General features: G+C 59.8%; 106 protein-coding genes (2 of these 106 running past the window's edge). 46 read left to right on the top strand and 60 right to left on the bottom strand.

What is annotated here, in order from left to right; translation table 11 throughout:
- Positions 1–181 carry the 3' portion of a type 3 dihydrofolate reductase gene (folA, locus tag I6L46_RS12055; RefSeq protein ID WP_216975660.1) on the top strand. The gene continues 311 nt to the left of window position 1, outside the view, so 181 of the gene's 492 nt are visible here — the last part of the coding sequence; the start codon falls outside the window, past its left edge; its stop codon occupies positions 179–181.
- A gap of 79 nt (positions 182–260) precedes the next feature.
- On the opposite strand, the gene I6L46_RS12050 is transcribed toward folA, so the two are convergent.
- The 5 genes from I6L46_RS12050 to prfB all read right to left on the bottom strand — a co-directional run bounded on the left by I6L46_RS12050 (position 261) and on the right by prfB (position 7,436).
- Positions 261–1,055 carry a phosphoadenylyl-sulfate reductase gene (locus tag I6L46_RS12050; protein WP_216975658.1) on the bottom strand — a complete coding sequence of 265 codons (795 nt, stop codon included), beginning with the start codon at positions 1,053–1,055 and terminating at the stop codon, positions 261–263.
- Positions 1,045–2,769: an assimilatory sulfite reductase (NADPH) hemoprotein subunit gene (cysI, locus tag I6L46_RS12045; RefSeq protein WP_216975656.1), complete on the bottom strand. Its 1,725-nt coding sequence runs from the start codon at positions 2,767–2,769 to the stop codon at positions 1,045–1,047. Before cysI ends, I6L46_RS12050 begins: the two co-directional genes overlap by 11 nt.
- Positions 2,769–4,559: an assimilatory sulfite reductase (NADPH) flavoprotein subunit gene (locus I6L46_RS12040; protein ID WP_216978046.1), complete on the bottom strand. Its 1,791-nt coding sequence runs from the start codon at positions 4,557–4,559 to the stop codon at positions 2,769–2,771. Before I6L46_RS12040 ends, cysI begins: the two co-directional genes overlap by 1 nt.
- Positions 4,560–4,785: 226 nt before the next feature.
- Positions 4,786–6,321, bottom strand: a complete 1,536-nt coding sequence (lysS, locus tag I6L46_RS12035; RefSeq protein WP_216975654.1) for a lysine--tRNA ligase — start codon at positions 6,319–6,321, stop codon at positions 4,786–4,788.
- Positions 6,322–6,337: 16 nt separating this feature from the next.
- A protein-coding gene (prfB, locus tag I6L46_RS12030) for a peptide chain release factor 2 (RefSeq protein ID WP_100645262.1) occupies positions 6,338–7,436 on the bottom strand; the annotation gives its coding sequence in 2 pieces (ribosomal slippage) (positions 6,338–7,360 and positions 7,362–7,436; 1,098 coding nt in all).
- A 255-nt stretch (positions 7,437–7,691) separates the two neighbouring features.
- Here prfB and I6L46_RS12025 point away from each other — a divergent pair.
- Complete coding sequence (locus I6L46_RS12025; protein WP_139460595.1) at positions 7,692–9,563, top strand: methyl-accepting chemotaxis protein; 1,872 nt, start codon at positions 7,692–7,694, stop codon at positions 9,561–9,563.
- Between the two features lie 240 nt (positions 9,564–9,803).
- Here the strand turns inward: I6L46_RS12025 and gltS are convergent, their stop codons facing one another.
- Positions 9,804–11,003, bottom strand: a complete 1,200-nt coding sequence (gene gltS, locus I6L46_RS12020; RefSeq protein WP_005348115.1) for a sodium/glutamate symporter — start codon at positions 11,001–11,003, stop codon at positions 9,804–9,806.
- 446 nt (positions 11,004–11,449) lie between these two features.
- On the opposite strand from gltS, the gene ansA reads away from it, so the two are divergent.
- Positions 11,450–12,457: an asparaginase gene (ansA, locus tag I6L46_RS12015; protein WP_216975651.1), complete on the top strand. Its 1,008-nt coding sequence runs from the start codon at positions 11,450–11,452 to the stop codon at positions 12,455–12,457.
- 135 nt (positions 12,458–12,592) lie between these two features.
- Here ansA and I6L46_RS12010 read toward each other — a convergent pair whose 3' ends face one another.
- Together I6L46_RS12010 and I6L46_RS12005 are read right to left on the bottom strand one after the other, a co-directional pair.
- Positions 12,593–12,886, bottom strand: a complete 294-nt coding sequence (locus tag I6L46_RS12010; protein ID WP_216975649.1) for a YeaC family protein — start codon at positions 12,884–12,886, stop codon at positions 12,593–12,595.
- A 63-nt stretch (positions 12,887–12,949) separates the two neighbouring features.
- On the bottom strand, positions 12,950–14,383 hold the full coding sequence (locus I6L46_RS12005; protein ID WP_216975648.1) for a glyceraldehyde-3-phosphate dehydrogenase: 1,434 nt from the start codon (positions 14,381–14,383) through the stop codon (positions 12,950–12,952).
- A gap of 211 nt (positions 14,384–14,594) precedes the next feature.
- Between I6L46_RS12005 and I6L46_RS12000 the strand changes: the two genes are divergently transcribed.
- Together I6L46_RS12000 and I6L46_RS11995 are read left to right on the top strand one after the other, a co-directional pair.
- Positions 14,595–15,395 (top strand): DUF2989 domain-containing protein, encoded by an 801-nt coding sequence (locus I6L46_RS12000; protein WP_005335192.1) that lies wholly within the window; start codon positions 14,595–14,597, stop codon positions 15,393–15,395.
- Between the two features lie 7 nt (positions 15,396–15,402).
- Positions 15,403–15,963 (top strand): NUDIX domain-containing protein, encoded by a 561-nt coding sequence (locus I6L46_RS11995; protein ID WP_043822183.1) that lies wholly within the window; start codon positions 15,403–15,405, stop codon positions 15,961–15,963.
- Between the two features lie 107 nt (positions 15,964–16,070).
- Here the strand turns inward: I6L46_RS11995 and lipA are convergent, their stop codons facing one another.
- The 14 genes from lipA to leuS all read right to left on the bottom strand — a co-directional run bounded on the left by lipA (position 16,071) and on the right by leuS (position 30,534).
- On the bottom strand, positions 16,071–17,036 hold the full coding sequence (gene lipA, locus I6L46_RS11990) for a lipoyl synthase (protein WP_005335190.1): 966 nt from the start codon (positions 17,034–17,036) through the stop codon (positions 16,071–16,073).
- Positions 17,033–17,710 (bottom strand): lipoyl(octanoyl) transferase LipB, encoded by a 678-nt coding sequence (gene lipB / locus I6L46_RS11985; protein WP_216975646.1) that lies wholly within the window; start codon positions 17,708–17,710, stop codon positions 17,033–17,035. The genes lipA and lipB overlap by 4 nt, the downstream gene beginning before the upstream one ends.
- Positions 17,711–17,773: 63 nt before the next feature.
- Positions 17,774–18,037, bottom strand: coding sequence for a DUF493 family protein YbeD (gene ybeD, locus I6L46_RS11980; RefSeq protein ID WP_216975644.1), 264 nt, complete (start codon positions 18,035–18,037; stop codon positions 17,774–17,776).
- Positions 18,038–18,329: 292 nt separating this feature from the next.
- Entirely contained in the window at positions 18,330–19,526 is a 1,197-nt protein-coding gene (locus I6L46_RS11975) for a D-alanyl-D-alanine carboxypeptidase family protein (RefSeq protein WP_005335176.1), read from the bottom strand.
- A 186-nt stretch (positions 19,527–19,712) separates the two neighbouring features.
- Positions 19,713–20,693, bottom strand: a complete 981-nt coding sequence (locus tag I6L46_RS11970; protein ID WP_216975642.1) for a septal ring lytic transglycosylase RlpA family protein — start codon at positions 20,691–20,693, stop codon at positions 19,713–19,715.
- Positions 20,635–21,633 carry a lytic murein transglycosylase B gene (gene mltB, locus I6L46_RS11965; RefSeq protein WP_216975640.1) on the bottom strand — a complete coding sequence of 333 codons (999 nt, stop codon included), beginning with the start codon at positions 21,631–21,633 and terminating at the stop codon, positions 20,635–20,637. The genes I6L46_RS11970 and mltB overlap by 59 nt, the downstream gene beginning before the upstream one ends.
- Positions 21,633–22,736 carry a rod shape-determining protein RodA gene (gene rodA / locus I6L46_RS11960; RefSeq protein ID WP_005335170.1) on the bottom strand — a complete coding sequence of 368 codons (1,104 nt, stop codon included), beginning with the start codon at positions 22,734–22,736 and terminating at the stop codon, positions 21,633–21,635. The genes mltB and rodA overlap by 1 nt, the downstream gene beginning before the upstream one ends.
- Entirely contained in the window at positions 22,729–24,645 is a 1,917-nt protein-coding gene (gene mrdA / locus I6L46_RS11955) for a penicillin-binding protein 2 (RefSeq protein WP_040066816.1), read from the bottom strand. The genes rodA and mrdA overlap by 8 nt, the downstream gene beginning before the upstream one ends.
- 103 nt (positions 24,646–24,748) lie before the next feature.
- Complete coding sequence (gene rlmH / locus I6L46_RS11950; protein WP_005335166.1) at positions 24,749–25,216, bottom strand: 23S rRNA (pseudouridine(1915)-N(3))-methyltransferase RlmH; 468 nt, start codon at positions 25,214–25,216, stop codon at positions 24,749–24,751.
- Positions 25,217–25,235: 19 nt separating this feature from the next.
- Positions 25,236–25,577: a ribosome silencing factor gene (gene rsfS, locus I6L46_RS11945; RefSeq protein WP_005335165.1), complete on the bottom strand. Its 342-nt coding sequence runs from the start codon at positions 25,575–25,577 to the stop codon at positions 25,236–25,238.
- Positions 25,578–25,680: 103 nt separating this feature from the next.
- Positions 25,681–26,331 (bottom strand): nicotinate-nucleotide adenylyltransferase, encoded by a 651-nt coding sequence (gene nadD / locus I6L46_RS11940; RefSeq protein ID WP_216975638.1) that lies wholly within the window; start codon positions 26,329–26,331, stop codon positions 25,681–25,683.
- Positions 26,325–27,362 (bottom strand): DNA polymerase III subunit delta, encoded by a 1,038-nt coding sequence (gene holA / locus I6L46_RS11935; protein WP_216975635.1) that lies wholly within the window; start codon positions 27,360–27,362, stop codon positions 26,325–26,327. Before holA ends, nadD begins: the two co-directional genes overlap by 7 nt.
- A complete protein-coding gene (gene lptE, locus I6L46_RS11930; protein ID WP_005335160.1) occupies positions 27,362–27,844 on the bottom strand; it encodes an LPS assembly lipoprotein LptE in 483 nt (160 codons plus the stop codon). Before lptE ends, holA begins: the two co-directional genes overlap by 1 nt.
- 113 nt (positions 27,845–27,957) lie before the next feature.
- Complete coding sequence (leuS, locus tag I6L46_RS11925; protein ID WP_216975633.1) at positions 27,958–30,534, bottom strand: leucine--tRNA ligase; 2,577 nt, start codon at positions 30,532–30,534, stop codon at positions 27,958–27,960.
- Between the two features lie 145 nt (positions 30,535–30,679).
- Here leuS and I6L46_RS11920 point away from each other — a divergent pair, with 145 nt between their 5' ends.
- Positions 30,680–31,174 carry a zinc ribbon-containing protein gene (locus tag I6L46_RS11920; RefSeq protein WP_005335155.1) on the top strand — a complete coding sequence of 165 codons (495 nt, stop codon included), beginning with the start codon at positions 30,680–30,682 and terminating at the stop codon, positions 31,172–31,174.
- A gap of 84 nt (positions 31,175–31,258) precedes the next feature.
- Here I6L46_RS11920 and I6L46_RS11915 read toward each other — a convergent pair whose 3' ends face one another.
- The 3 genes from I6L46_RS11915 to fldB form a co-directional block, all read right to left on the bottom strand.
- On the bottom strand, positions 31,259–32,599 hold the full coding sequence (locus tag I6L46_RS11915; protein ID WP_216975631.1) for a TldD/PmbA family protein: 1,341 nt from the start codon (positions 32,597–32,599) through the stop codon (positions 31,259–31,261).
- Positions 32,599–33,999 (bottom strand): TldD/PmbA family protein, encoded by a 1,401-nt coding sequence (locus I6L46_RS11910; RefSeq protein ID WP_216975629.1) that lies wholly within the window; start codon positions 33,997–33,999, stop codon positions 32,599–32,601. Before I6L46_RS11910 ends, I6L46_RS11915 begins: the two co-directional genes overlap by 1 nt.
- A 202-nt stretch (positions 34,000–34,201) precedes the next feature.
- Positions 34,202–34,720, bottom strand: a complete 519-nt coding sequence (gene fldB / locus I6L46_RS11905) for a flavodoxin FldB (protein ID WP_005335151.1) — start codon at positions 34,718–34,720, stop codon at positions 34,202–34,204.
- 250 nt (positions 34,721–34,970) lie between these two features.
- Between fldB and xerD the strand changes: the two genes are divergently transcribed.
- Complete coding sequence (xerD, locus tag I6L46_RS11900; RefSeq protein WP_216975627.1) at positions 34,971–35,870, top strand: site-specific tyrosine recombinase XerD; 900 nt, start codon at positions 34,971–34,973, stop codon at positions 35,868–35,870.
- Between the two features lie 72 nt (positions 35,871–35,942).
- Here xerD and mscL read toward each other — a convergent pair whose 3' ends face one another.
- Entirely contained in the window at positions 35,943–36,353 is a 411-nt protein-coding gene (gene mscL, locus I6L46_RS11895) for a large-conductance mechanosensitive channel protein MscL (RefSeq protein WP_047438040.1), read from the bottom strand.
- Between the two features lie 316 nt (positions 36,354–36,669).
- Here mscL and I6L46_RS11890 point away from each other — a divergent pair, with 316 nt between their 5' ends.
- From I6L46_RS11890 to I6L46_RS11880, 3 genes are all read left to right on the top strand, one after another.
- Entirely contained in the window at positions 36,670–37,317 is a 648-nt protein-coding gene (locus tag I6L46_RS11890) for a disulfide isomerase DsbC N-terminal domain-containing protein (protein ID WP_158112969.1), read from the top strand.
- A complete protein-coding gene (gene recJ / locus I6L46_RS11885; RefSeq protein WP_216975625.1) occupies positions 37,283–39,013 on the top strand; it encodes a single-stranded-DNA-specific exonuclease RecJ in 1,731 nt (576 codons plus the stop codon). Before I6L46_RS11890 ends, recJ begins: the two co-directional genes overlap by 35 nt.
- Positions 39,014–39,190: 177 nt before the next feature.
- A complete protein-coding gene (locus tag I6L46_RS11880; protein ID WP_216975623.1) occupies positions 39,191–40,375 on the top strand; it encodes a MerR family transcriptional regulator in 1,185 nt (394 codons plus the stop codon).
- A 67-nt stretch (positions 40,376–40,442) separates the two neighbouring features.
- Here I6L46_RS11880 and lnt read toward each other — a convergent pair whose 3' ends face one another.
- From lnt to miaB, 5 genes are all read right to left on the bottom strand, one after another.
- On the bottom strand, positions 40,443–41,987 hold the full coding sequence (gene lnt / locus I6L46_RS11875) for an apolipoprotein N-acyltransferase (protein ID WP_216975621.1): 1,545 nt from the start codon (positions 41,985–41,987) through the stop codon (positions 40,443–40,445).
- A gap of 148 nt (positions 41,988–42,135) precedes the next feature.
- On the bottom strand, positions 42,136–43,020 hold the full coding sequence (corC, locus tag I6L46_RS11870) for a CNNM family magnesium/cobalt transport protein CorC (protein WP_005354092.1): 885 nt from the start codon (positions 43,018–43,020) through the stop codon (positions 42,136–42,138).
- Positions 43,021–43,115: 95 nt separating this feature from the next.
- Complete coding sequence (gene ybeY, locus I6L46_RS11865; protein ID WP_216975619.1) at positions 43,116–43,580, bottom strand: rRNA maturation RNase YbeY; 465 nt, start codon at positions 43,578–43,580, stop codon at positions 43,116–43,118.
- Positions 43,577–44,626, bottom strand: a complete 1,050-nt coding sequence (locus tag I6L46_RS11860; RefSeq protein WP_216975616.1) for a PhoH family protein — start codon at positions 44,624–44,626, stop codon at positions 43,577–43,579. The genes ybeY and I6L46_RS11860 overlap by 4 nt, the downstream gene beginning before the upstream one ends.
- A gap of 54 nt (positions 44,627–44,680) precedes the next feature.
- Complete coding sequence (gene miaB, locus I6L46_RS11855) at positions 44,681–46,114, bottom strand: tRNA (N6-isopentenyl adenosine(37)-C2)-methylthiotransferase MiaB (RefSeq protein WP_005335132.1); 1,434 nt, start codon at positions 46,112–46,114, stop codon at positions 44,681–44,683.
- A gap of 265 nt (positions 46,115–46,379) precedes the next feature.
- On the opposite strand from miaB, the gene I6L46_RS11850 reads away from it, so the two are divergent.
- The 4 genes from I6L46_RS11850 to I6L46_RS11835 all read left to right on the top strand — a co-directional run bounded on the left by I6L46_RS11850 (position 46,380) and on the right by I6L46_RS11835 (position 50,110).
- Positions 46,380–47,543: an FAD-dependent monooxygenase gene (locus tag I6L46_RS11850; protein WP_216975614.1), complete on the top strand. Its 1,164-nt coding sequence runs from the start codon at positions 46,380–46,382 to the stop codon at positions 47,541–47,543.
- A 49-nt stretch (positions 47,544–47,592) separates the two neighbouring features.
- Positions 47,593–48,159: a cysteine hydrolase family protein gene (locus tag I6L46_RS11845; RefSeq protein WP_216975612.1), complete on the top strand. Its 567-nt coding sequence runs from the start codon at positions 47,593–47,595 to the stop codon at positions 48,157–48,159.
- 132 nt (positions 48,160–48,291) lie between these two features.
- Positions 48,292–48,972: an excalibur calcium-binding domain-containing protein gene (locus tag I6L46_RS11840; RefSeq protein ID WP_216978045.1), complete on the top strand. Its 681-nt coding sequence runs from the start codon at positions 48,292–48,294 to the stop codon at positions 48,970–48,972.
- 199 nt (positions 48,973–49,171) lie between these two features.
- A complete protein-coding gene (locus I6L46_RS11835) occupies positions 49,172–50,110 on the top strand; it encodes a sensor domain-containing diguanylate cyclase (protein ID WP_216975610.1) in 939 nt (312 codons plus the stop codon).
- A 93-nt stretch (positions 50,111–50,203) separates the two neighbouring features.
- Here I6L46_RS11835 and I6L46_RS11830 read toward each other — a convergent pair whose 3' ends face one another.
- Positions 50,204–51,112 (bottom strand): LysR family transcriptional regulator, encoded by a 909-nt coding sequence (locus I6L46_RS11830; protein ID WP_216975608.1) that lies wholly within the window; start codon positions 51,110–51,112, stop codon positions 50,204–50,206.
- 116 nt (positions 51,113–51,228) lie between these two features.
- Between I6L46_RS11830 and I6L46_RS11825 the strand changes: the two genes are divergently transcribed.
- Entirely contained in the window at positions 51,229–51,474 is a 246-nt protein-coding gene (locus I6L46_RS11825; RefSeq protein WP_216975607.1) for a hypothetical protein, read from the top strand.
- A gap of 20 nt (positions 51,475–51,494) precedes the next feature.
- A complete protein-coding gene (locus tag I6L46_RS11820; RefSeq protein WP_216975605.1) occupies positions 51,495–52,142 on the top strand; it encodes an HAD-IA family hydrolase in 648 nt (215 codons plus the stop codon).
- A 114-nt stretch (positions 52,143–52,256) separates the two neighbouring features.
- Here I6L46_RS11820 and I6L46_RS11815 read toward each other — a convergent pair whose 3' ends face one another.
- A complete protein-coding gene (locus I6L46_RS11815; protein WP_216975603.1) occupies positions 52,257–52,859 on the bottom strand; it encodes a nitroreductase family protein in 603 nt (200 codons plus the stop codon).
- Between the two features lie 487 nt (positions 52,860–53,346).
- Here I6L46_RS11815 and I6L46_RS11810 point away from each other — a divergent pair, with 487 nt between their 5' ends.
- Positions 53,347–53,829, top strand: coding sequence for a YMGG-like glycine zipper-containing protein (locus I6L46_RS11810; RefSeq protein ID WP_058057159.1), 483 nt, complete (start codon positions 53,347–53,349; stop codon positions 53,827–53,829).
- A gap of 80 nt (positions 53,830–53,909) precedes the next feature.
- Here I6L46_RS11810 and I6L46_RS11805 read toward each other — a convergent pair whose 3' ends face one another.
- The 5 genes from I6L46_RS11805 to I6L46_RS11785 form a co-directional block, all read right to left on the bottom strand.
- On the bottom strand, positions 53,910–54,866 hold the full coding sequence (locus I6L46_RS11805) for a D-2-hydroxyacid dehydrogenase (protein ID WP_216975601.1): 957 nt from the start codon (positions 54,864–54,866) through the stop codon (positions 53,910–53,912).
- Between the two features lie 132 nt (positions 54,867–54,998).
- Positions 54,999–55,763: a DUF3530 family protein gene (locus tag I6L46_RS11800; RefSeq protein WP_216975598.1), complete on the bottom strand. Its 765-nt coding sequence runs from the start codon at positions 55,761–55,763 to the stop codon at positions 54,999–55,001.
- A 134-nt stretch (positions 55,764–55,897) separates the two neighbouring features.
- The gene (gene efp / locus I6L46_RS11795; RefSeq protein WP_005335100.1) at positions 55,898–56,464 is read right to left on the bottom strand and encodes an elongation factor P; all 567 of its coding nucleotides are present in this window, start codon (positions 56,462–56,464) and stop codon (positions 55,898–55,900) included.
- A gap of 45 nt (positions 56,465–56,509) precedes the next feature.
- Positions 56,510–57,718 carry an elongation factor P maturation arginine rhamnosyltransferase EarP gene (gene earP / locus I6L46_RS11790; RefSeq protein ID WP_216975596.1) on the bottom strand — a complete coding sequence of 403 codons (1,209 nt, stop codon included), beginning with the start codon at positions 57,716–57,718 and terminating at the stop codon, positions 56,510–56,512.
- 95 nt (positions 57,719–57,813) lie between these two features.
- Positions 57,814–58,857 carry a GMP reductase gene (locus I6L46_RS11785; RefSeq protein WP_071913050.1) on the bottom strand — a complete coding sequence of 348 codons (1,044 nt, stop codon included), beginning with the start codon at positions 58,855–58,857 and terminating at the stop codon, positions 57,814–57,816.
- Positions 58,858–59,238: 381 nt separating this feature from the next.
- Between I6L46_RS11785 and I6L46_RS11780 the strand changes: the two genes are divergently transcribed.
- The 3 genes from I6L46_RS11780 (at position 59,239) to I6L46_RS11770 (ending at position 61,674) form a co-directional block, all read left to right on the top strand.
- Positions 59,239–59,733 (top strand): RimK/LysX family protein, encoded by a 495-nt coding sequence (locus tag I6L46_RS11780; protein ID WP_216975594.1) that lies wholly within the window; start codon positions 59,239–59,241, stop codon positions 59,731–59,733.
- A gap of 138 nt (positions 59,734–59,871) precedes the next feature.
- Positions 59,872–60,348, top strand: a complete 477-nt coding sequence (locus I6L46_RS11775; RefSeq protein WP_254203096.1) for a CesT family type III secretion system chaperone — start codon at positions 59,872–59,874, stop codon at positions 60,346–60,348.
- Between the two features lie 33 nt (positions 60,349–60,381).
- Complete coding sequence (locus tag I6L46_RS11770; protein WP_216975590.1) at positions 60,382–61,674, top strand: phospholipase; 1,293 nt, start codon at positions 60,382–60,384, stop codon at positions 61,672–61,674.
- A 94-nt stretch (positions 61,675–61,768) separates the two neighbouring features.
- Here the strand turns inward: I6L46_RS11770 and I6L46_RS11765 are convergent, their stop codons facing one another.
- From I6L46_RS11765 to I6L46_RS11735, 7 genes are all read right to left on the bottom strand, one after another.
- A complete protein-coding gene (locus I6L46_RS11765; RefSeq protein WP_216975588.1) occupies positions 61,769–63,211 on the bottom strand; it encodes an ATP-binding protein in 1,443 nt (480 codons plus the stop codon).
- Positions 63,208–63,894 (bottom strand): response regulator, encoded by a 687-nt coding sequence (locus I6L46_RS11760; RefSeq protein ID WP_005335091.1) that lies wholly within the window; start codon positions 63,892–63,894, stop codon positions 63,208–63,210. The genes I6L46_RS11765 and I6L46_RS11760 overlap by 4 nt, the downstream gene beginning before the upstream one ends.
- Positions 63,895–64,024: 130 nt before the next feature.
- Entirely contained in the window at positions 64,025–64,591 is a 567-nt protein-coding gene (locus I6L46_RS11755) for a tetratricopeptide repeat protein (RefSeq protein WP_227016181.1), read from the bottom strand.
- Positions 64,592–64,658: 67 nt separating this feature from the next.
- Positions 64,659–65,528: an SDR family oxidoreductase gene (locus I6L46_RS11750; RefSeq protein ID WP_042082681.1), complete on the bottom strand. Its 870-nt coding sequence runs from the start codon at positions 65,526–65,528 to the stop codon at positions 64,659–64,661.
- 34 nt (positions 65,529–65,562) lie between these two features.
- Positions 65,563–66,216: a TenA family transcriptional regulator gene (locus I6L46_RS11745; protein ID WP_005362310.1), complete on the bottom strand. Its 654-nt coding sequence runs from the start codon at positions 66,214–66,216 to the stop codon at positions 65,563–65,565.
- Positions 66,213–67,709 carry an AMP-dependent synthetase/ligase gene (locus I6L46_RS11740; RefSeq protein ID WP_216975586.1) on the bottom strand — a complete coding sequence of 499 codons (1,497 nt, stop codon included), beginning with the start codon at positions 67,707–67,709 and terminating at the stop codon, positions 66,213–66,215. Before I6L46_RS11740 ends, I6L46_RS11745 begins: the two co-directional genes overlap by 4 nt.
- On the bottom strand, positions 67,706–68,380 hold the full coding sequence (locus I6L46_RS11735; protein ID WP_204482740.1) for a thermostable hemolysin: 675 nt from the start codon (positions 68,378–68,380) through the stop codon (positions 67,706–67,708). Before I6L46_RS11735 ends, I6L46_RS11740 begins: the two co-directional genes overlap by 4 nt.
- Positions 68,381–68,524: 144 nt before the next feature.
- Between I6L46_RS11735 and I6L46_RS11730 the strand changes: the two genes are divergently transcribed.
- Positions 68,525–69,172, top strand: a complete 648-nt coding sequence (locus tag I6L46_RS11730; RefSeq protein WP_216975584.1) for a class I SAM-dependent methyltransferase — start codon at positions 68,525–68,527, stop codon at positions 69,170–69,172.
- 39 nt (positions 69,173–69,211) lie between these two features.
- Here the strand turns inward: I6L46_RS11730 and I6L46_RS11725 are convergent, their stop codons facing one another.
- Together I6L46_RS11725 and I6L46_RS11720 are read right to left on the bottom strand one after the other, a co-directional pair.
- The gene (locus I6L46_RS11725) at positions 69,212–70,600 is read right to left on the bottom strand and encodes an FAD-binding oxidoreductase (RefSeq protein ID WP_216975582.1); all 1,389 of its coding nucleotides are present in this window, start codon (positions 70,598–70,600) and stop codon (positions 69,212–69,214) included.
- 28 nt (positions 70,601–70,628) lie between these two features.
- Entirely contained in the window at positions 70,629–71,552 is a 924-nt protein-coding gene (locus I6L46_RS11720) for an ABC transporter six-transmembrane domain-containing protein (RefSeq protein ID WP_216975580.1), read from the bottom strand.
- 107 nt (positions 71,553–71,659) lie between these two features.
- Here I6L46_RS11720 and I6L46_RS11715 point away from each other — a divergent pair, with 107 nt between their 5' ends.
- The 3 genes from I6L46_RS11715 (at position 71,660) to I6L46_RS11705 (ending at position 74,429) form a co-directional block, all read left to right on the top strand.
- On the top strand, positions 71,660–72,253 hold the full coding sequence (locus I6L46_RS11715) for a TetR/AcrR family transcriptional regulator (RefSeq protein ID WP_216975578.1): 594 nt from the start codon (positions 71,660–71,662) through the stop codon (positions 72,251–72,253).
- A 108-nt stretch (positions 72,254–72,361) separates the two neighbouring features.
- Positions 72,362–73,588 (top strand): winged helix-turn-helix domain-containing protein, encoded by a 1,227-nt coding sequence (locus tag I6L46_RS11710; protein WP_216975576.1) that lies wholly within the window; start codon positions 72,362–72,364, stop codon positions 73,586–73,588.
- Between the two features lie 91 nt (positions 73,589–73,679).
- Positions 73,680–74,429, top strand: coding sequence for an ABC transporter substrate-binding protein (locus I6L46_RS11705; protein WP_110302585.1), 750 nt, complete (start codon positions 73,680–73,682; stop codon positions 74,427–74,429).
- Positions 74,430–74,518: 89 nt separating this feature from the next.
- Here the strand turns inward: I6L46_RS11705 and I6L46_RS11700 are convergent, their stop codons facing one another.
- The 10 genes from I6L46_RS11700 to mscM all read right to left on the bottom strand — a co-directional run bounded on the left by I6L46_RS11700 (position 74,519) and on the right by mscM (position 86,936).
- Positions 74,519–75,643 carry a M20 family metallopeptidase gene (locus tag I6L46_RS11700; RefSeq protein WP_128835120.1) on the bottom strand — a complete coding sequence of 375 codons (1,125 nt, stop codon included), beginning with the start codon at positions 75,641–75,643 and terminating at the stop codon, positions 74,519–74,521.
- 25 nt (positions 75,644–75,668) lie between these two features.
- Positions 75,669–76,136 carry a YjiG family protein gene (locus tag I6L46_RS11695; protein ID WP_005335063.1) on the bottom strand — a complete coding sequence of 156 codons (468 nt, stop codon included), beginning with the start codon at positions 76,134–76,136 and terminating at the stop codon, positions 75,669–75,671.
- Entirely contained in the window at positions 76,133–76,861 is a 729-nt protein-coding gene (locus I6L46_RS11690; protein ID WP_005335061.1) for a nucleoside recognition domain-containing protein, read from the bottom strand. Before I6L46_RS11690 ends, I6L46_RS11695 begins: the two co-directional genes overlap by 4 nt.
- A gap of 252 nt (positions 76,862–77,113) precedes the next feature.
- Entirely contained in the window at positions 77,114–77,470 is a 357-nt protein-coding gene (gene frdD, locus I6L46_RS11685) for a fumarate reductase subunit FrdD (RefSeq protein ID WP_005335059.1), read from the bottom strand.
- A gap of 10 nt (positions 77,471–77,480) precedes the next feature.
- On the bottom strand, positions 77,481–77,879 hold the full coding sequence (locus I6L46_RS11680) for a hypothetical protein (RefSeq protein ID WP_005335058.1): 399 nt from the start codon (positions 77,877–77,879) through the stop codon (positions 77,481–77,483).
- Positions 77,880–77,895: 16 nt separating this feature from the next.
- Positions 77,896–78,630, bottom strand: coding sequence for a succinate dehydrogenase/fumarate reductase iron-sulfur subunit (locus I6L46_RS11675; RefSeq protein WP_005335057.1), 735 nt, complete (start codon positions 78,628–78,630; stop codon positions 77,896–77,898).
- The gene (gene frdA, locus I6L46_RS11670) at positions 78,623–80,407 is read right to left on the bottom strand and encodes a fumarate reductase (quinol) flavoprotein subunit (RefSeq protein ID WP_047437968.1); all 1,785 of its coding nucleotides are present in this window, start codon (positions 80,405–80,407) and stop codon (positions 78,623–78,625) included. The genes I6L46_RS11675 and frdA overlap by 8 nt, the downstream gene beginning before the upstream one ends.
- Positions 80,408–80,916: 509 nt before the next feature.
- Positions 80,917–82,794, bottom strand: a complete 1,878-nt coding sequence (locus I6L46_RS11665) for a methyl-accepting chemotaxis protein (RefSeq protein WP_216975574.1) — start codon at positions 82,792–82,794, stop codon at positions 80,917–80,919.
- Positions 82,795–82,895: 101 nt separating this feature from the next.
- Positions 82,896–83,630 carry a glycerophosphodiester phosphodiesterase gene (locus tag I6L46_RS11660; RefSeq protein ID WP_216975572.1) on the bottom strand — a complete coding sequence of 245 codons (735 nt, stop codon included), beginning with the start codon at positions 83,628–83,630 and terminating at the stop codon, positions 82,896–82,898.
- 24 nt (positions 83,631–83,654) lie between these two features.
- Entirely contained in the window at positions 83,655–86,936 is a 3,282-nt protein-coding gene (gene mscM, locus I6L46_RS11655) for a miniconductance mechanosensitive channel MscM (protein WP_216975570.1), read from the bottom strand.
- Positions 86,937–87,091: 155 nt separating this feature from the next.
- On the opposite strand from mscM, the gene I6L46_RS11650 reads away from it, so the two are divergent.
- Positions 87,092–88,429: an MATE family efflux transporter gene (locus I6L46_RS11650; protein WP_106842912.1), complete on the top strand. Its 1,338-nt coding sequence runs from the start codon at positions 87,092–87,094 to the stop codon at positions 88,427–88,429.
- Between the two features lie 88 nt (positions 88,430–88,517).
- Here I6L46_RS11650 and I6L46_RS11645 read toward each other — a convergent pair whose 3' ends face one another.
- A complete protein-coding gene (locus I6L46_RS11645) occupies positions 88,518–89,339 on the bottom strand; it encodes a peptidoglycan DD-metalloendopeptidase family protein (protein WP_058059219.1) in 822 nt (273 codons plus the stop codon).
- Between the two features lie 302 nt (positions 89,340–89,641).
- Here I6L46_RS11645 and I6L46_RS11640 point away from each other — a divergent pair, with 302 nt between their 5' ends.
- Entirely contained in the window at positions 89,642–90,421 is a 780-nt protein-coding gene (locus tag I6L46_RS11640) for a BPSS1780 family membrane protein (RefSeq protein ID WP_021229782.1), read from the top strand.
- A 66-nt stretch (positions 90,422–90,487) separates the two neighbouring features.
- Here I6L46_RS11640 and I6L46_RS11635 read toward each other — a convergent pair whose 3' ends face one another.
- A complete protein-coding gene (locus tag I6L46_RS11635) occupies positions 90,488–91,387 on the bottom strand; it encodes a LysR family transcriptional regulator (protein ID WP_005362277.1) in 900 nt (299 codons plus the stop codon).
- A gap of 126 nt (positions 91,388–91,513) precedes the next feature.
- Between I6L46_RS11635 and I6L46_RS11630 the strand changes: the two genes are divergently transcribed.
- The 4 genes from I6L46_RS11630 (at position 91,514) to oxyR (ending at position 95,964) form a co-directional block, all read left to right on the top strand.
- Complete coding sequence (locus tag I6L46_RS11630) at positions 91,514–92,374, top strand: Vmh family MBL fold metallo-hydrolase (RefSeq protein WP_216978044.1); 861 nt, start codon at positions 91,514–91,516, stop codon at positions 92,372–92,374.
- A 75-nt stretch (positions 92,375–92,449) separates the two neighbouring features.
- On the top strand, positions 92,450–93,094 hold the full coding sequence (locus tag I6L46_RS11625; RefSeq protein ID WP_216975568.1) for a DsbA family protein: 645 nt from the start codon (positions 92,450–92,452) through the stop codon (positions 93,092–93,094).
- Between the two features lie 176 nt (positions 93,095–93,270).
- Positions 93,271–94,908, top strand: a complete 1,638-nt coding sequence (locus I6L46_RS11620) for a methyl-accepting chemotaxis protein (RefSeq protein WP_216975565.1) — start codon at positions 93,271–93,273, stop codon at positions 94,906–94,908.
- Positions 94,909–95,064: 156 nt separating this feature from the next.
- Positions 95,065–95,964: a DNA-binding transcriptional regulator OxyR gene (gene oxyR, locus I6L46_RS11615; protein ID WP_005354003.1), complete on the top strand. Its 900-nt coding sequence runs from the start codon at positions 95,065–95,067 to the stop codon at positions 95,962–95,964.
- 49 nt (positions 95,965–96,013) lie between these two features.
- On the opposite strand, the gene I6L46_RS11610 is transcribed toward oxyR, so the two are convergent.
- Positions 96,014–98,485, bottom strand: coding sequence for a penicillin-binding protein 1A (locus I6L46_RS11610; RefSeq protein ID WP_216975563.1), 2,472 nt, complete (start codon positions 98,483–98,485; stop codon positions 96,014–96,016).
- 300 nt (positions 98,486–98,785) lie between these two features.
- On the opposite strand from I6L46_RS11610, the gene tapM reads away from it, so the two are divergent.
- The 16 genes from tapM to astA all read left to right on the top strand — a co-directional run.
- Positions 98,786–99,847 (top strand): PilM family type IVa pilus assembly protein TapM, encoded by a 1,062-nt coding sequence (gene tapM, locus I6L46_RS11605; protein ID WP_302054257.1) that lies wholly within the window; start codon positions 98,786–98,788, stop codon positions 99,845–99,847.
- Positions 99,835–100,413, top strand: coding sequence for a PilN family type IV pilus biogenesis protein TapN (gene tapN / locus I6L46_RS11600; RefSeq protein ID WP_005353997.1), 579 nt, complete (start codon positions 99,835–99,837; stop codon positions 100,411–100,413). The genes tapM and tapN overlap by 13 nt, the downstream gene beginning before the upstream one ends.
- The gene (gene tapO, locus I6L46_RS11595) at positions 100,410–101,009 is read left to right on the top strand and encodes a PilO family type IV pilus biogenesis protein TapO (protein ID WP_005353996.1); all 600 of its coding nucleotides are present in this window, start codon (positions 100,410–100,412) and stop codon (positions 101,007–101,009) included. Before tapN ends, tapO begins: the two co-directional genes overlap by 4 nt.
- The gene (locus tag I6L46_RS11590; protein ID WP_005353995.1) at positions 101,006–101,539 is read left to right on the top strand and encodes a pilus assembly protein PilP; all 534 of its coding nucleotides are present in this window, start codon (positions 101,006–101,008) and stop codon (positions 101,537–101,539) included. Before tapO ends, I6L46_RS11590 begins: the two co-directional genes overlap by 4 nt.
- 16 nt (positions 101,540–101,555) lie before the next feature.
- A complete protein-coding gene (locus I6L46_RS11585; RefSeq protein WP_216950309.1) occupies positions 101,556–103,781 on the top strand; it encodes a type IV pilus secretin PilQ in 2,226 nt (741 codons plus the stop codon).
- Between the two features lie 191 nt (positions 103,782–103,972).
- Entirely contained in the window at positions 103,973–104,491 is a 519-nt protein-coding gene (gene aroK / locus I6L46_RS11580) for a shikimate kinase AroK (protein WP_005335014.1), read from the top strand.
- A gap of 14 nt (positions 104,492–104,505) precedes the next feature.
- Positions 104,506–105,588 (top strand): 3-dehydroquinate synthase, encoded by a 1,083-nt coding sequence (gene aroB / locus I6L46_RS11575; RefSeq protein ID WP_021229792.1) that lies wholly within the window; start codon positions 104,506–104,508, stop codon positions 105,586–105,588.
- Positions 105,578–107,158 carry an SPOR domain-containing protein gene (locus I6L46_RS11570; RefSeq protein WP_216975559.1) on the top strand — a complete coding sequence of 527 codons (1,581 nt, stop codon included), beginning with the start codon at positions 105,578–105,580 and terminating at the stop codon, positions 107,156–107,158. Before aroB ends, I6L46_RS11570 begins: the two co-directional genes overlap by 11 nt.
- Before the next feature lie 70 nt (positions 107,159–107,228).
- On the top strand, positions 107,229–108,101 hold the full coding sequence (locus I6L46_RS11565; protein ID WP_005335008.1) for a Dam family site-specific DNA-(adenine-N6)-methyltransferase: 873 nt from the start codon (positions 107,229–107,231) through the stop codon (positions 108,099–108,101).
- Positions 108,102–108,290: 189 nt separating this feature from the next.
- Positions 108,291–108,965 (top strand): ribulose-phosphate 3-epimerase, encoded by a 675-nt coding sequence (gene rpe, locus I6L46_RS11560; RefSeq protein ID WP_005335006.1) that lies wholly within the window; start codon positions 108,291–108,293, stop codon positions 108,963–108,965.
- The gene (locus I6L46_RS11555; RefSeq protein WP_216975556.1) at positions 108,952–109,620 is read left to right on the top strand and encodes a phosphoglycolate phosphatase; all 669 of its coding nucleotides are present in this window, start codon (positions 108,952–108,954) and stop codon (positions 109,618–109,620) included. Before rpe ends, I6L46_RS11555 begins: the two co-directional genes overlap by 14 nt.
- A 42-nt stretch (positions 109,621–109,662) precedes the next feature.
- Positions 109,663–110,667, top strand: a complete 1,005-nt coding sequence (gene trpS / locus I6L46_RS11550; RefSeq protein WP_005334999.1) for a tryptophan--tRNA ligase — start codon at positions 109,663–109,665, stop codon at positions 110,665–110,667.
- A 118-nt stretch (positions 110,668–110,785) separates the two neighbouring features.
- A complete protein-coding gene (locus tag I6L46_RS11545; RefSeq protein WP_005334997.1) occupies positions 110,786–111,001 on the top strand; it encodes a hypothetical protein in 216 nt (71 codons plus the stop codon).
- 21 nt (positions 111,002–111,022) lie between these two features.
- The gene (locus I6L46_RS11540) at positions 111,023–111,604 is read left to right on the top strand and encodes an aminodeoxychorismate synthase component II (protein WP_216975554.1); all 582 of its coding nucleotides are present in this window, start codon (positions 111,023–111,025) and stop codon (positions 111,602–111,604) included.
- 276 nt (positions 111,605–111,880) lie between these two features.
- The gene (locus I6L46_RS11535) at positions 111,881–113,098 is read left to right on the top strand and encodes an aspartate aminotransferase family protein (protein ID WP_158112935.1); all 1,218 of its coding nucleotides are present in this window, start codon (positions 111,881–111,883) and stop codon (positions 113,096–113,098) included.
- 76 nt (positions 113,099–113,174) lie between these two features.
- Positions 113,175–113,408, top strand: partial view of an arginine N-succinyltransferase gene (gene astA / locus I6L46_RS11530; RefSeq protein WP_005334994.1) — the 5' portion only. It continues 786 nt past the right edge of the window; only the first 234 of its 1,020 coding nucleotides appear in the window; its start codon is at positions 113,175–113,177; its stop codon lies off the right edge, out of view.

The following is a 113,408-nucleotide window of genomic DNA, read 5'->3' as shown; positions in this document are numbered from 1 at the left end:
TGCCGAGATGTTGCCGAGTGCGGATTGCCTCTATCTGACGCAAATCGATCTGGCGGTGGAGGGAGATACCCGTTTCCCTGCTTTTGATGATGGCCAGTGGCAACGGATTGAGTGCGAGAGCCACCCTGCCGATGAGAAGAACCCGCACCCCTATAGCTTCGAGACCTGGCAGCGCCGCTGACGGACGAATGCTAATGGGCAAATAACAACAAGGGCATCTTCGGATGCCCTTGTTGTTCTGTTGGGTTTTCAAGACGGGATTAGATGCCTGAGCCGTCGTTCTCGCCATTTTCCTCGTGCAAACCGCACTCGCGTTTGAGGCCGAAGAAGCGGGTCTGCTCCTCGCTCATGCCGGGCTCCCACTTGGCGGTGGTGTGGACATCGCCCACCGAGAGATAACCCTGCTCCCACAGCGGGTGGTAGGGGAGGTCGAACTCTTTGAGGTAGTAGTGCACATCCTTGTTGCTCCAGTCGATCACCGGCAGGAACTTGAAACGGCCGCGCTGGATGCCCAGCACCGGCAGCTTGCCACGGCTGCCGGACTGCTCCCGGCGCAGGCCGGAGAACCAGGTCTGGGCCCCCAGCTCACGCAGGGCGCGGTCCATCGGCTCCACCTTGTTGAGCTGGTTGTAGCGGGTGATCCCCTCTACCCCCTTCTCCCACAGGAGGCCAAAGCGCGCCTCCTGCCAGGCCGGGCTGAGCTCGGCTCGATAGATCTTCAGGTTGAGCGCGAGACGTTCGGTCAGCTCGTCGATGAAACGGTAGGTCTCCGGGAACAGATAACCGGTATCGGTCAGCACCACGGGCACGTCGGCCCGCTCGCGGCTTACCAGATGGAGCATCAGTGCCGCCTGAATGCCGAAGCTGGATGAGAGCACATGCTCCCCCGGCAGATTGGCCAGGGCCCAGCGCACCCGTTCTGGGGCGCTCATGGTATCCAGCTCGCGGTTGAGGGGCGCGAGTGCCTCGACTTGCTCCTCACGGCCGAGGGCCAGCAGTGACTGCAGGTCAAGGCGGCCATCTTCAGTGACATTAAGCGGCAGATTAAGCGGCATAGAAGTCCCTCGCAGAATCGATAACGGGCGCAATCACCCCAACCCGGATCACGAAGTCGCCAAAGCATTCGCCCTGATTGCGCTCGGTGGCCCAGCGGCCGATCAGTGCGTCCAGTTCGGCCAAAATCTGCGGTTCGGTGATGTTCTCCTGATAGAGGCGCGGAATGCGGGTGCCTTCCAGGTTGCCCCCCAGATGCAGGTTGTAGCGGCCCGGTGCCTTGCCCACCAGACCTACTTCGGCCAGCATGGCGCGGCCGCAGCCGTTGGGGCAACCGGTGACCCGGAAGATGATGGCGTCATCCGTCAGCCCATGTTTGGTGAGCAAGCCCTCGATGTCGGTGACAAACGCCGGCAGCATGCGCTCGGCCTCGGCCATCGCTAGCGGGCAGGTAGGCAGTGCCACACAAGCCATGGACTGCTTGCGCTGCTCACTCACGCCGTCATCCAGCAGGCCGTACTGGCGTGCCAGCCCTTCGATGCGGGCTTTCTCGCTGGCAGGCACCCCTGCGATGATCAGGTTCTGGTTGGCGGTCAGGCGAAAATCCCCCTGATGCACCTTGGCGATCTCCAGCATGCCGGTTTTGAGCGGCTTGCCCGGTAAGTCCAGCAGGCGGCCATTCTCGATAAACAGGGTGAGGTGATGCTTGCCGTCGATCCCCTCGACCCAACCGAAGCGATCGCCACGGCTGGTGAACTCATAGGGGCGAACCGGCCCGAACTGGATGCCAGCGCGGCTCTCCACCTCGGCCTTGAAGGCTTCGACGCCGACACGCTCGAGGGTGTACTTGGTCTTGGCGTTCTTGCGGTTGACCCGGTTGCCCCAGTCGCGCTGGGTGCTGACTACGGCGGCCGCCACCTCCAGCACGTGGGATAGCGGAATAAAGCCAAAGTCGCTCGCCTTGCGCGGGTAGGTGCTGGTGTCGCCGTGGGTCATGGCCAGCCCGCCGCCCACCAGCACGTTGAAGCCCACCAGCTTGCCATGCTCGGCGATCGCCACGAAGTTGAGATCGTTGGCGTGGATATCCACGTCGTTGTGGGGCGGGATCACCACAGTGGTCTTGAATTTGCGCGGCAGGTAGTTGGAACCCAGGATCGGCTCCTCATCCTGCCCCAGTTTTTCACCGTCCAGCCAGATCTCCACGTAGGCGCGGGTCTTGGGCAGCAGGTGCTCGGAGATCTTCTTGGCCCACTCGTAGGCCTCCTGATGCAGTTCGGACTCCACCGGGTTGCTGGTGCAGAGCACGTTGCGGTTCACGTCGCCGGCGGTGGCGATGGAATCGATGCCGGTGCTGCTCAGGGTCTTATGCATCAGCTTGATGTCGCGCTTCAATACCCCGTGGAACTGGAAGGTCTGTCGGGTGGTCAGGCGGATGCTGCCGTAGAGGCTGTGCTCTTCGGCGAACTTGTCGATGATCTGCCACTGGGCCGGGGTGATGATCCCACCCGGCAGGCGGGCACGCAGCATGACGTTGTGCAGCGGCTCCAGCTTCTGGGCGGCGCGCTCCGGGCGGATGTCGCGGTCATCCTGCTGGTACATGCCGTGAAAGCGGATCAGCTGAAAGTTGTCGCCGTTAAAGCCGCCGGTGAGCGGGTCCTGCAGATCCTGCTCTATGGTGCCGCGCAGAAAGTTGCTTTCGCGTTTCAGACGTTCGTTGTCGGCCAGCGGCCCTTCGACCGGTCCCGCTTTTGGGTGAGAAAGAGGTTGTTTGCTCATCAATAGACATCCCTTTGATAACGTTTGGCACGACGCAATTCGCTCAAATACTCTTCTGCTTCCTCACGACTCTTGTGGCCGTGTTCGGCAATCACATCCAGCAGGGCCTCCTGCACATCCTTGGCCATCTTGTTGGCGTCACCACACACATAGAAGTGAGCGCCTGCTTCCAGCCACTGGTAGAGCTCCTGGCCCGCTTCACGCAGACGGTCCTGCACATAAATCTTGTTGGCCTGATCCCGGCTGAAGGCTAGCGAGATCTTCGACAGCAGCCCCGATTTCACATAACGCTGCCACTCCACCTGATAGAGGAAATCCTGGGTAAAGTGGGGGTTGCCGAAGAAGAGCCAGTTCTTGCCCTCGGCACCTTGGGCTTCCCGCTCCTGCATAAAGGCGCGGAACGGGGCGATGCCGGTGCCCGGGCCCACCATGATGACGGGGGTGTCGGGGTTTTGCGGCAGGCGGAAGTTGTCGTTGTGCTCGACGAATACCCGCACCTCGCCATCCTCAATCAGCCGATCCGCCAGATAGGAGGAGGCTGCGCCAGAGCGCACAGTGCCATCTTCCTGCGGGTAACGCACCACCCCGACGGTCAGGTGCACCTCCTCTTCCACCTCGCTCTGGGCGGAGGCGATGGAATATAGGCGCGGGGTGAGGGGGCGCAGCAGCCTGATCAGCTGCTCGGCCGTGAGGGCGGTCGGGAAGCGTTTGAGCACATCCACCACCTGGGCAGAGGCGACCAGTGCATTGACCTGGGCCTTGTCGCCAGCCAGATCTTTCAGCGCTGCGTTGTCCGATATATCAGCGAGCCCTGTGATAAAGCCGCCGTGCAGCCGGGTCAGTTCGAAGTGACCGGTCAGTGCGGTGTGCAAGGTGCCGTGGGCTGTGGCTTCATCACCAGAGAGGCCGGTCAGGGCCAGCACTTCGCCCACCAGTTCGGCGTCATTGTCGAACCAGACACCGAGGGCATCCCCCGGCTGATAGGTGAGGCCTGAGTCGGCCAGATTGATCTCGATATGGCGGATATCCTTGGTGGAATCTCGGCCGGTGATCTTCTGATTGACCGACAGGCGTGCAGGGAAGGGGTTCTCCTTGCTGTACTGGCTGTGGCCAACCGCCTGCTGCACCGCGCTGGCTACGCTGTTGCTGGCAGCACCGATAGAGAGCGTCGCTGCAATGGCATTGAGTGCCTGCTCGCCCCAACTCTTGGCCGCATCCTGATAATCCACATCAAGGCTCGCGAGCTCATAAATCCGCTCAGCCCCAGCGGTGGCGAGGAAGCTGTCAAAATCTTTGCCGGTCTGGCAGAAAAATTCGTAGGAGCTGTCACCCAGCCCCAGCACCGCGAACTTGAGCCCGTCCAGCTTGCCAAGTTTGCCTTTTTTAAGCTGCTCGAACAGATCGACGGCGCTCTCCGGCGGTTCACCCTCCCCGTAAGTGCTCACTACCACCAGCAGGTGGCTCTCTTTCTTGAGCTGCTTGGGTTTGTAGTCGGCCATCGACGCTAGGGTGACCGGTAGACCGCGTGCCTCGGCCTGCGCCTTGATGGCAGTGGCGACCCCTTTGGCGTTGCCGGTCTGGGAGCCGTAGAGAATGGTCAGGCTGCCGCTGGGCGCAGCCACGGCGGCGCTGGCTGCAACGCTCTGCTGACCGGTCTGGGAGAGGCCGTAGAGATATCCGCTCACCCAGGCCAGTTGCTGGGTATTGAGGGTCGAGAGTACCTGACCCAACTGACGTTGCTGCTCGTCAGAGAGAGGGGAGAGGTTGAATGGGGAATCCTTCAATTGCATCACACGCGTCTTCCATGGTCTGATTTTTGGCCAGATTAAAGGGCGTGTTGTCTAACAACAAAGAATAAAAATATCTTCTTTATTCCATTATTGAATTTATAAAGTGATTTGGTGGTAAAGGAGATAGAAAAACGCCCCGCAGTCGCGGGGCGTTTTTATTGGCTATCACGCTCGGGATTGACCCAAGGGATGTAGCTGACTTCTGTGGGCCTTACTTCTGCGGATCTTACTTTTGTGGACGTAAGGCCGGGAACAGAATGACGTCACGGATAGTGTGGCTGTTGGTGAACAGCATCACCAGACGGTCGATACCGATACCCTGACCGGCAGTCGGCGGCAGGCCGTGCTCCAGCGCGGTGACGAAGTCGGCGTCGTAGAACATGGCTTCGTCGTCGCCTGCTTCTTTCTGATCAACCTGATCCTGGAAGCGCTTGGCCTGGTCTTCTGCATCGTTCAGCTCGGAGAAGCCGTTGGCCAGCTCGCGGCCACCGATGAAGAACTCGAAGCGGTCGGTTACATCCGGGTTCACGTCGTTGCGGCGAGCCAGCGGAGAAACGGCGGCCGGGTACTCGGTGATGAAGGTCGGTTGCAGCAGCATGTGCTCCACGGTCTCTTCGAAGATCGCGGTGATCACGTGGCCCAGTTCCCAGCCCTTCATCAGCTCGATGTGCAGACGCTTGGCAACGGCCTTGGCGCTCTCCAGGGTAGCCAGATCGTCCAGAGTTACGTCCGGGTTGAACTTCAGGATGGACTCGACCATGGTGAGGCGCTGGAACGGCTGACCGAAATCGATGGTCAGGCCCTCTTCGCCCTCTTTGGCGTAACGGATCTTGGTGTCGCCCAGAATGTCCTGCGCCAGGGTGCGCAGCAGCTCTTCGGTCAGGTCCATCAGATCGATGTAGTCGGCGTAGGCCATGTAGAACTCGATCATGGTGAACTCGGGGTTGTGACGAACCGAGATACCTTCGTTACGGAAGTTGCGGTTGATCTCGTAGACACGCTCGAAACCACCGACCACCAGACGCTTCAGATAGAGCTCCGGAGCGATACGCAGGTACATGTCGATGTCCAGCGCATTGTGGTGAGTGACGAACGGACGCGCGGAGGCACCACCCGGGATGACTTGCATCATCGGGGTTTCCACTTCCATGAAGCGCTTTTCGTTGAAGAACTTGCGGATACCGGCAACCACCTGGGTGCGGATCATGAAGGTCTTGCGAGACTCTTCGTTGGCGATCAGATCCAGGTAGCGCTGGCGGCAGCGAGCTTCCTGGTCGGTCAGGCCTTTGTGCTTCTCGGGCAGCGGACGCAGCGCCTTGGTCAGCAGGCGGATATCGGAAACGTGAACGGAGAGCTCACCGGTCTGGGTCTTGAACAGGGTACCTTCGACACCCACGATGTCGCCCAGATCCCACTTCTTGAACTGCTCGTTGTAGAAACCTTCCGGCAGGTCGTCACGGGTGACGTAGACCTGGATCTTGCCGGCCATGTCCTGCAGGGTGGCGAAAGAAGCCTTGCCCATGATCCGGCGGGTCATGATGCGACCGGCAATCTTCACCCGTTTACCCAGGCTCGTCAGCTCCTCGGCGCTCTTGTCGTCGAACTCTGCGTGCAGATCGCCAGAGAGGCTGTCGCGACGGAAGTCGTTGGGGAAAGGATTACCCTGGGCGCGCAGGGCGGCCAGCTTGGAACGACGCTCGGTCATCTCGTTGTTGAGTTCGAGAGTGTGGTCGACTTCCGGAGTGATGGTTTGTTCAGACATGGTGATTCCTGCTTGTTTACAGACCTGATTTCAGGCTGGCTTCGATAAACTTGTCCAAGTCACCGTCGAGCACCGATTGGGTATTACGGGTTTCGACGCCGGTGCGCAGATCCTTGATACGGGAGTCATCCAGCACATAGGAACGGATCTGGCTGCCCCAACCGATATCAGACTTGGTCTCTTCCAGGGCTTGTTTCTCAGCGTTCTGCTTCTGAATTTCCAGCTCGTAGAGCTTGGCTTTCAGCTGCTTCATACACTGGTCTTTGTTTTTGTGCTGGGAACGGTCGTTCTGGCACTGTACCACGACACCGGTCGGAACGTGGGTAATACGCACCGCGGATTCGGTTCGGTTAACGTGCTGACCACCGGCACCGGAGGCGCGGTAGACGTCGATCCGCAGATCCGCCGGGTTGATTTCGATATCGATATCGTCGTCGATCTCGGGGTAGACGAACACAGAACAGAAGGAGGTGTGACGGCGGCCACCGGAATCGAACGGAGACTTGCGAACCAGACGGTGTACGCCGGTTTCGGTACGCAGCCAGCCGAATGCATATTCGCCGGTGAACTTGATGGTGGCGGATTTGATACCAGCCACGTCGCCTTCGGAGCATTCAATCAGCTCGGGCTTGTAGCCGTGGGCATCGCCCCAGCGCAGGTACATGCGCAGCACCATGTTGGCCCAATCCTGCGCTTCGGTACCACCGGAGCCGGACTGGATGTCGATATAGCAGTCGGAGCCGTCGTGCTGGCCGGAGAACATGCGGCGGAACTCGAGGTCCACCAGCTTGGCTTCCAGTTGCTCGGATTCGGCGATAGCTTCGTTGAAGGTCTCTTCGTCTTCCCCTTCCACGGCCAGGCTCACCAGCATCTCGACGTCATCCACGCCCTGGGTCAGGGTGTCGATGGTGCCGACCACGTTTTCCAGCGCGACGCGCTCTTTGCCCAGCGCCTGTGCGCGCTCGGGTTCATTCCATACATCCGGCTGTTCCAGCTCGGCGTTGACCTCTTCTAGACGCTCTTTCTTGGCGTCATAGTCAAAGGTACCCCCTAAGAAGCTCGGTCCGCTCAGACAGCTCCTTAAGTTTATTTAATACGGGATTAACTTCGAACATCGTGAAAACTCTCAGGGTCGATGTGATTTAAAAACGGGATATTCTAGCCAATTGTGGAAGGAATAAACAGGGTTGCCTTGGCTTGTGCGGCTCATGCCGTCAATTTCTGGTGCACTTTTCTCCACCTCGGTAGAAAATATCGCCCGCCGACCCATTTTCAGGTTCAGTTTTGGCCATTCGGGTCGCTAATGACTACGTGTAGTGTTGTGCAATTTAGGGAAAACCCGCTCCTCACCTCAATAAGAAGAACACATGATGAAAAACCTGTCACTCAAGCAGAAGATACTGTTGTCAGTGGTGATCGCCCTTTCGTTGGTGATTTTGTTGCTCTCCTGGCAGAGCTATAGCAGCCAGAAGTCCCTGTTGCTGCAAGGCAGCCAGGAGCAGTTGCAACGGCTGGGTACCCAGCAGGCCGAACGTGTCAGCGACTGGCTCGCAGCCCGTCGCGACGTGATCCAGGCGCTCGGCAACAAGGCCGGTGCCGAACCCCTCAATGCCTTGCAACAGGCACAAGTTTCCGGCCGTTTCCAGCTCACCTATTTCGGTGAGAGCAGCGGCAAGATGAATGACTCCGATCCCTCCATCAACCGCGATGGCTACGACCCGCGCTCCCGTGGCTGGTATCAGGAGGCGATGAGCAAAGGTGGCCTGATTGTCACCAAACCCTATCTCGACGTGGCTTACAACATCATGGTGGTGACCCTGGCCCAGCCGGTTTCTGGCGGGGTAGTCGGTGGTGACCTCTCCATCGCCTCGCTGGTGGAAGACGTGACCAAGATGCAGCTGCCTGCCGACGGTTTCGCCATCATGATGCACAAGGATGGCACCATCATCGCCTACAAGGATGCCGCCAAGGCGATGAAACCGGCCAGCGAGATCGACAACGATCTGACCAATGCGCTGATCGAGCAGAGCAAGTCGAGCAAGGAGCTGGTTCCGGCCTACTTCGACAACGAAGGTCGCGACAAGCTGCTGTGGGCGGCTGATATCCCTGACACGGATTGGGAGCTGGTGCTGGTGCTGGACAAGGCCGCGCTGGAAGCGCCGCTCTCCTCCCTGCTGATGACCCAGCTGGGGATGGCGCTGCTGGTGCTGGTGGGCAGCATCCTCGCTATCTCCTGGCTGGTCAGCATGCTGCTTGGCCCGCTCACCAAGGTCTCCCAGGCGCTGGCCCGCATTGCCGATGGTAACGGCGATCTGACCCAGCGCATCAAGATCGACGCCAACGACGAAGTGGGTCAACTGGCCAACAGCTTCAACCGTTTCGTCGGCAGTCAGCATCAGTTGATCGGCAATATCCGTCAGCTGGCCAACGAGTTGAACGCCGATGCCGAGCGCAGTCTGGTGACCAACCAGGCCGCGGTGGACGAGTTGCAGCGTCAGCAGCAGGAGGTGACCATGGTCGCCACGGCGGTCACCGAGATGGCGAGCGCCACCATGGAGATCGCCGGTAACGCCGAGAACACCGCCGCCGCTGCCCAGCAATCTGCCCAGAGCAGTGAGCAGGGCAAGATGCTGGTCAACAAGACCCGCCAGTCCATCAATGGTCTGGCCGAAGAGGTGGGGCAGGCGACCGAGGTGATCGGCGAGCTGAGCCGTCACGCGCAGGCCATCACCAGCATTCTCTCCACCATTCAGGGAATTGCCGAGCAGACCAACCTGCTGGCGCTGAACGCAGCCATCGAAGCGGCTCGCGCCGGTGAGCAGGGTCGTGGTTTTGCGGTGGTCGCTGACGAGGTGCGGGTGTTGTCGCGTCGTACCCAAGACTCCACCCAGCAGATCCAGTCCACCATCGAGACCCTGCAACAGACCACCGCCCGTGCGGTAAGCCTGATGCAGACCAGTCAGGGGCTGGCGGACAACAGCGTGCAGGATGCGGATCAGGCGGTGCGCGCACTGGAAGAGATCACCAGCGCCATCTCCCTCATCTCCGACATGGCGGGTCAGATCGCCACTGCCGCCGAGGAGCAGACTCAGGTGACCGGTGAGATCACCCAGAACACCACCGCCATCAAGGATGTGAGTGACGAGATCACCGCATCTGCCATGCGCGATCTGGATCAGGCCCACAGCCTCAAAGGGCGTGCTGCTGACCTTAACCAGCAGGTGTCGACCTTTATCCTGTAAGGTGCAACTCACGGCCTATTCCGGCTGAGATAAACAAGCCCCGCCCTCTGTCGAGTGCGGGGCTTTTTGTTGTTCGGGGGAGTGCGGGATGTGGGGATTCCGGGTTTTCTGAGTTGCTCGCGGGCCACCCTGGTGGCGGATGCGAGCCCCGGCTCTGCCTGCGTCACCTAGCGAGTCGATAACAAACAAAGAGCCCACCGAAAGGTGGGCTCTGCTCATATACGTCTGACTGAAAGGGAATTACAGGAACGGCATCGCCATAAACAGCTTGATCACCATGGCGTTGATGATGTCGATAAAGAAGGCGCCCACCATGGGCACCACCAGAAACGCCAGGTGGGAGGGACCGAAGCGCTGGGTAATGGCCTGCATGTTGGCAATCGCGGTCGGGGTGGCCCCCAGGCCAAAGCCGCAGTGACCTGCCGCCAGCACGGCAGCATCGTAATTTTTGCCCATCACCCGGAAGGTGACAAAGATGGCGTAGAGCGCCATGGCCACGGTCTGGGCGGCCAGCAGAATGAAGATGGGCAGCGCCAGGCTGGCCAGATCCCACAGTTTCAGGCTCATCAGCGCCATGGCGAGGAACAGCGACAGGCTGACGTTGCCCAGCAGGGAGACCTCGCGATCGCTCACTTCATGCCAGTTCAACAGGGTCAGGACGTTGCGCAGCAGCACGCCGACAAACAGCACGCAGACGAAGATCGGCAGCTCGAAGGCGCCCCCTTTGAGGGAAGCAGAGAGCAGCTCGCCGCCCTTGAGGCTGATGGCGATCAGCGCCAGCGTCTCGATGACGCTGAAAGTGGTGAGGGGGCGCTCCATGTCGGGCATTTCGAAGCCCTGGGGGGCCTCATCCTGATTGTGCTCCTCACCGGGTACCTGCACTTTCTTCACCAGATAGCGAGCCACCGGGCCGCCAATCAGGCCGCCCAGCACCAGACCGAAGGTGGCACAGGCGATGGCGAGCTCAGCGGCGGATTGCACGCCGTACTTCTCGGAGAAGGTAGCGCTCCAGGCCGCACCGGTGCCGTGGCCGCCGGAGAGAGTGATGGAGCCGGCCAGCAGCCCCATGTGGGGATCCAGACCGAGCAGGGTCGCCAGACCGACACCCAGACTGTTTTGCACCAGCAGCAAGCCGGTGACCACCATCAGGAAGGTAACCACCGCCTTGCCGCCGCGTTTCAGGCTGGCGAGATCGGCGGAAAGACCGATGGAGGCGAAGAAGGCCAGCATCAGCGGGGTTTGCAGACTGGTATCAAATTGCAGCTCCATCTGCAGGGTGGAGCGCAGCAGCAGCAGTACCAGCGCGACCACCAGGCCGCCGGCTACCGGTTTGGGGATGTTGAAGGTACGCAGCAGCCCGACTCGGGTAACCAACACCCGGCCAAGCAGCAATACCAGAGTGGCAGCGACCAGCGTTGCGTAGGAATCAAGTTGTAACATTCAGTACTCCCATGTTGATTGGCTGTGTCTTTCATAGCAAAAGACTTACAGATTCAGCCGGGATGAAAACAGTGTGGCTTATGTGCCAGCAAAGAAGGGGAAACATCTCCCCGCCCCAGGAAAGATGGGGCTTGTGCGGGCCTGAAATGCTCAGGCATCCAGATGAGATTTTAGTAAAATCCGGCGGATTGTAGCAAAAAGCATCGTTTAATTCCATCTTTGTCGTATTAATGCTCGTTTTAGTGGTTTATTGTGACATTTAACACTATGTAGGTAGAGGGCAGAAAAGCCGAAAAGGGTGCATGGAACGGCTGTCATTTGGGGCGCCAGTCTCTATAATTCGCCGGTTTCCGCTGCACGCAGAGGCGCTGGCGGGCGTTGACATTGTGGTTCACCCCGACATGGTTCATGTTTTGGCGGTGTTCACTTCATCAAGAGGAGAGGGTGTGAAGAAGTCTATCTACATTGCCTACACAGGCGGCACCATTGGGATGCAGCGTTCCGATCACGGCTACGTGCCGATGGCGGGCTTTATGGAAGACTGTCTGGCGCGGATGCCCGAGTTTCACCGCCCCGAGATGCCGGATTACCATATCCACGAATATGCGCCCCTCATCGACTCCTCCGACATGACCCCGGCGGACTGGCAGCGTATCGCCGAGGATATTCGCGACAACTACGAGAAATACGATGGCTTCGTGATCCTGCATGGCACCGACACCATGTCGTTCACCGCCTCGGCGCTCTCCTTCATGCTGGAAGAGCTGCACAAGCCGGTCATCATCACCGGCTCCCAGATCCCGTTGGCCGAGTTGCGCTCCGATGGTCAGCAGAATCTGCTCAACGCCCTCTATATCGCGGCCAACTACCCGATCCACGAGGTGACGCTGTTCTTCAACAATCAGCTCTATCGCGGCAACCGCAGCAAGAAGGTGCACGCCGACGGCTTCCACGCCTTCGACTCCCCCAACTATCCGCCGCTGCTCAATGCCGGGATCGCCATCTCGCTGGAAGCGGGTGAGCTGGGCGTGCCCTCCGCACGGCCGCTGGTGCTGCACGACATTACCCCCCAGCCCATCGGCGTGGTAACTCTCTATCCGGGCATCTCCAGCGAGGTGATCGCCAACATCCTGCAACAGCCGGTGAAGGCGCTGATCCTGCTGTCGTTCGGGGTCGGCAATGCGCCGCAGAACCCGGCCATGCTGGCGCTGCTCTCCGAGGCCTCGGCCCGCGGCGTCATCATCGTCAACCTGAGCCAGTGCCTGCACGGCAAGGTCAACATGGGCGGCTATGCCACCGGCAATGCCCTGTCGCGGGCCGGGGTTATCTCGGGCTTTGATATGACCGCCGAAGCGGCACTCACCAAGCTGCACTTCCTGCTGAGTCAGGACTTGCCATCCCACCGCATTCGCGAGCTGATGCAGCAGTCGTTGCGTGGGGAGCTGACTCCCTGATAACCCTCGCGGTAGGGTGCAATAAGCGCAGCGCATTGCACTGGTGACGAGGGGTGATAAGTTAGGAAAAAAGAGGGGAGCCATAATGGCTCCCCTCTCTGTTGTGGCCGCTGCGAGCGGTCTGCCGGGTCAGGTTCAATGGTTAAGGTCGACCCGCACTATCTCTTCCTCGTCGCGATACTGACGCTTGAGCTCGCTCTTGCTCTTCATCACGATCTCGCCGTCACGACCTATGTTCATGTGCTCGGGATTGTCGAGATGCATCGCCTGCCAAGCCATCACCGCCTGCAGCGAGGTGGCCTTCTGCTCGTCGGTGAGGGGCTTGCCATCGGGCCACTTGCCCAGCTCGACTGCGGTCTTGAGCCGCTCGTACACCTCTTCGGGCATCTGCCCGATAGCTTGTAAAAACTCACCCTGTTGAAACGACATCCGGCCTTCTCCTTGAACTATTGAGCCATAAACTTCGGGGTCAGCCCGGCAGATCCTGGCGGGCTATGCCGGTAGATCCTGGCGGACTACGCCAGCCATCTGCTCCATCACCCGCACTACCTGACAACTGTACCCGAACTCGTTGTCATACCATACGTAGAGCACGCAGTGATCCCCCTCGGCGATGGTCGCCTGGGAGTCGACGATGCCCGCATAACGGGAACCTACCATGTCGGAGGAGACCAGCTCGGTGCTGGCGCTGAAGTCGATCTGGCGATGGAGGGCCGAGCTTAGCGCCATCTGCTGCAGATAGGCGTTGAGGCTCTCCCGATCGGTGGCCTGCTCCAGCGAAAGATTGATAATCGCCAGCGAGACGTTGGGGGTCGGCACCCGGATGGCGTTGCCGGTCAGCTTGCCCTTGAGTTCGGGCAGCGCCTTGGCCACCGCCTTGGCGGCGCCGGTGCTGGTCATCACCATATTGAGGGCCGCGCTGCGACCGCGGCGCTCGCCTTTGTGGTAGTTGTCGATGAGGTTCTGATCGTTGGTGTAGGAGTGGACCGTCTCCACGTGGCCGTGGCGGATGCCGAACCGCTCCTGCATTACCTTGAGCACCGGGGTGATGGCGTTGGTGGTACAGGAGGCGGCGGAGATGATCCTGTCATCCGGGCCTATCACCTCATGGTTGACCCCGAACACCACGTTCTTCATCTCCCCCTTGCCGGGAGCGGTCAGCAGCACCTTGCCGGCACCGCGCGCTTTCAGGTGCTCGGAGAGGCCAGCCTCGTCACGCCAGACTCCGGTGTTGTCGACGATCAGCGCATCGTGAATGCCGTAGGCGGTGTAGTCGATGTCGGCCGGGCTGTTGGCGTAGATCACCTGAATGAAGGTACCGTTGGCGATGATGGCGCTGCGCTCCGCATCCACCTCGATGGAGCCGTTGAAGGGGCCGTGCACCGAGTCGCGGCGCAGCAGGCTGGCGCGTTTCTCCAGATCCCCGTCGCGACCGCCACGTACCACGATGGCGCGCAGGCGCAGCGGATTGGCGGCGCCGGTGCGCTCGATGAGCAGGCGGGCCAGCAGGCGGCCGATACGGCCAAAGCCGTAGAGCACCACATCGGTCGGCTGCGGCATCTGGCTGCGGCCAAGGGCCGGTACCAGTCGCGCTTGCAGATAGTCCTCGATCCCCGCTTCATCCTGATGATCCTGCCAGTAGCCGACTGCCAGCTTGCCAAGGTCAACCTCGGCGGCGGTGGGTTTGAGGGCAACGATGGCCTGAAGCAGGGGGAAGCTTTGCTGGATGGGGAGGGGGGCGCCCTGGTGGCGGCGGACGACCCGGTGGGCCTTGAGGATATCGATGGTGGAGGCGTTTTGCAGCGGGCGGCCGTAGAGGGTGATCTCGACCCCTTGTTGTCGGTAGAGGCGACCAATCAAGGGCTGCATGGCTTCGGCGAGCTCCTGGCTCTCCTGCCACGCTTGCAAGTAGTGCTCGTGGGTCATTGACCAGATCCTTTATTTCACGTTGTTGGTGTAAATAGAAAATTCGTCGAATGCAGATCAGTGTAGGGGTGTATATTTCGTTATATTATTCTGCAATCGCGGCCTTATATGGCGCGCGCATTGTAATGGATATGTAACCGGTTTGCTAGCCGGAGGTGGCCCGTAAAGGCGCCAGTTGTTACCAACCCGCGTTACCAACAAGATGTGAACCATGGCCAATTTCCCCCTGCGACAGACCTTCATCATGCTTTCAGTCGGCCTTGCCGTGGCTGGCTGCAATGACGATCGGATCCACAACATCTGTGGCAATCATCCCGAGCTCTGCCAAGATCTGGTGGACGATGGCTGGTGTCGCTATGAGCGTACCGATGTGATCCGCAGTCGCTTCTATCTCAAGGAAGAGGGGACGGATCGGCGCAAGTACGAGCTGATGCGTAACCTTGAGCGCTATCTCAAGTGTGCCGAGCGCTCCACCAGCATTGAATACAAGAATGCCCGCGAGCAGAAGAGTCCACGGGTCGAGGGCATGCTGGCGGCCGGGGATCAGTTGGCCCAGCTCGATGCGGCGACCCGCAATTCACAAGATCCCTACCTGCTGCTCTGGCACTGGACCAACAACACCAACGAGCTGGCTCGCCAGCAGTTTATGGCTCTGGAAGGCACCAAGGCGCTGGATGAACCCGAGCTGCAACTGGCGCTCGGCGGTATCTACGCCAAGAGCGACCCCGAAAAGGCCATTGCCACCTTGCAGCACGGGCTCTCCCTCTATCAGGAGGGGGATAAGGTCAACAGCCGCATATTCACCTCCCTCAGCACCCTCTATATGGGCCAGAAACAGTATGGGCTGGCCTATCTGTGGGGCAAGGTGAGCGAATCGTTTCAGGATAGCCCCGAGGTCTCAGCCAAGCGTTTTGGCATCTACCACACCCTGAGCAAGACAGAGCAGGATGGCTACGATGTTCGGGCTGCCGAAATTGTCGAGCAGCTCAAGCATGGCAACTACCGGCCCTGAGGCAGTGATGACGACGCTCTCCCCGGCCAGCTGCTGGCCCAATCCGTTCGATCTCTCTTTCGTTCATGGCGAGGTACGTACCGATGGCCGCACGCTTGAGCGCCTCACGGTGCGTGCCGTGGTGCCCCGTGGCGACGAGCTGCTGCTGGTGCACTCCCGGGTCAACGGCGATCTGATGTTCCCCGGGGGCGGCATTGAAGCGGGGGAGAGCCACCATGTGGCGCTCGCTCGCGAGCTGCTGGAGGAGTGCGGTGCCGAGCTGCGGGAAGTGGGGGGCCTGCTTGGCGAGACCCGTGAATATCGCGCCGCCCGCGAGCCGGGGTTTGATGCCTACTGCATCCGCTCGCTCTACTACTTGTGCCGGATTGGCGATCAGCTGGTGGCCCCGCAGCCGCAGCCCTACGAGATCCGCCTTGGCTTCGTGCCCGGCTGGTTTGCCCTCGACGAGGCGCTGCAGACCAACAAGACCCAGCTGGCGGGGCCCTGTCCCCAGTGGACGGCGCGAGAGACCCGGGTGCTGGCCCAGCTGCAACGCTGGCATCAGCAGGGGATCTTCGACCATGGCTGATGAGTACATCAAGCCGCAACGGTCAGTGATACCAACAAAAAGAGCGCCAATGGGCGCTCTTTTTAATTGAGATGGAGGCGGTTATTTGGCCACTCTGTCGTGCGAGATCATTTGACCTCTTCGCCCTTGGCTTGCAGATCAGCATGGTAGGAGGAGCGCACGAAAGGACCGCAGGCGGCGTGGGTAAAGCCCAGCTCCATGGCGACGTCTTTCAGCTCGTCAAACTCTGCTGGCGGCACGTAGCGCTTGACCGGCAGGTGGTGGCGGCTCGGCTGCAGATACTGACCCAAGGTCAGCATGTTGACGCCGTGGGCGCGCAGATCCTTGAGTACCTCGACGATCTCTTCGTTGGTCTCGCCAAGGCCCATCATCAGGCCGGATTTGGTCGGCACGTGGGGGTGCATCTCCTTGATGCGGCGCAGCAGCTCCAGCGACCACTTGTAGTCGGCACCCGGGCGGGCGACGCGATACATGCGCGGTGCGGTTTCCAGGTTGTGGTTGAAGACGTCCGGCGGGGTCTCGCGGAACACCTCAAGGGCCTGCTCCATCCGGCCACGGAAGTCCGGGGTCAGGATCTCGATGCGGGTCTGCGGGCTGTGCTCGCGGATCTCGCGGATGCAGTCGGCGAAGTGCTGGGCACCGCCGTCGCGCAGATCGTCGCGGTCCACCGAGGTGATCACCACATACTTGAGGTTCATCTCCTTGATGGTCAGCGCCAGCTTCTTCGGCTCTTCCGGATCGAGTGCCAGCGGGCGGCCGTGGGCCACGTCGCAGAAGGGGCAGCGACGAGTGCAGATGGCGCCCATGATCATGAAGGTGGCGGTGCCGTGGTTGAAGCACTCCGCCAGATTGGGGCAGGAGGCCTCTTCACACACCGAGTGCAGCTTGTTCTTGCGCAAGGTGCTCTTGATATGTTCGATCTTCTGGCTGGAGGGGGGCAGCTTGATCCGCATCCAGTCCGGCTTGCGAAGGAGTTCTTCGTTGGGATCCGGCATGAATTTCACCGGGATCAGGGCCATCTTGTCGCCATCGCGCAGCTTGACGCCCGGCTCCATACGAACGGGTTTGCTCATGATTCACTCTCGGTGTTTGTTATTGTTTGATAGCCAATCAGGCGGGCCAGTTCGGCCACCAGAATGGATTGCGCCTCGGCCACGCTTTGCGGGCCGCCCAGGGCGCTGGTCTGGGTCATGGCCATGCCCGCATAGCCGCACGGATTGATGTGCAGGAAGGGGGTCATGTCCATGTTGATGTTGAGGGCCAGCCCGTGGAACGAGCACCCCTTGCGGATGCGCAGACCCAGCGAGGCCAGTTTTGCCTCCATGCCAAGGTCATTTTTCACATAGACCCCGGGGGCATCGGCCTTGGCATAGGCCTGGATATCGCTTTTGGCGAGGGTGTTGATGATGGCTGTCTCCAGCGCGGTCACCAGCTCGCGAACCGAGAATTTGCAGCGGCGGACATCCACCAGTACGTAGAGCACCAGCTGGCCCGGGCCGTGATAGGTCACCTGACCGCCGCGATCGCTCTGCACCACCGGGATATTGCCCGGATTGAGCAGGTGTTCGGCCTTGCCGGCCTGGCCCTGGGTGTAGACGGGATCGTGCTCGACCACCCAGAACTCGTCCGGGGTGTCGCTGGTGCGGTTGTCGGTGAAGGCTTTCATGGCGTCCCATACCGGCTGGTAGGGGCGGCGACCCAGATGTCTGACGATAAGCGTGTTCTGGGCGGGGATCCCGGATGACATGGCTTCCTCACGGCGGCTCAATGGCCAAAAACAGTCGCCCCGCAGAACGGGGCGAGAGAGACATTACAGTACGTACTTCACCAGCTCGATCTTGCCAAGGGCGGTGTACATCGCTTCGATGTGCTCCTTGCTCTGGGCAGTCACGGTCACGCGAACCGAGTGGTAGTTGCCCTTGGAGCTGGGCTGGACGGTCGGGCTGTAGGTGCCGGGGGCGTGCTGCTGCAGCACTTCAACCACCATTTCCGGCAGTGCCGGGTCGGCAACGCCGAGTACCTTGAACGGGAATTTGCAGGGAAACTCCAGCAGTTCATCAAACTTGGTATTCATTTACTCACCTTTTGCGTCATCACCGGGATGACTTCATCTTGGATGGCTAGTGGCCGATGGCCCGTGGAGGCTGCCATTTCAAGTCTATATGGGCACGACTCATAACTATATGGGCGCGGCCCGGACCGGGATCAAGGCCAGGATCGGTCAGACAAGGATGGAAGTGCTGCTTTTTACCACAAATCAGGGTAAGGCGGAACCTGCAGTTTACAGGGTTATTCACTGCCTTTGTCCGTCACAGACAGCAGCGGCGCCTGTTGGCGCCGCTGTTTGGTGAGGATTGTGCGTTGGATTACTTGAACCAGCTGGTGACCAGCAGTACCAGGTAGTCCCACAGACGGCTCATCAAGCCACCTTCCTGCACCTCTTCCAGAGCAACCAGCGGCACCTGCTTGATCTCTTTGTCGCCCTGCTTCAGGAACACGGTACCGACGCGCTGACCCTTGGCCAGCGGCGCTTTCAGTTCGCTGTCGAGCTGGAAGTCAGCCTTCAGGTTGTTGCCCTGACCGCGGGTGACCAGCACGGAGACATCTTTGTCGACGCCCAGTTTCACTTCCGGTTTGTCGCCCATCCAGATCTTCTGGGTGACCAGCTCGGTGCCTGCCTTGTACGGGGTCAGGCTCTGGAAGAAGCGGAAGCCATAGGTGAGCAGTTTTTTGCTCTCGGCGGCGCGGGAGGCTTCGCTGCTGGCGCCCAGTACCACGGCGATCAGGCGCATGCCTTCGTTGTTGGTGGCAGAGGAGACTAGGTTATAGCCGACCTGGCTGACGTGGCCGGTCTTGATGCCATCCACTTGCAGGGATTGATCCCACAGCAGGCGGTTGCGGTTGTGCTGGGTGATGCCGTTGAACACGAAGGATTTCTGGGAGTAGATCTTGTACTCCTCCGGCAGGTCGCGGATCAGCGCCTGACCCAGACGGGCCATGTCGTGAGCGGTACTGTAGTGACCTTCCGCATCCAGACCGTGCGGGTTCATGAAGTGGCTGTCGTTCATACCGAGCTTGGCGGCCCAGCTGTTCATCAGGCTGGCGAAGGAGTCGGTGCTGCCCGCCAGGAATTCGGCCATGGCGACGCAGGCGTCGTTGCCGGACTGGATGATGATGCCCTTGTTGAGATCATCGACGGAGACCTGCTTGCCCACCTCGATAAACATCTTGGAGGAGTCGGAGTAGTTCTTGGACCAGGCGTTCTGGCTGATGGTCACCATGTCGGTGCGCTTGATGTTCCCCTTCAGCAGCTCCTGGCCGATGATGTAGGAGGTCATCATCTTGGTCAGACTGGCGGGCGGCAGACGCTCTTCGGCGTTCTGCTCGGCCAGCACCTGACCTGAGTAGTAATCGATCAGAATATGAGCCTTGGCGGAGATCTCCGGCGCGGCGGGAACCACCATGGGCATGGCATTCGGGGTCGGTGTCGGCACCGGCGTATTGGCCTGGGCGGTTACGCTGATCAGTGAGGCCAGAAGAACTGAACGGGCAAATTTGGACATCTTGAAATTCCTGCGAGCCAGATGGGGATAAAATGCGGGCCTAACTATACCAGATGCGCCCGCAGGTTATAGCCCGAGATGGCGATCAGAACTGGTTTTTTATCCATCACTCCCTGTGATCACGCCATAAAACGACGTGATGACAGTGAGTAAGCGGTTAGTCACATCCGCGGCAAAAGGGGGCGATCAGGGCACGATAAAGGCCTGTTCCAGCCCGCCCTGACGTACTTTTTCCAGCACACTTGCCTGCTGGTCGGTGGCGACCGGGCCAATCAGCACCCGGAAAATGGCGCCATGGGCATCGATCCGGTAGGGCACGCCGTAACGCTGGGTCATCACCTTGCCCATCGCCTCGGCCCGATCCCGGGAGCCGCTGGCCAGTACCTGGATCATCTTGCCATCCCCACTGCTGGCAGGAGCTGCAGCCTTGGCCGGAGCTGACTTGACCGGTGCCGCTTTGGCGGGCTTGGCGGCGGGTGCCTTGACAGGAGCCGGATCGGCGGCGGGAGTGGCCATCGCCAGCGCGGTTGGTTCACCCAGGAAGCCATCTTGCGACACCGTGTTGGAGGCCGCAGCCGGAGTGGTCGGAGTCATTTCGATGGGCTTCATCGGCTCCATGATCACCATCTGATCCGGGGTGTCGCTGATCAGCTCCAGCCGTACTCGGGCCTCACCGCTGTCGACCATCTCCAGCTGCTTGGCCGCGGCGTAGGATAGGTCGATCAGGCGCGGGCTGTTGAACGGGCCGCGGTCATTGACCCGCACTATGGTCTCCAGCCCGTTGTCCAGATTGGTGACCCGCACATAGCTCGGGATGGGCAGGTTGCGGTGGGCGGCACTGAACAGCTTGCTGTCCAGCACATCGCCGTTGGCGGTCTTCTGGCCGTCCAGGTCCGGCGACAGCCAGCTGGCGGTGCCCTCTTCGCTGTAGTGTTTGATGTCGCGCCACACCTCGTGCTTCTGCTTGCCGATCCAGTAGTCCCGGTTGCCGCTGGCACTCAGGGGCTCGGGGCGCGGAATGGCGCCGGTGGCTTGCGGGATCTCGATAACGGGTGGCTTGCTGACCGGTGCTTGCGGCTCGACGGGGGCGCTCTGTTCCGGCTGGCTGCTACAGGCGGCCAACAACAAGCTCAGGCTGAGCGGGAGGAGTTTGTGACGAAGATGCATACGCTTCCTGAATGGCTTGGCTAAGTTGATACACCGCCATCGCATAGAGTGGGCTGCGATTGTAACGGGTGATCACATAAAAGTTATGCCGTGCGACCCAGTATTCCGGTCCATCGGCTTGGGCAAACGCCAGCAACTTGACCGGCGTCTGTGGGGCCAGCGGCGTGGCGAGCTCAATCCCTGCCGCCGCCAGTTCTGACCACTGTTGTGTTAACTCGGGCTCAGGCCTGAGTAGAGGTTCGACTGCCATCAACCCGATCTGGGCCGGTTCCACCACGGATTCGCCCCAGCGCCACTGGTGGCTGGCAAAATAGTTGGCCACGCTGCCGATGGCATCGACCGGGTTGGCAAACAGATCCCGCTTGCCATCCCCGTCAAAATCGACGGCATAGTGGCGATAGCTGGAGGGCATGAACTGCCCCATCCCCATGGCGCCGGCATAGGAGCCCTTGAGGGCATCGAGTTGCCACCCTTCCTCTTTGGCCAGCACCACCAGCTGGGCAAACTCCTTGGCAAAGAAGTCGCTGCGCTCCGGGTAGTGGAACCCCAGGGTGTAGAGGCTATCGAGCACCGGATGACGGCCCATCTGGCGACCGTAGAAGGTCTCGACTCCGATGATGGCCACGATGAGCGAGGCGGGCACCCGATAGGTCTGCTCCGCGCGGGCCAGCGTCTCGGCATGTTGCTGCCAGAACTGCTGGCCGTCACGGATGCGATCCGGGGTAACAAACAGCGGCCGGTAGCGATGCCAGGGTTTGGCCTCCCACGGCTTGCTGATGGTGTCGAGCACCTCCTGCCGTAACTGGGCGCGGGCGACGGCGGCCTGCAACTCCGCCAGCGGCACTTGCTGCTGTTCGGCGAGCAGGGCCAACCGATCCGGCACCACGGCGGCGGTCGCCATCGTGGTGGCGAGGGAGAGCAGCAATCCAACCCGTCTCATCAGGCGAGCAGTCTTCTATGAGTCTGGATGGACATCAGGATACCGAATCCAGCCATCAGGGTCACCATGGAGGTGCCGCCATAACTCACCAGCGGCAGGGGCACCCCTACCACCGGCAAGATGCCGCTCACCATGCCCATGTTGACGAACACATAGACGAAGAAGGTGAGGGTGATGGCGCCGCCCAGCAGTCGCTCGAAGCTGTTCTGGGCCTGCATCGAGATAAACAGGCAGCGGCTGATGACGTAGAGGTAGAGCACCAGCAGCAGGGCAACCCCCACCAGACCGAACTCCTCGCTGAATACCGCGAAGATGAAGTCGGTATGGCGCTCGGGCAGGAACTCCAGCTGGGACTGGGTCCCTTGCAGCCACCCCTTGCCGAAGACGCCGCCGGAGCCGATGGCAATCTTGGACTGGATGATGTGATAGCCGCGGCCGAGCGGGTCTTTCTCCGGGTCGAGCAGCATCAGCACCCGCTGGCGCTGGTAGTCGTGCATCAGGAAGAACCAGAGTACCGGCATAAAGGCCAGCATCAGCAGGACCGCCAAGCCGATCAGCCACCAGCTGAGCCCCGCCAGGAAGATGACGAAGAAGCCGGAGGCGGCCACCAGAATGGAGGTGCCAAGGTCAGGCTGGGCGGCGATCAGCAGGGTGGGCAGCAGCACCATGATGAGGGCGATCACCACATGGCTGAACTTGGGGGGCAGCGAGTGGCGACTGAGCCAGGCGGCCACCATGATCGGCATGGAGAGCTTCATCACCTCGGAGGGCTGGAACTTCATAAAGCCCAGATCGAGCCAGCGCTGGGCCCCCTTGCCGATGTGGCCGAATACGTCCACCGCAATCAGCATCAGCACCACCACGGCGAACAGCGGCACCGACCAGCGGGCGTAGAGGGAGGGGGGCAGCTGGGCCAGGCCGATCATCAGGGCAAAGGCGAGACCACCGCGCACCAGCTGGCGCACGATGGAGTCCATATCCTGACCGGAGGCGGAGTAGAGTACCACCATGGAGAGGGTCATCACGGCCAGCAGACCGAGCAGCAGGGGCAAGTCGATATGCAGCTTGTACCAGATGCTCTGCTGGCGGGCAGAATTACTCATTGGGAGCGACCTCACTCGGTTGGGACGGCTTTTCCGGTGCCGGTGGCAGTTGCGGATCAGGGGGCAGCAGATAGGCATCCAGCATCTGGCGAGCAACGGGGGCCGCATTGGTACTGCCACCACCGGCGTTCTCCAGAACCAGTGCCACGACTGCCTTGGGGGTTTCATAGGGGGCAAAGGCGACAAACAGGGCATTGTCACGATGCTCCACTTTCATGGTTTTGGCGTTGTAGACCTGATTCTCTTTCATGTTGACCACCTGGGCGGTGCCGGACTTGCCTGCCGCCACATAGGGGGTGTTGGCAAAAGCGCGACGGCCGGTACCCTCGTGGCCGTTGATCACTCGCCACATCCCCTCACGCGCCACCTGCCAGTAGCTGTCACTCTTGGTTTTGAGCGCCATGTTCGGGTTGATCGGTGCATCGACCACCCCCGCCTGGGAGGCGGTGCTCTTGAGCAGGTGCGGGGTCACATCGTGACCGTTCTGGGTCAGGATGCTGATCGCCTTGGCCAGCTGGATTGGCGTGGCGCTCCAGTATCCCTGACCGATACCGATGGAGATGGTGTCCCCCTGATACCAGGGCTGACGCCAGCGGGCCATTTTCCAGTCACGGGACGGCATGACCCCCTTGGTCTCTTCATAGAGGTCGACGCCACTGTACTGACCGAAGCCGAACTTGGTCATGTAGCTGTGGATCTTGTCGATGCCGACCCGATAGGCGAGATCGTAGAAATAGGTATCTGCCGAGACCTCGATGGCGCGATAGACATCGAGCCAGCCATGACCCCAGCGGCGCCAGTCGCGAAACTTCTTGGTGGTACCGGGAATAGAGAAGCTCGGGCCGCCGAAATAGCGGTAGCCCGGGGTAATGGCCCCCTCGTTGAGCCCCATTACCGACATCATGGGTTTGACCGTGGAGGCGGGGGCATAAATGCCCTGAGTGGTGCGGTTCACCAGCGGCCGCGCCGGATCGTTGAGCAGCGCCGAGTAGTTGGCGCTGGAGATGCCGGTCACGAACAGGTTGGGGTCGTAGCTCGGGCTCGACTCCATGGCGATGATGGCACCGGTTCTCGGGTCCATCATCACGATGGCGCCGCGCTGGCCGGCCAGCAGTTGCTGGGCCTTGAGCTGCATCCGGACGTCGATATTGAGGTAAATATCCTTGCCGGGAATAGGCGGCTGGAACTTGAGGGTGCGGACAATCCGGCCGCGGTTGTTCACCTCGACCTCCTGATAGCCCGCCACACCGTGCAGCTCATCCTCGTAATACTTCTCCACCCCCTGCTTGCCGATATCCTTGGTGGCCGCATAGTTGGCAAGTTTTTCTTCCTTCTCGAGGCGCTCCACGTCACGGGTATTGATCTTGGCCACATAGCCCAAAGCGTGGGTGAGAGTGTCACCAAACGGGTAGTAGCGTTTGAGGTAGGCCTCGATGCTGGCGCCCGGGTAGTTATGCTGATTGACCGAGAAGAGGGCTACCTGATATTCGGTCAGTTTCTCGTAGAGGGGGACCGGCTTGAAGCGGCGCTGGCGCTTCACTTCGGCGAGGAACTTCTCCTTGGTGCCCTCTGGCAGACCCAGCAGGGTGATCAGCTGGTCGGCGGTTTTTTCGAGATCTTTGGTCTCTTCCGGCACAATTTCCAGACTGTAGACCGGGCGGTTTTCCGCCAGCAGCACGCCGTTGGCGTCATAGATGAGGCCCCGTGGTGGCGCCACCGGTACCACGCGGATACGGTTGGAGTTGGAGCGAGTCTGGTAGGTGTCGTAGGACTCGACCTGCAGATAATAGAGATTGCCCAGCAGCACCAGCATCAGCACGACGATGCCGATGTAGGCTACCAGGGTGCGCCGGAAGAACAGATTGCCCTCGGCACTGTGATCGCGCATTTCGATGCGTTGTTTCAGCATGCCTTTACCTCAAGACCCTTGGGGGCAATAAGAGCAGGAACTGCATTGTTCACTCTCTGTGACAGGGGTGAATATGAGAGGTGAGACTCCAGAGACGCATGGCTCACTCTCTATGATACGGATGATTGGTGGTGATGCTCCAGGCCCGATAGAGGCTCTCTGCCACCAGCACCCGCACCAGCGGATGGGGCAGGGTGAGCGGTGACAGTGACCAGCTCTGTTCGGCGGCAGCCTTGCACTCGGGGGACAAGCCTTCCGGCCCGCCTACCAGCAGGGCGACATCGCGGCCATCGAGTTTCCACGCCTCCAGCTGGGTCGCCAGCTGCTCCGTGGTCCAGGGCTTGCCCGGAATGTCGAGGGTGACGATGCGCGAGCGCCCCGCAGCCGCCAGCATAGCTTCCCCTTCCTTCTGCAGGATGCGCGGAATGTCGGCATTTTTGCCCCGCTTGCCTGCGCCAATCTCGACGAGTTCAAACGGCATGTCTTTGGGGAAGCGGCGACGATACTCTTCGAAGCCATGCTCTACCCAGGCGGGCATCTTGGTGCCCACCGCAATCAACTGGATCTTCATGGTCGTTACACTTGTGCTCTTATTGCGTATTCATTTGAGCGGCACCGCTCCACAGTTTTTCCAGTTGGTAGAAGTCACGATGTTCATCCTGCATCACATGCACGATCACCGAGCCCATATCTACCAGCACCCATTCACCGCTCAGTTGCCCTTCCACGCTCAGCAGATCCAGACCCGCGTGGCGGGCCTCGCTGGCCAGATGGTGGGCAATGGCGCTGACGTGACGACTGGAGTTGCCGGAACAGATGATCATGGTGTCAGTAATGCTGGATTTGCCGCGTACATCGAGGGTGATGATGTCGCGGCCTTTCATGTCATCGATCTTGTCGATGATAAAGGCATGCAATTCTTGGCCTTGCAATGAGTCTCTCCTGTATTCCGGCGCGCAGCGTTTGCGTCAGGGCGGCGGATTATATCATGGTCACTCCCGTTTCCCATCGGGTGGGGCGGGATTACGACAGGGGCTAGCGGCGGTTGGCGCGGTAGAGCCCCTGTTGATCAATATAGTGCGCAACCGACTCGGGCAAGAGGTAGCGGGTGTCTTGCCCCGCATCCAGCAAGGCCCGCAGTCGGGTGGCTGACAGTTCGATGGGCTGGTTGTCCGCCAGCCAGATATGACCGGCCAGACGCTGATGCAGCGCGTTGGCATCTGTGGTGTGATGGCGCGCAAGCAGCTGCGCCACCTCGGCCGGATAATCCGGTTGCCAGCCCGGCCGCACGCTCACCACCAGATGGGCATGGTCGAGCAGCTCCTGCCAGCGGTGCCAGCTTGGCAGGCTCAGCAGAGAATCCATCCCCATCAGAAAACAGAGCGGCGTATCGGGCAGTTCATGACGCAGCTCGATCAGGGTATCGATGGTGTAAGAGGGCTTGTCCCGTCTCAGCTCCCGCTCATCCACCACAAAGTGGTGGTTCTCTGCCGCCGCCAGTTTGACCATGGCGAGACGCTGTTCGCTGGAGCAGAACGGATTGGCACGGTGGGGCGGGATATGGTTCGGGATCAGCCGCATCTCGGCCAGCCCGAGGGCATCGCGCGCCTCGATGGCCGGGCGCAAATGGCCGATATGGATAGGATCGAACGTGCCCCCCAGCAGGCCAATGGGCGCCTTCAGCACGGGCTGCTCTCCATCACCAGCGGCAGCGGGGTGCCATCACGAAAGCCGAGGGCAATGGTCTGCAGCATCAGCCAGGCCTGCTCGCTATCGAAGCGGCGCTGGGCATCGTCCAATTGTGCCATCAGTTGCCACAGTTGCTGCAACTTGGCAAATGGCAGTCGGGTCAGCGCTTGCTGAATGAGCTGCTGGCGGCTCTGCCAGATGCGCAGGCGGCTGAAGTGCTCCCCCAGCGGCTGGCCGTTTCGCATCGCCAGCGACAGCTCGGTCAGCTGCTCCAGCTCGCGGCAAAGGGTCCAGGCCAGCATCCCCGGCTCGGTGCCTTCGGCCCGCAGGGCGGCCAGAATGCGCTGGGCCCGGTTCACCTTGCCCTCCAGCAGGGTATCGACCAGCTGGAACGGGGTGAAGTGGGCGTGGCGGATAATGGTCTCTTGCAGATAGGTGACGCTGATGGGCTGGGGCGGCGAGAGCAGGGTCAGCTTCTCGATCTCCTGGCTGGCGGCCAGCAGGTTGCCCTCGTAGGAGTGGCACATGAAGTTGATGGCATCCGGCAGCGCCTTGAGGCCGAAACGCGCAAAGCGGGCACTCATCCAGCGGGGGAAGAACTTGGGCTCCGGATGGTTGACTGGCACATAGGTGCCAATCTGGTAGAGCTTGTCGAACCAGGCCGCCTTCATCTGGGTCTGGTTGAGGCGACCGCCACTCAGCACCAGCAGCAGGTCGGGATGAAGCTGCTTGCCAATTTCGCTGATGCGGGCAGCCAGATCCTTGTCCACCTTGGCGGGCAGCTCCAGCTCGATGATCTGGCGGGCGGAGAAGAGGCTCATGGCCTGACAGGCATCGTAGACCTGATTCCAGTCCAACCCCTGTTCCACCACGAAGGTGTGGCGCTCATCGAAACCCTGCTTGCGGGCGACCTGACGGATGGCATCGATGGCCTCCAGTCGCAACAGGGGCTCGTCGCCAAAAACGAGATAGCAGGGCCGAAGCCCTGCTTTGAGGTGGTCACCAAATTGTTCCGGGTAGATCCGCATCAGAAGCTGACCTGACTCAACTGCCGGATCACCTGATTGGCCGCCTGCTCCTGCATTTCGCGGTTGAGCTGCTCCTGCTCACGGGAGGAGGCGAGTGCGGCATCCGGCTTGTTGAGGAAGCTGCGGTTGAAGTTGATGGGGAAGACCTGAGTCGGCTTGCCCGGCACCGAAATGGTGAACTGGGTACCAAAGCCCAGCACATATTCGGTGTCCGTCCCCAGCGCATTGACCGAGGCGACCTGGCTGGTGCTGCCTACGCCGCCCAGAGTGAGCACCGGAATGCCCTCCTTGTCGGCCAGGGTCACGCCAGAGGCCTTCAGGCGGGTGGTAACCATCCGGTAGAAGTCGCTCTTGTTGTCGCCCACGACCTTCATGGTCATCAGCTCGCTCGGAATGCCGTTGCCGCGCATGTGAAAGCCGCAGCCTTGCAGCAGCAGACCAGCCAGCACGATGGCCATCCAGCGGGTGAAGATGGTGCCCATAGAAAATCCTCTTTGCATTAAGGGAAAGCGGCGGGCGCAGGGCCCGCCGTTATCATCCGTTTGCTGTCACAGATTGGCAATGATCAGTTGGTAACCAATCAGTTGGCAGCCAATTAGTTAGCGACAATATTGAGCAGCTTGCCAGGTACATAGATCACCTTGCGCACGGTCAGCCCGTCGGTGAACTTCTGCACGGAGGCATCGGCCATCGCCAGCTTCTCGACGTCGGCCTGGCTGATCTCGGCCGGCACGGTCAGTTTGCCGCGCATCTTGCCGTTGATCTGTACTACTACCAGCTTCTCGGTCTCGACCATGGCCGCTTCATCGGCCACCGGCCAGGCTGCGTGATCGATGTCGTCGCCCTTGCCCAGCATCTTCCACAGCTCGAAGCCGATGTGCGGAGTGATGGGGTAGAGCATGACTACCACAGCTTCCAGCGCTTCCTGCATCAGGGCGCGGTCCTGCTCGTCGTTGCCCAGCTTGGAGAGATTGTTCATCAGCTCCATGATGGCGGCGATGGCGGTGTTGAAGGTCTGACGGCGACCCACGTCATCACTTACCTTGGCGATGGTCTTGTGCAGTTCACGGCGTACCGCTTTCTGCTCGTTGGTGAGAGCCGCCACATCCAGTGCGGCAACGGCGCCACCGGAGACGTGCTCGAAGGTGGTGCGCCACAGGCGACGCAGGAAGCGCTGGGCACCCTCTACGCCGGAGTCGGACCACTCCAGTGTCATCTCTGCCGGGGAGGCGAACATCATGAACAGACGGACGGTATCGGCGCCGTAACGCTCGACCATCAGCTGCGGGTCGATGCCGTTGTTCTTGGACTTGGACATCTTGGTCATGCCGGAGTGCATTACCTCACGGCCTTCGTTGTCGATGGCCTTGGTGATGCGACCCTTCTCGTCACGCTCTACCTTGACGTCGGTCGGGCTGACCCAGACGTTGCCGCCTTTCTCGTCTTTGTAGTAGAAGGCGTCGGCCAGCACCATGCCCTGGCAGAGCAGGCGCTTGAACGGCTCGTCGCTGTTGACCAGACCCGCGTCACGCAGCAGCTTGTGGAAGAAGCGGGCATAGAGCAGGTGCATACAGGCGTGTTCGATACCGCCGATGTACTGATCCACTGGCAGCCAGTGGTTGGCAGCCGCCGGATCCAGCATGCCCTTGTCGTAGTCCGGGGAGCAGTAGCGCGCGTAGTACCAAGAGGACTCCATGAAGGTGTCGAAGGTATCGGTTTCGCGGAATGCTTCCTGACCGTTGTAAGTGGTCTTGGCCCACTCGGCGTCGGCCTTGATCGGGCTCTGGATACCATCCATCACCACATCTTCCGGCAGCAGTACCGGCAGCTGGTCTTCCGGCGTCGGCACCACGGTACCGTCAGCCAGAGTCAGCATCGGGATGGGGGCACCCCAGTAGCGCTGACGGGAGACACCCCAGTCGCGCAGACGGAAGTTGACGGTGCGCTTGCCCTTGCCCAGTGTTTCCAGCTTGTTGGCGATGGCATCAAAGGCGCCCTGGAAGTCGAGACCGTCAAACTCGCCGGAGTTGAACAGCACGCCCTTCTCGGTGTAAGCGGCTTCGCTCACGTCGACGTCACCATCAACCGGCTTGATGACCGCCTTGATGTCGAGGCCATATTTGGTGGCGAATTCGAAGTCACGCTGATCGTGGGCCGGAACCGCCATCACGGCGCCGGTGCCATAGTTCATCAGCACGAAGTTGGCGACCCAGACCGGTACCTTGCGGCCATCCAGCGGGTGAATGGCGTAGAGGCCGGTGGCCATGCCCTTCTTCTCCATGGTGGCCAGTTCGGCTTCGGCTACCTTGGTGTTCTTGCACTCTTCGATAAAGGCGGCCAGTTCCGGATTGTTTTCGGCGGCCTGCAGGGCCAGCGGGTGGCCAGCGGCGATACCGACATAGGTGACGCCCATGAAGGTGTCCGGACGGGTGGTGTAGACCTCCAGCTGCTCAGCCTGACCCTCGATGGCGAAGCTGATGTTGACCCCTTCGGAGCGGCCAATCCAGTTGCGCTGCATGGTCTTGACCATCTCCGGCCAGCCTTCCAGATTGTCGATATCGTTCAGCAGCTCTTCGGCGTAGTCGGTGATCTTGATGAACCACTGGGGGATCTCTTTTTGCTCCACCGGGGTGTCACAGCGCCAGCAGCAGTTGTCGACCACCTGCTCGTTGGCCAGCACTGTCATGTCGTTCGGGCACCAGTTGACGGAGGAGGTCTTCTTGTAGACCAGACCCTTCTCGTAGAGCTTGGTGAAGAACCACTGCTCCCAGCGGTAGTAATCCGGTTTGCAGGTGGCGACTTCACGATCCCAGTCATAACCCAGACCCAGCATCTTCAGCTGGTTCTTCATGTATTCGATGTTTTCGTAGGTCCAGGGCGCCGGTGCGGTATTGTTTTTGATCGCGGCGTTCTCGGCCGGCAGACCGAATGCATCCCAACCTATGGGTTGCAGCACGTTCTTGCCATTGAGGCGTTGATAACGGGAGATCACATCACCTATGGTGTAGTTACGAACGTGCCCCATGTGTAGTCGACCAGACGGATAGGGGAACATGGACAGGCAGTAGAACTTCTCCTTGTCTACCTTCTCCACGGCCTTGAAGGTTTTCTTGGCATCCCAGTGCTTTTGCACTGCTGGTTCGATTGATTGGGGAACGTATTGCTCTTGCATTGGTGACATCCGGATCTGTGAAATGAATAGATAAATCAGCTGGGAAATCGCAATAGAATACCCATATCCTGCGGCGGCAACAACCGCCAGCGTCCCTTGGGCCTTAAGCCGGGCCAGATCAGGGTTTAGTAGAGGAGTTAGAGCCATGGACAAACGTCAAAAAGGGTACGAAGCCTTCATTGCCGAGCTGCAAAAACAGTGGCAAGAGACCGAAGAGTTCCAGGGGGAGCGCCTCAACCGGATGATTGCCAAGGTGCAGGCCTATCTGGAGGCAGCAAGTGACCTCACTCAGGACGAACTGGCGCTCATCGCCGAGTACGTGAAGCGGGATCTGGGCAACTATGACGAGGGGCGCCATGACGATAGTGCGCAGGTGGAAGAGTCTGCCTTTATGCTGGCTCTCAAAGACACTGCCTGGTCCTGGCTGGCGGATGTGACCGACCGTGCCCAGGTGGAGTGGCGCGAGCTGGCTGACGAGCTGGAGCACAAGGGTGTTTACGAAGCGGGTGACTGGGTGGGGCTCGGGGTCATGGTGTGTGACCAGTGTGGCTGGCGCCATACCGTGCTGCACCCACAACAGCTCGACACCTGCCCCGAATGCGGCTGCGCCGAGTATCACCGCGAGCCGCTCTCGCCCTGAGTCATGCCATCAATGTGGACGAGATAACGAGAAAAAAGGCGCCATCAGGCGCCTTTTTCTTACTTGCAGGTTTCGTTGGGGCGTTTACTTGCCCGCGACGGAGAGGCCGCCAAAACGGATCTGCGGGGCGTAGAAGCCCTTGCCATCGTTGTGGTGCAGGGTGTCACCGACCGCTTCCAGCTCGCCCAGCAGGCGGTAGAAGTTGCCTGCTACCGTGATGCCGCGCACCGGCTGCAGTCGCACCCCATCGCGGCAGAGGAAACCCGACGCGCCAAAGGAGAAGTCGCCGCTCACCGCATCGGCACCCGAATGCAGGCCATCCAGCTTGACCAGCTCCAGATAGTCGCCGCTCTGCACCTCCGCTTCGCTGTGGGGGCCCGCGCCAAACACCAGATGGCGAGCGGTCACATCGAGGGCGCTGCGGGCACCGCGAGCGGCCGAGCCGTTGCTGGCGACGCCAAAGTGGCGGGCAGTAGCGCTGTTGTGGAGCAGGGTCTTCAGCTCCCCTTCGCCAATCAGCAGCAGATCCGAGCTGGCCGCCCCCTCGCCATCAAACGCCTTGATGTTCATGCCGCCCGGCATATAGACCCGGCTCTCCAGAGTGAGCCAGCGTGACGCCACGCTTTGGCCGACCTTGCTGCGCCACGGGTTGATCCCCTGCTGGGCCCACTTGCCCGACAGCACTCCCTGAAAGCAGCCAAACAGGCTGGCGAAGCAGTTGGTGCTGAAGATGACGCTGTAGCGGCCGCTCGGCACCGCTTCACCGGGCAGCAGACCATCGGCGATGGCGTAGATCTGCTCGATCAGGGCCTGACTGTCTAGCTCGTCGAAGCGACGGCCATACTGCCCCTGCGAGTGCATCGACTGGCGGCCATCCCGTTCCACCAGCGCCGAGGTGTAGCAGCCGACGCTGAATTCGCCGTGCTGGCAGAGGGTGCCCTGACTGTTGGCGAGCCAGAGCTGGCTCTCCCCTTCAAAGAAGCTGTTGTAGGGGGCGCCGCTCACATCGGGCATGGCTAGCATGTCTGATTCGAGGCGCAGGGCCAGGGCGATCTTCTCCTCAACCGGCGTGGTATCGGGCTGGTTGATTTCGGCGCAATCTGTGGTGATCCGGCTATTGGCCACCGAGATGCGCTGATCCGGGTCAACCTTGGCAAAGCGGCTGGCATCGAGCGCATCTTGCAGCATGGCATCCAGCGCCAGCTCATCGAGGGATTCCGAGTAGGCGATGCCGACTCGGCCCTCTTTGATCAGGCGAATACCGAGTTGCTGGCTGCTGGTGACCTTGTATTCACCCAGCTCGCCCTTGTCTGCCTTGAGGGAGAAGGCTCTCTCCTGATTGGCGATGATGTCTGCCTCGGCACTGAGGTCGGCCACTTTATCCAGCAGGCGGGTGAGCAGTTGGTTCATGTCGAGTTGGCTCATCAGGCGTTCCCTCCCACCAGAATATTGTCCACTTTCAGCGCCGGCTGGCCCACCGAAGTGGGGACCGAGCCCGAGACTGAGCCGCACATACCGGCGGCCAGCGCCAGATTGCGGCCCACCATGGAGATCTCTTTCAGCACCTGCGGGCCGGTACCGATCAGGGTGGCTGATTTGAGCGGTCTGGTGATTTTGCCGTGCTCGATGAGGTAGGCCTCCTGCACATTGAAGTTGAATTCACCGGTGCCGGGCTGTACCGAGCCGCCCCCCATCTTCTTGGCATAGATGCCGTGCTCTACCGTGGCCAGCATATCGTCGAGGCTATGGTTGCCCGGTTCGATATAGGTGTTGCGCATGCGCGAGGTGGGGGCGTACTTGTAGGATTCGCGCCGCCCGGAGCCGGTGCGTGCGTAACCGGTCTTGAGGGCGCCCATTCTGTCCACCAGAAAGCCGGTCAGTACCCCGTCCTTGATGAGCTGGGTATGCTGGGTCGCCATCCCCTCGTCATCGACGTTGATGGAGCCCCAGGCGTTGCTCTGCAAGCCTTCATCCACCGCATTGACCACCGGATTGGCGATAAGCTGGCCCATCTTGTCGTGGAACACCGAGGCCTTCTTGGCCACCGAGGTGGTCTCCAGCAGGTGGCCGCACGCTTCGTGGAAGATGACGCCGCCAAAGCCGTTCTCCATGATGACAGGCAGGGTGCCGCTCGGGCAGGGAGCCGCGCCCAGTTTCACCAGCGCCTGACGGGTGGCGGTGAGGGCCAGCTCGCGCGGATCGATGCGATCGGCATGCTCCCAGCCCATCAGGGCGCCGGGGGCCTCGTAACCGACGCTCTGCTCGCTCCCTTCCATGGCGATGGTCTGGGCCATGATGCGGTTGTAGTGGCGGCGATCGGCGACTTGCACCCCTTCGCTGTTGAAGATCTCCACCTCCTGCTCCCAGCCCAGCACGTTGCCGGAGAACTGACTCACCTTGTCGCTCTCGGCGCGGGCCACCGCATCCATGGCGTGCAGATAGGCGATCTTCTGCTCCAGCAGCTTGTCGGCCGACAGGGGCAGGGCGACCGGGTTGCGGTCGGTCAGGCGGGTGAAATCGAAGGCGGTGGCGGTCACCACCGGGTCGCGGCGGTCTTTGGCCGCCAGCAGGGTGACGATGCGCAGCAGCTCGTCGCGGCTGGCTTGGTTGGTGTAGCCGTAGAGCACCTTATGGCCGTAACAGAGGCGCACGCCGATGCCGAAATCGAGGCCGCCGCTGATGTTCTCTATCTGGCTGGAGAGCAGGCTGAGCTGGCTGCGGCGCTTGCGCTCCACAAACAGCTCGGCAAAATCGGCACCCAGCGCCAGCGCGTGATCGAGCACGTCACGGGCGATGGCGGGGGCCAACAGGGAGAATGGGGTCATAGAATATCCTTTTCTGGTCTGTCCGTTTGCTTCCGACATCCGGCTCTGATTGTTATGGGATGTCGAGTCCATTGTTGCAGACCAGCACAAAAAAGTCGCTATAGCGTCATGCGATGATACCGATTGAGAAAATCGGTGCGATAACTGCGCCCGGCGGCCTGGGCCAGGCGCTCAGGGTCGTTTTGCCAAAACGTGGGAAAGATCAGAGCAGGGCGTGGATTTCGCTCAGGATCTGCTCGACCCACTGCTCGATGCGCGGATCGGTCTGGTCATATTGGTTGGCATCATCGAGGGCCAGCCCGACGAAGTGACGGCCATCGTCGATCAGTGCCTTGGAGGCATCGAATTCGTACCCTTCGTTGGGCCAGTAGCCCACCAGCTTGACCCCTTTTGGCACCAGCTGATCGTGCAGCATGCCGAGGGCGTCCTGGAACCATTCGCCATAACCAAGCTGATCGCCGAGGCCAAACAGGGCGACGATACGCCCCTCCAGATGGAGGTCGGCGATATCTTCCCAGCGGGACTCCCAATCCTCCTGCAGTTCGCCAAAATCCCAGGTGGAGATGCCGAGGATCAGGATCTCGTAATCCTCCATCCGGCGCAGGGAGACATCCTTGATATTGTGAATATCCACCAGCTCGGGGCCGATGAGGGCGCGGATCTTCTCGGCTGCCATCTCGGTGTAGCAGGTGGTGGAACCGTAAAACAGACCAATCTTCATCGCTCTTCTCTCTGTTGGCGCTTTCTCGCTTGCTTTTGGCGCGTTCTCGCATGCTCGTGTGGGCAGCGCCATGTTGGCAACACGATGGGTAACGTAAGGGGAGGGCGCCAGTCTAGCAGATTGCCATTCGACCTTCACCGCTCGGTAAGGGGCGTGGCAAACGTGCCTTATCTTTCCAATGAAAGTGCCTTGTCTTTCCAAGGAGTTGGCGCGTTACAATGGGCCATCGATCCCCTGATTGCAGCGCACCATGAGCAAGCCTGACCCCCATCCCCTGATTGAACCCTTCCTCGACGCCCTCTGGCTGGAGCGGGGATTGTCTGACAACACGGTCAGCTCCTATCGCAGCGATCTGGAAAAGTTCTCCCTCTGGCTCGACGAGCAGGGGAGCTCGCTGCTGCTGGCAGGGATGGACGAGATCCAGCACTACCTCGCCTGGCGGGTCGATCACCAGTTTGCGGCCAGCAGCACAGCCCGCTTCTTGTCAGCCCTGCGCCGTTTTTACCAGTATCTCAACCGCGAGAAGCTGCGCAGCGACGATCCGACCGTGCTGCTGGAGGGGCCCAAGCTGCCGAAAAAACTCCCCTCAGATTTAAGCGAAACGGAAGTGGAAGCTCTGCTGAGTGCGCCGCTGGTGGATGACCCGCTGGAGCTGCGGGACAAGGCAATGCTGGAGCTGCTCTACGCCACCGGCTTGCGGGTTTCCGAGCTGGTGGGGCTCACTGCCGAGCATGTCAGCCTGCGTCAGGGCTTGGTGCGGGTGGTCGGCAAGGGCAACAAGGAGCGGCTGGTGCCGATGGGCGAGGAGGCGATGCACTGGCTGGAGCGTTACTACCGCGAGGCGCGCACCCTGCTGCTGGGGGGCACCAGCTCGGATGTGGTGTTTCCCTCCAAGCAGGCCCGTATGATGACCCGCCAGACCTTCTGGCACCGCATCAAGCTCTATGCCCTGCGGGCCGGGATCAACGGTGAGCTATCCCCCCATACCTTGCGCCACGCCTTTGCCACCCACCTGCTCAACCACGGCGCCGACCTGCGAGTGGTACAGATGCTGCTGGGCCATGCGGATCTCTCCACCACCCAGATCTACACCTATGTGGCCAACGAGCGACTCAAGGCGCTGCACGGGGAGCATCACCCCAGAGCCTGAGTGGCTGCCCTCCCAAAAACAAAAAACCGCCAGCAGGCGGTTTTTTTATCTCTACACGACAGGAGATGGCGTTTATTTCCCTTGCTGGGATTTCAGCAGATCACGGATCTCGGTCAGCAGCTCCTGATCCTTGGTCGGGCCTGCCGGGGCGGCGGCTTCCTCTTCCTGCTTTTTCTTGAGGGTGTTGATGGCTTTCAGTCCCATGAAGATGGCAAAAGAGATGATCAGAAAGTCGATGATGGTCTGGATGAACTTGCCATAGGCGATGACCACGGCGGGTGTTGCACCTTCTGCGGCCTTCAGAGTGACCGCCAGGTCGCTGAAGTCCACGCCGCCCAGGATCAGGCCGATGGGCGGCATGATCACGTCACCGACAAAAGAGGAGACAATTTTGCCGAAGGCGGCACCAATGATGATACCGACCGCCATATCGATGACGTTGCCGCGGGCGGCAAAGGCTTTGAACTCTTGAATCAGACTCATTATTTCCTCCGAAATTAAACAAGATAGCGCGTTGATTACCCTTGCCAAAGGGCGAACTCTTGTCAGGAAAAACAGAGGCTAAGCCGCGTTGTTCCTGTCGTCCTGACTAGCTTGCGGGCGTTATGAGTCCTTGGCAATCGGGGGGAGCCATTTTTTTGGTACAAAGTGATATTAATTTTTTGGTAATTAGCTGATTGAATGATGAGCTGTGCTGCTGTAGTTTGCTGGGTCGATTCATTCATACCACGTGAGTAAACAAGTGAAGTATTTACTACTGGGAATGATGCTTTTGTGCACATTTGCTGCCAGAGCGGGGATGGATACCCAAGCCTTGAAACAGACCATCACGGCCCGGCTGGGGGTCCCCGTCTATCTGGTTGAACCGACCCCGATCGCGGGGTTGTACATGCTGGGCACCTCGCAGGGGGTGCTCTACAGCGATGCCAAAGGGGATTATGTGGTGCAGGGGGTCATGCTGGATATGACTCGCGACATGAAGAACCTGACCATCTCGGGTATGCGCGAGCAGCGCCGACTTGGCTTGGCGCAGGTGGCTCATGCCCCCATCGTGCTCAAGGCCCGTGATGAGCGTCACCGGGTTGCGCTGTTTCTCGGCGAGCAGGATGCCAAACGTCGTCAGCTCTCCGGCACCTTGCAACACCTGCAGGCATCCGGGGTGAGCGTGGCACTCTATCCGGTGATTGATCACGCCGAACGGGCCGCCGACTGGTGCAGCGATCCCCTGCTGCAAAATGATCCGTTAAAAGCCTATTTGCCTCAAACGGCATGTAGTGAGACCCTTATCCAAAATATTGGCCTGAGCCAATGGTTGGGGGTCAAGGTACTGCCGGCCTGGGTCTCCTCCGACGGGGATCTGGTGCGCGGGTATCAGAGCCCCGAACAGCTGCTCAAGATACTGGATAATTTTGATGCCTCTGCAAATCCGTCGTCGTCCGCGAGTTGATGATTCCCATCTGCCTGCCACCCTGCATCCCCTTCTTCGCCAAATCTTCGCCAGCCGTGGCGTAGAGGATCCTGCCCTGCTGGAGCGCAGCGCCAGCCAGCTGTTGCCGCCCCAGCGCCTCTATGGGATGGAGCAGGCGGTGCCGCTGCTGGCGGAGGCTCTGACCGCCCAGAAAAGGATTCTGATTGTCGGTGACTTCGACTGCGATGGCGCCACCAGTTCGGCGCTGTGTGTGCTGGCCCTGCGCGCCATGGGGGGTCGCCATATCGATTTCCTGGTGCCCAACCGCTTCGAATTTGGCTATGGCCTCACCCCTGAAATTGTCGAGCTGGCGGTGGCGCGCGGCGCCGAGTTTCTGATCACGGTGGATAATGGTATCTCCAGCATCGCCGGGGTGGCGGCAGCCAAGGCGGCCGGCATGCAGGTACTGGTTACCGATCACCATTTGCCGGGTCAGGAGCTGCCTGACGCCGATGCCATCGTCAACCCGAACCAGCGCGGTTGCGACTTCCCCTCCAAGTCGCTGGCCGGGGTCGGGGTGGCCTTCTACCTGATGGCGGCCCTCAACACCCATCTGCGTCAGCTCGGCTGGTTCGAACGGCAAGGGTTGCGCGCGCCCAATGTGGCGGATTACCTCGATCTGGTGGCCCTCGGCACGGTCGCCGATGTGGTGGCGCTCGATGGCAACAACCGCATTCTGGTCCATCAGGGCTTGCAGCGGATCCGGGCTGGCCGCTGCCGCCCCGGCATTCAGGCGCTGGTGGATGTGTCGGGTCGCGATGGTCGCCGTCTCACCGCCGCCGACCTCGGTTTTGCGCTGGGGCCGCGCCTCAACGCGGTAGGCCGCCTCGATGACATGTCCCTCGGGGTCGCCTGTCTGCTCTGCGATGACCTTAATCTGGCGCGCCAGCTTGCGGCCGAGATGGACAGCCTCAATCAGGAGCGCAAGGAGATCGAGCAGGGGATGCAGCAGGAGGCCCTCGCCACCCTGGAGCAGATCCGGTTTCGCGATGGCGAGGTACCGTCGGGCATAGTGCTGCACCGCAACGAGTGGCATCAGGGGGTGGTGGGGCTGGTGGCCTCCAAGGTGAAGGAGAAGTACTACCGCCCGGTCATCGCCTTTGCCGAGAGCAGCGAGACCGAGCTCAAGGGCTCCGGCCGCTCCATTCCCGGGGTGCACCTGCGCGATGCGCTGGAACTGCTCGATACCCGCCATCCGGGCCTGATGGGCAAGTTTGGCGGCCATGCCATGGCGGCGGGGTTGACCCTGCCCAAGGCCAACATCGAGGCGTTCGGTCGGGCCTTTGAGGCTGTCATCAGTGAGCTGGTGACACCGGAGCTTTTGACCGGGGTGTTGCTCACCGATGGCGAGTTGTTGCCGGACGAACTCAATATCGAGCTGGCGGAGCTGATCCGCGCCTCCGGTCCCTGGGGGCAGGCCTTCCCCGAGCCGCTGTTTGACGGCGAATTCGTGCTGGTGCAGCAGCGGTTGGTGGGGGAGAAACACCTCAAGATGATGCTGACAACCGATTCTGGTCACGCGGTGGATGCCATCGCCTTCGGCGTCGATCTCAAGCGCTGGCCCGATGCCTCGGTCAAGCGGGTACGGCTTGTCTACCGGCTCGACGTCAACGAGTGGCGCGGCAACCGCAGTGTGCAGCTGCTGGTGGAGCATCTGGAGGCGGCCGGTCTTTGAGTCGGTAGCATCGCTGCTCTATCGCCGCTTTATAACAGATAGCGCTGACAACGGCCACCCGAGGGTGGCCGTTTTTGATGGCGGATCTCTGGAAAAGGGCGTTGACCTGTCTATAGCTTTACAGTTTAAGCTCGTCTCTATCGGGTCACCTGAGGGCCCGCACCGTGAGTGATTGCCATGAAAATATCCGAACTGGCCCGCCGCTGCGGCCTAGCCCGCTCCACCCTGCTCTATTACGAGAAGCTGGGGGTGATTGCCGGCACCCGGGCCGCCAACGGCTATCGCCACTATGACGAGGGGGATCTGCAACGACTGCAGATGGTGCAGGCCCTGCAGGCGGGTGGTCTCAGCCTCAAGCAGTGCCTCGCCTGTCTGGCTGGCGAGATAGATCAAGCGGCATTGCAGGCCCGGGTCAGGGAGCTGGATGAGGAGCTGGCGCGGATGCAGTGCGCCCGGGAGCTGTTGGCGGATCTGGCAGGGTTGCGTCCGCGCTCCGGTGAGGAGTTCAAAGCCTGGCAGTTGCAACTGCAGCGAGAGGCACCTGAGGCCTACTTCGCGTGGGTGATGAAACAGGGTTTTAGCGAGAAAGATCGTTACCACTTGCAATGGTTGAGCAAAGACATGAATGAACATGAGCGTTACATCAAGGACTTTATCCAGCTGCTGGATGGCATGAGTTACTGGGGGCCGGGGGATCGCGCCTTCACCCAGCAGCAGTTTGCCGCCTTGCCCATCCGGCCGCGCCGGATCCTCGACATGGGTTGCGGGCGCGGTGCCTCGACCATGGCGCTGGCTCAGGTGACCGATGCCGACATTGTGGCCATCGATCTGGAAGAGGATGCACTGGCCGCCGTGGCGCACTCCGCCCGTGCTGCGGGCTTTGAGCATGTCTCCACCCTCTGCGCCAACATGGCGGCACTGCCGGACGATCTGGCCCCGGCCGACCTCATCTGGGCAGAGGGGAGCGCTTACGTGATGGGGGTTGCCAATGCGCTGAAGGCGTGGCGTCCGCTGCTCGCGAACCCGCAGGCTTGCATCGTGCTCAGTGATGCGGTCTGGCTGACCGATAACCCGCCCGAGGAGGCGTTGGCATTCTGGCAGCAGGATTACCCCGCCATGCAGACGCTGGCGGGCCTGCTTGAGACGGTACAAGCGGCAGGCTACCGTTGCCTGTCGCACACTCCCTTGCCGATGAGCGCCTGGAACAACTATCTGGCCCCTATCGAGGTCAATCTGGTGCGCTATCGAGACGAGCTGGGGGAGAGTGCCGCCTGGCAGGACTTGAGCCGGGAAGTAGCCATCCACCGCCAATATCTGGGCAGTTACGGCTATGTGATCTGCTGCCTGCAAAAAGATGCGTGATAAGTTGTCGTAAAAAAACGAGGCGCCTGCGGGCGCCTCGTTGTTTATCAGGAATTGCGGATGACCATTACAGCTCGCGAGCCCAGGGGTGAGCCTTGGGGCGCAGCGCCAGCGCCAGACCCAGCAGCAGCACGGTCAGACCGTAGAGGGGCCAGCTGCCAAAGCGCATGTAGGGGGTCTCGCCGTGGGCGGGACGCACCTCGCTGCGCAGCACGCCCGCTTCAAACTGCGGGATCTGGCCGATGATGCTGCCGTCGATCTCGGTAACGATAGTGATGCCGGTGTTGGTGTCCCGCAGCAGCGGACGAGCCAGCTCCAGCGCGCGCATCCGGGCGATCTCCATATGCTGCCACGGACCGATGCTGGTGCCGAACCAGGCGTCGTTGGAGACGGTCAGAAGGAAGTCGGTATCGGCATTGACGTTGCGGCGTACCTCCTCCGGGAAGATGATCTCGTAGCAGATGGCGGCGGCAAACTTGAGCCCCTTGGCGATCAGGTTTGGCTGTACTGCGTCACCCCGGCTGAAGGAGGACATCGGCAGGTTGAAGAAGGGGGCGATGGGGCGCAGCAGGTCTTCAAACGGCACGAATTCGCCGATGGGCAGCAGGTGGTACTTGTTGTAGCGGTTGGAGTGGTTGTAGAAGTAGGACTCCTTGCCATCCGAATCCTGCACCCCCATGCCGAGCACGGTATTGTAGAAGCGCTGTTGCTGCTCGTCGTAGTGAATGATCCCCGCCAGCAGGCCGGTATCGTTCACCTTCATCGCCTTGTCCAGATTCTCCAGATAGGGGCCCATCGCCTTCTCGATGGCCGGGATCGCCGACTCCGGCCAGATGATGATGTCGGCATCCTGATTCTCGCGGCTCAAGTCCTGATAGGTGCGCACCGTGGGGGCCAGCGCCTCCGGATCCCACTTGAGGGACTGGGCGATATTGCCCTGCACCAGTGCCACCTTGACCGGCTCGCCACGGGTCACCCAGTTGAGCTGCATCAGACCGTGAGCACCGGCCACCAGCAGGGCGGGCACCGCCAGCCAGAGCGGGGAGCGGGATTTCCACACCAGCCAGATAGCGGAGGCAGAGAGCAATAGGGCGAGGGTGATACCCTGCACCCCGAGAATGGGGGCAAAGCCCTTGAGGGGGCCGTCGATCTGGCTGTAACCAAACCAGAGCCAGGGGAAGCCGGTCATCACCCAGCCGCGTAGCCAGTCAGCCACTAACCACAGGGCCGGGAAGGCGAGCAGCCAGCGGCTCCAGTGACGGCCGCCAAAGAAGCGGGCAAAAACCCAGCTGGCGAGCGTCGGGTAGAGGGCCAGATAGGCGGAGAGCCCGGCCAGCAGCACAAAGGCGACCGGCAGCGGGATGCCGCCAAACTCGGTCATGCTGACGTGGATCCACCACAGGCCTGGCAAAAAGAGTCCCATGGCGTAGCCAAAACTGCGCCAGGCGGCCTGTTTCGGCGTGGCTTTGTCCAGCAGGGCGTAGAGGCCGAGCAGGGAGGGGATCACCAGCGGCCAGTAGCCGAAGGGGGAGAAGGCCAGCACGGCGATGGCACCAGAGGCCAATGCACTGAGGCTTAACAGAATTTTGGAAGTAACAGGGGATAATCTCACGGGCGATGGTGCTCGTCTTGGTGTGCAACTGGGGTCGAATGGCCGGTATCTTAACCTGTAAGCGGGGCAACGGCGAGCCTCGATGCCGGTGGCAGAGAGCACAACGCCCCGAGGTCGGGGCGTTGTTTCACACATCGAGCGGATCTGCTTATTGCGGTTCGGATTGCGCCGCCGCGTGGTGCTCGGGGATCTTCACCTGCAGCTGCTGCAGACGACGCCGGTCGGCATGCATCACCTTGAACAGGTAGCCATCCAGCTCGATCTCCTCGCCTTTCTTGGGCAGGTGGCTGAAGGCGTGCATCACCAGACCGCCTACCGTATCCACCTCTTCATCGCTGAATTTGGTGCCGAAGAAGTCGTTGAAATCCTCGATCTCGGTCAGGGCGCTGATGGAGAAGACCCGCTTGCTGAGGCGGCGGATCTCGTCCGGTTCATCCTCGATGTCGTCAAACTCGTCGTCGATCTCGCCAACGATAAGTTCCAGTATGTCTTCGATGGTCACCAGACCGGAGACGCCACCAAATTCGTCGACCACGATGGCCATGTGGTAGCGCTCTTCACGGAACTCCTTGAGCAGACGGTCAACCCGTTTGCTTTCAGGGACGATCACCGTGGGGCGCAAGATTTTCTCGAGCTGCAGCGGCTCGCTGGCGTGATGGCCGCCAAAGCCGAAGGGGAGCAGATCCTTGGCGAGCAGAATGCCCTCCACATGATCCTTGTCCTCGTTGATCACCGGGAAGCGGGAGTGACCGGACTCGATGATCACCGGCAGGATTGCATCCACCGGTTGGGACTTCTCGATGGTCACCATCTGGGAGCGGGGGATCATGATATCGCGCACGCGAAGATCGGCGATCTCCAGCACCCCCTCGATCATATCCTTGGTGTCCTGATCGATGAGGTCGCGCTCTTCGGCATCGGCTATCACGTCTACCAAATCATTGCGGTCTTTTGGCTCGCCCTGGAAGAGTTGGCTGAGTTTGTCGAGCCAGGTTTTCTTCGGCGAGCCGGTACTAGGGTGATCGTCGGTCATTTTCTCTCTTGGTTACTCGTATGAACACACTTGAAATAGTTCGGGTTATATAAGGATGGCCATCTGCTGTTTCAAGACGATGACCATCCGGTTCTTTACTCTTCGTCGTTCAGATAAGGATCGGCAAAACCGAGCTCCTGCATGATGTCGCGCTCAAGCGCTTCCATCTCTTCGGCTTCCTCATCCTCGATATGGTCATAACCTAGCAGATGCAGACTGCCGTGCACAACCATGTGGGCCCAGTGGGCCATGAGGGGCTTGCCCTGCTCCTCGGCCTCGCGCTCTACCACCTGACGGCAGATCACCAGATCGCCGAGCAGCGGCAGCTCCAGACCGGGTGGCGCCTCGAACGGGAAGGAGAGCACGTTGGTGGGCTTGTCCTTGCCGCGATAGGTGAGGTTGAGTTCGTTGCTCTCCGCCTCGTCGACGATGCGCACCGTCACTTCTGCCTCCTGCTGGAAGCCGAGAATGGTGCCGTCGAGCCAGCCTTGCAACTGGGCTTCGGTGGGCAGGCCGTAAGTGCTGGCACTGGCCAGCTGCAGATCCAGGGTTACGCTCATTGCTCACTCTCTTTGCTGGCGTTTGTTTGGCCGGCCACCTTCTCGGCGGCCTGTTTGGCGTCGAACGCCTCATAGGCCTGCACGATACGGGCCACCACCGGGTGGCGCACCACGTCTTTGGACTCGAAGAAGTTGAACGACAGACCATCGACCCCTGGCAGCACTTCCAGCGCGTGGCGCAGGCCGGATTTGGCGTTGCGCGGCAGGTCTACCTGGGTGATGTCACCGGTGACCACTGCCTTGGAGTTGAAGCCGATCCGGGTCAGGAACATCTTCATCTGCTCGGTGGTGGTGTTCTGGGCCTCATCGAGAATGATAAAGGCGTCATTGAGGGTTCTTCCGCGCATATAGGCGAGCGGCGCCACCTCGATGATGTTGCGTTCCATCAGCTTCTCGACCCGCTCAAAGCCAAGCATCTCGAACAGGGCGTCGTAGAGCGGGCGCAGGTAAGGATCCACCTTCTGGGAGAGATCGCCGGGCAGGAAGCCCAGTTTCTCGCCCGCTTCCACCGCCGGACGGGTCAGCAGAATGCGGCGGATCTCCTGACGCTCCAGCGCATCCACCGCCGCCGCGACCGCCAGATAGGTCTTGCCGGTACCGGCCGGGCCGATGCCGAAGCAGATATCGTGGCGCACGATATTGGCAATGTACTGGGCCTGATTTGGGCTGCGTGGCTTGATGAGACCGCGCTTGGTCTTGACCGTCACTTCCTTGCCATAGGGGATGCTCGGCGCCGGTTCGTCATCCTGCTCCAGCACTCGCGACTCCTGAATGGCCAGATGAACCATGTCGGGAGTGATGTCGGTCACCTTGCCACCCTTGAGGGGCTGGGTTTCCACATAGAGGTGTTTGAGGATGACGGCGGCGGCATCCAGCTGGGCCGGTTTGCCCACCAGCTGGAAGTGGCTGTCACGGTAGCTGATCTCGACGCCGAGGCGGCGTTCCAGCTGCTTGATGTTGTCATCGAAGGGGCCGCACAGGCTGGCAAGGCGCTGGTTGTTGGCGGGCTCCAGATGCAGATTCAGGGTCGAGATATGTCGGCTCAAAATATCCTCGTCTCAAGGCGCTCCCCATCCGCTGGGCGAATGGGGAGGAGGGGATTAATGGGGTGTGAAGGCGGCCACGCCCAGCTCGTCCGGCACGTTATCCGGGCGACGGGCCAGGATTTCGCTCGGGGCGGTGGCGATCCGCAGGTTCATCTCGCTCTCGCCGCGGATGAACTTGCCGCGCAGGGAGTTGGGACGTACCTCGGTGATCTCCACGTCGGCAAAGCCGCCGATCAGGGTGTGCTGGCCTTCGAAGTTGACCACCCGGTTGTTCTCGGTGCGGCCACACAGCTGCATCGGGTCGAGCTTGGAGGGCCCTTCCACCAGGATGCGCTGGGTGGTGCCCAGCATGGCACGGCCAATCTGCATCGCCTGGTTGTTGATGACGTGCTGCAGGCGGGCCAGACGGGCTTTTTTCACTTCCATATCGACATCGTCGGGCATGTCGGCGGCCGGGGTGCCCGGGCGCGGGCTGAAGATGAAGCTGAAGCTCATATCGAAACCCACATCCTCAATCAGCTTCATGGTCGCTTCAAAGTCTTCGTCCGTCTCATTCGGGAAGCCAACGATGAAGTCGGAGCTGATGGTGATGTCGGGACGGGCGGCACGCAGGCGACGGATCTTGGATTTGTACTCCAGGATGGTGTGCGGGCGCTTCATCATGGTCAGAATACGGTCGGAGCCGCTCTGCACCGGCAGGTGCAGGAAGCTGACCACTTCCGGGGTATCTTTGTAGACTTCGATGATGTCGTCGGTGAACTCGATCGGGTGGCTGGTGGTGTAGCGAATGCGATCGATACCGTCGATGGCGGCTACCAGACGCAGCAGCTCGGCGAAGGTGCAGATGCCGCCATCAAAGGTCGGGCCGCGGTAAGCGTTGACGTTCTGGCCGAGCAGGTTCACTTCGCGCACGCCCTGCTGGGCGAGCTGGGCGATTTCGTAGAGCACGTCGTCCAGCGGTCGGCTCACCTCTTCACCGCGGGTGTAGGGCACCACGCAGTAAGTACAGTATTTGGAGCAGCCTTCCATGATGGAGACGAACGCGGTGGCCCCTTCGGCGCGCGGTTCGGGCAGACTGTCGAATTTTTCGATCTCGGGGAAGGCGATATCAACCTGGGCACCACGGCCCTCTTGCACTTCCTTGATCATGGCGGGCAGGCGATGCAGGGTCTGCGGGCCGAACACGATATCCACATAGGGAGCGCGCTGGCGGATGGCATCGCCCTCCTGAGAGGCAACGCAGCCACCCACGCCGATCACCAGACCGGGTTTGTTGGCCTTGAGCTTTTTCCAGCGTCCCAGCTGGTGGAACACCTTCTCCTGCGCCTTTTCGCGGATGGAGCAGGTATTGAGCAGCAAGACATCTGCCTCTTCGGGCTCTTCGGTAAGGGTGTAGCCATTACTGGCATCCAACAGGTCGGCCATTTTGGACGAGTCATACTCGTTCATCTGGCAACCCCAGGTTTTAATGTGAAGTTTCTTGCTCATTGCTTCTCTTGACTTGTTTTGAAATCGGCATGGTCAAAGGACCGCGCATTTTACTCCGCAATCTGGATACTGCCTAGCTAATATCCAGCTGGCAATGGTGCTCACCCGATACCTGTTGCCAGCAAGCTCAATAAGCTTTCTCCTTGATTTAACGCAGCAATTCCCCGTTTGTCTCACTGTTTATCAGTCGCCCTTGCGCTATCATGCTGCCATCCGGTTCACGTCCGGGCGCTGTCGCCGGACGCACCCTTTCAGGAATAAATGCATGGAACAGTGTGATATCGCCATCGTCGGCGCCGGTATGGTGGGCGCCGCCACCGCCTGTCTGCTGGCGGCTCAGGGCATCTCGGTGCGGGTCATCGAGACCCAACTGCCGGAGCATTACGCGCCGGAGCAGCCGTTGGATCTGCGGGTCTCCGCCATCAGTCAGGCTTCGGTGGCGCTGCTGGAGCAGGCTGGAGCCTGGCAACATCTGCAGCAGATGCGGCTCTGCCCCTATCGCCGGCTGGAGACCTGGGAGCTGGACGGTTTTGCCACCCGCTTCAATTCCGCCGATCTTGGCCTGCCCCAGCTTGGCTACATCATCGAAAACCGGCTGGTGCAGCTCGCCCTGCTCAAGCGGATGGAGGATTTTCCCACCATCCAGACCCACACTCCGGCGGTGGTGACCAGCCTGCGCCAGGATGCGGATGAAGCTGTGTTGACTCTGGATGATGGCACCGAGCTGGCCGCCCGCTGGGTGCTGGCTTGCGACGGTGCCGAATCCCATACCCGCAAGCTGGCGGGTATTGGCGTATCGCGCTTCGAGTATCGCCAGCACTGCATGCTGATCAATATCGACACCGACTTCGCGCAGGAAGATATCACCTGGCAGCAGTTCACCCCGAGTGGTCCGCGTGCCTTCCTGCCGCTGCCCGGCCAGCACGGCTCTCTGGTGTGGTATGACTGCCCGGCCCGTATCCGGGCGCTGGTTGCCATGAGCAACGAAGGGCTTGCCGCCGAGGTGCGCCGCCACTTCCCGAGCCGGCTCGGCGGGTTTACCGTCACCGGCAAGGGGAGCTTCCCGCTGGTGCGCCGTCACGCCAACGACTATCACGCCGGTCGGGTGGTGCTGCTCGGCGATGCCGCCCACACCATCAACCCGCTGGCGGGGCAGGGGGTCAACCTCGGCTTCAAGGATGTCGCCTGCTGGGTCGATCTGCTGCAAGGGGCTGGCGCTGACTGGCATCAGCTGGCGCTGGCCGAGCGTTACGAGCGGCGCCGTCGTCCCGACAACCTGTTGATGCAATCGGGGATGGATCTCTTCTATGGGGTGTTCAGCAACGAGATTGGCCCTCTCAAGCTGGCCCGCAATTTGGTCCTCAATCTGGCGGACAGGGCAGGCCCGCTCAAGGAGATGGCGCTACGCTATGCGCTGGGGCTGGTTTGACCGGTTGGAACCAGATATCACGGGCTGAATTTGCGAAGGAGCAAAGGTGATGAACAAGGCACTGCTGGTGATCGATTTTATCAACGATATTGCCCATCCCGACGGGCGCATCGCCGCCTCGGCGGCCCATGTGCTGGAGCAGGATGCCATTGGCCACGCCAATCAGGCGCTGGCCCATGCCCGTGCCCACGGCTGGCTGGTGGTGCTGATCAAGGTGGGCTTCGACGGCGGCTATCAGCTGCAACCCAAGGGGTCTCCCATGTTTGGTCGAGCTAACCAGCTGGGGGCGCTCTCCCTGGCTGACAGTGGCACCGATTTTCACCCGGAGCTGGATGTGCAGCCCGGCGATCTGGTACTGGTCAAGCCCAGAGTGAGTCCATTCTATGGTACTGCGCTGGAACCTGCCCTGCGGGCCAACCACATCGACCACCTCTATCTGTGCGGGGTGAGCACCAGCTGGGCCATTCAGGCGGCAGCGCGGGATGGTCACGATCGCGACTACGCCATCACCATTCTGGAGGATGCCTGCGCCGCCGCAGATGCCACCGAGCATCACACCTCGCTGCGGATGCTGGGTCGCATCGCCGAGATCATCAAGGTGTCCCAGCTGGCTTGATCCTTAACGCAGGCTGCACCCGATCACCGTGTTGAGATTGACTCTGCGGCCCCCTGTCGGGCCGCAGCACTTTTGGGCAACATGATTGTCGGGCAAGATAGTGCTCACATGGATAACAACAAGGATGGACAGATGCGTCATCAGGGACGGATCGCGAGCTGGAACGAGGCGCGCGGCTTTGGATTTATTACGCCGGAGCAAAATGGCGCCGAGCAGGCAATCAATGGAGCACGCAGTGCAGGGCTGTTTGTGCATGTTACGGCGCTGCAATCAGATGGCCGCGTGCCCGAGCCGGGGGAGCGTGTCACCTATCTGATCGGCAGTGGCCAGGATGGCAAACCGAGGGCGTTACAGGTTTTTTTCCCCGATCGCCCGCTCACGTTGGCGGATGCAGTGCCGTCGGCCGCACCATCAGCAGCAAGATCAGCCGCATCATCGGCGGCGCCTGCATTTCGGGCGGCAAGTCAGCCGCCACGACCCACCTCGACCAGAGAGCGAAGTAACCCCTATCGACGTCGCAAGAGCAGCTGGAGTGGCAAACTGATCCCCCTGCTGGTGCTCGTCGGCCTCTTTTCCATCTATTCCCGTTTCTCGGCCGAGTCGATGGCGCCATTGCCGGTCTCCTCTTTCAATCAGGAGGAGGTCAGCACGCCACAGGGAACGACCTTTATTCGCCAGTGTGATGGTCGGCAGCATTGCTCCCAGATGACCTCCTGCGAGGAGGCAACCTGGTTTTTGCAACATTGCCCGAACACCAAAATGGACGGAGAGGGCGATGGCATCCCCTGCGAAAATCAGTGGTGTGGGCATTAAATGTGACTGATCAGATACATATGCTCATGATGTGCTCTTGATATCCGGAACAGGGAAACTGGCCTGAAACCTTGCCGGATGGTGTTCGATGGTGAAATTTGGTCTCAGTTGGCTAAGTGGGAACGGGGTGCTTTACTCTATCTGCTGACTTAATTGTTAATAGATGGCGGTATGCCACTTTTGCCACAGGATGGCCACCATGGCGGATGATATACAGAAGCGGCAGAGTCACTTCGCCGAGCGAGCCCATCATCTGGCTGCGCTGCTGGATTCGCTGGAAGACCAGATATCGGTGATAGATCGGGATGGCGTGATCCATTACACCAATCTCGCCTGGGATCTGTTTGCTGAGCAAAACGGCATGCCCAAGGGATATAACTGGATTGGGGTCAATTACATGGGGGCTTATGACGCTGAATCCGAGCCCTCTGGATTGGCTGCCGTGGAGGGGATCCTCCGGGTTATCCGTCATCAGCAGGAGAAGTTCTATCTGGAATACCCCTGCCACAGCCCCGACACCCAGCGCTGGTTTATGATGCGAGTAGCGCCGGTACCCGGGCTTGACGCCGAGTTTTTTTCCATCGCCCATATCAATATCACCGAGCGCAAGCTGCTGGAGCTGGAAGTTGCCAGCCTCTCCCAACATGATCCCTTGACCGGACTGGCCAATCGGCGGCTGTTCAACAGCTTTTTGCATAACGAGTGGCGGCGCAGCATGCGTGAACATACCCCACTCTCCCTCATCATGCTGGATCTGGATAACTTCAAGGCGTGCAATGACCATCTTGGTCATCAGATGGGGGATGGCTCCCTCCAGCTGGTGGGCCATCTTCTGCAATCCTTCTGCCAGCGTCCTGCGGATCTGCCCTGCCGTTTTGGTGGTGACGAATTTGCCCTGATCCTCGGCAATACCGACCAAAATACGGCCCAGCGGATTGGAGAGGAGATCCGCCAGGCCATCAACGATCTCGACATCGTGGTGGCAAATAATATTCAGCTTAGCGCCAGCATTGGCATTGCCACCTACACGGCAGAGCAACCGCTGGAGGGAGAAGGGGCGTTGCTGGCCGCGGCCGATGCGGCGCTTTATTGCGCCAAGGGGGCGGGTAAAAACCGTAGTCACTGCGCCAGCTGTTGAGCCGCATTGCCGCTTTTGTCCTGCATGCGCCCCCTTGAGGGGGCGCACTGTTTTTTGGCTGGTCACGGTGTTAGCTACCAGCAAGGGTTGGTTTCAGCGCTCGGGTGTGGCCGACACCGGCAGGGGATGGCTGGCGATCACCTGCCTGACGAAGTGATCTCGGATGGGGTCGGCAAAGTCCGGATTCCATACCATGCTGACCTCCCACTCGGAGCTGGGACCAGAGAGAGGATAGAGGGTGACATCGGGCCCTGCGATAAAGCTGACGCTGCGCGGCAGGATGGCATTGCCGATGCCCGCCGCGACCAGAGCCACCAGCGTCTGGATATCTTCGGCCTCCTGAACCATGCCGGTCAGCCGATTGGCGCCGAGAAAACCGGCGATCTGCTGGCTGAGCCCGGGGCAGCGGTGGCCCACCATCTGCAACAGGGGTTGACTGGTCAGTGCCTGCTGGACGTCGAATGCGGCCGGGTCTGGTTCGGTCATTCGTGTCGGCACCGCCAGCACCAGCCGGTCGATCAGCAGTCTGTGCTCCTGCAACTGGGGCATCTGAGGTCTGCGCATAAAGCCAAGCTGCAACTGGCCGGAGAGCAACTGCTCCTGCTGGATGGCGGAGGGCATATCCTGCAGATGGACCATCACGTCCGTGACCTGCTGTTTGAAGCGGGCTACCAGCGCAGGGGCCAGTGCAAAACTCGACAGACCGAAGCCAATCTTGAGCCGACCGGCTACCCCGCTCGCCATCGCCAGCGCATGGCTTTCGAACTCCCGACCGTGCTCGACCAGCGCACTCGCCTGAGTGAGCAGCTGGGCACCGAGCGCTGTCAGCTCGGCGCCGTGGCGGCCCCGTTTGAACAGGGTGCAGCCCAGTGCCTGCTCCAGCCCCTGGATCTGCTTGGTGAGGGCCGGCTGGGTGATAAAGAGGCGGCTGGCCGCTTCCCGGTAGTTGGCGGTGTCGGCCAGCGTTACAAACGCCTGTAGTTGCCTCAAGTCGAATTTCATTCCAATTTGTTATCAAAGGTGGCCATTTATTGATTATAAATAATCTAATCGCCTTGTTCTAATGGCTCGGCAAGGGGGGAATCGCCCTCCTCTGAACCGGAACAAGGAGCCATATCATGTCTACCCAACGCTATCTCTTTTTGATCAAGGGCAAGCTGGTGCTGGCCCAGCCATTGGCGGCCCCGGAGACGGGGGATCTGCTCGCCAGCCTGCTGCAACAGGGGTTTGTGGTCGGCCCCTTGCAAGTGTGGGCAGGCAGTGCCGAGCAGGCGCTGGCCTGTTATGAGCGTGCCGCCCAGCAGCAGGCCTTTGCCGATGCGCTCTCTGGCTCTCTGCCCGAGCTGGCCGGGGTGCCTGTATGAGAGTCTGTATGAGTGCTGGCATGAACACGATCACCCTGTCGGTATCCGCCCTGCTGCTCGATATGGATGGCACCCTGGTCTGCTCGACCGGCGATGTGGAGAAGGTGTGGCGGCTCTGGTGTCAGCATCATCAGCTTGCCCCAGAGCCGGTACTGGCTATGTGCCACGGTATGCGCTCACGTGAGGTGATCCGGGCGCTGGCCCCGCAGCTGGATGTGGAGCGGGAAGCGGCGCGGCTCGACGAGCTGGAGATGCAGCATACCGGCGGCGACGCCATCGCAGGGGCTGGCGAGTTGCTGGGCCGCTTGCCGCCAGAGCGTTGGGCCATCGTGACTTCCGCCAGTGAGCGGGTTGCCCGTCACCGCCTACGTTGTGCCGGTTTGCCGCTGCCCCACGTACAGGTGGGGGCCGAAGCGGTGATCAATGGCAAACCCGATCCCGAGCCCTATCTGCTGGGAGCCAAACGGCTTGGTGTCTCGCCCGATTGTTGTCTGGTGTTCGAGGATGCACCAGCCGGTATCGAGAGTGCCCTGCGTGCAGGTTGCACCGTGGTGCAGGTAGGAGGCGATGCGCCGCTCAATCCGGCGGTGGTGGCGGTGATCCGCGACTGGCGCGAGGTGAAGGTGGAGCCGGGGGAGGCGTCCCTGTTGGTGACGCTGCTCACCTGAGCGGTGGATAGAGCGTATTACGACCGCAGATTGCGGTATGAACCATCGCCATCAACACTGCATGCCGCAATAAAAACGCCCCCGAGATGCGGGGGCGTTTTGCTTTCTCAACGGTTATTTGAAAACGCAGAAACGGGTAGCGTCGTCGATAAAGGTTTTGTCGCCGGCCGGTTGCTTGATACTGCCAAAGGGCATCTGGGCACGCAGCAGCCAGCTGGCGGGCAGGTTCCACTCCTTGCGTACCGCCTCGTCGATCAGCGGGTTGTAGTGCTGCAGGGAGGCACCGACTTTCTCCTGCGCCAGCGTCGTCCAGACCGCAAACTGGGCGATGCCGGTGGCATGTTCCGACCAGATGGGGAAGTTGTCGGCATAGAGGGCGAATTTTTGCTGCAGATCCTTGATGACGTCGGTGTCTTCGAAGAACAGCACGGTACCGAAGCCTGCGCGGAAGCTGCCATCTACCTTGGCCTCACTCTGGGCGTAGGCTTCCGGCGGCACAATCTTTTTCAGCTCGGCTTTGACGATATCCCACAGCTTGTGGTGCTGGGCGCCAAACAGGATGACGGCGCGGGAGCTCTGGGAGTTAAAGGAGGAGGGGCTGTGTCTGATGGCATCCTGGATCAGGGCCGTCAGCTGCTCCGGCGTATGGGAGACCTGGTCGCCCAGGGCATAGATGGTACGACGTGCTTTGATCTGCTCGATAAACGGACTGCTCATAACATCTCCTTTGCTTGATAGTCATCGGGCGCCAGCCTTGTGGCCAGCCATCCCCTGTTGTTCAAGCTATAGACTATACCACCCGATTATCTTCCGGGCGTTTACATGTAGTGGTGACACTTTCAACTGAGGGTTAACACCCCGCACATAGGCGATCCTGCTGCTCCCCAGTGAACGGGGTTGAGGCGCGCTGAACTGCTAGCCCAGCTGAGATTGCGCCACCCAACCCTGCTCAGGTGACAGGAGCTGTCCGATCGTCAGTAGTTGGGGTGAGGCTGCGACAGCCTCCCGCCCCTGCCGAGGGACACGCCACACCTGTGAAATAAAAAATTTCTTGTGGTTATTCAAGAGATTGAATTCGGGCTTGCCGGTGACGCCTATTGCTGGGTTTCAAGTGAAAATCTACTTGCCGCTAGTCACCCACTGGTTTGCTGCCTGCCGATTTGTATAGTGCAGAGGAAATTAATCAGATTTGACAGGAGTACCCATGGAGATGAATTCGCGTGCTCTTCGCGTACTGGCACTGCTGGGCGCCTTGCTGGCTGGCAGCACGACCGTGCATGCTTCCGAGACCCTCAATACCATTCTGGGTGGCGGCGCAGGCGGGGTAGCGGGCACCATGATCGGCAAGGAGCTGGGTGGCGATACCGGTGCGTTGGTGGGGGCTGCATTGGGCGGTGCTGCCGGTGGGGCTGCGACGGCCAACAAGGGCAACAAGAATGAAGCGGCCCTTGGCGGCGCGGTGGGGGCGCTGGGTGGTGCCGCCATCGGCAAGAGTGTCGGTGGCGATACCGGCCAGCTGATCGGCGCCGGGGTCGGCGGGGCGAGTGGTTCGGCCATCGGTGCCAAGACGGGCGATGGCCACAAGAGCCAGGATCGCTATTACGATGATGACGACGATCATCACCATCACAAGCACCACAAGAAGTACAAAAAGCATAAAAAGCACAGATGGCACGACGACGATTGATGTGCTAGCAGTGAGTGCGGAAGATGCAAAACGGGGCCTGTTGGCCCCGTTGTGCATTGTGTGGTGACTCGATCGTGCAGTCACACCAGCCGGTGCTGGCGGCGACCGGCGGCAAAGGCGTTGATGTTGTCGATCAGCTGGTCGGCGAGACGCTGCATCGACTCTTCGCTGGCCCAGGCCACATGAGGGGTCAGAATGAAGTGAGGGTATTGCAGCGCCTTCATCAAGGGGTGGTCGGGGGGCGGTGGTTCGACGCTCGCCACATCGAAACCGGCGCCGCCGAGACTGCCGTTGGCCAGCGCCCGCAGCAGCGCCTCTTCATCTACCAGACCGCCGCGGCCGACGTTGATCAGCAGGGCACCCGGTTTCATCAATCCCAGCTCCCGCTCGCCAATCAGGTTGCGGGTGTAGGGGGTGAGCGGGCAGTGCAGGCTGATGACGTCCGAGCTTTGCAGCAACTCGTCGAGGGGTAGGCGATCCTCGTCGTGACTGGTGCCGACCTGGCTCTGGGCGTAACGCACCGTCATCCCCATCCCCTTGGCCCGCTCGCCGAGCGCCTGACCCAGAGTCCCCTTGCCTATGATGCCAAGCTGCTTGCCGTGCAGATCCATGATGTTGTGATCGAAGAAGCAGAACTGGCCGCTCTGTTGCCAGCGCCCCTCCAGCAGCGACTGGCGCCAGCAGAAGAGGTTGCGCGACAGGGCCAGCATCAACGCCATGGCGTGTTCCGGCACCGAGGGGCCCGAGTAGTTGCGGATGTTGCATACCCCGACGTTGGCAGCGCGACACGCCTCCAGATCCACGTTGTCGCTGCCGGTAGCGGCGAGCGCAATGAGTTTGAGCTCCGGCAACTGGGCCAGTTCAGCGGCGCCGATACGTACCTTGTTGATGATGGCGATGCTGGCATCTTTCAGCCGTTCGACCACCTGTTCCGGGGCAGTGCTGGGATAACTCTGCCAGTGGTGGGGAAAGTCGGGATGATGCAGGGTGATGCCCGCATCCAGGGTATCGCTGTCGAGAAACACAATCTGCTGCATGTACCTTCCTGCCATATTCGGGTTTGAACCGTCATGATGCCAAAAAGGGCGCCATCAGAGCCAGTATGCCGCGCCATGGCGGGTGGGCTTTCTCCGGCAGATGTGATGTTGCGCGCGCTTTGTGGCACGAGGTCAGAGCCAGCCCAGATGGTTGAGCCACCCCTGAATGCGGGTAGGGGTTTCGCCCAGTTCCATCAGGGCGTAGGGGCGATAATTGAGCTTGTGGCTGCGCCGGCTCTCGGTCTGGCGTGCCTCGGCCGCCAGCAGCGGCCAGCGGCCGCCATCCTCCTGATAGAGATCCAGAGTAGGGATGGTGCCCTGTGCTATCTCTTTTGCGAGGATCTGGTTGCTCTGCTGGTTGGGGAAGAAGCCATCGAGCAGCACCAGCGCATCGGGGGCGGGCAGCTGTTCGCTGGCGATAAGGTTGGCGGTCCAAGCAGCGCCGGTGCCTTGCGCCAGGATCAGCTTGAAGCCCCCCTCCTGCAGTTTGGCATCGGCCAGCTTGCTGATCCGCTCTGCCAGTTGCTTGCGAAAGGCGTCACTCTCCTTGGCTTTCTTCTCGGCGGCAGGGTCTAGCTCGGTTTGCTGGGGAGAGGGGAGCAGCAGCAGGGTATCAAAGCCCAGCTGGCTGAGGGCACGGGTCAGTTGCCAGAGCTGGCCGCTGCGCTGCCAGTCGGGCAGCAGGATGGCGAGCCCCACATAGTTGTCGCTATCGTGCTTGGCAAACAGCACCGTCTGCTTGTCGATCTGGGTAGCTTCGGGTTGCCCTTTCCAGTCGCTTGCTTGCCAGTGATCTAGGGGGAGTGGCTCCGCGATGGGTGGTGCAACGTCGCTCGCCTCTGCGACATGGCCAGCTAGCATGGTCATTAACAGCAGTGATAAGGATAATCTGGCCATAGTGTGCTCCCCCGGTTATCTGGGTTAGCGGCGGCGGCGCGATTTTCTGAAGGAGGTTGGCGTTATAGCTGCAAACAGGCAATAAAAAAGCGAGCCGGAGGCTCGCTTTTTTGCAATCAATTCAACGTGGTCAATTAGTTGACGCGACGCTTGAATTCACCGGTGCGGGTATCGATTTCGATCTTGTCACCGATCTCTACGAAAGCGGCAACAGCCAGCTCGTAGGTAGTGCCTTTCAGACGGGCAGGCTTGGTCACTTTACCGGAGGTGTCGCCACGGGCAGCCGGTTCGGTGTACTCAACTTCGCGCACGATGGTGGTCGGCAGTTCTACGGAGATGGCTTTCTCGTTGTAGAAAGTCACTTCACACAGATCTTCCATGCCGTCTACCAGGTAGTTCAGCACGTCACCCAGGTTGTCTTTCTCTACGTCGTACTGGTTGTACTCGGTGTCCATAAAGACATACAGGGGGTCGGAGAAGTAGGAGTAGGTGCACTCTTTACGCTCCAGCTGAACAACGTCCAGCTTGTCGTCGGCCTTGAAGACAGTCTCGGTGGCGCTGCCGTTCAGCAGGCCTTTCAGCTTCATTTTGACCACGGCGGAGTTACGGCCGGATTTGTTGAATTCAGCCTTCTGGACCACCATCGGCTCGGTGCCGATCATGACTACGTTACCAGCGCGGATTTCCTGAGCGGTTTTCATGTAAAAAATTCCTGTTCGTGAAACGGACGGATAAAAACTGCCAGATTATATACGGCTTTCCAGAAATTTCACCAACCTCGTGACGAGATCCCCATCCCGGAGCAGCTTCTGTGACCAGAGTCGCCCATGTTGCTGCCAAATCGCGCTGTATTGCGGCCATTGGGCCCAGAGTGCGCGGCAATCTTCACCACGGTTGAGAGCCAGATTGAAGCGGCGCAGCCATTGGGCGCAATCGGCAGGCAGATCAGCAAGATAGTGGTCGAGGAACTGCTCCAGCTTGACCAGATGGGCCTCCTCCTCCTGTTGGTAGATATGCCAGAGGAAAGGACGAACTGCCCACTGGGCCCGCACGAAGGAGTCCTCCCCGCGCACCAGATTGAGATCGCAGCTCCACAGCAATCGATCGTAACCAGCCTGATCGGTCATCGGCAGCAGCTTGATGGTGAGGTTGCCTGAGTGGAGCAGATCCCCCGCTTGGGCCGCAGGGATGGCATCTGCCAGACCGGCGCCGGTGAGCACATCGTTGAGAGAACGCCCCAGCGGCAGCAGCAGGGTGACGGGCGTGGTGCTCTGGCACCAGCTCTCGACCAGGCTTTGCAGCGCATCGCTCTCGTAGGTAAAGAGGCTGACCCGCAGCTCGTTCTCTTGTTTGGGCGGCAAACCGAGGCTGGCCCAGTAGGCTGCCAGTCCCGCATCATCTTGCTGCCACTGCTCCCGTTCGGTGAGGAGGTCGTGCTCGCACAAAAGGCCGCCGGTTTTAGCGGTAAAGCCCGGGAAGAAGAAGTATTTGTTGAGGCTTTTATTGCCAACCCGCTGGGGCGAGGCGAGGCCGTGGCAATCCTCGACCCAGCTCTCCGCCGAGAGGTACTCCAGATTGATCCAGCAGGGGGGCTTGGGTTGGCTCGCCATCAGTTCGGCCATTCGTTCAATGAAGGGGGCGGGCAGTTCGCAGGCAAAGGCCTCGATCACCACTCTGGCCGGGGTCATGTCGGTCGGCAGGGTCTCATGCCAGTGCTGGATATAGATGCCATCGACCCACTGACCATCCTGCGCCGGGTCGAGCCCGGGGCAGATGCGGGCGAAGCTTGCCAGATCGTCCACCCAGAGCCGCACCTGAACCTCATCGCCATGTGCCGCAATATTCCCCTCCCGTTTTAGCTGGCGGGCGAGTCGCCAGGTGACGCCGATGTCACCGAAGTTGTCGACGACGCAGCAGAAGATGTCCCAGTCAAACGGGGGCAGGGGAGTTGTCATGGGTCAGGGTTCCAAATGCAAAAAAACCGGTGCGCAGGGTAGCACACCGGTTGACTGGCTTCTAACCGTCAGCGTGTGACGGTCGCTGCGGCAGGTTACTCCTTGCCGTAGACGTTGTTCTCTTGCTCGCGTACCCGGATAAAGGTGGTGCGCTTGGTGAGCTCTTTCAGCTGGCTGGCTCCGACGTAGGTACAGGTGGAGCGCACGCCGCCCAGAATGTCGCGCACGGCGTTCTCGACCGGGCCGCGGTAGGGCAGCAGCACGGTTTTACCCTCGGAGGCGCGGTATTCGGCGACGCCACCGGCGTGCTTGTCCATGGCGCTGGAGGAGCTCATGCCGTAGAACTTCATGAAGGGTTCGCCGTCTACATCGATGATCTCGCCACCGCACTCTTCGTGGGCTGCCAGCATGCCGCCCAGCATCACGAAGTCGGCACCGCCGCCGAAGGCTTTGGCGACGTCGCCCGGGCAGGTGCAGCCGCCGTCACCGACGATCTGGCCGCCGAGACCGTGGGCCGCATCGGCACACTCGATGATGGCGGAGAGCTGCGGGTAGCCGACACCGGTCTTGACGCGAGTGGTGCAGACCGAGCCCGGGCCGATGCCGACCTTGACGATGTCGGCGCCGGAGAGGATCAGCTCTTCGACCATCTCGCCGGTCACCACGTTGCCCGCCAGAATGACGTGGTTGGGGCAGGCTTCACGAATCTTGCGTACGAACTCAACGAAGTGTTCGGAGTAGCCGTTGGCCACGTCGACACAGATGAAGCGCAGCGCTTCGGACATGGCGAGGATTTGGCGGGTCTTGGCGAAATCTTCAGCCGAGGTGCCGGTGGAGACCATCACATGGCCCAGCAGCGCCGGATCGGTCTCGTTGACGAAAGCTTGCCACTGCTCAAGGCTGTAGTGCTTGTGTACCGCGGTCATCATCTCGAAACCGGCCAGCGTGCGCGCCATGGCAAAGCTGCCGACGGTATCCATGTTGGCGGCGATGACGGGTACGCCTTGCCATTGGGTCTGAGTGTGTTTGAAGGTGAACTGACGGGTCAGGCTTACTTGGGAACGGCTCTTGAGAGTAGAGCGCTTGGGGCGGAACAGGACATCCTTGAAACCGAGCTTCAAGTCTTCTTCGATACGCATTACAAATTCCTTATTGAGCCTTGTTGAAAGTCACTTTTGCAGTGGCAAATTTTCGGCAGGCGCAAAAAAACCGGTGGTTTTCAGGCCCTCCGGTTTACAACAGTGTAGGCAAAAATCCCTTCAGAACAAGACTGATAATTTGTAAATCCTTGTGGTAGCCTTTGGCGTCACAACCTGAGGTTAACCACCAGTTTCATCCAGCACCGTTCGGTGCCTTGCTCTCCTACGATATTCCCGCCCGCTTGGGCCGCCGTTCGGCCACTCTTTGTCGTCTCTCTCCTGACCCGCCAGATATTATCCAAGTAGCTGAAATAAATCGGATTGACCCACAATGGGACTGTGGTAGATCTGGGCGCAGGATTGACAAGGCAGGGTCGTAAAATGGGCAAGATGATGGTGGGGATCACCCTGATGCTGGCACTGTGTGGCAGTGCGCTGGCAGAGACCCCGACCAGCTATGGCTGGATCGAGAAGGGACTTATTTTGCCCACCGGCGTGGCGGTGAAGATGAAACTCGACACCGGGGCGCTCACCTCTTCCCTCGATGCACGCTCCATCACCAGATTCAAACGGGATGGCAAGCCCTGGGTGCGCTTCATGCTGGTGGTGACCGATGCCGACAGCGGCAAGCTGGTCAAACAACAGTTCGAACGGAAGGTCGAGCGCAGCGTGACGGTGCGCGGGGCGGGCGGAATGGAGCAGCGGCCAACGGTGACCATGTCCATCTGTCTGGGGGACAAGGTGTATGAGGAGTGGTTCACCCTGCGAGATCGCAGCAAGATGATCTATCCGGTACTGCTGGGCCGCCGTCTGCTGGCGGAGCTGGGCCCGGTGGACTCCAGTCGAACCTTTACCGTACAGCCCGCCTGCCGTTAGGGGCAATTTCGGCGTGAATCTAAAAAACGCCGTTTCACAGCTAAATCCCCGCCCCTCTACCAGAGGTAGCATCTTCACCATACCCTGAAGCGTGCGAGCTCGTTCGCCAGCAAGGGCTTGAGCGTGGAGTGCATCATAGTGAAACCCTATCAACAAATCGTATCTGAATGGCTATTGCTCGCGGGCGAACAGCAGGGCGTCGCCTTGAGTCTGGGCAGCGATGGCCACTGCCGTGTGCCATTCGGTCTGGATGGCGAGTGCCTGGTCGAAGTGCCCGATAACGATGAGCTGCAGGCATGCTACCTCTATACCCCCTTGCTACGTCTGCCTGACGATGCGGCCAGTCAGTTGCAGCTGACCCGCTCGGCCCTTGAGCTGAACATGTTTGGTTTGGCCACGGGGGGAAGTCAGATCAGTCTGGACAGTCGCAGCAATCATCTGGTGCTGACCTTTTCCTCTCTCATCGAGATGCTCGATAAAACCCTGTTCATGCAAACCTTGGGTGAATTTCTTGATCTCGGCGTCACCTTGCAGACGCAGTTGCAGGCGTTGAGCGCCCGGCAGGAGACAGCTGCCATTCCCTCCCCGTTATCTGGCGTCATGATCCCGTGTTGATGGATCGTCATTGGTATTAATCAGGAGTAGAAGATGTCTATTCAAAGCATTGGACAACCCCAGCGCGCTACCGCTGTGGCCTCTCATGAGCATGGGGAGGTGCAATCCTCATCTCGCCAGCACTCGGTTCATCATAATCTGGCCTCTCACTATACCAGCCTCGGCTTCGGCTCCCGGGTTCAGCCGAGCAAGGTCTTGAACACCTCGCTCAAGTGGTTGACCCTCAGTGCCCCGGCTCGCAAGATTGGCATCGCCATCCAGGGCGGCCATGACTCCCATGCCCAGAGCGCCAAGGGCAAAGCCCGTTACTGGACGGGCGCCATCATCAAAGGGCTGGCCAATATCACCGGTGGTGTCAGCAGCGTGGCCAGCGGTGCGGTGACGGCAGGAGTGGCCGGGATGAAAAACCTTGGCGAGTCAGCGGCGCGTCTGGTGGCCTCCTCCTCTCTGGGGTTGGCGGGGAGCGTGATGAAGGGGGCCTCCCATCTGCCGCTCGGTATGTCAGAGCGGTTGCAACAGGGCTCACAGCAGGCCTTGAGTGCCGCCAAGGGGATCATCAAACCGGCCTTCGTGGCGAAGGCGCAGCAGGAACCGCTGACTGCCGAGGGGGCGAGAGCGGTGATGGATGCGGCCCAGCTGGCGCGGGTCAGCTGCTCCAGCAGTTATCGGGAGATGCCGGCAGGCTACAGTCACGCCACGCTGGCAGATATTCCCCCTTCGATATTGGCCCGCCGTGAAGATGGTTCTGGTGGCACCGGGAGTGCCCTGACACTTCATGTCACCCCGGGCAAGAACGAGAATGACCCCTTTATCCTGACAGGTGATGCCTGGTCTGCGCTCAAGGTCGCCGTTTACAAGCGTGGCGATACCATGGTGCTCTCGTTTGTGGGCACTCAGCCTGCCAAGCGCCCCGGCACCCTGAAGAGCGATGCTGGCGCGGCCCTTGGCATCAAGGACAGCGCGTTTCAAGATGCCGACCGGCTGGTGAAGGCCTTTGCCCAGCAGTATGGCGGCAAGGTCGAGGTGCTAGGCCACTCATTGGGGGGCGGTCTGGCGCAATATGCCGGCATCAAGCACGGGCTCAAGGTCACGGCGTTCAACAGCATGGGGCTGCATGTCGGATTGCGGGATCGCCTCGCTCACAAGCTGGACGATGCCAATGTCACCCACGTCAACACCAGCGGGGATCCGCTGAGTCAGAAGGTGGAACACGGTGTGTTCGGGCTGGATGCCTCTTCCCAAGTGGGCAAGCGTTATGTGATTGAACACTCTGGCGGGCATCGCATGGAGGCGGTGACGGCAGGTCTGGATGCGCTGCTTGCCTGATCTGCCGGTGATGGCGCGGCGACAAGTCGCGTAGCATCAGCGTGCTAATTATCTATAAACAACGCCTCCCTCGGGAGGCGTTGTCATTTTCGGATCAGGGCAGGGAGTGGGTGTGGGTCGGTAGCCAGACGCTCACCTCCAGCCCCCCTTCCGGCCGGTTGTGGACATCGAGATCGGCGCCGTGCAGCTGGGCGATGCGCGAGACGATGGCCATGCCGAGCCCCACGCCATCCCCCTGCTGGGGATTGACCCGAAAGAAGCGTTCATACAGCCGGGGCAAGGCGCTGGCGGGAATGCCGGGGCCGTTGTCGCTCACATCCACCCTCACCCGGTTGCCCTCTCGCTGAACCCGCACCCTGATCTCGCCCTCCGGCTGGGTGTAGCGCAGCGCATTGTCGATGAGATTACTGAACAGCAGCTCGAGCAGGGTGGCCTGCCCCATCACCAGCTGCGGCAATTCACACTCCAGCGACAGCTGCTGATCCTTTTTGAGCGCGATGGGAGCCAGCGTTGCCAGGGGGCCTTGCAGCAGGTGGCCCACCTCCAGCTCGGTCAATACCAGCCCCTGTTGGTTGTCGATACGGGCCTGGGTCAGCAGTTGGCGGATCAGCCGATCGCTGCGGTCGAGGGCCTGCAGCATCTTGTGCAGGGAGTGCTGGCGGCTGGTGTCATCATCGGCAGCCAAGGCATTTTCACTGTGGATCCGCAGCACTGCCAGCGGGGTGCGAAGCTCGTGGGCCGCCTCGTTGGTGAACTGTTTCTCCCGCTCTATGGTCTCCGCCAGCGCCTGCATTAGCCGGTTGATCTCGTTGGTGAGGGGGGTCAGTTCCTGAGCGCTTATCTTGAGGCTGAGGGGGCTCAGGTTGGCGGGGTGACGTTCGCTGATGGCCTGGGCCAGCTGGCGCAGGGGTGCCAGCCCGCGGGTGATGAGCCACCAGAGCAGGGCCAGCAGGAACGGCAGGGTGATCAGCAGCGGCAGCATGGTGAGGGTGGCCATCTTGCTGGCCAGTTCGCTGCGCTCGTCGTCCCGCTCGGCCACCACCAGCCAGGTCTGCTCCTGCTGGTTGTAGAGAGTGAAGGTGCGCCACTGGTGATTATCTTTTTCGACCGTGTCAAAGCCGATGGCCAGGGTGACCAGCGGCTGCTCCGGGGCACTGGGGGCACGCAGCAGCAGGCCGCCTTTTTCATCGAGCAGCTGGAAGTAGAGATTGCGTTCGAACTCGTGGCCGTAGGGTGTGATCTCCCGATCTTCACCGGTCAGGTTGAGGCTGGGGTCTTTTTGCCACTCATCGGGATTTTGCGCCTCCCACTCCTGATAGACGGTGCCGTTGGCGGGCAGTTGCCCCTGCTGGGCCATGTAGCGAGCCAGCAGCTGATTGGTGATGCGGGCCGACTGGGCGAGGCGGGCATCAAACAGCTCCTCCATTTCGTGGCTCGCCTCCATGTAGCCGATAAAGGCGCTGATGGTGAGACTCAGGCTCACCAGCGTCAGGATACCGGTGAGCAGAAAGCGGCGAATGGAGCGCGGACGTTTCATCGTGCGGGTGTCCGGCTTGGCTGTTCGAGCTGGGGAATGATGTAGCCGACCCCGCGAATATTGCGGATGAGGTCGCTGTAGAACTTCTTGCGCAGATGGTGGATATGCACCTCTACCGCGTTGCTCTCGGCGCCTTCATCCCAGCCGTAGAGGCTCTGTTGCAGCTGATCCTTGCTCAGTACCCGGCCGCTCTGGCTGATCAGCTCCTGCAGCAACTTGTATTCGTGGGGGGTGAGTTTGACCGCCTCCCCCTGATAGGTGACCTGCTGGGATTCGGGATAGATAAGGATATCGCCATACTCCAGTACCGCCTGAGCCTGCCCCTTACTGCGGCGAACCAGGGCGCGCAGGCGGGCGTTGAGCTCCTGCAGGGCGAAGGGCTTGACCATGTAGTCGTCGGAGCCGGCATCAAGGCCGACCACCCGATCGTCCAGCGCATCGCGGGCGGTGAGGATCAGCACCGGCAGCTGGTGGCCCTCCCGTCGCAACTTGCGCAGCAGGCTGAGGCCATCGATGTCGGGCAGATTGAGATCGAGGATCAGGGCGGCGAACTCGTCGCTCTTGAGGGCTGCCAGAGCGGGCAACCCCTGTTGCAGCCAGTCCACCGTGTAGCCGCTATGGCGCAGTGCATCCTGCATACCATCCCCCAGCATCACATCATCTTCTACCAGCAGGATCCGCATTCTTTTCTCCCTATTTGTTGGGTGTGGCGATCTGGCTCAGCGCCAGGGCGTGCCGTGGCATAAACAACCCTGCCCACCAGTATGCAAGCTGGTGGGCAGGGTTTAAATAGTTCTTTGATCCATCAGGGTTTTATAGCTTGGCCAGCCGATCGCGGATCTCCATTCTGCGCCCTTCGTCGGCCACTTCGCGACCTGGGCGGGCCGGGGCGGCCAGCGCCTTGTCGAGGTAGGTTTTGGCCTCGGCCTTGCGACCCTGATCCAGCAGGAAGTCGCCATAGAAGAAGTTGGGGTCGATGCCATCGGGATTGATGGCCAGCGCCTGCTTGAGCAGCTGCTCTGCCTTTTCGTCATCGCCAAAACCGACCGGCCAGCCGGGCACCTGATAGTAGAGGGAGCCCAGACTGGTGTAGGCAGAGCCGTCCAGCGCCTTGGGATCCTGCTTGAGCGCAAGCTCCAGCTTGGCTTTGGCCTCTTTCACCAGCCCCAGCGCTCCCAGCCCGCCCTTGGCCCCCGCCCAGGTGCTCTTGACGATGGCCGACCAGATTAGCAGATCGGCGCGAAAAGGCTCCTTGGCGCTGGCCGCTTCGGCCTGGGTGCTCAGGGTTTCGAGGCAGCTCTCTTTCGCCTTGCCGGTCTGTTGATACTGGCAGACGGCCCACTGTTGCTGGATGGGGACGAGGGCATCATCCGCGGCCATGACCGAGGAGGACCCCAGCAGGATGGCGATGGCACAAGAGGTCACTGATTGACGGAAAAAGTTCATATTAATGCTCCTTCTTGGTCGGGATCGGGCGGGACAAGTCTGGTTGTGGCGCACTGTTTGCGCCGGCATCAGCCGTCCCTGGCTGAAGATGACGGGCATAACGTTTGATGATCGGCAGCTGTCTGGCCAGCGCCTTGTCGACGATGCCGGGCAGCAGGGCATTGAGCCGCACGAACAGTTTTTCCGGCCAGCCGAGCCAGCTGCGGCGGGTTTCGTTGCACAGGGCGATGACCGCCTCTTCGGCCACCTCCTGCGGGCTGTCGGTCTGGGTGCCGAGCGCCGCATTCATCTCGTAGGCGGCCTCGGAGTTGAGTTTGGTGCGGGTGGCGCGGGGGGCAAAATGCAGCACCTTGATGCCACTCCCCTCCAGCTCCCGTCCCAGCGCTTCGCTAAAGCCGCGCAGGGCAAATTTGCTGGCGCAGTAGACGCTGTAACCGGGGTAGCCGATGCTGCCCAGGCTCGAGCCCATGTTCATGATGATCCCCGGCTTGCGCATGGTTGGCAGCAGGGCACGGGTGAGCTGGATGGGCGCCTCGATATTGAGCAGCAGCTGGCGCTCCACCTGCTCGAAGCTCTGATCTTCCAGCCAGGCAAACTGGTTGCAGCCAGCGTTGTTGATCAGGATGTCGATCCCATCCTCCAGTGCCGGGTGTTGCAACAGCTTGGCCCGCTCCTGCGCAGAGCCGAGGTCGGCGAGCACCACCTGATGGCGCTCGGGATGGGGCAGTGACTTGCACAGCCGCTCCAGTGCCGGGCCGCGACGACCGTGCAGCAGCAGGTGTGCCCCTTGGGCCGCCAGCTCCTGTGCCAGCTCCTCACCTATGCCACCGCTGGCGCCGGTGAGCAGCACGAGTTTCCCTTCAAGGTTCATGGTATGGATTCCCTTTTTGCTGTCTGCTGCCGACTTACGGTGTGGCGGTGAGGTTGTAGAGCATCTCGCCATAGAGGCGGTAGACCACCTTGGCCCCGTGGATGATGGCGGCCTGATCCGCCGGACTCTCGACCCGATCCATCAGGGATTCAAAAAACTTGAGGTGCTCCTGATCCAGGGCGCCGTGGGAACTCAGGTAGCTCATCGCCTGGGGTGGCAGGCCGAGACCCTTTTTCAGCTGATCAGCGACGGTGAGGGCGATAGCGACGCTGGTGCCTTCCAGTACCTGCACCATGCCGAAGAAGCCCATGGGGTTGCCGCGCTGGATCTGGTCGTAGAGGAAGGCGACCATCAGCTCGATGGGCAGCCCCGGCTGGCCGTGGCGCACCGCCTCGGCATCACCGCCACAGGCGCGGATATCGTTGAGGATCCACTCCTGATGGCCATACTCCTCGTCGATGTACTCGGCAATGGCGCCGCGCACCCACTCGTACTCCTGACCCAGCTTGCCGCCGGTGGCCATCAGCAGTGGAACTGTGTGGCGCACGTGGTAGTAAGCCTGCGCCAGAAAGGCGAGATAGGTGTCACGGCTGATATCGCCACGGCGACAGGCTTCGATGATGGGGGCGTTGAACAGATGCTCACGCTCACTGGCAGTGGCTTGTTGCAGAGTCTGGTAGAAGCTCATGACGATTCTCCTGTAAGGCATTGGCTGATTTGCCGGGAAAAGTGTTGGTAAATCTCGTTGCGACGGGGGCGCCCGTTGGCGGTCAGCAGCCCGGGATGTTGATCCAGCGCCACCGGCAACCAGTGGTGCAGCCGGGCATAATCGGGTAGCCGCTGGTTCAGACCTGCGATCTGGCGTGGCAGATCCGCCTCTTTGCCCGGCAGGGGCTGGATCAGCGCCACGTTGGCGGGCTGACCATCGCCAAAGACCACGATGCGGGCGATGGCGGGGCAGAGCTGTGCTTCGGCCTCCACCCACTCGGGGGAGAAGTTGCGGCCAAAGGCGGTGATCTGGACATTCTTCTTGCGCCCGGTGATATGGAGGTAGCCTTCTTCATCCAGATGACCCAGATCGCCTGTGGCGATCTGCATGGCAGAAGGTTCGCCGGTGGCGATCTGTTCGGGAGTCGGTTCGTTGCTGCCGAGATAGCCCAGCATGGCACTGCCGCTCACCATAATTTCGCCGTCGCTGGCGATGGTGACCTGACAGTGGGGCAGGGGGCGGCCGACGCTGCCGAGCTTGTCAGCATCCGGGCTGTTGAGCGCCACCACGGAGCCACACTCCGAGAGGCCATATCCCTCATACACCGGCAGGCCGAGCTGACGGGCGTGTTTGAGCAGGTCGGGGGCCACCTTGCCACCACCGACGGCAATAAAGCGCAGGCTCTTGAGCTGCTGAGCCAGCGTCGGTGTGCTGGTGCAGAGCGCCAGCAGCAGGCGCAGCAGTTCGGGCACCAGCACTAGACTGTGGGTCGACCAGCGCAGCAGCGCCTCCCCCAGCATGGCTGGATTGAGCGAACTGGAGCCGGTGAAGCCGAGCTCACCGAGGGACGGAATGCGGCTGCAGGCGCCGGTCAGCAGCGGCACATAGAGGCCGGTGATGTTCTCAAGCAGGGTGGCCAGCGGTAGCAGGGTCAGGTGTTTTTCCACCTTGGCTGGCGCGACTCGCTCGGCCAGCGCGTGGCTCACCGCCATCATCTGGGTCAGTGACAGGCAGACGCCCTTGGGCTGGCCCGTGGTGCCGGAGGTGTAGGTGATCTTGGCGGTGCCCTTGAGCAGCGTCGGTCGATTAGCCGGTGTGTGGCGCCAGAGTGGCAGCTCGCCGGTGATCAGCGAGAGCGGCTCGGCGGCATGCCACCCCTGATGATATGGGCCCACCAGCGCATCGGCGCCGCTGCTCTCCAGCAACCAGGCCTGCTGGGCCTGACTGAAGAAGTGGGGCACCGGAATGACCACGATACCGGCGCGGGTGCAGGCGAGATCCAGCAGCGCCCAGGGCAGGCCGTTGTCCAGTTGCAGCGCCAGACGGCTGATCTCGAGCTGTTGCAGCTGGCTGGCCAGACGCTGGATCTGTTGCCAGAGGCTGTGGTAGTCGAGCCGCTGCTGGCTGCTCAGCAGCGCTGGGGATTGCGGATTCTCGCGGGCATGTTTGGCGATGGCGTCGAACAGGCTCATTGGGCGCACCTTTTTTGATGGGTCTGGTTATCACTGCTCTTGCCGGCATCGTCAAACAGGGTCGGCATGGGGGCCAGCAGATTGAGCAGCAGGCTGCTCTGGGCCAGCACCTCGCGCCCCTGATTGATGTCGCCCACCATCACCTTGGGTTGGCAACGGTAGTACTCACCCCAGGCGTCGGCGTCGGCTCCCACCTGATGGGCCTGGGCGGGGGCCAGCTCCACCGGATTGAGTTGCAGGCGGGCAAAGCTGTTGCGCAGCTTGGCCGTGCCGGTAAAGACCACGTAGTCGAGGGCGTTTTCACACAGCAGATGACACAGGGCCGCGAACATCAGGCGGGCATTGCCCGGTTCGCTGCAGGCCAGATTGCCCACTTCGATAATGCGGTTGCGTGCCGGATAGACCCCGAGGCGGGTATTGATGGCGGCCTCGATGGGTTGCTCCAGATACTGTTCCAGATAGAGAGGCCCCTCACTGGCATGATTGAGACCACAGGCGCCGACCAGCGTCCCGTCCGCCCGATAGAGCCCCAGTAGACAGGGGAGGAAATGGGGGATGCGGGCGTTGAATTCGAGGGTGTAGGCGGCCTGGATATAGGTTTGCAGCGCCATGACCTGCTGCGGGGACTTGGCTAGCAGCAATCGGTAGGGGGCCTGGATCTCGATGGTCATGGGTGACTCCTTCTCTTGCGATGGTTTGAGAGTAAAAGGGCAAACTTAAGAAACCCTTAAGGAGCAAAAAAAGTTGTCAGCGACGCGACGGGCAGGCAATCTGCGCCGCTGTTATCCAACAGGAAGCCCCCAAGAGGAACCGCCATGTCATCCACCGTCAGCTGCCCCCTGTGTGCCAGCCATCGCAGTTATCCCCTGCCGGTGGCGGGCAAGCGCTATCATCGCTGCCTCGCGTGCGAGCTGGTCTGGCTGGATCAGGCGGATCATCTGGATGAGGCGGCGGAGAAGGCGGTCTATGACGGTCATGACAACCGGGTGGATGATCCCCGTTATCGCACCTTTCTGATGCGGGCATTTGGCGAGGTATTGAGCCGGGTGCCAACCCCAGCCAGTGGCCTCGATTTTGGCTGCGGTCCTGGCCCAGCGCTGGTGGCGATGGGGCGTGAGGCGGGTTACCAGATGGCGGGGTATGACAAGTTCTACGCCGATTTTCCCGAGTTGCTGACGCGTCAGTATGACTTCATTACCAGTACCGAGGTGATCGAGCATATCGCCGAGCCGCGCACGGTGCTGGCGCAGTTGTGGGATTGCCTCAAGCCCGGTGGCCTGCTGGTGCTGCAGACCCAGCGGGTGCTCAGTGACGAGCGGTTTAAAAACTGGCGCTATCGCCACGACCCGACCCATATCGTCTTCTTTGCCGAGGCATCGTTTCGGGTGTTGGCCGCCAGCTGGCAGGCCGAACTCAGCTTCCCCCACGCCGATGTGGCGGTATTGCAGAAAGGCACGCCCTGAGGCGTGCCTTCGTCTGTTACTCGTCGGGTTCGCCCAGCGCTACTCCTTGTAGCCCTTGTCCTGCCACTGGTAGTACATCAGGGCAGATTTGACGCCGATTGACTTGAACGGCTCTGGCGGCAGCCACATCGGCAGACTCTGCTCCGCCTGGTTGAACCAGGGGTGCTCCTTGCCTTGATAGAGGCTGGCCACGATGTCGCCAAACAGGAAGGAGAGATTGATGCCGTGGCCGTTGTAGCCGAGGGCGTAGTAGATGTTCTTGTGCTCCCCCATTACCCCCACCGCTTCAGTGCTGTCGCCGGTCATGCCGAGAACCCCGTCCCACACCTGCTCAAATTTGATCCCCTTGAGGGCCGGATAGAGGGTCACCAGCTCGGTCATCATCATCTCGCTGACCCGGTTAAGATCGCCTTTGTAGTTGAGGCCGTCGTTGAAGACGTACTCGGCATTGCCACCACCGATGACGATGCGGTTATCCGGGGTCAACACCAGATGGAACAGGATGTTGCGGGTGTCGTAGTAGGGCACCCGACTCTGCCACTGGATGGCGGCCAGCTGCTTTTTGGTGAGCGGCTCGGTGACGGCGCTCTGGGCGTGCACCGGAAAGACCCGGCCGCTGAAGTAGCCAAGCTTGGAGGTGTAGCCGTTGGTCGCCAGCACTATGCTGTCGGCGGTCACCTTGTACTTGTCGGCTACATTGAGCTCGATCTGCTTGCCCTCCTTGATCTCCACTACCGGGCTCTGCTCGTAGATGGTGACGCCCGACTGCTCCACCGCCTTGCGCAGGGCATTGACCAGTTTCATGGCGTGTACCTGACCGCCATTGGGGTCGTAGACCGCCCCCACATAGCGGTCGGTGCCCAGTTTCTCTTCGGTGGTATCGGCGTTCCAGTACTGGAGCGGGATGCCGAGGCGATTGGCGGTTTTCACATAGTCGCGGTACTCGGCGATATCCTCCTCATCGAGGATCGCCTCCACATAGCCATCGAGCTTGAGGTCGGCCTCGACGCCGGTTGAGGCCACCAGCGCCTGCAGCTTGCGCATGCTGGCGACGGTGAGATCGTAGTGACGTTTGCTCGCTTCCCCCTCTGCGTAGAGGTCCATCACCTCGGAGCCCGGCAACACCATGCCGCCGTTGCGGCCCGAGGCACCGCTGCCCACCTGTTTGGCCTCGAAGATGGCGATCTTGAGCGACGGGTTGGCCTTGGCCAGATGCCAGGCGCTGGAGAGTCCGCTGTAGCCGCCGCCTATGATGGCGATATCCACCTTCATGTCTTGTGCCAGCGGGGCGCTCTCCTCTGCCGGTTTCTCCTTGAACCAGTAGCTGGTGTTGGGCTCAAAGTCGCTCATCTTGGGGCCGCAGGCGGCGAGGAAGAAACAGCTGATGCACATGGTCAACGCTCGTTGGCAAAGGGTGGTCGGATTCATCTTCTACTCCGGTTACAGATACAAAATATCAAATCAGTTCATCGGGTTGGGCGGTGTTGACCCGGCGACCGATATCTCGCAGCCGGGCCAGCTGATCGGCAAGACCGGGCCCCTCATCCAGGCTGGTGACAAAGTTCCAGAGGTAGGTCATCACAGCATAGACATGGCCTGCCGAGACCTGGGGCTGGGCCATCAGCATGGGGATGGCGAGCAGGAACAGCAGGGAGGCGCTGATGCCGACCGCCAGAAAAGCGAGTGCCTCCCGATCCGAAATCCTGATGCGCAGCCAGGCCAGCGCGCGGTAGTGGCGGGAGAGGCTGGCTGATTGGGCATGGGTGACCAGTTTGACTTCGTGTTCCAGCCGATCGTTGAGCCGCTCGTGCAGCAGCTGGTTTTTGCGTGAAAAGCCGGGCAGCAGCAGGCCGAACAGCAGCAATACCCCCATACAGGCGATGCCGACCCAGAACTCGATCACCATCAGCATCACGGCCGCCCCGACGATGGAGATGAGGCTGGTGGCCAGGATCGGGATATGTTTCTCGAAGAAGTCGACAAATTCCCGCGCCAGGGTAACCCGCGCCACTATGGTGGATTGCCCCTCCTGCTGCTGGCGCTGGGTCAGGATCACCGGCACCGCCAGTGCCGCATAGATATGGGTAAAGGTGCGGGTATCGACTGCCCGGCGCAGGGCGCCGATGAGCCAGAACAGCAGTACGATGAGGGCGTAGCTCGAGGCCTGCAGCCACTGGCCCTTGACGATGGCGTCGATGGCAAAGCCGGCGAACAGGGGATAGACCACCAGCAGGATGTTTTCGAGGGCCACCAGCGAGAAGGTGCCCGCCAGCTTGAGGGGATTGGCCCGCGCAATCGCCCCCAGCGAACGACCGGCCGAGTGTGGCAACGGCGTGGCCTGCTCGTCGCAACTGGCTGCCGAAGTGGTTGGTGTTGTCATGGGTTATCTCCTAAGATGTCGGAAACGCTAAGTTTGAGCGAGTGCTCAAAGTTTGTTTGAGCGACTGCTCAAAGTCAAGCAGATCGATTGATATCGCAGGAGGTCAGATGGCACGCCCATCAGCAGAACAGCGCAAAGAGATGATCATCGAGGCCGTACTGGCCCTGTTTCGAGAGAAGGGAATGGCGGCATCGTCAACCCGTGATATTGCCGAGCGCACCGGTCTGGCGCGCAGTCACGTCTACCACTACTTCAAGGATTGGAAGGAGCTCTGCCTCTGCGCCGTGGAGCGCTTCACCAGTCAGGAGATCGCCGAACAGCGGGAGTGGTTGTTGCCGCTGCCAGCCCGCGAAGCGTTGCCGCTCTTTGTGCGAGACAACCTGCCGACCAGTCAGGATGCCTCCTGGGCCATCTATCTGGATGCCTGGAACGAGTCACTGCGCGACCCTGTGTTTGCCGAGAGCTACCGCAAAATCATTCTGGCGTGGCGCGAGGTGCTGGAGCAGATCCTGCAAAAGGGGATCGACAGCGGCGAGTTTGTGGCGGGCGATGCCCGGCGACTGGCGCGTCAGATCACCTCCCTCATCAACGGCTATGCCGATGACCTTATTCTGGAGCCGACCCCCGAGACGGTCGAGGCCACGTACCAAGAGATCATGCTGGTGGTCAATCAGCTGGTCTTGCCCCCGACTCACTCATAGCGGCGCAGGCAAAAAAAGGGTGGGGAGGCATGCCAGCGTGGGGCCTCCCCCGGTTTTGTTGGCCATCCGCCGGGCGCGCGATGGTCAGATACCAGGGAGCGGTTGTTGATGTCGATTACCCATTTGTCACTGCAAGATGCCCGTCATCTGCAACTGGCGGCGCAAGGGCTGCTTGCCCCCCGTCGCTGCAAGGCGACCCCGGCTGATCTGCTGGCCACCATTCGCCGTATGGCGCTGCTGCAGATCGATACCATCTCGGTGGTGGCGCGCAGCCCCTATCTGGTGCTCTTTAGCCGCCTTGGCCAGTACGAACCGCGTTGGCTGGAGCAGTTGCTGGCCGACGGCGAGATCTTCGAATATTGGGCCCACGAGGCCTGCTTTGTGCCCCGCGAGGATTACCGATTGCTGCGCCACCGGATGCTCGACCCTGCCGCCATGGGCTGGAAGTTTTCGGCCAACTGGCTTGCCACCCATCAGCAGGAGATCGGTCAGCTGATCGAGCGCATTCGTCAACATGGCCCGGTGCGGGCGGCCGACTTTGAACGCACAACCGGCAAGGGAAACGGCTGGTGGGACTGGAAGCCGGAGAAACGTCATCTGGAAGTGCTCTTTACCACAGGTCAGCTGATGGTGCGGGAGCGGCGCAACTTTCAGCGAGTCTATGACCTGGCCGAGCGGGTCATCCCTGAGTGGAGCGACCAGCGGGACCTGCCGAGCGTCGAGCAGGCGCAGCGGGATATGGTGCGCGCCAGCTGCCGGGCGCTGGGGCTGGTCAAAACCGGTTGGGTGGCGGACTACTACCGGCTGCGGCGCGGTAAATACGATAACCTGCTCCATCAGCTGGCGGACGAGGGGGAGCTGTTGCCGGTACGAGTGGAGGGGTGGCAGCACGGCGCTTTTGTGCACGCCTCGCTGGCCGATGAGCTGGCAAGGGCACAGGCGGGCACCCTCAAGGCAACCCATACCACCGCCTTGTCGCCGTTTGACCCGCTGGTGTGGGATCGCAAACGGGCCAGTGAACTGTTCAACTTTGACTATCGCATCGAGTGCTATACCCCGGCGCCGAAGCGTCAGTACGGTTACTTCGTGTTGCCGCTGCTGCATCGTGGCAAGCTGGTGGGCAGGATGGATGCCAAGGCCCATCGCCAGCAGGGGATCTTCGAGATCAAGAGCCTCTATCTGGAAGAGGGGGTGAGAGTGACCCGCCAGCTTGCACAGGATCTGGCGAAGGCTCTGCAAAAGCTGGCTGACTGGCACCAGACGCCGCAGCTTCGTTATGGTGCCATTCCGGCCAATTTGCTGACGTTGTGGCATGAAAGCGCCCCTGCAAAGTGAGCTCTATCCCTTCTGGGCTAAGCTGCAAGAGGGATAAACAGTCCGGGAGCGGGAGATGAGACGAGCGGCAACATGGTGGGCGGGATTGGCGATGGCCATCTTGTCCCCCGCGCTATGGGGGCAAGAGCCACCAGTGAAGATCTGTCTGGGGGAGGGCAACGAGTGGGCCCCCTTTACCTATTGGGAGCGTAAGGATGGGGTGCCCGATACCAGCCGCCTGACAGGTTCGGCGACGACGCTGGTGCTCGATGCCCTGCAACAGAGCGGGCTCTCGCACCAGATCCGCTATCTGCCCTGGGCGCGGGTGCAGCAGGAGCTGGCGGATTATCGCCTGAACGGTCTGTGTGAGCTGACCTGGGATGCCAGCTACAAGCCGGAGCGTGCCGAGTTTGCCTTCTATAGCGTACCCCTCTATTACACCCACCTCGGTTTCTTCTATCTCAAGCGCCGCTACCCCGAACCGCCGGATCTGCAGACGGTCAATCGTTCCCGGGTGTGCGGGGTGATTGGTTACAACTACACCCCCTACGGGCTTGCGCAGGAGCCACGCCGGGTTAAACAGTTGCAGCAGGCGCTCGATATGCTGGAGCGGGATCGCTGCGACTTTCTGCCAAGCGAAATCGAACCTCTGGTGGCTGGCATCAGCCTTGGCATCTACCGCAGCGAGAGCGGGTTGCTCAATCTCGCCCTGCCCAGCCGCAAGGGATTCTATCTGCTGGTGAGCAAGGGCTCCCCCCGCGGTCACCAGCTGGTGAACATCCTCAATCAGTCGCTGGTGGCATTTCAGGAAGGGGGGCATACGGATGAGGTGATGCGCCGCTTCTTGCCGCCAATGGAGTAATAGCGAAGGGTTGCTGTCATTCAGGGGGAGCAGATAAAAAAAGGGCCAGCCGGTGCAAACCGGCTGGCCCTTTTTTACGTGAGAGCTTGTCAGGCTGCCAGACGAGTCAGTACCTTCACCAGCAGCTCGATGCGCGGGGCAATGCTGGCCAGATCCAGATACTCCTCGTCACTGTGGAAACCGGCACCGATGGGGCCCAGACCATCCAGAGTGGGAATGCCGAGGGCGGCGGTCAGGTTGGCATCGGAGCCGCCCCCCACCTCCTGCCAGCTGATCGGTAACCCCAGTTCGGCGCCACACTCCTCCACTAGCTGCATCAATGCCTGGGTGCCCTCTGACGGCACCATGGCCGGTTTATGCGCCTCGCGGGTCAGCTGGATGGTGACACCGTCCAGATGCGGCCGCTCGGCCAGGGTCAGCAGATGATCGTCGATCTGGTGGTACTCCTGATTGTCCCAGAAGCGGACATCCACTACGGCGCTGGCATGTGCCGGCACTATGTTGGCGCCGTTGCCCCCCTCGACAATGCCGATGTTGAGGGTGGTGCCGCTCTCGAAGTTGGTCAGGGCGTTGATGGCCAGGATCCAGTGGCCCAGCTCGGTAATGGCGCTGCGCCCCTTCTGCGGTTCGTTGCCCGCGTGAGCCGCCTTGCCGGTGAAATCGATGCGATAACGGGCCATCCCCTTGCGCGCCTTGACCAGCGAGCCATCGGCGCGGGCCGCTTCGGCCACCAGCACCTGTTTTGCCTGTTTGGCCACCGTTGCCAGCCAGTCACTGGAGTGGAGGGAACCAATCTCCTCGTCCGGGTTCATGCAGACGCAGATGCTCAGGCGATCGCGCACCTCGCGGGGCAGTTCACGCAGGGCATAGACGATGTTGAGCAGGCCGGATTTCATGTCGGAGACACCGGGGCCGTATGCGCGCTCACCATCGATGCTCATCGGGCGGGCGGCGGCGGTGCCGAGGGGGAAGACGGTATCCATATGGCCGATCAGCATTACATCGATCTGCGCCGCATCAGGCTGGTTGCGGATCTCCAGCCCCACCCCGGCGGCGCCGCAGTCGACCCGCTTGATCTGCCAGCCACCCATCGCCTCATATTTGGCGGCCATCAGGTCGGCCACTGCCGCAATGCCCGGCTGGTGCAGGGATCCGCAATCCAGATTGATCAGCGGGGCCAGTTCGGTCAGGTATTGATCCAGAGAAAAAGTCATTGCTTGCTCCACTATCAGGTTCGGGTCAGAGAAGGATGTTCATCACCAGCATGGCGCCGAAGGCGTTGAGTACCGAGATGGCGACCATGATGGGGATATAACGCCCTTCGGTGCCGATACAGCCGAGGATGCGGCCCATGTACTGCACCTGGGAGCCCATCAGGTAGATGGCTGGCGCCAGAATGGCGATGTGAGTGCCGTTGAGGATGCCCTGATCGAACAGGGTGATGACCACACCGACTGCACCGCCCATCGACATCCAGGCGCCGATCAGCACGGCTGCCGCCTCACCGGGCAACCCGAAGATGGCCATGACAGGGGAGAAAATGGCGCCCATGGCATCCAGCGCGCCGGTGATCTGCAGCGCCTTGATGATGACGAAGGCCATCAGTACGTTGGGTACGGTGGAGGTGGTGGCGATGACCCAGCCCTTCTTGGCCCCTTCGACGAAGATATCGGTAACGATGGGTTTCTTGATGTTGGCCTGGCTCATTTGGCTTGCTCCTGAGTGTTGAGGGTCTGCTGGGTGTTGTTATCGGTCTGCTTGCCTTCGCTCATATTGAGGTAGACCCGGAACAGGTTGGCCCCGACAAATTTGAAGGCGAACATCACGATGACAGCCAGACCGATGGAGGAGCTGACCGCCGGGCTGCCATCTGCCAGCGTCAGGGTGAACAGCACGGCGCCGGAGGAGAAGAAGTTGACGATGGTGGCACCAGCGGAGAACTGGAACATGGTGAATACGTCGGTTTCACGCTTGGTGATGAGCCCTTCATCCTTGAGCTGACGGGTCATGGCGGCACCGGCATCGGTACTCTGCAGCGAAGCGATCAGCGCCAGACCGGTATTGCCCGGGATCCCCATCAGCGGGCGCAGCAGCGGGGTCAGCAACTTGCGGGCCGCTTCCAGCGCGCCGTAGTGCTCCAGCACATTGATCATACCGAGAGCAAACATCACGGTGGGGATCAGGGTCAGGGCGAACAGAAAGCCGTCTCTCGCCCCGTTGCCCCCCTTGCCGCGCATGTCGGTCATGGCGGTCTTGATGCCGTCACCATTCTCGCTGACGCTCTGGACCATGGTGCCGAACGAGCCGTTCAGCGTGGTGAAATCGAATACCCCGTACCACTCGCCGGATTGCAACAGTCCGGAGAAGAAGACCACGGCGAAGGCCAGGGCCAGGTAACTGCCTATGCTCACCGAGCGTGTTTTGTCTGTCATTAGCTAGCTCCATATGAATAATTATTTAATCTGAATAATTATAATTGATATGGATGTCACTAAATTGATGGTGGTCAAAATGGTTTGCTACAAATGACGAATGTATTGGTGTTATGTGACTGTGATCGCCATATGATTGGACGATAATCTGGTTTTTATCGAATTGTTTGAGTGAATAAAAAGCAGGGGCGGGATAGCGGGGCAAAAAAAAACCGAGCACGAGGCCCGGTTTGGTCAATCAGTCAGATGTGATTACTGGAGTACCAGCACCATCAGCAAGCCGACGCTAATGGCAGATACCAGGAAGGCAAAGCCATAGAACACATAGTGGTGCAGCTTGGTGGTGTGGATCCCCAGATCGTGCAGACCGTGGTAGATACGGTGCATGCCGTGCCAGACTGGCAGGGCGATGATCACCAGCAGGATGCAGGCACCCCACCAGGAGCTGGCGAACGCGTGCACGCGGTCATAGCTCATGGTTTCCACGTCCATGATGCCCATGGGCACCAGCAGACCGGTGATGAGGACAATGACCGGCAGCAGCATGGCAACGACCATGCCACCCGCACCAAACAGACCCCAGTAAATTGGTTCGTCAGAACGTCTCATTGTTTTCTCCTCAGGCCACGATGATCAGGACAAGCAGGGACACCACCGCCAGCGCCACATACTGGGCGAGAACGATCGGCTTCTCCGGTACCAGGTCTTCACCACGGAAGATACGCATGGCTTTCGGCGCCAGGGCGAACCAGGTTTTGGCATGGAACAGGCACGCCGCCAGAGCGACGACATGGAACAGGATGGCGATCGGGCTTTGCAGGGATTCCAGCCAGCCGTTGAACGCTTCCTGACCCTGAACCAGGCGCATCAGGCCCCACATCAGCACAACGGCGTAGATGGAGACGAAGATACTGGTGCCTTCACGGATCATGTAACCGGTGTAGAAGGCGTTCTTCAGCCACCAGTCTTTCTTCATTTCGCGGACGTAAGGTTTACGTTTGCTATCAGTGTTGTTCATGGTCTCAATCCTGCTCTCAATCTGGCTTGAACATGGCGATCATGTAGTCCTTGGCGCTTTCGACCTTGCCAAGCTGGATGGCCGCCGCCGGATCGACGCCCTTCGGGCACACTTCGGAGCAGTAGCCCACGAAGGTACAGCCCCAGACGCCTTCGTCCTGGCTGATGATGCGCATACGCTCTTTGGCGCCGGCATCACGGTTGTCGACGTTGTAGCGATAGGCCAGAGCCAGTGCCGCCGGGCCGGTGAACTTCTTGTTGATGCCGTACTGCGGGCAGGCCGCGTAGCAGAGACCACAGTTGATGCACTGGGAGAACTGCTTGTACTGCGCCATCTGGGCCGGAGTCTGGATGTACTCGCCATCACACAGGCTGCGCGGCTCGCTCGGGATGATGTACGGCTTGATGCTCTCCAGCTTCTCGATGAAGTCGGACATGTCGACCACCAGATCGCGCTCGATCGGGAAGTTGTTGAGCGGCTCGACGGTCATCTTGCCCGGCAGGTAGTCGCGCAGGAACGCCTTGCAACCCAGCTTGGGCACACCGTTGACCATCATGCCGCAAGAGCCGCAGATCGCCATCCGGCAGGACCAGCGGAAGCTCAGGGTAGAGTCCAGGTGATCCTTGATGTACTGCAGGGCGTCCAGCAGAGACATCTCTCTCTGGTATGGCACTTGGAAGGTTTGCATCCAGGGCTCGTTATCCTGTTCCGGACGGTAGCGCAGGATCTCAATTTCAATCATCTCAGCCATTCTTCTTAGCCTCGTCTTGTTTCTCACCCTCGGAGCCGTACACGCGTTTTGCCGGCTGGGACTTAGTGATCTTCACATCGGAGTAATCGATGGAGGGCGTTTCGCCATTTTTGTAGAACGAGAGCGTGTGCTTGAGGAAGTTCACGTCATCGCGCTCTTCGTAACCATCCAGACGCTGGTGGGAACCGCGGGACTCTTTACGATTGATGGCGGAGTGCGCCATGGCTTCAGCCACGTCCAGCATGTAACCCAGTTCGATGGCGTACAGCAGATCGGTGTTGAAGACAGAGGACTTGTCGTTGATCTTGACCTTCTTGTAACGGGCTTTCAGCTCGTTGATCTTGTCGATGGTACCCTGCATCAGCTCTTCGGTACGGTAGATACCGACGCCGGCTTCCATGGACATGCCCAGCTCGTTGCGGATATCGGCCGGGTTTTCGGTACCGTCTATGTCCATCAGGGAGAGGTGCTGCTTGATGAGCGCCTCGGCCTTGGCGGCCAGCGCTTCGGTATTGCCATGCTTCTGAGTCTTGGCAAATTCACCTGCCTGCTCACCGGCCAGTTTGCCGAATACCACGATCTCGGACAGGGAGTTGGAACCCAGACGGTTGGCACCGTGCAGACCGACGGAGGCACATTCGCCCGCGGCGTAGAGGCCGGGCAGACGGGTGGCACACTTGTTGTCAGTCTCGATACCACCCATGGTGTAGTGGGCAGTCGGACGTACCGGGATAGGCTCTTTGGCCGGATCCACGTTGACGTAGGCTTTGGCCAGTTCGCAGATGAACGGCAGACGCTCTTTCAGGTACTTCTCGCCAAGGTGACGCAGGTCGAGGTGAACCACATCGCCCATCGGGCCCTGAATGACGCGGCCTTTCTGCTGCTCTTGCCAGAATGCCTGGGAAACGCGGTCGCGCGGACCCAGTTCCATGTATTTGCTCTTCGGCTGGCCAATCGGGGTTTCCGGGCCCAAGCCGTAGTCTTGCAGGTAGCGGTAGCCATCTTTGTTCAACAGGACGCCACCCTCACCACGACAACCTTCGGTCATCAGGATGCCGGTGCCCGGCAGACCGGTCGGGTGATACTGGACGAATTCCATATCACGCAGCGGTACGCCGTGACGGTAGGCCAGTGCCATGCCGTCGCCAGTGACGATGCCACCGTTGGTGTTGTAGCGATAGACACGGCCAGCACCGCCGGTTGCCACGATCACGGATTTGGCCTGGATGAAGCGGGTGATACCGTTCTGGATGTCGAAGGTCAGTACGCCCTGAACGCGGCCGTCGTCCACGATCAGATCAAGACAGAAATGCTCGTCGAAGCGCTTGATGCTCGGGTATTTGACGGAGGTCTGGAACAGGGTGTGCAGAATATGGAAACCGGACTTGTCTGCGGCGAACCAGGTACGCGGAACCTTCATGCCACCAAACGGACGCACGTTGGCTTTGCCATCCGGCTTGCGGCTCCAGGGGCAACCCCAGTGCTCCAGCTGGATCATCTCTTTGGTCGCGTTGTTGACGAAGTATTCCACAACGTCCTGCTCGCACAGCCAGTCACCACCGGAGACGGTATCGTTGAAGTGGTTTTCGAGGGAGTCGTCATCACGGACGACACCGGCGGCGCCGCCTTCGGCAGCAACCGTGTGGCTGCGCATCGGGTAAACCTTGGAAATCAGGGCGATGTCCAGGTCTGGCTGTGATTCGGCTATAGCGATAGCGGCGCGTAAGCCGGTACCGCCAGCACCGATGATGGCCACATCGGTCTTGATAATATCCACATCTGCCTCCTTAGGGATAGATTTGCTGGGCACGATTTTGCTCTATGAAAAAAATTCAGGCTTGATGCAAGTCAAACTGCTAGGTTTTATTCCCTTTTTATTGGTTATTTTTCTATAAAACACCCAAATCCCTGGATGAAAATGTCGTTATTATCGTCATTTTCTGGTGTTACTGAGCAGTTGAACACCTAGCTACGAGCACTTTAACTTCTGGATTGTACGTAGTTTTCTTTCAATAAAATGCGAATCACCTCTCTTTTTAGGTACTCGCGAAAAAAATTTTAAGTTTTTTATTGTAATTTTTTAATGAGAATTATTGGCATTTATCTATTCGGATAGAAATAGGTAATCCGAAATGCTGCGGTGAACACGGCGGTGATCTGATAATTCCAGACGAATCACAAGGATTTCAAGGCGGGGTATTTGGCGGGTAATGTGAGATTACTCACTGAAAATTAAGCGCTATTTAGAAAAATAAAAGGGGCCTGTACGGCCCCTTTTGCTCATCCTCAAATGCGGAACATACCGACCTGATTGCTCAGTTCACCCGAAATATTTTTAAGTTGTTCAGAGAGATGGCGTGAGCTGTCTGCATCTACTGCCAGTTCGTCCGAGACATCTTTCACCGCCTGAATGTTGCGGCTTACTTCGTCGGTGACGGCCCGCTGCTCTTCAGCCGCGCTGGAGATCTGGGTCGCCATGTCGGAGATCTGGTTGATCGAGGTGGTGATCTGTTCCAGCGCATGGGTGGCGTTGTTGGCGTCATCCACGCTGTTCTGGGCCAACAGCTGGCCTTCGTGCATGGTGCTGACCGCTCCCTGGGTATTGCGTTGCAGGGTTTCGATCATATTGCGGATCTCGACGGTGGAGCTGTGGGTACGCTGTGACAGGACGCGCACCTCGTCGGCTACCACCGCAAAGCCGCGACCCTGTTCACCGGCACGTGCCGCTTCGATGGCGGCGTTGAGTGCCAGCAGGTTGGTCTGCTCGGCGATGCCCTGAATGGTGGAGAGGATGGTGTTGATCTCCTGAGCGTTTTTCTCCAGTTCCTGAATGATGTTGGAGGCCTGTTCCACCTGGGTGGCCAGATCGGTGATGGAGCGCTGGTTGCGGGCGATCACCTGTTTGCCATGCTCGCAACTGCTGGAGGAGCTGCGGGCCGCTTCGGCGGTCTGCTCGGCGTTGCTGGCGACCTCGACCGCGGTGGCCGACATCTCGTGTACTGCAGTGGCGATCTGGGAGATCTCGTTTTGCTGGCGTGCCAGCCCCTGATTGGCCTTCTCCGCCATGCTGTGGGAGGACTTGGCCTGCTGGTTGAGTTGACCGGAGGAGTTGGAGATATCCTGCACCATCACATGGATCCGCTCGATGAAGGTGTTGACGTGTTTGGCAACCGCGCCTACTTCATCCTCACGTTCAATCTTGATCCGGCGGGTCAGATCGCCATTGCCACGGGAGAGATCGGCAATCGCTTCGCCCAAGGTTTTCAGAGGGGCCAGCGAGCCGTTGATGGCGACATAGGAGAAACCTGCCACGATCAGTATGGTGATAAGCCCCTGAATGAGGGAGGAGGTAACCATTCGGCGTACTGACTGGTAGGCGATCTCTTCATCCACCATCATGCCGTAATACCAGTTGGTATTGGGAATGGCATTAAAGTCGTAGACCTCTTTCTTGCCGCTGATCACCAGCTCGTTGATCATGCCGTCATGGGCGACCTGATTGATGTAGGCGGCAGTCAGTTCCGGTGCCAGAGCGGTGGCGGATTTCAGGCTCAGGGAGGCATCGGGGTGCGCGATGATGGTGCCATTGCTGTCTACCAGCATGGCGTAGGTGCCCTCGGTGGTGACCGCAAGAATGTCCGAGATCAGTGAGCTGATGGAGACGTCACCGGCGATGACCCCCTGGGTATTGCCGCGCTGGAACGGCTCGGCAATGGTGACAATCAGCTGGCCGGTGGAGATGTCGGCATAGGGGGCTGTAATGACCAGCTTGCCTGCGGCGGCCGCGTCCTTGTACCAAGGGCGTTGACGGGGGTCATAACCGGCGGGCAAGTCGGTCGGTTTGCTCTGGATCATCTTGCCGTCTGCGGTACCGGCATAGACCAGGTCGAAGCCACCGGCATTCATGGACTGGGCCAGATGACTGATGGGTTCGTCTTCTTTGGCGAATGCTTCCTTGGTGGTGCTGACCATGCTGATCCGGGAGTCGACCCAGCGGGAGATCCCCTTGACGTTGGCCATGGAGCTTTCGTCGATGATGTTCCAGACCAGTCGCTGGGTCTCGCTGCGCAGTTGCGAGGTGTTGTACCAGACCTGCAGGCCGGTGATCACCAGAATGATGACCCCGATAGCCAGAACAAGCTTGTTTTTAATGGATAAGTTCATAGTTACATCCTTGTGAGCGTCAGTCTGAAGTGTGTGGAATCTAGTTATTGTTATAAGCCTCTATTTATCGGCTGAAGTTGAACTCTTTGTATCCCGGTCAGCTATTTAAAGTTAGTGCCTAAATCAGTGGATATCCATGCGCGTATCGCCCCCTCACTCGTCAGAAAACGATCTGGTCGATTGGTGAAGATTCCATCGACCCCCATGCTAGAGAGCGTTTCATAATCTTCTGGATAATCAACGGTATAAACCAGAACTTTGAGCCCCCGGCGATGGGCATCATCGACCAGCGCGGCGTCGATGAAATCAACATCGCAATTGATGGACCAGGCCCCCAGCTCGTCGGCAACCTGCGCCAGGTTGAGCGGCAGGTTGGCGGTCAGGGCACCGAGCCGGATATCGGGCCGCGAGGCGGCAAATCGGGCCAGCTCCGGGTGATGGAAGGAAGAAACCACCCACTGCCCGGGAGTAAAGCCAAGCTCGGCCTCTGCCCGTCGGGTCAGGGTTGCCACCGCATCGGCGGTATAGGCCCCCTTGAGCTCGATATGCAACTCGCAGCGTCCGGCGATGATCTCCATTACCTGCCACAGGGTCGGGATCACCTCTCCCTCACCGGCATCGAGCTGCTCCAGATAGGAGCGGGATTGCTCGGTCAGTACCCCCTTGCCGTTGGTGCAGCGCTCCAGCCGCCTGTCATGGAATACCCACAATTCGCTATCGGCCGCCTGTACGTCGATCTCGATGGCTGGTGCTCCCAGCTCCAGCGCTTTGGCCATCGCCTTGAGAGTGTTTTCGGGGGCCAGACCGCTGGCGCCACGGTGGGCAATAATCTGCATGTTCTGCTCCTTTTACCTCGCGGATCAGCCGCGGCTCAGGTGAATGTCGATCTGTTGATGGGGCAGGGTAAGTCCCTGCTGCTGCATCTTCTCCAGCACCAGCGAGTGAACCTCGTGGGTGATGGGCATCCGGTGATCCATGTTGTTGACGTAGAGGCGGATCTCGTAGATCAGTGCCGAGTCGGTGAATTCGATCAGGAAGACCTCTGGCGTTGGCGTCTCCAATACCAGGGTCGATGCCTGGATGGACTCTTCCAGAATGCGCTGCACCAGTTTCGGATCCCGGGTCAGGCCGATCCGGATCCGCAGTTTGACCCGGGTGATGGCATCGGAGAGCGACCAGTTGATGAACTGTTCGGTGATGAAAGCCTTGTTGGGCACGATGATCTCCTTGCGATCCCAATCCACGATAGTCGTCGCCCGGGTTTTGATCTTGGTGACGGTGCCAGTGAGATCGCGGATGGTGACGGTGTCACCGAGCCGGATTGGCTTCTCAAACAGGATAATGAGGCCGGAGACAAAGTTGGCGAAGATCTCCTGCAGACCGAAACCCAGCCCCACCGAGAGGGCGGCGACCAGCCACTGGGTCTTCGACCAGTCGATGCCGAGCATGGAGAAGCCGGTGAGGGCGCCGATCAGGATCACCAGATACTTGCTGGTGGTCGTGAGGGCAAAGCCGGTACCCGGGGAGAGGCTCAGGTGCTGCAACAGGGTCAGCTCCATCAGCCCCGGCAGGTTGCGGGCTGTCACCACGGTCAGAATGAAGACGAAGGCGGTCAGCATCAGATCCTGCAAGGTGATGGCCGAGAGCTGCTCGATGCCGCCAATTTTGCTGCTTACCTGCCACACCTCGATATTGCTGAGGAAACTGAAGGCGGAGTTGAGATCCGACCATTGCACCACCACCAGCATGGTGAAGCCCAGCATCAGCAGGGTGCGCACCAGCCCCAGCGACTGGGCGCTGATGGTATCGAGATCCAGCTCAGTCTCTTCCACCACGTCCGGGGTCTCGGAGCTGAGCTCGTCATGCCCCTCTTCCCGGCCGCGCTGGGCCAGGATCTCGGCCCGCTTGCTCTTGGCGCGCTCGAAGGCAAGGCGGCGGCGCTGGATCAGCATCCAGCGTCTGGCCAGATAGTAGACCAGCAGGCAACCCAGCCCCATCAACAGGCTAAGCTCCAGCTGGCGCAGCAGGGTGCGCGAGGTATAGAAGTAGCCAAACAGGGCGCCAATCACCGCCAGCAGCGGCGCCAGCATCAGGCTGTTCCAGATGAAGTGGTGCAGCAGATGGGGCTTGGTCATGTCGGTCTGGCCCCAGGTGAGCGGCAATCGCTCCCGGTTGAGACGGGCAAAGAAGAGCAGCAGCCAGAGTGCACCGATCATGAAGGCCATCCGGCCGAGGGAGTCGTAGAAGGCGTGCTCCTGATAGCTGTTGGCCATCCCCTGCACGAAGAAACTCGGGATCAGCACCAGCAGCAGGGTGCGAAACTGCCCCCATACCTTTTGCACCTGTTCCCGGGGCCAGCGGAAGTGGTGGATCAAAATCCCCCGCTCCAGCGTCAGATGGCGGGCCATCACCAGCGCCAGCAGCAGAAACCAGATCTCGCCAAGGCCGCGCGCCACCGCCACCGCAAACGGGTATTGCCAGGCCCCTTCGAGCAGGCCGCGCACCATCAACACCATGGCGGGCAAGGGGAGGGCGGCAAGCAGGGAGCGCAGCAGCAAGCGGCTGGTGAGGCTGAATTTGTCCTGGGTCACCTTGCCGATCCGCGGCGCAATATGGTCGCAATAGAGGCTCAGGTGACGGGCCAGCTTGAACCAGCTCCAGGCCAGCACCAGCAGACCAATACCGGCCAGCGTGATGCTCAGCGGGCTGTTCTCGGCGATGGCGTAGGGCAGTTGCAGCCAGTTGTCCGGGTTGAAGGCCAGGGTCAGCGCGGCGGGAATGCCGAGCATCACCTGCGGGGTAAAGGGGCGCACATCGGGCATCCAGAACAGGTGGCTGGCGCTTATTTCGCGGATCTCGTCGATCTTGCTGTTCTGGCGGCTGTAGAGCAGTTTGAGGCGGGTCTGCTCCTGAATGAGGGTGTCTGAGGCGTCGTTGAGCCGGGTCAGCAGTTGGCGCCGGGCCTTGAGCAGGTTGTCGAGCACCGCTTGCTGCGGCCGATCCAGCGTCACCTCCTCTTCGGCCATCAGCTTGTCGCGCAGCTGGCGGGTATCCTTGAGCCCATCCTGCTCGCTCTCGTACTGGTACTTGGCCATGCGGGCGCTGACGATGGCGGACTCCAGCTTGTCGAGGGGGAACTGGGGGGGCAGATCGGAGAGTTTGCTGCGCAGGTTCTCGCCGTAGGCATTACTGATCTGCAACCACTCCAGCTGCTCGCGTACCGAGTTGACCAGCTCATTCAGTTCAAACAGATTCTTGTCGACGCTGCGCTGCTCATCCTGCACCCGCTCAATCTGATCTTCCAGTGTGCCGAGCTGGATGGAGAGCGCCTGATTCTGCTGTTGCTGCTCCAGCAGCAGCGGCATGTCGGTGGTGAGCTGCTTGCGCAGCCGTTCGCTCTCTTCCAGCGCCTGCTCGGTCTTCTCCCGCCGCAGCTGGTTCTGCTGGGTCAGCAGGCTGGCTTGCCACTCATCCTCATCGGCGATGGCCAGATTGAGCTCCTGCAGCTTCAGCTTGCCGAGATCGTTGCGCTGCTGGGCAGAGAGCTGCTCCAGTTCCAGCATCTGGATCCGGTCGGAGAGGCTCTGCTCTTTCATTCTGGTCAGCAGCAGCTGTGCCTCCTGTTGGCGATCCGATTCGCTGCTGAAGCTCAGTCGCTCCAGCTGGCTGCGGGTCAGTTGCAGCTGTTTGCGCAGATCATCCACCCGCAGGTGATACTCCTGCCCGGTGCTCTCCAGCTGGTTGAGGCTGTCCATCACCCCCTGGCGCTCCTTGCGCAGGTTGAGCTGGCGGTTGCTGCTCAGGCCAATGGCCTGGCGCAGCGCCTCCTCCTTGAGGCTCGCCAGCTGCGGGCGAGCAGCGGGCTGATAGTTATGCAGGCTCTCCTTGAGGCGTGCCGACTCCTTGGGGTAATCGATAAGGATCTGCTGATAGGCTTTGCTCTGCTCCCGGTAACGCTCGGCCTCTCTGGCAAATTGCAGTGCCTGCTGGTAGCTCTCCCGCAGCTTCTGGTTTTCCGGGGTGTCGCTCTTGGGCACGCTCTGCAACAGGGATTCGGCCTGGGCAATGGCATCGTCGGCGCGCACGGTTGGCGGCAACAAGAGAAGGGAGAGCAGCAAGAGGGTGAGCAGGCGTTGCAACATGAGGCTCGTTTCCGTTCAGAAGAGGTGGCCCTAGCCTAAAACAGGGCAGGGAGGTGGGTAAAGCAGTCTATATTAATGATTCATAACACAAATAACAGGAAGTCGTGCTGCCGTTTCGCTATGATCCCGGCCGCTTTCTCTCCACTGAGTCGAATATGTCAGCTGTTGATCTGGGCACAGCCCCGCTATCTCGCCTTTTCTGGCGTTACGTAACCCCGACCGTGGCGGCCATGCTGATCACCGGCATCTATGTCACCATCGATGGCATCTTCGTTGGCCATGTGCTGGGTCAGGATGGCATGGCCGGTCTGATGCTGGCTTATCCCATCTGCGCCGTGCTCTATGCGGTGGGGGCGCTGATCGGCATGGGGGCCTCGTCGCTGGTCTCCTTCTATCTGGGGCAGGGCAACCCGGCCAAAGCCCGCCATATCGTCGGCAATGCGCTGGTGATGGTGTTGCTGGCCTCGGCACTGCTCAGTTTTATCGGGATCCGTTATGGCGAGCCCATGCTGGCCTGGATGGGGGCGGAGGGGGAGATCTTCACCGCCGGGCTCTCCTACCTGCAGGCCTACGCCTGGCTCGGCGTCTTTGCGGTGCTGTCGATGGCGTTCAGCTCGCTGCTGCGCAACGATGGCCGCCCCGGCTTTGTCACCCTCATCATGGTAGTCGGGGGGCTGCTCAACGTGCTGCTCGACTATCTGTTGATGGTGGTGTTTCCGTTCGGACTGGCCGGGGTGGCGACGGCCACCATGCTCTCCCAGGCAGTGACGGGCCTCGCCTGCCTGTGGCACTTCTTCACGCCGCGCAGCCAGCTGCGGATAAGTTGGGACACCCTGCGCCCCGATCTGCGGCTGATGGGCGAAACGGTGCGCCTCGGGGTCTCCAGTTTTCTGATGTACCTCTATCTCTCTGTGGTGCTGGCGCTGCACAACAAGGCGTTGCTGGCGGTCGGCACTTCGCTGCATGTGGCGGCCTACGGGGTGATCAGTTACACCGAGGCCTTCTTCTATCTGGTGTTTGAGGGGATCGCCATGGGTATCCAGCCCATCGCCAGCTTTAACGCGGGCGCCGGTCACTGGCGACGGGTGCTGCGGATCCGCAATCTGGCACTCGGAGTGACGTTGGGGATCGCCCTGTGCGCCATGTTCCCGCTCTATCTGTGGCCGGAGGCGGCGGTCTATCTGTTTGCCGGCGACAACGCCACCTTGCTGCCGGTGGCGAGCCTCGGGATCTGGCTCTACTTCTGGGGGCTGCCGATGGAGGGCTTGCTGCTGGTGGGGGCCACCTACTTCCAGGCCATCAATCGGGCCCGCATCGCCTCCCTGCTCACCGGTGGCAAGCTGGTGCTGATCGGCGGTTTCTTGTGGGGATTCTCGACCCTGTGGGGCGTGCCCGGGGTCTGGCTGGCATTGCCAACGTGCAGCTCATTGCTGGTGTTGGTGATGTGGCGGGCGATGCGTCGGGAGTCCGGCGCCCACGCACTGGCCGGATAGGTAATCAGGTTCGACGTACAGATAGCAGACAGGCAGCCATGGGCTGCCTGTTTTGTTAGAGGATGTTTTGTTAACGGGCTCTGCCAATTCAGGGCTTGAAGGCGCCGATAAAGATGGCGGGATCGACCCGGGTATCGTTGAGGCTGACGTTCCAGTGCATATGGGGGCCGGTAGCGCGGCCGGTTGAGCCGACTCGCCCGACGATGCCGCCACGCGGCAGGCTCTGGCCGAGCTTCACATCTACCTTCGACATGTGGCAGAACATGCTGATGAGCCCCTGACCGTGGTCGACAAAGACGGTATTGCCATTGAAGAAGTAGTTGCCGATCAGGATCACCTTGCCTGCGGCGGGGGACTTGATCGGGGTGCCGGCGCCGACAGCGAAGTCGAGGCCGGAGTGGGGGTTGCGCTCCTCGCCATTGAAGAAGCGACGCAGGCCAAACGGGCTGGAGAGGGGGCCGTTGACCGGCTTGTCGAACATCAGGTTGCTCGGCTGGTTGGGGCTGAAGGTCTGGTAAGCCCGGGTCTGCTCCGCCAGCTCGCGGTTGATACGTGTCATATCCTCGGCGAGCGGATTGACCTGACGGCTGTTCTTGAGCTTGATGTGCTGCTCGCGGTAGTGCTTGGGGGTGACGGTGAAGCCGAGAGTACGGCCATCACCTGTGCTCAGTTGCTGGGCCCCAAGCGGGTTTTTGAGAGAGATGCCGACGATGGCGATCCACTGGTTATCTTCGCGCACTACCAGCACGGGTTTGTCGTGATAGCGGGCCGTGGGGGCAGTGGGTGACGCGCCAAGAGGGATCACCGCAACGCCACCCGGCACCGGATGGTTGAGCAGGCGACTGATAAAACCCTCGGCCAGGGCTGACTGGCTGGCCAGTAACAACAACAGACAACAAACAACTCTCATGACGATACCACTCGATGTTAAAGCGCCCGGGATGGCGGGATGACAACCCCCTGTCTGGCATTCGTCGATCACTAAAGGGTGATCACGGCACGCTGGCTACGGCAGTGGCGGCTGGGGGAGGGGACAGATTGTGCCTCGTTATGGTCGGGGCAGCCAGTGGCGGGGCGTGGCTGACGCCCCTTTTGTGCATAGCTGCGTCAGGTTTTATGTCGTGGTCGGGCCGCTTCGCCATTGAGTCGCCCCCGCCCTGGCTCTAGAATCGGCTTCCGGCACTGATGCCACCGACACTCCGAGGAGACGATATGAACGGATTACCCCCTTTGCGCACCACACCGGCCCGGTACACGACAGGTCGTGGCTGGCTCTGGGTTCGCAGCGGGTTCGATATCTTCAACAAGGGGATGGGGATCAGCGTAGCCATGGTGCTGGTCTGGTTTATGGTGGGCATGCTGCTGGAGCAACTGCCGGCGGGTGGCCTTATCTCCCAGCTGCTCTACATGGTGTGGGGCGCGGGTTGGGTGGCGGTCGCCGCTCGGGGTTATCGGGGGGAGCCGCTGCAGTTTGCCGATCTCTTCGCCGGTTTTCGCCACAAGCTGACCCCGCTGATGCTAGGCGGTCTGCTGGTGTTGCTGCTGTTTAGCCTGGTTGGCCTCGTCTGTCTCGGTCTGCTCTCCATGTGGGGGCTGCTCCCGCTGTTGACGCAGGATCCCGAGAGCATGGTGGTCTCAGCCAGCCAGTTGCAACAACTGCTGCTGGTATTGCTGGTGGGGATGCTGCTCATCATTCCCGTGCTGATGGGGGTCACCTTTGCTCCGGCGCTGATCTACCACCACGATATCGGCATCATCCAGGCGGTGCGTCTGAGCTTCTTCGGTTGCTGGCGCAATATGTGGCCCTTCTTCTGGTGGGGGCTGCTCTCAGCTATTTTGTTGTTGTTTGGCGCAGTACTGTTGCTGGTAGGTCTGCTGGTGGTGATCCCGGCGCTCAACTACTCCATCTATGTGGCTTATCGGGATATTTTCCTGGACGAGAGTGCGCAGCCGGAAGCGCCGCACTCAGAACCATTCGGATTTGAAGCCTGATCAAGGGATCAGAGTGAAGAAGGGGCCCGCAGCGGCCCCTTCGTTATGTTTGGGTGTGCGGAGTGCTTACTCCTGCCAGATGGGATCCGCCGCCATGCGAGCCAGCAGAAAATCGAGGAAGCTGCGCAGCAGTGGCGACATCTGCTTGCGGGTGGCATATACCCCGTAGACCCCGAGCCGCTTGGGCTGCCAGTCGGTCAGCAGGGGCACCAGTTCCCCACGCTCCAGATAGGGTTGTGCCGAGTAGCGGGGTTGCAGGCTGATCCCTGCGCCTTCCAGCGTTGCTTCCAGCAGCAGGTTGGAGATATTGGCGCTCAGGTTACCACTGACCGGCACTGACTCGGGACCGTCCGGTCCATTGAACTCCCACAGGCTCTTGCCGAAGTAGGTGTAGGTGAGGCAGTTGTGCAGCGCCAAATCCTGCACCTTGTGTGGCATCGGATGACGGGCCAGATAGGCCGGGCTGGCACAGACCACCGAGTGGCAGGTGCCGAGACGGCGCGCCACCAGATTGGGGTCGAGGTCGTTGGTGATGCGCACCGCCAGATCGATCCGCTCCTCCACCAGATTGACGGTTCTGTCGAGCAGCAGAATGTCGATGGCCGTCCCCGGGTATTGCGCCAGATAGTCGTTGGCCGCCCCGACCAGCAGTGCTTCTGACAGGGAGTAGCTGCTGGTGATCCGCAGTTGCCCCTTGGGGGCGTCATCCCCCTTCACGGCGATCTGCTCCATCTCTTCGCCTAGCGCCAGCATGGCACGGGCCCGGTTCAGCGCCTCCTCTCCCGGCCCGGTCAGGCTCAGACGACGGGTGGTGCGGTGCAGCAGGCGGGCGCCCATCCAGCTCTCCAGCTCGGCCAGATAGCGAGACACCATGGCGCGCGACATATCCAGTTTCTCTCCGGCGCCGCTCAGGCTCCCTTGTTCGACTACGCTGACAAAGACCCGCAAGGCGGTCAGTCGATCCATGTATGGCTCTCTATATGTTCGATATGTGCAACAGTGATGCGCTTTTTATGCTGTATTTGCACCTTATTAGATCCAATACACTGTGTCCATCAAATGAACCCCCGAATACTTAATGAGGAATAGATGATGAACAACACCCTGATCCGCAACCTGACTCTGGCGACCACCCTGTTGAGTGGCGCCGTACTGGCCGCCCCCCTGGGTGTGACCGTCTACAACCCTGGCGAGAAGGCGATCTTCCCGGTCTCCTCCTCACTGGTGACCGGTGACAAAGAGGCCATCCTGATCGATGCCCAATTCGACGTGCAGAATGGTCAGGCACTGGTCGACATGATCAAGAAGAGTGGCAAGAAGCTGACCACTGTCTATATCAGTGCCGGTGACCCCGACTTCTACTTCGGTCTGGAGCCGGTCATGGCGGCGTTCCCGGATGTCAAAGTGCTGGCCGATCAACACGTGGTTGACCACATCAACCAGACCAAGGATGCCAAGCTGAGCTATTGGAGCCCGATCCTCGGCAAGGGCGCACCGAAGAGCCTGACCGTGCCGCAAGTGATGACCGCCAGCCACCTGACGCTGGATGGCGAGAAGATTGAGATCAAAGAGATGAACACCCCGAATGCCTACCTCTGGGCCCCTTCCATCAAGACTGCTTTTGGTGGTGTACCGGTCTACCACGGGGTGCATGTCTGGATGGCGGACAGCCAGACCAAGGCGGCCCGCAGTAACTGGGTCAAGGCGCTGGACAACCTGCTGGCCCTGAAACCCGAGCGCGTGGTACCGGGCCACTTCCTGGGGACTGCTCCCAAAGGCACTGCTGCTGTGACCTTTACCCGTGACTATGTAGAGCGTTTCGAACAGGAGCTGGCCAAGGCGAAAAACTCCGGTGAGCTGATTGAGGCTCTGAAGAAGGCCTATCCGGCACTGCCGGTTGACGATGGTCTGGCCATCGGTGCCAAGGTCAATACCGGCGAGATGAAGTGGTAAGCCACTGAGCCTGCTTTCCCTGTGTTTTTTTACCGGGCCTAAGGGCCCGGTTTTTTATCCGAGATTGAAGTGAGAATGAAGATGAGCGAACAGCAAACCACCCTCCATTATGTCTATGACCCGCTCTGTGGCTGGTGCTACGGTGCCGCCCCCCTGTTGCAGGCGGCAGCCACCATTGCCGGACTCAAGATCGAGCTGCATGCGGGCGGCCTCTGGATGGGTAGCCGCCGTCAGCCGATGGGCGAGGCATTGCGTGATTATGTGCGCCCCCATGATCAGCGGATCGAAGCGCTGACCGGCCAGCATTTTGGCGAACGCTACTTTAACGAACTGCTGCTGCGGGAAGGCTGTCTGCTGGACTCCGAGCCGCCGATCCGTGCGGTTTTGGCCGTCACGGCGTTGGGGGGCGATGGGCTGGTCATGTTGCACCGGATCCAGCAATCCCACTATCGGGACGGGATCTGGATTGGTGAGCCAGCGTTTCTAGCCACGCTGGCGGCAGAGCAGGGGATTGCAGCAGAGGAATTCCAACAAGTTTATCTGCAGGCCCCCTTGCTGCAACATCTGGCAGATAGCCAGGGCTGGATGAAACGGCTAGGCGGTCAGGGTTATCCTACTTTGGGTATAGAGCGAGGGGGAAAACTCGAAAGGATAGAGGTCAACCAGTATCTGGGGGAGCCGGAGTTGCTGATCCCACGACTGTTGCGGGCAATAGAGTAAACCGTTAATAGTCTGCGGTAGTTAAAGTGGTCCTCTCTGCGTGTCGATAGCGATATATGGTGCTTATGCAAACTACAAAAGCACAGCTCTACGGCTATGCTCAATTACAAAAACATGAACACATAGCTCCTATCAAAACCGACATTAAACGATGACACGCAGTTAAGGATGAATCTATGCTCCAGAATATGTCCATAGGTCAGAAGTTGAGTACTGGCTTTGCGGTGCTGGCACTTTGCGTATGCCTGCTTGCCGGGTATGGCGTCTCACGACTGTCGTATCTCAATCAACAAAACACTGTATTGGCAGAGAACCTTATCCCTTCTGTTCGCTATGCAAGTCAGATGCATATCGCACTGCTTGATGCTCGGCGTTTCCAATTATCTATGGTGATCGCGATGGGCTACAACGACAGTGCGGATATTGAACGAACCCAACAAGGTGTGATGGATTCAAAGGCACGTTTTGAGCAGGCTGCGGCTAATTACGGCGGATTGGCTTTTAATGCTGCTGATGAAGAGCAAACCTTTAACGCGTTGAAGACTGCCGGAAATGCCTTTTTTACTGCGCATGACCCGCTATATCAGGCGGTGAAACAGAGTAGTGACAAGACAAGAGAGATTTTGCAAGGGAATCTCAGAACCACGCTGGAGCAGGCAACAAAATTAACGATGGATTTGCGTGAGATAAATGAGCGTATTGGCAAGGAGATGGATGCCCAAGGTGAAGAGGCATATACCAGCTCCAAATTCCTCAGTATCTTGACTGGCGCAGCGACTCTCATCTTCGTGGTGTTGATTGCATGGTATTTGAGTCAACAAATCAAACGACCCGTTAATCGCTTGCTGGAACTTGTTGGTAGCGTCGCGGCTGGTGATTTGACTCATCGTGTGGAGTTGAATGCGTTTAATCAGGATGAATTAGGACAACTGGCGAAAGGCTTTGCGCAGATGCAAGAAAACTTGCGCAAACTGGTTGGGGAGGTATCCGGTTCTGTTGTACAGATGAGCTCTGCGGTAGAGGAGATCAGTGCTGTAGCAAGGCAGTCAGCCAACAATATGAATGCTCAGCAACATGAGCTGAACCAGCTGGCGACGGCGATGAACGAGATGCAAGCCACGGTGCAGGAGGTATCGCGCAATACCAGCGATGCGGCCAGTGCTGCCACCTCGGCCAGTGAGACGGCCGAACTTGGTGCGCAAACGGTGAATGACTCTATCCAGCGTATCGAGCGGGTTGCCGGTGCCATTGAGAGCACCGCCGAGGTGATCCGCCAACTGGGGGATGACAGCCGCAATATCGGCATGGTGCTGGAGGTGATCCGCGGTATTGCCGAACAGACCAACCTGCTGGCATTGAACGCGGCGATTGAAGCGGCCCGGGCCGGTGAGCAGGGGCGGGGGTTTGCGGTGGTGGCCGATGAGGTGCGTACTCTGGCCAAGCGCACTCAGGACTCCACCTCCCAGATCAACACCATCATTGCCGAGTTGCAGCAGCGTGCCGAACAGGCCGGCAGTACAATGCAACAGAGTCAGGAGCTGATGAACACCACGGTTGCTACCGCGCGGGAAGCTGGCGAGTCCATCTCCCAGATCAGTGGCTCGGTCAGCAGCATCTCCCACATGAACATCCAGATTGCAACGGCCACGGAAGAGCAGGGCGCGGTGAGCGAGGAGCTCAACCGTAACGTGGTCAATATCAGTCATGCTTCCGAAGAGGTGGCCGCCGGTGCCACCCAGATGGCTCAGGCGTGCAACGAGTTGAACCACCTGGCTACCCAACTGCAGGATATGGTGCGCCGTTTCAGGGTGTAATCCATCGGCGAGTCAAACAGCCCGATTACCGCAAGGTGGTCGGGCTTTTCTGTTTTGGAGGGGCAGCCAGAGAGGCTCACTGCAAGTGGATGACTTGTCCCGCCGGACGATATTGTGCATGCTGATGGCCCATTTTCCAGGCAGGACTCTTGCTGTATGAATCTTCGCGATCTCGAATATCTGGTGGCGCTGGATGAGGAAAAACATTTTCGCAAAGCCGCTGAACGCTGCTTTGTCAGTCAACCCACCCTGAGCGGCCAGCTGCGCAAGCTGGAAGATGAACTCGGGGTCATTCTGATCGAACGTACCTCGCGCAAGGTGCTGTTTACTCCGGCTGGCGATGCCATGGCCCATCAGGCGCGTCGGGTGCTCAAGGAGGTGCGCGAGCTCAAGAGCATCGGTCAGCACTTCTCCGAGCCGATGTCCGGGGAGATCCATATCGGTTTCATTCCGACCGTGGGCCCCTACCTGTTGCCCCGCATTATCCAGACCCTGCGTGAGCGTTTCCCCCAGCTGGAGTTCTACCTCTATGAGGAGCAGACCCAAACCCTGCTCAAGCGGTTGGAAGAGGGGGAGCTGGATTGCGTCATTCTGGCCGAGATGCCGGGGATGGAAGGGTTTGGTTCAATCCAGCTCTATCATGAGCCGATGTGGTTGGCTGTGCCTTGCCATCACCCCGAAGCACAGGCCAGACAGGTGCCACTCGGTAATCTCAAGGGCAAGAAATTGCTGATGCTGGCCGATGGCCACTGTTTGCGGGATCAGGCGATGGGATTCTGTTTCGCCGGCGGGATAGGTGAGGATCAACGCTTCAAGGGGACCAGTCTGGAGACGCTGCGCAACATGGTGGCCGCCGGTAGCGGCATGACCCTGGTGCCAAAGTTGGCCGTACCTGCCGATCATGATGAAGGCGGGGTCAGTTATCGTCCCGTGGTTGACCCTGTGCCGGGGCGTACCATCTCGCTGCTCTATCGCCACTACTCGGTGCGTCGCCCCTGCTTCAATGAGCTGGCGGCCTCGATCGCCACGCTGATGAGCAAGCAGTTGGCCCAATAAAAAAACCGGCAGCCAAGGCTGCCGGTTTTGCTTCTGCCGCGAGAGCAGCTTAGAAGATATCGTCGGTTGAGACAGGCCCTTCTACATCGGGGTTGTCACCGCCGTAGACCTGATTGCCATCCGAGCTCGGTGCTGCGTAGCGGGTCGGCTCGGTCCCTTCCTTGAAGTATTCGTCGGTTCCGCCACTGGTTGCCAGCAGGCCGGTTTCGCTATCAATCTTCACCGTCATGATCCCTTCGGGAACCGGCATTTTGTGCTCCGGCAGTTTTTTGAGGGCGACTTTCATGAAGTCGATCCAGATAGGCTGCGCGGCGCCACCGCCAAATTCGGCACGGCCAAGACCACGCTGGTGGTTGTCAAAACCGATCCAGGAGGTGGCAACTATGTCCGGGGTGTAGCCGGAGAACCAGGCATCCCGCGATTCGTTGGTGGTACCGGTTTTACCGGAGATGTCGTGACGTTTCAGGTCGCGGGCTGCACGCCAGCCGGTACCACGCCAGCCGTTGCCCCCCCAGATGGCTGTGCTCAGGGTGTCGGTGATCAGGAATGCACTCTGGGCACTGATGGTATGCGGGGCGATGGTTGGCGCGAGAGGGGTCTGCGTGCCATCTTGTGCGGCTCCATCAACAGTTGGCACCTGCAGTGTGCTCTGCTCGGGTGCGGCCTGCTGTTCGCAGGTGGTGCAAGCAATAGCTGGATTGGCCTGATAGAGGGGGTTCTCCAGACTGTCGGTCACTTTGTCGATGAAGTATGGGGTCACCAGGAAGCCACCGTTGGCCAGTACCGAGTAACCACGCACTACCTCGAGGGGGGTGAATTCGGCAGCGCCCAGTGCCAGCGACTCATGGGGAGAGATGAAGTCGCGAGGGAAACCAAAGCGGGTCAGACCGTCGATATAGGTATCCAGACCGATGGCACGCATCAGTCGAACCGACATCACGTTCTTGGACTTGGCCAGACCCAGACGCAGCGGGGTGGGGCCATCATAAACGGCCGGGGAGTTCTTGGGCTGCCACATGGGCCCTTTTGACGGATCCCACTGGTTGATCGGCGCATCGTTGATGAGCGACGCCAGGGTATAGCCATGCTCCAGCGCGGTCGCATAGAGGAAAGGCTTGATATTGGAACCGATCTGGCGACGCGCCTGATCGACCCGGTTGAATTTGGAGAGTTCGAAGCTGAAGCCGCCAACCACTGCTTCCAGCGCGCCATTTTTCGGGTTCATGGCAACCAGCGCGGCGTTGACGTCCGGGATTTGGGCCAGCAGCAACTCTTCGCCCTCTTCCCGCACCCAGATTTGGGCGCCGACTTTCAGCACATCGCGCGCCGATTTTGGGGCATAGCTCTGACGGTCGTCGGTAATAAAGGAGCGGGCCCATTTAATGCCGTTCCAGCCGAGCTCTGCTTCCTTGCCATTTTTCAGTACCAGCGTGGCGCTGCGATCACCGAGCTTGGTCACGACCGCCGCCATCAGCGGATCATAAGTGGGCTGCTTGCCAAGGTGAGCGACGATCTGCTCGTAATCCCAGGCTGTCTCGCCAGCCTTCCATAACTGAGCTGTCGGGCCGCGATAGCCGTGGCGCATATCATAGGCAAAAACGCCATCCAGCAGCGCCTGTCTGGCTGCCCGCTGACGTTCGGCAGAGACGGTCGTGTAGACGTGCAGGCCCATGGTATAGGCATCTTCACCGAACTGCTCGACCATCTTCTGGCGCACCATTTCCCCCAGATAGGGGGCGTGCAGGGTCACTTCGGCGCCGTGAAAACGGGCCTTGATCGGCATCTTGGACGCTTCGTCAAACTGAGCCTGGGTGATCTTGCCGGTTTCCAGCATCCGGCCCAGCACCACGTTGCGGCGAGCAAAGGCGCGCTCGGGGGAGCGGATGGGGTTGAGCATGGAGGGGGCTTTCGGCAGACCTGCAATGATGGCGATCTCGTCCAGTCCCAGATCCTTGACCTCTTTACCAAAGTAAACCTGTGCCGCAGCACCGATCCCGAAGGAGCGATAACCGAGGGGGATCTTGTTGAGGTAGAGTTCGAGGATCTCATCTTTTGAGAGATTCTGCTCGATCCGCCAGGCAAGGAAGACCTCCTTGATCTTGCGGATGATGGTCTTCTCATTGCTCAGGAAAAAGTTGCGGGCAACCTGCTGGGTGATGGTACTGGCCCCCTGACGGGCATGGCCGGAAACAGCCCAGACGGAAGCGGCTCGAATGATACCTATCGGGTCAATGCCCGGGTGCTCATAGAAACGTGCATCTTCGGTCGCCAGTACGGCATCGATCATGGGTTGCGGAATTTCGTCCAGACGCAGCGGAATGCGACGAATTTCGCCATATTGGGCGATCAACTCCCCATCCCGGCTGTAAACCCGCATCGGGGTTGCCAGCTTGACGTCACGCAGTGCGGTGACATCGGGCAGTTGGGGTTTGATATAGAAGTAGATACCGATGAGGCTGGCGACACCCAGCACTGCACCCAGCATCATGACAATAAACAGGCGAACGAGCCATTTCAGCATGGAAGAACTACCAATCGTCTTAAAATTAGCCAACGGGCGCAGAGTATAGCCCTTTTGCCATCGGGAATTCGAGGTTTTCCTGTGGCGAGCCACCCACCTCAAAAGGATGCGAGAGGTTAGCACTACGGGGAGTAATAACCAAGGAGGGCCACTTGCCATGAAGAAAGCGAGATGGGTCACTTTTCGGCATAAACTTTATGACATTGATAGTTAGAGCATTTAGGATGAGTGAAGCACTCCTCTGATCGGGTGTCCTACACTCTGTTCAGGAATAAAACCAAATAACGCATGGATGTGTATATGTTTGGGCTTTTTAACAAGGGATCCCTCCTCCCTCTGGTGGGCATTGATTTCGGCAGCCAGACCATCAAGGCCGTTACCCTCAGTGGCCGACCCGGCAAGCTTCATCTCGAATCGGTCGCCGATATTGCCACCCCGAAAGGGACGCTGGTTGACTATCAATTGCAGGATATCGAGCGTGTCAGCCAATCTCTCAAGACCCTCAAGCGCCTGATCCCAGCTCACAGTGACTATGCCGCCACTGCGGTGACCGGTTCCAATGTGATAACCAAGGTGATCCAGATTGATGCCCGCCTCAGTGACAAGGAGCTGGAGAATCAGGTGCAGCTGGAGGCCGAGCAGATCATTCCCTTCCCCCTCGATGAAGTGAGTCTCGATTTTGAGGTGCTGAGCACCAACAATAGCGAAGATCGTCAAGATGTGCTGCTGAGCGCAGCCCGCACCGAGAGTGTCAACGGCCGGGTCAGCGCCCTTGCCGAAGCCGGTATTGCCGTCAAGGTGGTGGATGTGGGCGCCCATGCGCTGGGCCGTGCCGTGGTGGCCTGTCTGCCCGAATTGCAGGAGAGTGAACGGCCGATCGGGGTGATCGACATTGGCGCCAGTGCCATGACCTTTGCGGCGCTGGTCAAGGGGGAGGTGATCTACTCCCGCTTGCAGAACTTCGGTGGCGATCAGTACAGCCAGGCGCTCTCTTCCTTTTATGGCATGACGCTGGATGAAGCTGAGCAGGCTAAAACCAAAGGTATCTTGCCTGTTGACCATGAGCTGGATGTGCTGATGCCCCACATCAACTCGCTGCTGCAGCAAGTGCGGCGCAATATCCAGCTGTTTTGCAGTTCATCCGGTTATCGCGACATCGCAAAACTGGTGCTGACGGGAGGAGGCAGTCTGCTACCCGGTTTGTTGGTACAGGTAAAAGAAGAGGTCAATTGCGAGGTGTTGCACCCGGATCTGTTCGCCCTGTTTGGCAAGCCGAAAGGGGAAGCCGAGCTGGTACATGGTGCTAAATATATGACGGCATTCGGGTTGGCTCTGAGGAGTTTCACACCATGTCAAATATAAACCTTCTACCTTGGCGTGAAGCCCGGGCCCAGCGCCAAAAGAAACAGTTCGGGGCCTTGCTGGGGATTTTTGTGCTGGCCACGGTCGCGCTGGGATTTTTTGCCAACTGGCTGGTTGATCGCCAGATCGTCGCCCAGCAGCAGCGCAACCAGAGGCTGGTTCAGGAGATGACTATTCTGGATGCCCAACTGGGGGAGATCCGTCTGCTCAAAGAGCGTCGCAAAGAACTGATCGATCGGATGCAGCTCATCGAGCAGTTGCAGATGCGACGCAATGTGCCCGTCCGCCTCTTCAATCAGCTGCCTTCACTGGTGCCCAACGGGGTTTACCTGAACACCCTCTCGATGCAGAACAATATTATTGATGTTAATGGCAAGACCGAAGCCTATGGTCGAGTGGCCAGCATGATGCGGCGGATTGATGGTTCCGGTTGGTTGGGTCAGGCAAAGATAAGCACTATTTTTGCGGCTGATGTTGCGCCAGTGTCATTGAGCCAGTTTTCCATGATGTTCCTGATCGCCAACAATGCTGCGGCTGCAGGGAATGTGGCCAAGGAGCAACAATGAACCTTCAGCAACTCAACGAGTTGGATATCAATGACATAGCAAGCTGGCCAAAATGGGCAAAAGGGGTATTCATCTTTTTCTGCTGCGTGTTGACCGGCGGCGCCATCTACTACTACGTGATTGCCAACTCACTGACCAGTTTGACTCAGGAAGCGGGGAAAGAGACCGAACTGAAAGCCCAGTTTGAAAGCAAGGCGATGCTGGCTGCCAACCTGGGGGCATACAAGGCGCAAATGGTTCAGCTTGAGCAACTGGTTGATACCCAGCTCAAGCAGTTGCCCAATACCCATGAGGTCGCCGGGCTGCTGGACGATATCAGCTTTATTGCTACCGACAACGGCTTGAAATTGAACCGGATCAACTGGGAACCTGAGGTCAAGCACGAGTTTTCGACAGAGCTACCGATGCGTATCGAAGTCGTGGGCACTTACCATCAAATTGGCAAGTTCACCGCTGACATGGCCGCCTTGCCCCGTATCGTCATTCTTGACTCCTTCACTCTGGGTCAGAGCAAGGATGAAGGGGAGCTGATTTCGATGTCGATGCTGGCTAAGACCTACAAGTACAACGGTAAAACAGTGGAGCCGAAACAATGAGACGCATCTGCTGGTTATTGCCTGCCCTCTTGCTGGCGGCCTGTGGTGGTCAGGAGGACATGGATAGCTATGTCGCCCAGACCAAAGCAAGGCCACCCATACCTATCGAGCCCTTGCCCGAGCTGAAGCCTTTTGCCCCTATGCACTACCAGCAACGCGAGTTGCGCAGCCCCTTCATGGTTCCCCAGCCTGAGGCGACGGTCGGAAGTACAAGTACAGCCAAGGCCCAGCCGGATTGTGCACAGACCCTGATGGAGCGTGAGAAAGAGGTGCTGGAAAATTATTCGCTGGCCAGTCTGTCGATGCATGGTTCTTTGGGCAAGGCAGGCCAGTTGTGGGCCTTGATCAGCACCCCGGATGGCAAATCGATGCGGGTCGGACTCAACCAGTATATGGGGCTTGATCAGGGTCGGGTCATCAAGATCACAGACACTGCAGTGGATTTGCTGGAAACCATTCCGGACGGGAAGGGGTGCTGGGTAACAAGAGAAACCCAGTTGGCAATGGCCAATGTGCAAGAAAAACAATAATCAGGGACGAACAGCAATGAGAACAACAATAGAGAGTGTATCCAAAGTGGCTTTGCTGTTTTGCGCCAGCGCCCTCAGTCAGGCGTGGGCAGTGGCAACCCTGCAGGAGATCAAGGTCAATCCGCTGCTTGCCGATCAATTGCTGGTGGAGCTCAGTTTTAGTGAGCCAGTCACGGGCTTTACCGATCGTCTCTCTTACCAACCCAATCAGCTGTTGTTGCATGTTCCCGGTGCGGTAGGGGCGCTGAAAGTGAACCCGCTGCCGATCCAGCGCCTGGGGGTAGATAATATCAAGGTTGAGGGTAAGGGCGCAGGTCTGGATATCAAGATCGCACTCGATCAGCTTGCTCCCTATCAGGTGCAGCAACAGGGGAACAAATTGCTGGTGTCATTGGGCGAGGGGGCCTCTTCCGGGCTCATCAATGGTGAGAGCGCCCTGATTGCGCCCACAACCTCGGCTACTCCTGTGCCAACACCCTCTGCGATGGTGGCCACACCCTCTCCTTCGGCGCTGCTCAATCCTCAGGTCGTCGCCCGGTCTATGCCTGTTGCGCCCGTGACTACGCCGGTAGCAACACAGCCTGCCAGCAAGCCGGTGCTCAACAACTATCAAAGCAGTGGGGGCGGCGCCTATTTCAACTCGGTTACCGGTGTGGATTTTCGTCGTGGCAAGGATGGGCAGGGGGAGTTTCTGGTCACGCTGGATAACAGCTCGGCCGCCGTCGATGTGAGCAGCCGCGGCCAGACCGTACTGGCCAAGTTTCATGGCACTCGGGTACCGGATGGCTTGCTTAATCTGATCAACGTGCAGGATTTTGCAACGCCGGTCTCTCAGGTTGAAGTCTCCCGGCAGGGGAGCGATACCCTGTTTGAACTGTCGATAAATGGTCAGTTTGATTACCGTTACGATCAGGCAGACAAGCTCTTCATTATCGAGGTGAAAAAGCGGACGACGGCCACGGCATCCAAGCAGTATCAGGGCAAGCCCATCTCATTGAACTTTCAGGATATTCCAGTCCGTACCGTGTTACAGCTGATTGCCGATTTCAACAACCTTAACTTGGTAACCACAGATTCGGTATCAGGCAATATTACCCTGCGTCTGGATGGGGTGCCGTGGGAGCAGGCGCTCGACATTATTTTGAAAGTGCGGGGTCTGGATAAACGACTGGACAACAACATTCTGCTGGTGGCACCGGCAGAAGAGATCGCAACGCGCGAGAAGCAGCAACTTGAGAGCCGCAATCAGGTCGCAGATTTGGCGCAGCTCTATACCGAATATCTGCAGATAAACTATGCCAAGGCCTCGGAAGTGGCGGCCCTGCTCTCTTCTGAAAGTACCAAGTTGCTGTCACCCCGTGGTGCGGTGAGCGTGGACGAGCGAACCAACGTGCTGGTGGTCAAGGATACCGCCGATGTCATCAGCAGCATCAAACGGATGCTCGATATTCTCGATATTCCGGTCAAGCAGGTGGTTATCGAGGCGCGGATGGTGACCATTGACGACGGCTTTGATGAAGCGCTCGGGGTGCGGTGGGGTGTGACCAAAAACGATGGTCATGGCAACAGTACGTCCGGTTCCATAGCGGGGAATGATGGCTCTGGTAATAACAATGGTGGCTCGACAATTACCAGACCGACAGCAGACGATCGGTTGAACGTCAACCTGCCGGTGACCAATGCGGCCGGTACTTTAGCCTTCCAGGTTGCCCGTTTAGCTGATGGCACTTTGCTGGATCTCGAGTTGTCGGCGCTGGAAAAAGAGAGCAAGGCCGAGATTATCGCCAGTCCGCGCGTGACCACGGCGAACCAGAAACCGGCGCTGATCGAGCAGGGTACCGAGATCCCCTATGTGGAGTCCTCTTCCAGTGGCGCTACCTCGGTTACCTTCAAGAAGGCGGTATTGAGCCTGAAGGTGACCCCGCAGATCACCCCTGACAATCGGGTGATTCTCGACCTGACCGTGACCCAGGATACCAAGGGTGAAACGGTTCCGACCGGTACCGGTGATGCGGTTTCCATCAACGCCCAGTCCATCACCACTCAGGTGCTGGTTAACAATGGCGAGACCCTGGTGTTGGGCGGCATTTATCAGCAAACCATCAAGAGCGATGTAACCAAGGTGCCTTTGTTGGGCGATATCCCCGGATTGGGGGCCTTGTTCCGCAAGACCACCAGCGAGAACAAAAAGCGGGAATTGTTGATTTTCGTGACGCCCAAGATAGTCACCGACGCCTTCTGAATGCTTTACATGTGAGGGTAAAACACATATAACCTTACGCCCCAATGAGGCTGGGGCGTAAGGGCTGCGGTTGCCAGTCCCGATATCTATTGAGATAATCCCCCTCCTGATCCATCGCAAGATAAGGTTCATAGGTACCCCGATCCAGTATTCATCGGGGTCGTACAGTTTGTAATTACTAACGAAAAGACATGGCTGAGAAACGCAATATTTTCCTGATAGGTCCCATGGGTGCGGGCAAGAGCACCATAGGTAGACATCTGGCAGAACAACTGCATATGGAGTTTTTCGACTCAGATCATGAGATTGAGCGCCGCAGTGGTGCTGATATCGGCTGGGTGTTCGATGTTGAAGGCGAAGAAGGTTTCCGGATTCGCGAAGAGAAGGTGATCGGCGAATTGTCAGAGCAGCAGGGTATCGTGCTGGCGACGGGTGGCGGTGCCATCAAGAGTCGCGAAACCCGCAACAAGTTGTCTGCTCGTGGCATCGTGGTCTACCTCGAAACCACTATCGAAAAGCAGCTGGCGCGCACACAGCGAGACAAACGCCGCCCTCTGCTACAGACCGAAGAACCGGCACGCGAAGTGCTGGAACGTCTGGCACAAGAGCGCAATGCCCTGTATGAAGAGGTTGCCGACTTTGTTGTGCACACCGATGACCAGAGCGCAAAAATCGTTGCCAATCAAATTGTAAAGCTGATCGGTATGTAATCTAGAGGACGTCCATGGAACGGTTGAAGGTCGAACTGGGTGAACGCAGCTATCCCATCGAGATAGCTGCTGGGTTGTTGCAGCGCCCCGAGGCGCTGGTATCGACCATCAAGGGCAAGCGGGTGATGATAGTGACCAACACGGTCGTTGCTCCGCTTTATCTTGAACGGGTAACCGCTCTGCTATCGGGTTTTCAGGTTGAACACCTGATCCTGCCTGACGGCGAGGCGTACAAGAACCTGGCGACCTTTGAGCAGATCATGTCTGCTCTGCTTGAAACCAACCATGGGCGCGATACGACACTGATCGCTCTGGGGGGCGGTGTGATCGGGGATGTGGTGGGCTTTGCGGCAGCAAGCTATCAACGTGGCATTCCTTTTATCCAGATCCCGACCACCCTGCTCTCCCAGGTTGACTCCTCTGTTGGCGGTAAAACTGCTGTCAACCACCCCCTCGGCAAGAACATGATTGGGGCTTTTTATCAGCCCAAACAAGTTGTTATCGATACCGAATGTCTGAGTACCTTGCCCGCCCGCGAATTTGCCGCAGGGATGGCCGAGGTGATCAAGTACGGCATCATTTGGGATGCTGATTTCTTCAGCTGGCTGGAGCAGAACATGGTGCGTCTGCAACAGCTGGAACCTGCCGCGCTGGCCTACGCCATCAAACGCTGCTGCGAGATCAAAGCCGATGTGGTCGGTCAGGATGAGACCGAGCACGGCGTCCGTGCGCTGCTCAATCTGGGTCACACCTTTGGTCATGCAATCGAGGCCGAGCAGGGGTATGGCAACTGGCTGCACGGTGAAGCAGTATCCGCTGGCACCATGCTGGCTGCCTGGACTGCGCAGGCCCGTGGCGATATGAGCGAAGCGGACGTTGCGCGAGTGCGCGCCCTGCTGCTGGCCGCCAATCTGCCCATTCATGCGCCTGCCGAGATGGATTTCGCCGCCTTTATTCGCCATATGCGTCGTGACAAGAAGGTGCTGGAAGGCAAGCTGCGTCTGGTGTTGCCGGTTGGCATCGGCCATGCGCAGGTGGTGGGGGATGTGTCCGATGCCGAGTTGCTGGCGGTGATCGAGTCTGGTCGTGACGAATAAACTGCTAAAACTTCCTTCCCAGCGGCAGCTGGTTGACCGGCTGCTGCATCTGATTGAATTCAATCACCCTTTCATTTTTCTCTCCGGTAAACCCGGGTGTGGTCGCGGTACCCTGTGCGAATCCCTGCTCGGCGTGTTGCCGGAAAAAGTGCGGGTGGTAAGCCTGATTGGTACGCCTGCCATGAAGATGGTGGATGTGCGTCAGCTGTTGCTGCCACAGGTGGTGGCGCGCCCGCTCTTCAATCCACAGGATGCGCTGGCGGAGAGCTTCTTTCGCATGCTGGAGGGGATCAAGCCAGCCACCCTGTTGCTGCTGATAGAGCGGGCCGACCAGTTGCCAGCTGAATTGCTGGGAGAGTTGTGGGCGATCATACGTCATAACGATACCCTGGCGGCGCCCCATCAGCTGGCCATTATTGTCTCGGGCAGTGACGTCTGGTGTCGTACCCAACGACCGCAGCTCAAGGGGCGTGCCATGCCAGCCCTTGAGCTGGAAGTGCCGCCACTGAGCCCGCCCGAGCAGCGCATCTTCTTGTATGAAAAAGCCAAAGAGCTCAAGATCCCGGCGACCCTCTTGCCCAAGCCGCAAGTGGAGGAGATCCTGAAAACGGCGAACGGACATCCGTCCACCATCATGCAGTTACTGGAGGATATCATGACCGACAGAAGGCCCAAGAAGCGTCAGGCGGAGTTGCCTCTCAAGAAGATTGCCACCGCTATCGCGCTGGTTGCTGGCGGCCTGCTGGCGTTGAGCTACCTGCTGCCTGCGCTGTTTGACAATGAAAGCAAACCGGCGCTGCAGGATCCGGTGCAGAACACGGCATTGCCGATCCCGGTAGCGGGAGGCGATCCCCTCACCGCTGGCGGTTCGAATACCGATGCCGCTGCACAAGGCGCGCAAAACAGCGATGCAGCCAGCAATCCCAACGGGGTAGTGAAGGATTGGCAGCCGGAGGCGAAAGTGCTGCCCAAATCGGTGGAGAGCGAAACTGTGACCACCGAATCAACCAATTACGAAGGGCGTCGGGTGGTGATCTCTGACGAGGTCGTGCAAAAGCTGATGACCGAACCCAAGGTGAGCGGCGCTCTGCCTACTGACGTGGTGGACGAGCTGACCGGCAAGAACCCGAGTGGCACAGCCCCCAGTGGTGCAATCGCAACCACGGCGCCAGCCAGTACCTCCAAAGCACTGAATCCGGCGACAACCGCAACGCCTGCGGCCACCACCAAAACCGCCAGCAACGAGCCGGTTGCCGCGCCAGCACCCAAGGTGGCCCTGACACCGGTCGCCACCTTGAACAAGAAGCCGCGCAACCACTACAGCGTTCAGCTGATGGGGGCGAGCAACACCAAGGCGGTGGATCAATTTGTCGCCGAGCATGGTCTGGCGGGCAAGGTATGGGTCTATCAGACCAAATTCCGTGGCAGCCCTTGGTATGTGGTGCTGCAAGGGGATTATGCCGGTCTGACCCAGGCCAAGAGTGCCATTCGCAAGCTTCCGCCAGCCTTGCTGAAAGGCCAGCCCTGGCCCAAGTCGTTTGCACAGGTACAAAAAGAGCTGAAGCAATAGCCTTGATACCGGATAAGGGGGTAGAATCGTCCCCCTTTTTGGGTCTTGCCTTCTTACACACCGGATTTCCATGAAAAAAACACGCGCTTTTTTAAAATGGGCCGGGGGAAAATACTCCCTGGTTGAAGAGATTGCCGAGCGCCTGCCGGCCGGGCGTGTGTTGCTGGAGCCCTTCGTCGGGGCCGGGTCTGTGTTTCTCAACACCGACTACGACGCGTATGTGCTCAACGACATCAATCCGGATCTGATCTGCCTGTACAACCACCTCAAGCTGACGCCGGACAGTTTCATTGCCGAGGCGCGCAAGCTGTTTGTGGCAGAGCACAACCACAAGGCGGCCTATTACCGGCTGCGTACCCAGTTCAATCAGACCGAGACCACCTTCGAGCGGGCGCTCTTGTTCCTGTTTCTCAACCGTCACGGTTTCAACGGACTGTGCCGCTACAACAAGAAGGGCGGCTTCAACGTGCCGTTCGGCTCCTACAAGAAACCCTATTTCCCGGAAAAAGAGCTGTGGGCCTTTGCCGAAAAGGCGCAGAAGGCGACCTTTATCTGCGAGAGCTACGCCGATGCCATCAAGCGTGCCGAAGAGGATTGGGTTATCTATTGTGATCCACCCTATGCGCCGCTCTCCACTACGGCGAGCTTCACCACCTATGCCTCCGGTGGGTTTACCCTGGATGATCAGGCGATCCTGGCGCGACTGGCCCGTCACACAGCCGCTCACAAAGGGGTGCCAGTGCTGATCAGCAACCACGATATCGAGCTGACTCGTGAGCTTTATCGCGGTGCCCGCCTCGACGAGATCCTGGTCAAGCGCACCATCAGCCGCAACGGCGGCACCCGCAACAAGGTGGCCGAGTTGTTGGCGCTCTATCCGCCCGGAATCGAACCGGAGCAGGGCTACTATCCCAGCGACAGTGAATTGCTGCCACTGACGTAACAGACCATGCGGCGCCCAGGGGCGCCGTTTTTTATGGGCGAGTCCGCGCCCGTGCCGATGCCCCAAAACCCGGGTGGCTGGGAGAGGGGAGGCGATTGCCCCATTTACCCCGCATTCGAGTCGTTTTCGCCCGCCTTTTACGTTAAAATTGCGCCGCTTTTTCTCCCTGGCTGCCAATGGATGATGCTGATGAAAGACTTTCTGATTGCCCCCTCGATCCTCTCTGCCGATTTTGCCCGTCTGGGTGACGATGTAGCCAAGGTACTGGCTGCCGGTGCCGACGTGGTTCACTTCGACGTGATGGACAACCACTATGTCCCCAACCTGACCATTGGCCCCATGGTCTGTCAGGCGCTGCGTGACTACGGTATCGAGGCCCCCATCGACGTGCACCTGATGGTCAAGCCGGTGGATCGCATCATTCCCGATTTTGCCAAGGCCGGTGCTTCCCTCATCACCTTCCATCCGGAAGCGTCCGATCACGTTGATCGCTCTTTGGGCCTCATCAAGGAGATGGGCTGCCAGGCCGGTCTGGTGCTGAATCCTGCTACCTCGCTCTCCTGCCTCGAGTATGTGATGGACAAGCTGGACGTGATCCTGCTGATGTCGGTCAACCCGGGCTTCGGTGGCCAGAGCTTCATTCCCGGCACCCTCGACAAGCTGCGTCAGGTGCGTCGTCTGATCGACGAGAGCGGCCGCGATATCCGCCTCGAGATCGATGGCGGGGTGAAGGTCGACAACATTCGCGAGATCGCCGAAGCGGGCGCCGACATGTTTGTCGCCGGCTCGGCCATTTTCAGCCAGCCTGACTACAAGGCGGTGATCGATAAGATGCGTGCGGAGCTGGCTCATGTCACACGCTGAGCGCGCATTTGATTTGGTGCTGTTCGATCTGGACGGCACCCTGATTGACAGTGCCGCCCAGCTGGCGCTGGCGGTCAATCTGACTCTGGCTGATCTGGATCTGGAACAAGCTGATGAAGCGGTTATCCGTACCTGGGTCGGCAATGGTGCCGACAAGCTGATCCAGCGGGCGCTCGCCTATCGCGAGGCCGATCCCGAGCTGTTTGCCAAGGCCAGACCGATCTTTTTCCAGCACTACAACGCCTGCCTGCTGCAAGGGCTGGCGATGTATGAAGGGGTGGCGCAGAGTCTGCGCCGTCTGCAAAGCCTGGGCTACAAGCAGGCGATCGTCACCAACAAGCCGAGTGATTTCGTGGCACCCATCCTCGATGCCCTTGGCATCAGCGATTGTTTCGAACTTTGGCTTGGCGGCAACTGCGTGCCAGTCAAGAAGCCGAGCCCGGAGCCATTGCTGCACGCTTGCCAGGAGTTGGGGGTGAGCCCGGCTCGCACTCTAATGGTGGGCGACTCCGAAAATGACGTGCTGGCGGCCAAGGCGGCCGGCATGAAGGTGGTGGGCCTGACCTACGGTTACAACTATGGCCGCCCCATTGCCGACTCCCATCCAGACTGGGTATTCGAGCAGTTTGCCCAGCTCGATGCACTTTTGGTCTAATAGCGCAGCTGGGCTGGCTGAATAACAAGGATTAACACTCTCATGACTAAACCAATCGTATTGAGCGGGGCGCAACCCTCCGGTCAACTGACCATCGGCAACTACATGGGGGCCCTGCGTCAGTGGGTCAACATGCAGGATGAGTTCGACTGCCTCTACTGCATCGTCGACCTGCACGCCATCACCACTCGTCAGGACCCGGCTGCCCTGCGCAAGGCTTGTCTGGACGCAGCCGCCCTCTATCTGGCGGTCGGTATCGATCCCAAGAAGAGCACCGTCTTCATCCAGTCTCACGTGCCGCAGCACGCCGAGCTGGGCTGGATCCTCAACTGCTATACCCAGATGGGTGAGCTGTCGCGCATGACCCAGTTCAAGGACAAGTCCGCCCGTTTCGAGAACAACGTCAACGTCGGCCTGTTTGGCTATCCGGTGCTGATGGCGGCCGACATCCTGCTCTATCAGGCCAATCAGGTGCCGGTCGGCAACGACCAGAAGCAGCATCTGGAGCTGACCCGTGACATCTGCACTCGTTTCAACAACCTCTATGGTGACGTGTTCACCATGCCGGAGCCCTTCATTCCGACCGAAGGGGCGCGGGTGATGAGTCTGCAGGATCCGACCAAGAAGATGTCCAAGTCGGATGACAACGAAGCCAACTTCATCGGCCTGCTGGAAGATCCCAAGCAGATCGTCAAGAAGATCAAGCGTGCGGTGACCGACTCCGACGAGCCGGCGGTGGTGCGTTTCGATCCGGAAAACAAACCGGGTGTCTCCAACCTGCTGACCCTGATGTCCGGGGTGACGGGTCGCTCCATCCCCGAGCTGGAGCAGCACTTCGAAGGCAAGATGTACGGTCACCTCAAGACCGAAACCGCCGAAGCCGTGGTTGCGCTGTTGGAACCGATCCAGGCCCGTTTCCACGAGTTGCGTCAGGATGAGGCCCATCTGATTGCGATTCTGGCAGAAGGAGCACAAAAGGCGCGCGAAAGAGCTGAAAAAACCCTGACCAGCGTATATGATGTAGTCGGCTTCGTTCCTCGAGCCTGACATACTGGGAAGGTGTAGTAGAAGAGAGCTGGGTATTTGCCTGGCTTTCTTTATTTTCTGCCCGGCTATTTTGTTTAATTTCTTTATTTCAACCTGGGTAATATCCCCAAGAGAAAGCATGCCTGTTCAACCAACTATTTCTGCTGAAGAGCTGAGTGACAAAGGTCACTGGCTACGTAAATTTCGCAAGGCGAAAAACCTCAATACCCTGCAGTTGATGGTCTCCAATGCCATCGACAAGCACCATAAAACCCCTGCCGTTGCTGCCGCCATCTATCTGGCCGAGTGTCAGCGTGAACGGGAAATGGAACAGGGTCGTTATCTCGATCGTTAATTCTCCGCTGTTGGTTATCTCATGCTGTTGTTGATCGATAACTACGACTCTTTTACCTGGAACCTGGTGCAATATTTCGGCGCCCTGGGACAAGAGGTTGTGGTCAAGCGCAATGATGAACTGACGCTCGATGCCATAGCGCAGCTCTCCCCCCGTTTTCTGGTGATCTCTCCCGGTCCCTGTACGCCCAATGAGGCGGGGATCTCTCTCGATGCCATCAGCCACTTTGCTGGCAAGCTGCCCATTCTCGGCGTCTGTCTCGGTCATCAGTCGCTGGCGCAGGCCTTCGGCGCCCGCGTAGTGCGTGCCCGTCAGGTAATGCACGGCAAAACCTCGCTCATCCGCCATCGCAATGAGGGGGTGTTCAAAGGGCTCAACAACCCGCTGCGGGTGACCCGTTACCACTCCTTGGTGGTGGAGCGCGACACGCTGCCTGACTGCTTCGAGATCACCGCCTGGAGCGAGCATGCCGATGGCTCGTTTGACGAGATCATGGGGCTGCGCCACAAGACGCTCCCCATCGAGGGTGTTCAGTTCCATCCGGAGAGCATTTTGAGCGAGCAGGGCCATCAGTTGCTGGCCAACTTTCTGGCGCGTTCATAAAAAGTTGTGATCGCCTTCTCAAGTTCGAAAGAAGGCAAAAAAAATTTCCCTGACACTTTATTCACCCCCTCTCCTGCCCAAATTATCTCTTGCCAAGCCCCCCTGAGTCGTTATGCAATGCGGTTGCCTAAAATCTCAAGAGCAATCGAACATTGTTCCTTATAGGCCGTCTTGTTACAGACTTTTTACTTTATTTCTGTGATAATCCCGTCACGTTTACACGGATTTAACTTTTGGGCGGTGGATTATTCTGTCGCCGAATCGAAGGAGAGCTATATGTCAGAGTTGTTGGCAGTGACACGTGAAGTGTTTGATGAAGTGATGGTTCCCAACTATGCGCCCGCCAAGATCATCCCGGTGCGTGGTGAAGGGTCACGTGTCTGGGATCAGGAAGGGCGCGAGTATGTCGACTTCGCCGGTGGCATCGCCGTCAACGGTTTGGGTCACTGTCATCCCAAGCTGGTCGAGGCCCTGAAAACCCAGGGCGAGAAGCTGTGGCACCTCTCCAACGTCATGACCAACGAGCCGGCCCTGCGTCTGGCCAGGAAGCTGGTCGCCGCCACCTTTGCCGACAAGGTCTACTTCTGCAACTCCGGCGCCGAAGCGAACGAAGCCGCTCTCAAGCTGGCTCGCCGCTACGCCATCGAGAAGTTTGGCGAGCAGAAAACCCAGATCATCGCCTTCAATCAGGGCTTCCACGGTCGTACCTTCTTTACCGTCAGCGTCGGTGGCCAGGCTGCCTACTCAGATGGCTTCGGTCCCAAGCCCGGTGACATTACTCATGTTCCCTACAACGATCTGGCGGCGCTGGCCGAGGTGATCTCCGACAACACCTGCGCCGTGGTGATGGAGCCGCTGCAGGGGGAGGGGGGCATCATTCGTCCTACCGACGAGTTTGCCAAAGGGGTGCGCGAGCTGTGCGACAAACACAATGCCCTGCTGGTGTATGACGAAGTGCAGTCCGGCGTCGGCCGGACCGGTGATCTCTATGCCTATATGGGGCTGGGCGTCACGCCGGACATCCTCACCAGCGCCAAGGCTCTGGGGGGCGGTTTCCCTATTGGCGCCATGCTGACTACCAACGAAATCGCCTCTTACCTGAAAGTGGGCACTCACGGCTCTACTTACGGCGGCAACCCGCTGGCCTGTGCGGTGGCGGAAGCGGTGATCGACGTGATCAATACTCCGGAGGTGCTGGCGGGCATCAAGCAGCGCGAACAGTTGTTCCGCGATGGCCTTGAAGCCATCAATGCCAAATACCACTGCTTTAGCGAGATCCGAGGCAAGGGGCTGCTGCTGGGTGCCGCTCTGAGCGATGCCTACAAGGGGCGTTCCCGCGACTTCCTGCTGGCCTCCATCGATCAGGGGCTGATGGCTCTGGTGGCCGGTACCAACGTGGTTCGTTTTGCCCCTTCACTGGTGATCCCGGAAGCGGACATCAAGGAAGGGTTGGCCCGCTTCGAGAAGGCGGTTGCCCAGGTGGTTAACGCCTGATTCCAAATTGAGGTGGGGAGCTCTCCCGGCAGGAGCCGGGACCCCACCTGTCGTCAATGAAAGGGAGTTGTCATTTATGTTGGTTATCCGTCCCATCGAGCAAAAAGATTTTGCCGGGCTCAAGACCTGCGCCATCGAGTCCGGCACCGGCATGACCTCGTTGCCCGTCAACGATGAGCTGCTGCAGCGCAAGATTGACGCCTCTACCCAGACTTTTTCCGACAAGCCCGCCGGCAAGGGGGACTGCCTCTACTTCTTCGTGGCCGAGGATCTGGAGACCGGCGAGATGGTCGGCACCTGTGCCATCGAT

Origin of the sequence: Aeromonas sp. FDAARGOS 1416 (assembly GCF_019048085.1) — a bacterium.
GTDB lineage: Bacteria > Pseudomonadota > Gammaproteobacteria > Enterobacterales > Aeromonadaceae > Aeromonas > Aeromonas veronii.
This window is presented reverse-complemented; position numbering and strand designations above follow the sequence as displayed.

Excerpts from the sequence above, each read along its gene's own strand:
- I6L46_RS11585 (WP_216950309.1), top strand. The coding sequence starts at position 101,556 with ATGAGAACAACAATAGAGAGTGTATCCAAAGTGGCTTTGCTGTTTTGC.
- ybeD (WP_216975644.1), bottom strand. The coding sequence starts at position 18,037 with ATGAATACCAAGTTTGATGAACTGCTGGAGTTTCCCTGCAAATTCCCG.
- lipA (WP_005335190.1), bottom strand. The coding sequence starts at position 17,036 with ATGAGCAAACCCGTTCGTATGGAGCCGGGCGTCAAGCTGCGCGATGGC.
- rodA (WP_005335170.1), bottom strand. The coding sequence starts at position 22,736 with ATGAGTAATTCTGCCCGCCAGCAGAGCATCTGGTACAAGCTGCATATC.
- I6L46_RS11555 (WP_216975556.1), top strand. The coding sequence starts at position 108,952 with ATGTCACACGCTGAGCGCGCATTTGATTTGGTGCTGTTCGATCTGGAC.
- I6L46_RS11740 (WP_216975586.1), bottom strand. The coding sequence starts at position 67,709 with ATGAGCCTGTTCGACGCCATCGCCAAACATGCCCGCGAGAATCCGCAA.
- I6L46_RS11805 (WP_216975601.1), bottom strand. The coding sequence starts at position 54,866 with ATGCAGCAGATTGTGTTTCTCGACAGCGATACCCTGGATGCGGGCATC.
- I6L46_RS11720 (WP_216975580.1), bottom strand. The coding sequence starts at position 71,552 with ATGACAACACCAACCACTTCGGCAGCCAGTTGCGACGAGCAGGCCACG.
- I6L46_RS11700 (WP_128835120.1), bottom strand. The coding sequence starts at position 75,643 with ATGACTTTTTCTCTGGATCAATACCTGACCGAACTGGCCCCGCTGATC.
- I6L46_RS11765 (WP_216975588.1), bottom strand. The coding sequence starts at position 63,211 with ATGAAACGTCCGCGCTCCATTCGCCGCTTTCTGCTCACCGGTATCCTG.
- lysS (WP_216975654.1), bottom strand. The coding sequence starts at position 6,321 with ATGTCTGAACAAACCATCACTCCGGAAGTCGACCACACTCTCGAACTC.
- I6L46_RS11660 (WP_216975572.1), bottom strand. The coding sequence starts at position 83,630 with ATGCAGATTATTGCCCACCGTGGCGCCAGCGGTCTGGCCCCCGAAAAC.
- I6L46_RS11665 (WP_216975574.1), bottom strand. The coding sequence starts at position 82,794 with ATGAACTTATCCATTAAAAACAAGCTTGTTCTGGCTATCGGGGTCATC.
- I6L46_RS11725 (WP_216975582.1), bottom strand. The coding sequence starts at position 70,600 with ATGAATCCGACCACCCTTTGCCAACGAGCGTTGACCATGTGCATCAGC.
- I6L46_RS11545 (WP_005334997.1), top strand. The coding sequence starts at position 110,786 with ATGCCTGTTCAACCAACTATTTCTGCTGAAGAGCTGAGTGACAAAGGT.
- I6L46_RS11695 (WP_005335063.1), bottom strand. The coding sequence starts at position 76,136 with ATGAGCCAGGCCAACATCAAGAAACCCATCGTTACCGATATCTTCGTC.
- I6L46_RS11705 (WP_110302585.1), top strand. The coding sequence starts at position 73,680 with ATGGCCATCTTGTCCCCCGCGCTATGGGGGCAAGAGCCACCAGTGAAG.
- I6L46_RS11780 (WP_216975594.1), top strand. The coding sequence starts at position 59,239 with ATGGGCAAGATGATGGTGGGGATCACCCTGATGCTGGCACTGTGTGGC.
- tapO (WP_005353996.1), top strand. The coding sequence starts at position 100,410 with ATGAACCTTCAGCAACTCAACGAGTTGGATATCAATGACATAGCAAGC.
- I6L46_RS11565 (WP_005335008.1), top strand. The coding sequence starts at position 107,229 with ATGAAAAAAACACGCGCTTTTTTAAAATGGGCCGGGGGAAAATACTCC.
- oxyR (WP_005354003.1), top strand. The coding sequence starts at position 95,065 with ATGAATCTTCGCGATCTCGAATATCTGGTGGCGCTGGATGAGGAAAAA.
- I6L46_RS11825 (WP_216975607.1), top strand. The coding sequence starts at position 51,229 with ATGTCTACCCAACGCTATCTCTTTTTGATCAAGGGCAAGCTGGTGCTG.
- I6L46_RS11540 (WP_216975554.1), top strand. The coding sequence starts at position 111,023 with ATGCTGTTGTTGATCGATAACTACGACTCTTTTACCTGGAACCTGGTG.
- lipB (WP_216975646.1), bottom strand. The coding sequence starts at position 17,710 with ATGTCATCCGGGATCCCCGCCCAGAACACGCTTATCGTCAGACATCTG.
- I6L46_RS11970 (WP_216975642.1), bottom strand. The coding sequence starts at position 20,693 with ATGCATCTTCGTCACAAACTCCTCCCGCTCAGCCTGAGCTTGTTGTTG.
- I6L46_RS11535 (WP_158112935.1), top strand. The coding sequence starts at position 111,881 with ATGTCAGAGTTGTTGGCAGTGACACGTGAAGTGTTTGATGAAGTGATG.
- tapN (WP_005353997.1), top strand. The coding sequence starts at position 99,835 with ATGTCAAATATAAACCTTCTACCTTGGCGTGAAGCCCGGGCCCAGCGC.
- I6L46_RS11915 (WP_216975631.1), bottom strand. The coding sequence starts at position 32,599 with ATGAGCCAACTCGACATGAACCAACTGCTCACCCGCCTGCTGGATAAA.
- I6L46_RS12050 (WP_216975658.1), bottom strand. The coding sequence starts at position 1,055 with ATGCCGCTTAATCTGCCGCTTAATGTCACTGAAGATGGCCGCCTTGAC.
- I6L46_RS11820 (WP_216975605.1), top strand. The coding sequence starts at position 51,495 with ATGAACACGATCACCCTGTCGGTATCCGCCCTGCTGCTCGATATGGAT.
- I6L46_RS11680 (WP_005335058.1), bottom strand. The coding sequence starts at position 77,879 with ATGAACAACACTGATAGCAAACGTAAACCTTACGTCCGCGAAATGAAG.
- I6L46_RS11690 (WP_005335061.1), bottom strand. The coding sequence starts at position 76,861 with ATGACAGACAAAACACGCTCGGTGAGCATAGGCAGTTACCTGGCCCTG.
- tapM (WP_302054257.1), top strand. The coding sequence starts at position 98,786 with ATGTTTGGGCTTTTTAACAAGGGATCCCTCCTCCCTCTGGTGGGCATT.
- rlmH (WP_005335166.1), bottom strand. The coding sequence starts at position 25,216 with ATGAAGATCCAGTTGATTGCGGTGGGCACCAAGATGCCCGCCTGGGTA.
- holA (WP_216975635.1), bottom strand. The coding sequence starts at position 27,362 with ATGCGGATCTACCCGGAACAATTTGGTGACCACCTCAAAGCAGGGCTT.
- ybeY (WP_216975619.1), bottom strand. The coding sequence starts at position 43,580 with ATGAGCGTAACCCTGGATCTGCAGCTGGCCAGTGCCAGCACTTACGGC.
- I6L46_RS11735 (WP_204482740.1), bottom strand. The coding sequence starts at position 68,380 with ATGACCATCGAGATCCAGGCCCCCTACCGATTGCTGCTAGCCAAGTCC.
- rpe (WP_005335006.1), top strand. The coding sequence starts at position 108,291 with ATGAAAGACTTTCTGATTGCCCCCTCGATCCTCTCTGCCGATTTTGCC.
- I6L46_RS12010 (WP_216975649.1), bottom strand. The coding sequence starts at position 12,886 with ATGTCGTTTCAACAGGGTGAGTTTTTACAAGCTATCGGGCAGATGCCC.
- I6L46_RS11635 (WP_005362277.1), bottom strand. The coding sequence starts at position 91,387 with ATGGATCGACTGACCGCCTTGCGGGTCTTTGTCAGCGTAGTCGAACAA.
- I6L46_RS11835 (WP_216975610.1), top strand. The coding sequence starts at position 49,172 with ATGGCGGATGATATACAGAAGCGGCAGAGTCACTTCGCCGAGCGAGCC.
- I6L46_RS11630 (WP_216978044.1), top strand. The coding sequence starts at position 91,514 with ATGAACAACACCCTGATCCGCAACCTGACTCTGGCGACCACCCTGTTG.
- miaB (WP_005335132.1), bottom strand. The coding sequence starts at position 46,114 with ATGAGCAAGAAACTTCACATTAAAACCTGGGGTTGCCAGATGAACGAG.
- earP (WP_216975596.1), bottom strand. The coding sequence starts at position 57,718 with ATGACAACTCCCCTGCCCCCGTTTGACTGGGACATCTTCTGCTGCGTC.
- I6L46_RS11800 (WP_216975598.1), bottom strand. The coding sequence starts at position 55,763 with ATGGCCAGATTATCCTTATCACTGCTGTTAATGACCATGCTAGCTGGC.
- I6L46_RS11710 (WP_216975576.1), top strand. The coding sequence starts at position 72,362 with ATGTCGATTACCCATTTGTCACTGCAAGATGCCCGTCATCTGCAACTG.
- I6L46_RS11750 (WP_042082681.1), bottom strand. The coding sequence starts at position 65,528 with ATGAACCTTGAAGGGAAACTCGTGCTGCTCACCGGCGCCAGCGGTGGC.
- I6L46_RS11890 (WP_158112969.1), top strand. The coding sequence starts at position 36,670 with ATGGATACCCAAGCCTTGAAACAGACCATCACGGCCCGGCTGGGGGTC.
- I6L46_RS11625 (WP_216975568.1), top strand. The coding sequence starts at position 92,450 with ATGAAGATGAGCGAACAGCAAACCACCCTCCATTATGTCTATGACCCG.
- I6L46_RS11715 (WP_216975578.1), top strand. The coding sequence starts at position 71,660 with ATGGCACGCCCATCAGCAGAACAGCGCAAAGAGATGATCATCGAGGCC.
- I6L46_RS11995 (WP_043822183.1), top strand. The coding sequence starts at position 15,403 with ATGACGACGCTCTCCCCGGCCAGCTGCTGGCCCAATCCGTTCGATCTC.
- I6L46_RS11920 (WP_005335155.1), top strand. The coding sequence starts at position 30,680 with ATGGACAAACGTCAAAAAGGGTACGAAGCCTTCATTGCCGAGCTGCAA.
- gltS (WP_005348115.1), bottom strand. The coding sequence starts at position 11,003 with ATGTTACAACTTGATTCCTACGCAACGCTGGTCGCTGCCACTCTGGTA.
- I6L46_RS11745 (WP_005362310.1), bottom strand. The coding sequence starts at position 66,216 with ATGAGCTTCTACCAGACTCTGCAACAAGCCACTGCCAGTGAGCGTGAG.
- I6L46_RS11880 (WP_216975623.1), top strand. The coding sequence starts at position 39,191 with ATGAAAATATCCGAACTGGCCCGCCGCTGCGGCCTAGCCCGCTCCACC.
- mscM (WP_216975570.1), bottom strand. The coding sequence starts at position 86,936 with ATGTTGCAACGCCTGCTCACCCTCTTGCTGCTCTCCCTTCTCTTGTTG.
- I6L46_RS11620 (WP_216975565.1), top strand. The coding sequence starts at position 93,271 with ATGCTCCAGAATATGTCCATAGGTCAGAAGTTGAGTACTGGCTTTGCG.
- I6L46_RS11755 (WP_227016181.1), bottom strand. The coding sequence starts at position 64,591 with ATGGCCGCGGATGATGCCCTCGTCCCCATCCAGCAACAGTGGGCCGTC.
- I6L46_RS11815 (WP_216975603.1), bottom strand. The coding sequence starts at position 52,859 with ATGAGCAGTCCGTTTATCGAGCAGATCAAAGCACGTCGTACCATCTAT.
- fldB (WP_005335151.1), bottom strand. The coding sequence starts at position 34,720 with ATGAAGATTGGTCTGTTTTACGGTTCCACCACCTGCTACACCGAGATG.
- I6L46_RS11650 (WP_106842912.1), top strand. The coding sequence starts at position 87,092 with ATGTCAGCTGTTGATCTGGGCACAGCCCCGCTATCTCGCCTTTTCTGG.
- I6L46_RS11770 (WP_216975590.1), top strand. The coding sequence starts at position 60,382 with ATGTCTATTCAAAGCATTGGACAACCCCAGCGCGCTACCGCTGTGGCC.
- I6L46_RS12025 (WP_139460595.1), top strand. The coding sequence starts at position 7,692 with ATGAAAAACCTGTCACTCAAGCAGAAGATACTGTTGTCAGTGGTGATC.
- I6L46_RS11640 (WP_021229782.1), top strand. The coding sequence starts at position 89,642 with ATGAACGGATTACCCCCTTTGCGCACCACACCGGCCCGGTACACGACA.
- I6L46_RS11975 (WP_005335176.1), bottom strand. The coding sequence starts at position 19,526 with ATGTCCAAATTTGCCCGTTCAGTTCTTCTGGCCTCACTGATCAGCGTA.
- I6L46_RS11785 (WP_071913050.1), bottom strand. The coding sequence starts at position 58,857 with ATGCGTATCGAAGAAGACTTGAAGCTCGGTTTCAAGGATGTCCTGTTC.
- mrdA (WP_040066816.1), bottom strand. The coding sequence starts at position 24,645 with ATGCTGAAACAACGCATCGAAATGCGCGATCACAGTGCCGAGGGCAAT.
- I6L46_RS12040 (WP_216978046.1), bottom strand. The coding sequence starts at position 4,559 with ATGCAATTGAAGGATTCCCCATTCAACCTCTCCCCTCTCTCTGACGAG.
- I6L46_RS11760 (WP_005335091.1), bottom strand. The coding sequence starts at position 63,894 with ATGCGGATCCTGCTGGTAGAAGATGATGTGATGCTGGGGGATGGTATG.
- I6L46_RS11845 (WP_216975612.1), top strand. The coding sequence starts at position 47,593 with ATGAACAAGGCACTGCTGGTGATCGATTTTATCAACGATATTGCCCAT.
- I6L46_RS11910 (WP_216975629.1), bottom strand. The coding sequence starts at position 33,999 with ATGACCCCATTCTCCCTGTTGGCCCCCGCCATCGCCCGTGACGTGCTC.
- I6L46_RS11840 (WP_216978045.1), top strand. The coding sequence starts at position 48,292 with ATGCGTCATCAGGGACGGATCGCGAGCTGGAACGAGGCGCGCGGCTTT.
- efp (WP_005335100.1), bottom strand. The coding sequence starts at position 56,464 with ATGAAAACCGCTCAGGAAATCCGCGCTGGTAACGTAGTCATGATCGGC.
- xerD (WP_216975627.1), top strand. The coding sequence starts at position 34,971 with ATGAGCAAGCCTGACCCCCATCCCCTGATTGAACCCTTCCTCGACGCC.
- I6L46_RS12000 (WP_005335192.1), top strand. The coding sequence starts at position 14,595 with ATGGCCAATTTCCCCCTGCGACAGACCTTCATCATGCTTTCAGTCGGC.
- corC (WP_005354092.1), bottom strand. The coding sequence starts at position 43,020 with ATGACCGACGATCACCCTAGTACCGGCTCGCCGAAGAAAACCTGGCTC.
- I6L46_RS11610 (WP_216975563.1), bottom strand. The coding sequence starts at position 98,485 with ATGCTGAAATGGCTCGTTCGCCTGTTTATTGTCATGATGCTGGGTGCA.
- cysI (WP_216975656.1), bottom strand. The coding sequence starts at position 2,769 with ATGAGCAAACAACCTCTTTCTCACCCAAAAGCGGGACCGGTCGAAGGG.
- lptE (WP_005335160.1), bottom strand. The coding sequence starts at position 27,844 with ATGGGCACCATCTTCACCCGCTGGATGGCCATCGTGCTGGCTGGTCTG.
- I6L46_RS11590 (WP_005353995.1), top strand. The coding sequence starts at position 101,006 with ATGAGACGCATCTGCTGGTTATTGCCTGCCCTCTTGCTGGCGGCCTGT.
- aroB (WP_021229792.1), top strand. The coding sequence starts at position 104,506 with ATGGAACGGTTGAAGGTCGAACTGGGTGAACGCAGCTATCCCATCGAG.
- I6L46_RS12005 (WP_216975648.1), bottom strand. The coding sequence starts at position 14,383 with ATGACCCACGAGCACTACTTGCAAGCGTGGCAGGAGAGCCAGGAGCTC.
- I6L46_RS11645 (WP_058059219.1), bottom strand. The coding sequence starts at position 89,339 with ATGAGAGTTGTTTGTTGTCTGTTGTTGTTACTGGCCAGCCAGTCAGCC.
- leuS (WP_216975633.1), bottom strand. The coding sequence starts at position 30,534 with ATGCAAGAGCAATACGTTCCCCAATCAATCGAACCAGCAGTGCAAAAG.
- I6L46_RS11850 (WP_216975614.1), top strand. The coding sequence starts at position 46,380 with ATGGAACAGTGTGATATCGCCATCGTCGGCGCCGGTATGGTGGGCGCC.
- I6L46_RS11675 (WP_005335057.1), bottom strand. The coding sequence starts at position 78,630 with ATGGCTGAGATGATTGAAATTGAGATCCTGCGCTACCGTCCGGAACAG.
- mscL (WP_047438040.1), bottom strand. The coding sequence starts at position 36,353 with ATGAGTCTGATTCAAGAGTTCAAAGCCTTTGCCGCCCGCGGCAACGTC.
- I6L46_RS11730 (WP_216975584.1), top strand. The coding sequence starts at position 68,525 with ATGTCATCCACCGTCAGCTGCCCCCTGTGTGCCAGCCATCGCAGTTAT.
- recJ (WP_216975625.1), top strand. The coding sequence starts at position 37,283 with ATGCCTCTGCAAATCCGTCGTCGTCCGCGAGTTGATGATTCCCATCTG.
- mltB (WP_216975640.1), bottom strand. The coding sequence starts at position 21,633 with ATGAGACGGGTTGGATTGCTGCTCTCCCTCGCCACCACGATGGCGACC.
- I6L46_RS11830 (WP_216975608.1), bottom strand. The coding sequence starts at position 51,112 with ATGAAATTCGACTTGAGGCAACTACAGGCGTTTGTAACGCTGGCCGAC.
- frdD (WP_005335059.1), bottom strand. The coding sequence starts at position 77,470 with ATGAGACGTTCTGACGAACCAATTTACTGGGGTCTGTTTGGTGCGGGT.
- I6L46_RS11810 (WP_058057159.1), top strand. The coding sequence starts at position 53,347 with ATGGAGATGAATTCGCGTGCTCTTCGCGTACTGGCACTGCTGGGCGCC.
- aroK (WP_005335014.1), top strand. The coding sequence starts at position 103,973 with ATGGCTGAGAAACGCAATATTTTCCTGATAGGTCCCATGGGTGCGGGC.
- trpS (WP_005334999.1), top strand. The coding sequence starts at position 109,663 with ATGACTAAACCAATCGTATTGAGCGGGGCGCAACCCTCCGGTCAACTG.